The following is a 115,343-nucleotide window of genomic DNA, read 5'->3' as shown; positions in this document are numbered from 1 at the left end:
TTAGTCCATTTGAGTACCCACTTATGGCGATTCGTTGCCGATAATCAAATCTCAGAAGTATCCGTAAAAGGCAATATTCGGGCGAATGATCTCAGTACCTTATTAGGTGCGGCGCTGGCAGGGAAAGGGGTGATCCGTTTGCCATGTGATTTGGCCAATCCGCTTTTGCAACAGGGTAAGCTTGTCGCGCTATTGACCCCCTATACTTTGCCTTCATCTTCCTTGTGGGCTGTTTATCTTTCTCGCAGTTATCAAACCCCGGTGGTGCGTCAGTTTATTGATTTTATTGCGCAGCGATGGGATCAGAATGTGCAACTGTGGCAAAGGCCTGCGTAGTTGCAGGCCTTTGTGGTGCGATAAGCATGAGCGGTTATGGCTGCTGCTTGGTCGGTGCTAGAGCGATTTCACGAATACAGACGTTTTGAGGTTGTTGGTAGGCAAACAACACGGCTCTCGCGACATCGTCTGCTGCCAACACGCCACCCATATCCACTTTCCATGCATCGTAACCGTCTTTGATTTGTTGCGATGTGGTGTGTGAAAGCAATTCGGTTTCGACCGCACCCGGTGCAATGGTCGTGACACGCACGTTAGAGGCCGCCACTTCCTCACGCACATTTTCAGAAATGGCATGCACAGCGAATTTGGTGCCACAGTATGCCGCGTGATCTGGGAAGGTTTTCTTACCTGCGATCGAGCTGATGTTAATAATAGTGCCGCTGTTGCGTGCTTTCATTGGCGCTAGCACCGCTTGCATACCATTTAGCAAACCAAGGACATTAACATCAAACATACGTTGCCATTCATTCGCTTCTTGAGTGTCAATCTGGCCAAGTAACATCACACCCGCGTTGTTTACTAATACGTCCGCCGGGCCATAGATTTCTTCTGCACGAGTAATCGCAGCATCAAAGGTGTTTTTATCGGTCACGTCCACTTGAGCACAAAGTGTGTTTGGCAAATTAAGCGCTTCTAGGCGCTCGACGCGGCGTGCCAAGAGCAGCAGTGGATGACCTTCTTCACTGAAACGACGCGCGATGGCTTCACCAATACCAGAGCTTGCACCTGTAATAACGACTAACTTTTTCATTTTGTGATCCTCTTTAAAAGCCGTTTTGGCTTGTTGATGCGTAGTTTATGAAAAGAATTTTTGTTGATATATATCGACTTAGTTGAAACTCTGTTGTTATATGGCAACAATAAAACATCAAAAGAAAAGAGAAACCGATGATGCAAACACAGATCAACCTCGCGGATATCCGCTCCTTTGTGCTGATCGCACAACTTGGCAATTTCACCAAAGCCGCAGAAGCACTGGGAGTATCGCGCTCGCATGTGTCTCGCCAAATTAGCCAACTGGAGAAGCAAATGGGGGTGACGTTGTTGATCAGAACCACGCGCACGCTCAAATTAACGGATGCGGGAAAAGCACTGTTTGCTCAGTGTGAGATGGCGCTGCATAGCATTGATCAAGCGGTATTGGCCGCGGTCGATGATATTGAAGCCGTTCGGGGTGAAATCCGGATTAACTGTGTGGGCGGTTACTTAGGGGAAGAGGTGATTGCGGAGGTCGTGGGTCAGTTTATGCAGCAATATCCGCAAGTACGAGTGGATTTGGATTTTAGCAGCCATCGTGTTGACCTGATTGAGGATGAATTTGATATCGCGTTTCGCATGGGCAAACTGGAAGATTCTGGTTTTGTCGCCCGCAAGCTGATTGATGTGGAAATGGGCACTTATGCCAGCCCCAGCTACTTAGCGACGCACGGACGACCTGAACATCCGAAAGAACTGGATAAACACGCTTGTTTAACGGGCTCGGTGACGCGCTGGACCTTCCAACATCGGCAAACCAAGCAAACATCAGATTGCCAGGTCCGTGGGAAACTGCGCTGCAAAAATGGCCGAGTGATGCTGAAAGGGGCTTTGGCCGGAAACGGCATCATTCGTGTACCCACGCTTTACTGTATGCCAGAACTAGAACAAGGCTTACTGCAAGAAGTGTTTGAGGATTGGCATATTCCAAGTGTGGCGTTCTCTGCGCTGTATCATCGTGATCGTTATCAACCTAAGCGCATTCGAACGTTTATCGAGTTCACCAGCGATTATTTTCGTCAGTTACAAAAGAGTATTAAGTCAGCTTGATGCCAAAGTGTTTAACAATGAAAGCCACGCAGGCAAAGGAACTGATGGAAATCAGTGCGCAAAAAAATAAGGAAATCCAGAAGCTAAATCGTTCCATGAGATACGGAAAAATCAGGAACATGGGAAGCGTCGGGAGCACATACCAAAATGTGTAGTAGGCGTGATTCGTCAGCTTTTCATTACCTTGTCCTTCAAGGTACATCCAAATCAGCGCGAGAATGGTCACGGTGGGGAGAGCGGCGATAAGCGCGCCCGCTTTGTCACTGCGTTTGGCGACCTCAGAAATAAACACCACGATCGCGGCGGTGATTAAGTATTTGGTGACAATCCAGTACATCGCATTTCCTTTGTTGTTTATTCGGCTCTCCTTGCCGTGTTTTGCATAGTAGAGTGACTGAGCAAAAACTCAATGAAAAAAGGCGCATTTTGCGCCTTTCAACTCGATAGAGTGGCCATTGATTGGCCATTATTCGCTGGTCAAGACGAAACCATTGTCGCTACCAAAACTGTTGGCAACATAGCCATCAGCCTGCGGATCGTTACCCCATTGGTTTTGATTGAACAGATAGCGGAACTCCACTTTTTGTTCTTTCGGCAGGCGCGTCTTGAATTTAAATAAGCCACTTTTTTTCACCAAAGTCATAGGCTCTGGCTTCCAGTTGTTAAACTCCCCAACAACGTGCGCGCTTTCCCAGTTTTCTTGTTGAACCTCAAACGTCACTTCAACTTCGTCTTTGGTTTTGAAAAAGCGTTTTTTTAACATAACAATATCCTTATATTTCTCATAACAACGGCATAAGTATTACTCCTGTTTCATAGCGTTTGCAAGTTACCGAAGCTTGTTCGTAAAGATTGTGATAGGCATAGGGAACTGACAGGCAGAGAGAGAGTCTTACTGAGTTATTTGCTGATAAGCTTTTGTTGTCTGGATTTTTGTTGTTACTCTAATGCCAACGCTGGAACCCAAGGAGAGAGCACTTTTGTATTCGATTTTAAAAATGCCGTTTGTGGTTGTGTTGGCTTTGATGCTGACGCTATTGGCATCGACAGAAATCGTCAAAAATACGGTGTTGCTCTCTTCTGAAACGGTGGAACACGTACAGGAGTCCAACTGCCCAGACGTTCATCATGAGATTCAGTTGGAAAGTCAGCAACCCTCTCATGGTTGCCATTCGGTTTGCATTGGTAAAATGCCCGCATCAAAAGGCAGTCACGGGGCTTTTCAACAAGACTATTCCTTGGCATTGATGTCGAAAGATCAATCTGCCAAAGCAACTTCGATGCAAGAAGAGCGCTTTCGCCCTCCGATTTCTTCCCTTGTTTAATGTTTGGAAATTTATAACCACAATTCGATTATTCAAGGTATTAACATGATCAAAAAATTTGTTTTCATGCTCTCAGCGCTTTTGCTGAGTGTATCGGCTTACGCAGCGAAATTTGAGCAAGGCACGCATTACTCCGTATTACCTACCGCCAAATCGCAGAAACCTGTCGTGACGGAATATTTCTCTTTCTACTGCCCACACTGTTACCGCTTTGAGGGTGTGGTGGAAAGCATGAAGAAATCTCTGCCTGAAGAGGCAAGATTTGAGAAAGTGCATGTTTCCTTTATGGGGGGCGAAATGGGAGTCCCTGTCGCCAAAGCGTATGCCACCATGGTGTCGCTGGATGCAGAAAAGAGCATGGTACCCGTTATGTTTGCGCAAATTCATGACAAGAGAAATGCGCCAAAAACGGAAGCAGAACTTCGCCAACTCTTTATCGATAATGGTGTTGACGCAAAGAAATACGATGCGGCTTACAACAGCTTTGCTGTTAACTCGATGCAAAAGCGTTTTGATAAGCAGTTTAAGGAAAGTACCTTAACGGGTGTTCCCGGCGTGATCGTAAATAACAAGTACATCGTGAAAGCGGACAAAATCACGACAATTCAAGAATACAATGAATTGGTGAATTATCTGTTGAAGCTGTAAAGCAAGATAAAACAGAGTACAAGGCGACCACGGGTCGCCTTTTTTGTCGATGGCAATTTTAATGTAAGCAACTATGTTCATATTTGTTTTGGCTGGGTCTGAGGAAGACCATAACAATAAGATAGGTATGAATATGGAAAACAAACACAACGCTAAAATTGGCTACGGACCAGATAAACTCCCTTGTGACGAGGAGATCCCTTATGGACCGGATCAATTGCCTTGGGACAAGCAGGTCCCTGATTTTGCACAAGGGTTGATTTCACCCCCGGAAGCCGACCCGACAGAAGTTTACCGCAGAGCAAATCAATTCTTTAATTTTGAAGTGAATGAGATTCGCCAAGCAGACTTTGAGATCCCACCAAACGGCCAAACTGATGATCAACAAAAAAACGCCTTTGCCGAAGTGCATCACTATGTAAATCGACAAAAAGAACGATTCTTAGGCTATCAAACCGAAGAGAATATCGAGTATCAAAAGCGGATTGCCCCCTTTTTAGATATCAGTATGAACAACGTGGGTGACCCATTTGTGGATGGCAATTACACCATCAATACGAAGTTTGTCGAACGAATGGTACTCGATTATTTCGCTTCACTGTGGAATGCTAAATGGCCTTCTCAAGGCCCGTATTTAAAAGACGATGGCAGTTGGGAACGAGGTGATCCTGAAAGTTACTGGGGGTACGTGCTGACGATGGGCAGCACAGAGGGCAACTTGTATGCGATGCTCAATGCGCGTGACTATCTCTCTGGACAAACCCTGTTAGACGACCAAATTTGTGGCGAGGATCCCCAAGGCCGAACGGTAATTAGAACTCAACGCTATGCGCATTATCCAAAGGCAGCGCACGATAATCCAAATGCTTATACACCGGTGGCATTTTTCTCTGAGGACACGCATTACTCGATTGTCAAAGCGATGGCGGTTGAGAAAATCGATACTTTTGGATCATTGGGCAACCGACTGTATCCAAAAGACAATCCACTTGCCAAAGGCGAAGTTTGGCCTGCTGAAGTGCCCTCTGAAGAACCAGTAGAAGGTTTGCCAGTTGGCTCCGGCGCGATCGACGTCGATAAGTTAGTCAAACTGGTAGACTTTTTTGCTCGCAAAGGCCACCCGATCATTGTGGTGCTTAACTATGGCACCACTTTTAAAGGGGCTTACGACAATATCAATAAGGCAACTGCAGCTTTAGAGCCCGTGTTGAGAAAGCACAAGATGTTCGAACGTGAGGTGCCTATTGATCCTCGTGATCCGTCGAAAACGGAAACGCGTTCCGGCTATTGGATTCACGTGGACGGCGCGCTCGGTGCGAGCTATATGCCGTTTGTTAAAATGGCAGCGAACGTGGACGAGTATCAAGAATTTTTTAAAAAGAACCATTTTGACACCGGGCCAGACTTCGACTTCCGCAACCCAATGGTGCATTCGATTGTCACCAGTGGCCATAAGTGGCCAGGTGCACCTTGGCCGACAGGGGTTTACATGACCAAGCACAAGTTTATGGTTTCGCCACCGGATAACCCAACCTATATTGGTTCTCCCGATACTACTTTTGCGGGTTCCCGTAGCGGTATATCCCCTCTGATTCTTTGGGATTACTTTGCCAAACACAGCTATGAAAAGCAGATTGAACTGGCGATGCGCGGACAGAAGATGGCGCAATACGCTTATAAAAAGTTGAAAGAAGTGGCGAAGTATTGGAAAAAAGAAAAACCTGATAGTGGTGTTCCAAAAGGGTTGTGGCTTCAACGGACACCGCTCTCTTTGTCGCTTATTTTCTGCCAGCCAAAGGACGATATTATCTTTAAATACTCGTTAGCCAAGGAAGAGATCGACGAGCCAGATCCAGAAACAGGCCGTAAAACACGAAAATACGTCCATATGTTTACCATGTGGGACGTGACTGAGGAGCTGATTAATGATTTGTGTGAAGATCTCAAAGCAGAAGATGCTTTCAATGCCGAAGACTTTGAAGGGTTAAAGAACGTTCGTCATATTTGCCCGTTGCCTCACTCGAGTGCCCATCTGGTCAAGTTACCGCTGAAAGGACGTTCGTTTAGATAAAAAGAGAACAAGAGACCAATAAGGCCAGCAATGCTGGCCTTATTCATACAGTATCTTTGAAGGTATTTTACGCCAACTTGAGGTCGTACTGATTGCGGTACATCACCATGTCTTCAATGGTGAGCACTGGCATATTGTGTTGCTTGCCGAAGGCAATGATCTCGGGCGTTTTGGCCATGGTCCCATCAGGATTGGTCAACTCACACAATACACCCGCAGGTTGTAATCCGGCCATTTGCATCAGATCAACCGTGCCTTCGGTATGACCGCGACGAGCCAACACACCGCCTGGACGGGCACGCAACGGGAAGACATGACCCGGGCGCGCTAAGTCGTCTGCTTTTGCTAACGGGTTGGCAGCGGTTTTGATGGTGGTTACTCGGTCTTGTGCAGAAACACCAGTGGTGACACCTTGTTTTGCTTCAATGGAGACGGTAAACGCGGTTTGGTTGGCACTGTTGTTGTTAACGACCATGGGTGGCAGTTCCAACTTGTTGGCGTGCTCGTCGGTGAGGCACAAACACACAATGCCGCTGCATTCGCGAATCATCAACGCCATTTGTGCGTTAGTAAGGTGTTCAACGGAATAGATAATGTCGCCTTCGTTTTCACGATCTTCATCATCGAGCAGCAGTACGCCACGGCCCTCTTTGAGCGCAAGCAAAGCGTTTTCAACGCGAGTAATCGGATCGCCAAATTCGGCGAGTAGAGATGACTGATTCATGGTTAACTCCTAATAATCACCAGAATCAGGGCAGCATGAGGCTGGAAGTGTTTCTTCCAAAACGAAATGCACCAGAGCCAGAAGGCACTGGTGAAGTTTCATTCTCTCTCATCCGGACTATAACCGTCGGCTCTGGCCTCTCACCAGATCTGCTGACCTCGACGAATCGAGCGCTCGCGGGCTCACCTCATTCGGTATACCGCCGGTGGGGAATTTCGCCCCGCCCTGAGAATAAAAAATAATTTAGCCAAACGTCTGTCTCATACAGCACGTCAGCAGAAGTATGTTACTGCGGAAAAAGCATCAGGAAAAGTCACGCGTGTCTGTTTGTTTGATTTATGCACAGCTCTTATTGGCCTTTGGTCGTGATGTAGGCAACTGAAAAGCAAGCTATAGTGAAAGCAAACAGACGGGTTGGATGGATAGAGGTCAGCATGCTAGAGAAAGAAAAAACTGGGCTAATTGTAGTGGATGTGCAAGGGAAACTGGCGCAGATGGTGGATCAAAGTGAACAGATGATCACCAACATCACTAAGTTGATTGAAGGGGCAAAAATTTTGGGTCTGCCCATCATCTGGTTGGAACAAATCCCTGAAAACTTAGGTGCTACGGTTGCGCCTATCGCCAATGCGTTGCAGGGGCTTGAACCATTGCATAAATCGACTTTTTCTGGATGCGGTACAGCAGCTATCTGCAATGCCATCCAAGCGTGCAAAGTAGAGCAGTGGTTACTATGCGGCATTGAAGCGCACATTTGTGTCTATCAAACGGCAATGGACTTAAAGCAGCAAGGCTTTGAAGCCCATATTGTATGTGATGGGGTATCGTCTCGAGATCCGCAGAACAAAGCCTTAGCATTGAGAAAATTTGAAGCCAATGGCATCGCTTTGACGGGGGTGGAAATGTGCTTGTTCGAACTACTAAAAGATGGAAAAACGGCTGAATTTAAGCGCATGCTCCCTTTGTTTAGGTAGCGTCTATTCATTGAGTAAGACACTTTAGCAGTAAGCACGCTACCCTACGTGCTCTGTACATTTGAGCGAATTTCTGTTCACATGACAGCGTTTTTATCCATTTGAGCTTGAATGAAATGTCGTTACCAGAAATCAAATTTATTGCTGCCGATATGGACGGTACCTTGTTAGACGAATCGGGCCGGTTAGACCCGATGTTTTTTGAACTTTTCCAGGCGCTTGATGAGCGAGGAATACTTTTCTCGGCCGCTTCTGGACGCCAATACTATAGTTTGCTTGAGACCTTCAAACCCATCAAAGATCAAATGATGTTTATTGCTGAAAATGGCACTTTGGTGATGCATCAAGACAAAGAACTTTACAGTTGTGTGATTGATGATCATGACATCGCTGAGATTATTCAAGCTGCGCGTTCAGTCAAAGGCGCTCATATCGTTTTGTGTGGCAAAGATTCTGCTTACGTTGAAACAGACGATTCGCGTGCTTTGCAAGAGATCAGCAAATATTACCACCGTTGTCAGTCAGTGCCCGATTTGCTCGAGGTAAAAGGACCTTTTATCAAAGTCGCTATTTGTCATTTCGATGGCTCACAAGAAAAGATTTTTCCAACAATGAATGCTGCATTTGGTCAAACGCATCAGGTGGTGATCAGCGCGAAGATTTGGCTCGACGTTATGCATGCCGAGGCGTCGAAAGGGGCGGCGATTAAGTACTTGCAACAATCGTTGGGTTTCACCTACGAGCAGACGATGAGTTTTGGTGACTATCTCAACGACGTTGAAATGCTAAAACAGAGCTACCATTCCTATGCGATGGCGAATGCTCACGAAACGGTCAAGCAAATAGCACGATTTGAAGCGCCAAGTAATCGTGAGGCTGGGGTTATGCACATCATTAAACAGCAAGTTTTAGGCTGATTTTCTCCTTACGGTGAGTTGCTATATCGAATAGCGCATTAGTCGGTGCTTTCTTAACTTGGATCAACATAAGGGGTGATTTCTCTTTGGGTTGTGTTTTTCTCTTCTACACTGATGTTGGGTTGCTACAAAAATGTTTGGAGGGAATCATGATTACGGTACATAGGGAATATCGGGTCAGCACCAAGCCAGAGCAATATGCGCACGTTGAAATCAATCCTGTTGGTCAGCTTGATGTTGAGATGATGGGAGAACAGAAACACTACGTTGCTGATTTTGAGCATTTGTCTTTCTCCAGTCATAGCCATGGTGTGGTCATCGAGTGCCAAAAGCTAAGTTCGCCTTGGAAAATGATGCTTGAGAAGGCAGACGCGCAAGAATTACGACATCTTGTTGAAGACGCTCAAGAAGAGTTTGAAATATTGATGCGAGATCTTTGACTAAGCAGTGCTGACAACTCGACATCATTGAACATTTGATATCTTCATTCAATCCTTCACCTTTTTGTGAGGGATTTTTTATATGTACTGATAAAGTTAGTATTCATTAAACAAATGGGTTGATCCTGGATGATTAATATAGGATGTTATCTTCTATTTTTGGGGTGGCGAGGTGGTTATAAAATGATATTGTCTAGATTTATTGGTATCAATAATTGATGCATATCGATTGTTTCTTGTGCTTTTTGAGCCTTATTGATAATAATAATAACGGATGATATGTGAAAGGATTCCGCTAAAGTTGGACCACTTTTTGTTGTTAGGACCTTGAGCCAACGTCAGGGAAGCGATAGGATTTGCCTGCTTTTAGCAGGAGGGGATTATGCCAAGAGTTAGTCAAGCTACGGCCAAAAAAACACGTCAAGCCATCGTTGATGCCTCATTTAAAATACTCCTGTTGGAAGGGTATGAGCATCTCACCTACAGCAGAATTGCAGAAAAAACAGGGGTGAGTCGTTCCTGCGTTAATGGCCATTTTAAGCGTAAAGAAGAATTATTAGGTGAGCTGAAGCCGAAAGCTGTTGAACAGATTGTTCAAGCACTTGAGTTCTCATCACCTGACGAGTTTTACAGCTCTTGGGTGAAGGCAGTGAACGAAGACCGTATGTTTAGAAATCTGATCCAAAATGTTGGTGAAATGATTTGCAGTGCAGAAGGGCGACAGTCGTTAATGAGCCGAATTTCAGGAGATCAAGAAGAAGTAGAGAAGGCGCTCTATATGGCGATAGGTTACGCAATCGTCCATATTAGCTGCCCGATATGCTGAGCTTTAAAGGAAAGTGTTCTTTGCAATAAATAGCCTATTATTCCTTATGTCAATATCACAAAAAAAACAGTAAATAACGGATGATAGGTTTTATTTCTTTCTTTTCCAATTCGTGTCGCTATAATGACCCCGTCTCAGTGAGTTGGTCCTCACAGACAACACTTTCTATGCTTTGGTTGTAAAACTAACTTAGCTTAAATAGCTTTTGGTCGCTTGGTTGTCCTACTTTTACCAATCGACCTTCTTTTCTCTCCCATTTTGAACACTATTCAGTTTTTGTCATTTTACTGCTTCATTATTGATCCCCATTTCTACCGTTTGCCTAATCTTGTCTCTTTGAGTTTTCGTCGGAAGCGATGATGCCCTTATCCAACAAAGTTTTCTCAATGTACTCAGGCAGTGGTAGCGAGTGGGGTAGAAGCAAGACCACCAAGCAGATAAATGCCAATGAGCCATAGAGATCGGCTGGGTGGTGCATACCCAACCACAAGCGGCTGTATGCCACAGCTATTGCCCAAGTGAGCGTCAACGTCAAAGCCAAATAGCGTTTTTGGTTAAGAAAAATACCACCAAAGAAAGCAACACAAAGGCTTGCAAATAGAGTGTGACCTGAAGGGAAAGAATAGTCAGTTTCTCCTAACCAATGTTGAAGTCGCCATTGACTCACTTCACCATCAAGGCGTTTTATGACCTCGTTTTGTTGCAGTCGGCTTAACTGATAGAAAGCACCGGGCGAATCAATCAGTTGGTGTGTGCTGATGACTTCCGTATAGGGGCGAGGTACTTCGGTCCCGAGTTTGAGAGCAGATTTACCGACAAAACTGAGTAAGAGCAATAGAACCAAAATAGGCATTTGTTTTACTACCGCAGCCCTTGTTATTGTTTTCGATAAGGCCAGTAGGGAAAAGGCGATAAGCGTAATGATGAAGCCTTTGCTGCCTGCTGAGTCGGTGAGCAGTGAAAAGAGTAATCCGTTTGCATCGGAGACATGAGAGAACAGGTCGATATGTTGTCCCAAGATAATGATCGGTACAAGGCCCAAACTCAAAACAGTCAGGGCCAGTAATCGTTGGCGTTTGGCAATCAGTAGCGTTTTCATTAAATGGCTTATGTGATGAAAAACGCTGATTATAGGCGACGGGGTCGTTCCTCTATATCAAGTTGCTGTCAAATCATGTGGATAAAAGAAAGATGAGTTTTCATAATTCAACGAACATGCATGTGCCCAGCAAAAAAGTGGTTAACAGGCCCTCTTCCTTTGCCGACAGAAAGTTCGTCAGCATGTGAAATGGCTTGCGATATATACTGTTTCGCAAGAAACACCGCTTTGTGCAGGCGATGTCCTTGGGCCAGATACGATGCGATGGCCGATGAAAGTGTGCATCCGGTGCCGTGTGTGTTGCGAGTTGCGTGTCTTTTACTGCGAATAAACTCACACACGTCAGGGGTGATCAAGAGATCACTGCTGTTTTCCCCATATTCTAAATGCCCTCCTTTGAGCAACACATTGCGACAGCCCAAACGCTTTAACTCAGAGATCCCTTCGCTCATTTCGGTTTCACTATTGGGTAAAGGTTGGCCAGTCAGTTCCACATACTCAGGTAGGTTTGGCGTGATGATATCGGCCAACGGAATGAGTTCCTGCTTGAGTGCTGATACAGCTTTAGGTTCGAGTAAGGCGTGCCCGCTGGTGGATATCATCACAGGATCAAGCACGACATTTGAAGGGCGATAGTGACGAATTTTGTCTGCGACAAGTTGAATGATTTGGCTATCTGCCAGCATACCGATTTTTACGGCTTGGACATTTAAATCTGAAAACACCGCATCAAGTTGTGCAGCAATATGTTGTTCAGGAATAGGGAATACAGCGGTGACCCCTTGAGTATTTTGAGCGGTAATAGCGGTGATCACAGAGCACGCATAACCGCCAGTCGCGGAAATGGCCTTGATATCGGCTTGAATGCCAGCTCCTCCACTGCTATCTGAGCCTGCAATGGTTAAAACGGTGGGAATGGAAGGTCGATTGAGAGAAGTCAGTATCATCTTGCATCCTATGACAAGACGTACAGGAACTGTGTTTATCACGGTTTAGATGATAGAGCATGGACGAAAACGCCCCCGCTTCACAATAGTTCCCTACGTCAGTATTAACTGAATCAGGTTCTACGGGTCTCGCGCTGCGATCTCAGCCTAATGGCTCCCCGACTATATGGGCCGAATCATAGCAGCGAACAGAGAGGATGTAACTAGAGAATCTCAGGGAGAGAAAAATCTTTATCTGTGTCGTAAGGGAAGGCAGAAAGCAAGATCGCAAAGGAACTGAGCGATGATGGGGTGGATGGTTTTTAAATGAACGTTGGATAGAGAAGTAGAGATTTGGCTCATCCCATATAACGCATCAACTCATTCACAATGTTAACTATTTCTGGTCAGAAGGTGGAATAGGACGATAAAATTCAGTGGTGATTGCTAACCCAAATGGACGTGAAATGGTTTTAAATGCGCTTAAAGCAGCATTGCTTTGTCTCTGTTTTTTTCCCTCAATCGCAGTGGCGATTCCCAGTAGCTTATTACTTGGCATGACAGAAGAGCAAAATGTCAGTGCGACCACCGCCAGTGATGCGGAGCTCTCGTTGCCCTATCAGTATAAAGACAGCTTACAACGCGACACGCCTCGCGGCGCGTTGAATGGCTTTTTGGAATCTGCGTATGCGCAAAATTATGCCAAGGCGGCGAAATATCTTGATATGCGCTATTTGCCCTCTCATTTGAATCCAAATCAAGCCGAAGAGTACGCCCGTCAGCTGCACGCGATTATTGAGCGTAACGTTTGGATTAATTTGCAGGAGATCAATGACACGCCCGCTGGTGCACAAGAGGATTTTCTCCCTGAATATCGAGACTCGTTTGGTATCATCACCATCAAGGATGCCGATATTACCTTGTTGTTGCAGCAAGTACCGAGTAAAAGCCTAGGAAAAATTTGGAAAATCTCCAATGCCACGGTGTCGATGGTACCCAAACTTTATGAAGAACTGGGTTATGGACCACTCAGCGAGTGGTTTATTGAGAACGTGCCACGTGGATATGTTTTCAAACTTAATTTGTGGGAGATCGCGTTACTGCTTTCCTATCTTGTTGCGTCATTCTTAGTGATTACCCCATTCGCTCTTTTGGTTAGTTGGTTGGTCCGGCGCAGCAAAATGAAGATGAAAGAGGATTTAGCCAATCTTTTTTCTGGCCCACTGCTTTTTTTCTTGGCGTTGGGGCTGGATCACTCATTGCTCTCCAACACGACGCTTACCGTAACGGCACGAGACTTTATTGATAACGGTTACCTGTTTTTCATTTCCAGCTTGTGGTTAGGGTGGGCGCTCATCGGTTTATTGCAGTATGCGATGCGCGAGCGTTTGATTGGCAAAGGCAATAAGCAAAGTGCCGCGATGGTGAGGCCATTTCTTACTTTCTTTCGCATTATCGTACTCGTGTTTGCTGTGCTTTCTTGGATGGAGTATCACGGTTTTAACGCAACTGCATTGTTAGCGGGGATGGGGGTTGGTGGTGTTGCGTTGGCACTGGCATCGAAGCAGTCATTGGAGAACTTCATCGGTACCATGACGCTCTACTCTGCGGCTCCCGTTAAAGTAGGTAACTTCTGCAGTTTTGGCAGTATTCGTGGCACGGTTGAAGAGATTGGCCTGCGCTGTACGCGTGTGCGAACGATTGACCGCACCGTGATCCATGTGCCCAATGCCAAGTTGGCTGAGATGGAAATTGAGAACATTTCCGAACGAGAAAAAATCCGTTTTAAAACAGACATTCGTTTGGATTACAGCACCACCACGGCACAGTTAAAAAAGATCATCGAAGAGATCAAAGCGCTGCTGGAAAATCACGAAAAAGTAGATAAAAAACCGCTGCGCGTGACCTTTAGAGGATTCGGTGCCCATGGTTTAGAGATTAACGTGTTTGCCTACATTGGCAGCAAGAGCTTACCTGTCTATCAAGTGGCGGCGCAGGAGCTTCATTTAGGCATTATGGAAATTGTTGAAAACAATGGTTCTCGTATCGTGCCTGCCACGTTTGACGCACAAGCCTTGCCGTAGGGGTTTCGTGATACAACGCCGCGAATGACCACGATGCTCAAGCACACTGTTTGAGCTTTTCGTGACTTAACTCCCCAACTCGCACAATGAAAAAGCCCTATTCTTCGCAGGACAAGTCGTCTGCAAGAGAACAGGGCTTTGTTGTTGGGATAATGGCAACGCGCAGTGCTATTTTTTCTTGGTTCTGGTGTAAAGACGAGCGGTTGATTTGGCGCTTTGTGGCTGTTTTTGCCCTAACTTAAGCACCGCTTTTTGCAACATCAAGTTATTGGGGTAGGTGATCACATGGCCATTATCGTGCTTGATCAGCACATGGAACATGCTGATATCGAGAATTTCCCCGCTTATGTCTTCATCTTTGTCCACCACTTTGATTCGATCGCCCACTTTGTAAGGGAAGACGAAAAAGATCAAAAAACTTGCGGTGACATTGCTAAGAATTGACCACTGAGCAATGAAGGCGACCCCTAAGACCGCAAAGATAGAAGAGAGGAACAGCGACACATCACCGTATCCGATTCCTGCGATCACCGAAAAAATCGAGGCGAACAGAAAGAGTAACGCGGTGTTAAACGCCCGTTGAATAAAGCTTTGCCTTGCCTTATTCACACCCTTTGAGAGGGCCAAATTGGCCACCGCACGGTTGGTGATTTTTTTGACAACCTGATACGCGGCGAGCAGCACCAGCGCCATAAGGAGTTTAAAGAGGAAGGAGTCAGAAGGAATGTACTGACTCCACTGTTCAAAATTAGTCCACTGATTCATCAAGCTGTTACTCATTGGTTTGTTGAGCGTTTTTATAACCTATTTATGCTAAAGCACCAATAAAAAAGAGTGTTCATAATAAGTGTCAATGGCTTGGTTCGTATCTATTCTTTTTTAAGAGTAAATCCACCATAAAGATCCATTCGTCGATGACGTAAGTTGGTCACTGAGCCTTCCATGTTCAGTTGCTTGAGTTTATCCAAATCTACATCGGCAAAGATGATCATTTCCGTATTTGGGCTTGCTTCTGCAATGGTGGCGTCGTGTGGGAAGAACACGTCTGAAGGTGAGAACACTGCCGATTGAGCGTATTGGATATCGACGTTATCGACCCTAGGCAGGTTGCCAACACTACCACCAATGGCGACATAACATTCATTTTCAATCGCGCGCGCTTGGGAGCAAATTCTCACACGTTGATAACCATTTTTGGTATCCGTCCAGAACGGAACAAAAATGATCTGCACGCCTTGTTCAGCCAGCATACGTCCGAGCTCTGGAAACTCACTGTCGTAACAAATCAAAATCCCAATACGTCCCGCATCGGTGTCAAACACAGAAACTTTGTCGCCGCCATCGATAACCCAATCTCGTTGTTCATGCGGGGTAATGTGGATTTTATGCTGGGACTCGACCGTGCCATCACGACGAAGCAAGTAAGAAATGTTGTAAAGCTGGCCGTTTTCTAAAACAGGCATGCTGCCTGCGATGATATTAATGTTGTAGGTCACGGCAAGTTGAGACATGGTCAGTTTGACACGCTCAGAGAACGAGGCGAGGAAGCGAATCGCTTCAACAGAGTTTTGATCTTCTGCCAATCCCATTAAAGGCGCGTTAAAGAACTCCGGAAAGAGTGCGAAATCCGCTTTGTATTTTGACAGCGAATCAATAAAAAACTCCGCCTGATCCAACAAGTCTTCCAAATCGTTCACCATGCGCATTTGCCACTGCACAATGCCGATACGAACAATCGTTTTCTCGATGTCATGAACGGAATAGACGTCTTCTTCATAAAAGAAGTTGTCCCATTCCAGTAACGTTGCGTAACCGTGTGAGCTGTCATCTTCGGGAAGATAATGGCGCATGATGCGCTTCACATCGAAATCGTTTGAGAGCTGAAATGAGAGAATTGGGTCATGAAGCTCTTTGCGTGAGACTTTTTCTATGTACTCTGCCACAGGCAGTTTTCCACCGTATGGCTTGTATCCGGGAATTCGACCACCTGCCAAGATGGCTTTGAGGTTATTGCTTCGACACAGCTCTTTTCGCGCTTCATACAGTCTTCGACCTAAACGTAGCCCGCGATAATCCGGGTGAACAAATACGTCGAGGCCATACAAGGCATCGCCATTTGATTTGTGTTGTATTACGTTGTTTTCATTGATGATATCGGTATAGACATGGGGGAGAGAGAAGCGGTTATAATCCACTTTGATGGTGAGCGCTGCCGCAATGATTTTACCGGAATCCTCTATGCAGATTTGTCCATCAGGGAATTGATGAATGAGATCCATTATGGTCATTCTTGGCCAAGCGCCGCCGACGTCGTGAAAAACCAAATCCATTAAACTGGCCACTTGATCGTAATCACTTTTTTTCAATATGCGTAATGAAAGCTTTGGGGTGGGTGTCTTCATATATCCTTATCCTGAATAACCGTTTTTTATACTCTAACATTATCGCAACGGTTTTTTCAAAGCGGGGGCTTTGGCGAATTTTTCTACGCAGTCAACTCAGTGAGTGCGCTCATTGCCTCGTGAGCTTTTCCTTTTGGTACAAAAATATGATCGTGATAATAACCAGCAATCACGTTGGCGCTAATGCCATAACTGGCTAACTTGCTGGCAAAAGCGGCGGTTAGCCCGACGGCTTCTAAGCTTGAATGGACGGTGAGGGTAATCAAACAAAAACGGCTATCGGTAGTCAACCCTGCTTGTTCGGCTTGCTGAGCTTCGAGCACCAAAGTGAGCCCTTCTTGCTCACGAAATGTGGCGATGGGGTTAAGGTGTAGATAGTCCTTAAGTGGGCCGTCGACGGTGCAAAAAACATATTCGCCCTCAATCAATTTCGGGGACATTGATTGAAGTAAGCGCTGTAAATCGGTTATGCCGGCCATGATCTTTCCTTGTATTGCGTGACGGGATATGTGTTCACGCAGCATAGGAAGCAAGAGAGAATAAGTCCATTGAATCAAACTAATGGCGGATCAGTTTAGCTAATTTGAGTGAGCATTCAAAAAAAAGATCCGCCCTTTGAGCGGATCTTTCGGCAAAACAAGCATTAAAGAAGTGCAGGAATGCCCGGTAATTGACCCACCGCCGCTAATGCGCCAACACAAACCAATACGGTTGCGAGTGGAATGCCTAAACGGTCAGTACGGTTTAAGGTTTCGCTGCGTTCACGGTTGCCAATGAGGCCGGTATTATCAAGCAGCATGGTAATTGCCCAACCGAAAACGGGGTTAACCAGCGCACAAGCAAACATACAAATCCCCGCACTTTGCGAGTTACGAGCGTTACGTACCATCTGCATGCCCGCTTCCAGTAGCGGTAGGAATACGCCCACTAACAGCGCAACGCGCAGTACCGGTTCCCACATCGCCAGATCCATCGGATACCCCAACACAGCAGCAACGATACAGAGAATACCCGTAAGCAGAGCACCTCCTGGGATGGGGCGTTTGGCAATCGCCGCAGGGATCATGTACGTTCCCCAAGAAGAGGCGAGGTTACCGCCACCAAGGCCAGCACCGATGATCTGACGAATAGAACAAACCGTCATGGTGTCGTCCACATCCATCAGTGCATCTTTGGCGGTTTTTGGGTAGTTCAGTTCTTGGAATACGCGGTGGCCAAGAAAATCGGGTGACCACATGGCAACCGCCAAAATCGCGAAAGGAATCACCGCAATGTAGTGCTCAAACTCAGGCCAGCCCAATTGCCACCCTGTCTCTTCGCCCCACCAGTAGAATGGGCTCATGTTTGGTAAGCCAGGCTCTGTGGTGAACTCAAAAGGCACGCCCATTAAGTAGGAAACCACGCCAGCAATTAACGAACACAGCGGGATCGCCAACCAGCGTTTTTCAATTTTTGCCAAATAGGCGTAGATCACGATAGTCGTAGAGATCACCACAAACGAAACGGATTCCATACCCGAAGCGATAGACCAGTTTTCAAAGCTGCTCAGTTGGCTAATCAGCCCCACCGCGCCCAAGTAGATTAGCAATCCACCGCGAACCCCTTCACCGGTTAAGCGAACCAGTTTTGAGCCGCCTTTGGTGGCGCTGAGGATCAAACCAAACATGCCAACCATGATGCCTAGAGCGAGTGGGTGTCCACCCGCTGCGGCAACAAGTGGAATCAATGGAATCATGGGCCCGTGCGTGCCGGCTAAGTTGGCTCTAGGGTTTAAAATCGCGGAAAAAAAGATAACAAACAAAAGACCTGCGATGATCAACTCATAGCGTACGTTTTCAGCAACAAATTCAGGTGAAAGGCCAAACTGGGCGGCGAAAGCGGCCACCATTGCGGTGACCATCACCACTTTACCAATAGTCGCGGCAATGGCAGGTACCCAGTCTTCGATCTCAATACCGAAGTCACGGAAAGGTAAGTGTACACGCCATTTTTTGAAAGAAAGAATATTCAGCTCATGCTCTAAGTATTCCGATCGAGTTGAAAACTCGTTCGCCTTGCGACGACGAGACTGATAGCTAGATGATTCGTGTTGGCTCATGGTAACTCCATAATAAATCCTTTTTGATTGATTTATTATTAGAGGTGGAAGGTGATTTATTTTTGACGTGAATCATTATTTGTTTTTCATTGATTGAACGAAGTTAATTAAGTCGAGCCAGTGCACGTTTTTAGTAAAATAGAATATAAAACCAAATGTATGCATGTGTTTTACACTAAAAAAACATGATGTGTACATCATTTTTATTGGTGGTGTTTCATATGTGCCACAAGATTTTGTTTATTTAAGTTGTTGTTTTTAAGTGAAATTTAATTTTTTCTGGATGAGTTTGTAAACTTCTTATTGTTAGGGATTAATAAGAATATTCATCTGACTATCAATTTGTTGGAGATATTTAAATCGGTATGGCTATTATTAAATATATTCTTACACTTTTTAGGTTGAGTGACTATTTTAAACAAACGTGGATATGTGTTGGTTAATTGTTCTATTGGTTGCATATTTAATGAGGGATTAATAACAGCGATCAAATATTTAGGTACTATTATTTAATTAAGACTGTGGTTAACTGCCGTTGTTTATTCAGTTCGAGTTTTTTGCTTTGCACGATAAACAACTCCGCACAAGCCAAGGCATCACTGGCGGCCGAATGAGAATGGTAATCGGGTAAGTGATAACAACGTCGTAAATCATCAAGTTGAAAACTGCTGCGTTGGCCGCTTTTCCCTGCATAGCTAAAGCGCTTTTCTATTTGCAATGTATCCACGAAGTGGCAAGGCAATTTGGCAAGCTGAAAATGTTGTTGAGCAAAGGCTTGGAGAAAGCCTTGTTCAATGATTGCGCTGTGCGCGAGCAGAACTTTGCCTTGCGCACGTTCAAATAAACGCATCATCCCTTGCTCTAGCGAGCAACCTTGCTCCAGCGCCTGTGGCGTTAAGCCATTAATGCGCGCAGATTCGGCTTTAATGTACGCGCCATGGTTGAGCAGGATCTCTTCTGCGCTTGAGAGGTTAATGCCTTCGAGCGTCAAATCCACCATGCCGATGGACAGTATTTTATCGCGTTTTGCGTCAAGCCCAGTGGTTTCAAAATCCAAAGCAAGAAACGAGACTTGATGAAGCGGCGTCACTTCAGCAATGAGCGGCGTATTCAGGTAGTTTTGCAGTGCTTCGGGCCACGCCGACTCAACGACGATCTGTTGGCGTATCTGTTCTTGGCTGGGCATGGTGTCCCAGCGCTTGAACCATTTCTTTATCATCATCTAGCCTTTAACAAACTTCAGTTTGGCGACATCCTGCAACTCGCTGATGATCTTAAAGGCATCTTTGAGGTGTTTGCGCTCAAAGCTGCTGATTTTATCCGGAGAGATATGATTGTCGGGTGTTTTTCCTGCCAAAATGGCATTCAACTGGTGACGAAAACGTACCTGAGTAATGAAACGATAAGCGCCAATGATGTTGTCGCAACTGCCTTTTGATAGGGTGCCGTGTTCGACCGCAAAACGGAATCGCTCTTCGGTGCCGGTTAGGGAACCACCTGCGGCTAAGCTGAAAATACGCGCCAGATCGATGATGAGATTAAGTGCGTATTTTTTGATGTTTAACGTGTTGCTGTTTTGGCCGCCTTTTTCCAGCACCAAATGGTTAAAAATGCCCAATGGCGGTTGAGTGTCGATCGCATCGCGCACCAAAGCAGGAATAAAACTCGGACTTTGCTGAATGCAATGGTGCAGATGCTGTTGGATCTGCTCTACCAATTCACGGCTGCCGTGAATTGAGCGAACTTCTAAGAACACGCTGATGGAGAGCAGTTTGTTGTATTCCGGGCTCGCCACCCACTTTTGGTAATACTCTTTCCAACGTGAGACAGGCTGGCACCATTTGGGAGACGCCGCCATGTATTTGCCATCGCAGAGCGGATAGCCACACGCAGCAAGTCCATTACACACGCGCATGGCCAAATGGGTAAAGTAGAGCTTGTGTTCTTCGGTTGCGTCGTCGGAAAGGACGATAGCACTGTCTTGATCCGAGAGCATGTGCACTTCATTGCGCGCGTGCGACCCTGCCACCATCCAAGCGTAATCGCATGGAGGCGCGCCCAGCACTTCTTCATTGAGTTGGATAATGCGACGGGTAAAGGCATCCATGATCATCGACATCACTTTGCCTTGAATCTCCGCGCTGACGCCACTTTCGACCAATGCTTGGAAAATGGTTTGGCGCTCTTCTTTTAACGCCGCCAGCGCATTCAGCGAACTGGCGTATTTGATTTTCTCAATCAAAAACAGCGATTGGGTGCGGTGGTTGTGTACCAAATGTGTGGTTGTCAGCAAGCCGGCCACTTTGCCGTGGTTCACGACAGGTAAGCAGCGAATGTTGTATTGCAGCATAAGGGAGATCGCTTGGATCACTTTGGCATCGCTTTCGATCAATACTGGATTCAGCGTCATAACGCTTTCAATGCGCTCACTGACGTCTTTCTCTTTTGCTACCACGGAGGCCGTCATATCGCGGTCGGTCACCAAACCGACAATGTCATTGCCATCCATCACCACCGCGCAAGAGCTGCGCTGTTTGCCGCACATGGCAAGGGCGACATCCCGAATCGAATCTGTCACCTGCACGATGGCGATGTTTTCGCTGGCGATCTCACCGACCGTGCGGAAAAACAGCCCTTTTTCTTCTTTCTGGCAGACGAAGTTGACCGCCGAACTCAAGCGCAGGTTAGCTTGCGCCGCGAAATAGTCCGCAAACTCAGGGTGCGAGTCGCACACTTTCTTCAGTTGGTGATGCGGGATCAAATAGAGCAGCGCATCTTCAATGGCTTCGGCTTGATAGCCGTTTTCGGCATTATCGAGAGGGGCGAGGAAGGTAAAACCAAACTGGTCCTCGTGGCCGAGGCGAGCGCGAAGATCGCCCGTTGGCGTGCGCTGTTCAATCGCGCCCGTGCGAATGATGTAGAGATAACGCGTTTCGCAAAGTGAGCTAAAACTGATGGTTTCTCCCTTCACCAAATATTTGATCTGTACAGAATTGGCAAGGGATTCAACCAAAGCCTTTGGCAATTTATCAAACGGATCAATGCGGACTAGGAAATCAACAATGTTTGGAGTAACGGATGTGCCCATCGCTCACCTCTAAATTAAAACGGCGTTTCATCAATTGATGTTGCGCCAAAAAAAAGCAGCCCGAGGGCTGCTCGTCAATCATTAAGCAGGGTAGCTGTGGTAGCCAAGCTGCTCAGAAACGTTCTTACCCGCTTGATGAAGCAGACCCACATAGTAATCTTTGCGCTCTTCGTCAAAACGAATGGTTGGGAACGAAATGGACACTGCTGCCACGATGTGGCCAAAACGATCGTAAATCGGAGCCGCGATGCAACGTAAGCCAGGCTCTTGCTCTTCGTTATCTTCAGCGAAATGCTGTTCGCGCACTTTCGCCAGTTCTTCAAGCACTTGTTCCGTGTTTTCTAGCGTTTTTTCGGTGTGTTTGATGAACTCAACATCAGCAAGGGACTCGCGAACAAAGCTCTCTTCGCGCTCAGAAAGCAGTACTTTGCCAATGGCAGTACTGTAGAGAGGGTTGCGACGGCCGATGCGCGATTGCATGCGAAGGTTGTAACCGGAATCAATCTTATGGATGTAAATAATCGCACTGTCATCCAGCGCACCTAAGTGCAGTGCTTCATTGGTTAGCTGAGAGATATGGCGCATTTCTTTGTCCGCCAGTTCAATCAAATCAACATACTCTAGTGAACGCGCACCCAGCTCAAACACTTTTAATGTGAGTGAATACTTATCCGCTTCGCCTTCTTGAGAGACATACCCAAGTGACTTCATCGTTTGTAAAAAGCGGTAAGTGGTTGCCTTAGACATCATCAGACGTTGCGACAGCTCCGATACGCCAATTGCTTTCTGCTCGCCCAGTGCATGAAGGATGTGGAACACCTTCATTACTGACGAAACAGACTCTGGCTGTGTCGACTTTTCCATTGTTTTCCCTTCTATAGTTGTGTTTTTCTCTATTATATCGCTGATTTTGTATATCACTACTATTTTTAAAATACCTTTTCATAATTTTGAAACCGCTCACTTAGTTCGGTTTATTAAAATTCGACCGGCATCAATATTTTTGAAACGTCTTTTCAAAAATATTTGCGAAGGTTGCCGATTTGCTGTTATGTTTGCTCTACCACAGTGAACAACAACCATAACGTCGGTTCACTTCATTCAGTATTCTAGAGGAAGCATTACATGATTCTTGATTCATTTAGCTTGCAAGGCAAAGTAGCAGTCGTCACGGGGTGTGACACCGGTTTAGGTCAAGGCATGGCGCTGGGTTTAGCAAAGGCAGGTTGCGATATCGTTGGTGTGAACATCAGTGAACCAACAGAAACCATGGAGAAAATCCAAGCGACGGGACGTAAGTTCGTCGATATCCGCGCTAACCTAATGAAACTAGATGATATTCCTTCAATCGTTGATCGCGCAGTGACTGAGCTTGGCCGCATCGACATTTTGGTGAACAACGCAGGCATCATCCGCCGCAACGACGCGATCGAGTTCTCTGAGCAAGATTGGGATGACGTTATGAACATCAACATCAAATCCGTGTTCTTTATGTCTCAAGCGGTGGCGAAACAATTTATTGCGCAAGGCGAAGGCGGCAAGATCATCAACATCGCATCCATGCTTTCTTTCCAAGGCGGTATCCGCGTTCCTTCATACACTGCGTCTAAGAGTGGCGTAATGGGTGTAACTCGCCTTATGGCAAACGAGTGGGCAAAACACGGTATCAACGTGAATGCGATTGCACCGGGCTACATGGCAACCAACAACACAGCGGCACTGCGTGCTGATGAGCAACGTAACCAAGAAATCCTAGAGCGCATTCCTGCAAACCGTTGGGGCACGCCGGAAGATTTGGCTGGTCCTTGTGTGTTCCTTGCATCGAAAGCGTCTGACTACATTAACGGTTACACCGTTGCGGTAGATGGTGGCTGGCTATCACGCTAACCCAATTGTGAGAAGATGATGGTCGAGATTGATTTGGCACAAGCGTTAGGGTTTCTCAGTTTTGGTTTGGGAATCTCCACCTTTTACCAGAAAAATGACAGGCATTTGAAAATCCTGATGTTGGTGTTCAATCTCAATCATCTTCTCCATTTTTTGCTACTAGGATCGATGGTATCTGCACTCAGTGCGCTGCTTTCTGCATTGCGCACCACCACCTCGATCTTTACCTCCTCGAGATGGGTAGCCGCATTTTTTATTGTCATTGGTGTCAGTAGCGGCGTGTGGATGGCGCAACACTGGTGGGAATTATGGCCAATTCTAGGGACAGTGATTGGCACCTATTCATTATTCGTGTTGAACGGTATCCGCATGCGGATTGGTTTTCTGGTTGGAGCGACCTGCTGGTTAATCAATAACATTTTAGTGGGTTCCATTGGCGGCACCTTGTTAGAGATGACAGTGATCGCCACCAACCTCATCACGATTTATCGGTTACATCGGCAGCATTTGGTGCCGATTAACGAGTAAAACAGGCATATAGGTGAAGCATGTTTGTATTTAATCAAGACATTACGCTGGAAGATCTTGGTCAAGGCATTTCACGCAAAGTGCTGGCACACAGCGACAACATGATGTCGGTGGAAGTGCATTTTGAAACTGGCGCGATTGGTGCCATGCACTCACATCCCCATGAGCAATTGACTTATGTGTTATCGGGTGAGTTTGAATTCACCATTGGCGATGAGAAAAAAATCGTCAAAACAGGCGATACTATGTACAAAGAGCCAAACATCGAACATGGCTGTGTTTGTCTAGAAGCGGGTGTACTGATTGATACCTTCACCCCAATGCGTAAAGATTTCGTTTAAGATTTATTTTTGAATTGCGGTTTAACCGCGGGAGTAACAGATGAAAATTGCACTAATGATGGAAAACAGCCAAGCACCGAAAAACGCGATGGTTGCAGCAGAGCTTAACAGCGTAGCGGGCGGCCTAGGCCACGACGTATTCAACGTCGGCATGAAAGATGAAAATGACCATCACCTGACTTACATCCACCTAGGCATCATGGCAAGCATTCTACTGAACTCAAAAGCGGTAGACTTTGTGGTAACCGGTTGTGGTACTGGCCAAGGCGCAATGATGTCGAGCAACCTACACCCAGGCGTGGTATGTGGCTACTGCCTAGAGCCGTCAGATGCTTTTTTGTTCAACCAAATCAACAACGGCAATGCCATTTCTCTCGCGTTTGCAAAAGGCTTTGGCTGGGCAGGCGAGCTCAATGTTCGTTACATCTTCGAAAAAGCGTTCACTGGTAACCGTGGTGAAGGCTACCCAATCGAGCGTGCAGCACCACAGCAAGCGAATGCGGCGATCCTAAACAACGTAAAAGCAGCGGTTGCGAAAGATGTGGTTGAAGGCCTACGTGCAATTGACCAAGAGTTGGTGAAAACAGCGGTTGGCGGTGCACAATTCCAAGAGTGCTTCTTCGCAAACTGCCAAGTGCCGGAAATCGCAGAGTACGTACGCTCGCTGATCGACTAAGCACTCAGTCATCATTACTTTTTCGGGAACTAATACAAAGCCAGCAAATGCTGGCTTTTGTTTTATTTGGGAGGTGGGGGAACTTGGCTAACTTGCCATTACACCAAAATGCGTTGTGAACCAAAGTAAGTGCATAGATCGTCAATTAACTGTGACATATCAAAAGTTAATTACTATGAAAAATAAGACCTGCACTCTCTATTAATGCAAATGAAATTTGATGTCGAGTTTGAAAAACGTAAATTCATCGCTACGACGAGGGTTTATAACGTTCTAAAACTTTATGCATTTCCAACCGATTAGGGGTTGGCTGTTTTATGATCATGATATCAATAAAGTCATAAGCATCTAAATCAGTTAAGTGATCAACAACACTTGGATCGGCGTTCTTCTCGAGTAACCAATAAAATTCTTCCAGATCATCTTTAAGAATTGCACCGTGTATCGGCATGCCTTGATCTATTTTTTTATTAATATCGTTACCGTTGTCTAAATATAGCTGAGCAAAGTAATATTTACGTTCTGGGCTCAAGCTGAGAAGAGAAGCGACATCGAAGTTTTCACGAAGGTCTTGGTACACATTTTCTGAATATCCAAACACATCAAAATAAGCCATGCAGGTGTCACTACTAAAAAGCTTCATAGGACCGAACATGGCACATCTTAAAAGCGTTTCTTCCCTGGGTCTTATAATTATCAGCACACTCAAAATCAACAAGATGGCGAAGATAGTTTTCTTTGACATGCTATACCCAGACTCGTTTGCTAATGACTTGATCATAGTTAGGTAGAATAAGGGGTTTATTGTTTGCTATACCAGATAACATTAATATAAATACGCGTTGGAACTTTACAGTCAAAGCATCGACCACAAACTGATATATCTTCACTTTTCTGAGATCCTGCGTAGTCGCATGATGAAAAAAGTGAGGACCTAATGAAGTTATTAGCTTCTCTATTATTTTTTTTAACGGTGTTCTTGGATTAAGTGTAGATTCCCATAATCCCTGCACAATACCAATGGAAAATGAAGCATCAATTGCTTCTAAAAGAAGCGCTTGTGCAAAACCTCTCAACTCAACTGTGATGGATGCCGTCATGATTTCATTTCTATTCGCTGGAAAAAAACGAATGAGAATTTCTCTTGCTTCTTCTTCGTTGAATATGATCTCAGATTCCTGAAAAACCCTTAGTGTGCTCACTGACTTATCCTTATTCCCTCGTTATCATTCAGCTGACTTTAATTCATCGTATTTCAGGTTTAAATTTTCAAGCAAAATTTTGAGAGACATGAGGAAGTCTTATGAAATTGACAGGTTACATTTTTCTTTCTACTTCGAACGGCATTCGATTTTGCCGATGAAGATGGTTTTTCTTATAACAGAGGTCTAACTGCCTTCCATCCAAAAATATGACCATGGTAAGGCTCCTCTTGGACAGTTTAACCCTTACTCACCGCTTGGCGTCTTTTGCCCTTAAGCCAATGTTTCCAGCGGATGGGCATCATAGGCACAATGATCAGCAGAATGCCTAAAACGGTGTAACTGTCTGGTACTTCATCAAACCAAATCACCCCAAAGAAGGTGACAAACGCCAAGCCAGAATATTCGGCCAGAGCGATCTGGCTTGCCGGGGCTTGCTGAAATGCCTTCACCACCAAAGCGTGGTAGGCGAGTACAAACAGATTGATCGCCACAATCCATAAAATATGCTCGAAGCGAATCGCGCTCCATTGCCAGTAGGCGAGGGCAAACGCAAAGGGCAGCGTCATTAAGGTCGTCCAAAAAAGCGTGGAAATCAGTGACTGATCGGCGGGCACTTTTCGGATCAGAATATTGCCCACGCCCATGGATAATGCGCTGCCCAATGCCACAATCGCCGCCCAATGAAACTGTTCTGGGCGCAGCACAATCAGCACACCAACAAAGCCCAATAACGTTGCAACAATTTTCCCTGCGGCAGGGCGTTCCCCCAAAAAGACAAAGGCCAGAGGCAATACCAGCAGTGGGCCAACGTAGAACATGGCATTGGCGGTCGCCAGTGGCAAATGGGTGATCGCTATCATCGCACACGCGCTGCCGAGCAAGATCAGTTGCGCGCGCCAAAAGGTGATCCAGTCGCAGCCCTTTTTCCACTGCGATTTCTCCAGACGAAGCCAGAAAGGCAATAGCAGCACAAGGCTGATGGACTGGCGAATAAACACATATTGAAACGTCGGCACTTCGCCATTGAGTATTTTGAGTGACACATCCGAGAGGGAAGCAAGCAAATTGGCCGTCACCAGTAGAAAGATGGCGCGAGAAACGGTTGGGTTGTTCATGATATGAAGTGCTAAAGGCTCGTCTACTGCCAGCATTGTGGCGAGTGTGGTGAATAAGGTCAGTGGCGCGATGCTATCAGAGAGCGGCAGAACTCGAACCTGCCAAAACTGCAGAGTTGGATCTTGCTCACGAATAATTGAACCGTCGTTTTAAAAATATTGTCTCGAGGTTTTGTTGCTGTAATAATAGCAGCAATTACGTTAAGGAGACATCCTATGAATCACATCAATCGCGTTGCCATTATTGGTGAATGCATGGTTGAACTGAAAAAGGTCAACGGCGAGCTACAACAAGGTTTTGGTGGGGATACACTCAACACCGCAGTTTACCTTTCCCGTTTGACCCAGCAATCCGGTGTTTCAACCTCTTATGTTACGGGATTAGGACAGGATCCATTTAGCCGAGAAATGCTTGCCGCATGGCAAGACGAAGGTATCAACACGGACATGGTGTACCTTTCTAAAGACAAATTGCCGGGCATTTATGCCATCGAAACGGCAGACAATGGCGAGCGTAGCTTCTTCTACTGGCGCAACGATTCGGCGGCGAAATACTGGCTGCGTGACCGTGCCATCCTGACGCTGGCGAAAGAGCTGTGTCAGCATCAAATGATTTACCTTAGTGGTATCAGTTTGGCGATACTGTCGCAAGATTGCCGTGAAGCGCTGATCAAACTGCTCGCGCTTTGCCGCAGTGATGGGGTGAAAATCGCGTTTGATAACAACTTCCGCCCTGCGCTGTGGAGCAACGTGGCGGACGCACAAGCGTTCTACCAGCAAATTCTGCAAGTCACCGATATGGCATTTCTCACCTTTGATGATGAGATGCTGTTATGGGGCGATACCCATGAAGATCAAGCGATTGAGCGCACCAAAGGGTTTGGTGTAAGTGAAATCGTCATCAAACGTGGTGGGGATGAGTGTTTTGTCGTTACAGAAGAAGGTCGTCACGCGGTTGCTCCACTGAAAATTGATAATGTGGTTGACACTACCGCCGCAGGAGATTCATTCAGTGCTGGCTATCTTGCAAAGCGTATTTTGGGTGGTGATTGTCAGCAAGCTGCTTTTGCTGGTCACACTGTTGCAGGTCATGTTATTCAACATCGTGGCGCAATTATTCCTCGCGAAGCGATGCCAACTATTTAAGGATTCAAACAAATGAAAGATTTAAATCAACAGCTTGCTGAAATCAAAGTGGTTCCGGTTATCGCCATCAAAGATGCTAACAAAGCGGTAAAATTGGCGCAAGTGCTGATTGAAAATGGCCTGCCTTGTGCTGAAGTGACGTTCCGTACTGCAGATGCGGCTTTGGCAATCAAAAACATGCGCGAAGCGTACCCAGAAATGCTGATCGGTGCTGGTACGGTACTGACTTCTGCGCAAGTGGATGAAGCGATTGATGCCGGTGTGGATTTCATCGTCAGCCCAGGTTTCAACCCAACCACAGTAAAATATTGCCAACAGCGCAATGTGACCATTGTTCCGGGAGTGAACAACCCAAGTTTGGTTGAGCAAGCGATGGAAATGGGTCTACGTACCCTGAAATTCTTCCCTGCAGAACCTTCGGGTGGCGTAAACATGCTGAAAGCGCTAACGGCGGTTTACCCAGTGAAATTTATGCCTACGGGCGGCGTTAGCCCAAGTAACGTCAAAGATTATCTTGCTATCCCTGCTGTGTTGGCGTGTGGTGGCACTTGGATGGTTCCGGGTGATTTGATCGATAACGAGCAATGGGACGATCTAGCGAAGCTAGTACGCGAAGTTGCGGGCATTATCGCTTAATTCCCCCTGATTTGGCTCCCTTCACTGTCTTCAGAAATCGAAGATATTTGCTTTAGAAATCGAAGATATTTGGCTCTTCTTTGCCACGCCTGCACTGGTTGCAGGCGTTTTTTTATCTGCTCAAGAATGGATGTTACCTAAGTCACGTTTTTCTGCGACCGTCGCACCATCAAAAGTGCACTAAAGGCGATGACTAAACCACCAGTGGTGAAAAATGGCCATTGGGCATCGGCTTCTAAGAAAAATCCAATCACAATTAATCCTAAACCGGCAACGCCAGTTATTGAGCCCACATAAATGCCTTGAAGGTGATTAATTGGGGCCTGCTCTTTTTCGCGTATTGGTGTGGCGAGCTGCTCTGCAAGGGCAGCTCTTTGCTGCTGAATGCGTTGAGGCTCTTGGCTGAAAAAAACGCGAGTGAGGAGGAAAAATCCACCGGTGAACACAATGTGGGCGATGAGTGTGGCCACCACCGTGAGTTCTTTCACTTCGCGCTCGCTGAGCGGCAGTAAGGTAAACCAACGAAGATCAAATAAGAAAAACATCGTCAATGAAACTAAGCAGCCCACCAGTACCGTCGCCCATCCAGACCAGTTTGGTGTCTTGAGTGTCACGAGTGCCAACAGTGAAGGAATGTTGAGCGGCATTTGAATAAAGGCGGCAAACAAAATCATCATCTCGAACAAGCTATAAGATTCAACCGAGGCGAGCAGCAGAGCCGCCAACGTCGCGACGACGCCAGACATTAAGGTGGCGATTTTGCCCATAATCAGTTGCTCTCTGCCTGACGCATCGGGCTTGATCCAAACTTGATAAAGACTGCGTACAACGATCCCCGCATTGCGGTTGTGAGCCGAAGTGAGGGGCGAGATGGTGGCAGCAACCAAGGCCACCATCACCAAACCGAGTACCCCTTGTGGCATAACGTGTTGGATGAAGTACAAATATGCACCGTTGTTGGCGCTGTGACCGAGTGCTGGGTAGATCGCGTGTAGATCAACGCCCAGTGAAGCGACGAACCACGCTGGCGCAAACCAAAGCAGTGGAGCAAACAGGAATAGCCCGCCCGCGAGTAACGCGGCTTTTGTGGCATCGTTATCGTTCGCGGTGGTCAAAAATCGATAACTGCTGAGGGTGTGATTGTTGCTCATGGTTTGCTGAAGCAGCATGGCCAATGCCCAAGCAACAAAGATGGCAGTGTGGGGCACGCCTTCACCATAGATAGGTTGAAAGGCGTGCCACACAGCAGTGGGTTCAGGAAGGGCAAAAAACGCGGTTAGGCCAATCACAAAGGTAATCGCAATCAGTAGGATCAACTGCATCACGTTGGTGACCGATACCGTCCATGCCCCACCACTGATGGCAATCAGAGTCACAACGATCCCCATGGTTAAAATGGTCGTCGTGACGGGAATGGCAAACAGTGCAGAGAAAAAAGCCGCGAGACCATTCATCCAGATCGCACAAGCAATTAGGGTGATGGGGAAACTCAGCCAAGTGAACACTTGTTCTGAGACGCCGCCAAAGCGAATTCGAATCACCTCCATGGCGGTTTCCACGCGCAAACGGCGATATCGCTTAGCAAAAAAAGCAGCGGCGACAAGAAAACCGAGCGCGTTACCCCAGAAAATAAACATCACGCTGATGCCATCTTCAAAGGCTTTGGCTGCAGCGCCAGTAAAGGTCCAGGCCGAAAATTGCGTCATAAACGCGGTGGCGCCCGCCATCCACCACATCATGGTGCCGCCACCTTGAATGAAGTCGCTGGAGGAGTTTGAAAAGCGGCGAAATAGCCAAGCGGCGAAACCTATAAAGGCAAGGTAAAAGGTGATGATCAAATTATCTAGTGGGGCCATGCATCTTGCTCATGTTAAAATTAAAACGGCGTTTCAATGATCACAATTTCGCCACGAAACACTTCCCAAATTCTGTTCTGTATATATATTAAAACGAAATTTAATATAAAGCAAAACGGTGTTTCAAAATGAAAATTAGATACCTTACCTCTGCACTACTCCTGACGTTAACGTCAACCGCTGCCAGCGCTGCTTCTATCAATATTCGTCATGAATTCCAACCGGACCATGGTGATAAAGCGGGGGCAAAACACGCTGACCGTATCGCGGTGAGCCATCGTTTTAAGAACGGTGTGGGTTTTGAAGTGGAAGCCAAGTGGCGTTCAAACAACGAAACGGGTGAGCACAATCAAGACCCATTCAGCGAGTTTGCTGGCAACGGCCAACAAGCCAATATCAGCTATCTCTACCGCATCAACGAATCGTTTACGCTCACACCGCAATACAAGTGGGAATCTAACGATACCAAGATGGGTAACCAGTTCAATTTAACCTTGGGTTACAAAGTGAATGACGATTGGTCGACCTCATTCCGTCATCGTTACCACTATGAAACGCGTCCAAATGTTGACCAAAGTTCTCATTACAACCGCTGGACATTCGGTGCGAGCTACCGCGGCATCGAAAACTGGGGATTGGGCGCAACGGTGGATTACACCTGGAAGCAAGAAGGTGAGGTGGTTTACAAAGACGACAATGCGGGTGTGAGTGAAGTGAACTTCACGTTTGAATACCAAGGCTTTGACAGCGGTTGGCGTCCTTTTGGCGAGATCGGTGCAACCCCATCGAAGAAGGATACTGACGAAGTCGATAGCTATCGTCCACGTTTCCGCGTCGGCATGAAATACAACTTCTAAGCAGAGGAACATGGTATGAAAAAGCACACTTTAGCCCTTTGCTTGGCCGCCATTCTTGCACCCGCGAGCTACGCAACAGAGATCAATGTCGCCGATTTAACTTGGAAAGCGATCACTTTTGGTCAGTCGACCGATATGAATTTTGGTTCAACCATCCTGCCTGAGAAAGTCGGCGTTAACCAGGTGACGGTGAACGGTCAAGCTGTCGAGGCGGGTAAGCTGGCTTCTCAATTTACGATTGAAAGCCGCGGCGGAAAACTGGCCAACTCCCATGAAGGACTGACATTCTATTACACAGAGCTCCCTACCCATGTCAATTTCACTTTGAGCGCGGATGTGGTTTTAGAACAGTTAGGGCCAGAAACGGGCGCGACGCCAAACCGTCAAGAAGGCGCAGGCCTGATGGTGCGTGATATTTTGGGCGCTGAGCGTTTGGTCCCTCAGCCAGGAGGGCATGAGGAGTTTCCATCGGCATCGAATATGGTGATGAACTTGTTGCGTTCGCACAGCCGCACCAACGATGGCATGACCAATTTTAACGCGTCGTTCCGTGAAGGGGTTTATCAACCTTGGGGGACGGCGGGTAACCGACTAAGCCGTGTCGATTATGCAGAAGGGGTACCTTATGGTACGGCTGAAACTTTCCGCATGACTCTGACACGCACTAATGATGGCTTCAAAGTCAGCTATCGCCAAGGTGACAAAGAGCAGACGCAAGAGGTGAAAGGCGCGAATGCCAATATTGTTGAGATGCAAAATCCAGAAAGTCAGTACATCGGCTTCTTTGCCTCGCGTAACGCCAAGATGAGCGTCAGCAATGTCGACCTACAATTGTCGCCAGCGGACACCATTGATGCACCGAAATACCAAGCCAAACAAGAACCTTTGGTTTTCCAATTAGCCTCTTCGGAGCTTTCGGCAACTCCGCGTTACCCTGTTCAAGCCAGAGCCAACTACACAGGCAACATCGAGCTTAAGCACAATGGCAAGGTTGTCGCGAAGCAGCAGGTCAACGCGGGGGATCTCTTCTCTCATACCATCGAGTTGGCGAGCAACAGTAACCAACTTGAGTTGGCGTTTACCGCGCTGGAAGGCCCAACCTTAGATAAGCAACTTCATCGTTACGAGGTAAAACGGGTCAGCTTGCCAAATCCGTTGCAGTTGTATGTCTCGCCAAGCGGTACCGCCTCTGGCAATGGCAGCGCTGAGAAGCCATTCGATTTTCTCACCGCGGTTAACTTACTGCCCGCTGGCGGTACCATCATTCTTCAAGATGGTGATTATCAAGGCATCACTCTGCCCATCACGGCAAGTGGCACCGCCGAACTGCCAAAACAGTTGAAAGCAGCGGGTGACAAGGTGCGTTTTGTGTCGGAATACCAGCACAACGCTAACTACTGGCACTACGAAAACATTGAAGTCGCCGGTGCTCAGTTTTTTGTGCACGGCAGCCATAACCGTTTTGAAAAAATGGTCACACACAGTGCGCCAGACACCGGTTTTGTTATCACTTCGCCAGAGAACATTGGCCGTGCGTTGTGGGCAAGCTACAACACAGTGATTGATAGCGAAAGTTACAACAATATGGATGAATCGCAGATCAACGCCGATGGCTTTGCGGCCAAAATGCGTATCGGTGATGGTAATACCTTCATTCGTTGTCTCTCTCATCACAATATCGACGACGGTTGGGATCTGTTCAATAAAGTGGAAGATGGCGCGAACGGCGCGGTGACCATCATCGATTCTATTGCCTTTAACAATGGCCGCACGCTAGCCGTGGCGAACAAGGGCGGCACCATCGGTAACGGTTTCAAACTCGGTGGCGAAGGCATTCCAGTTTCGCACGTGGTGAAAAATAGCTTGTCGTTCAACAACAACATGGATGGTTTCACCGACAACTTCAACCCAGGCTCGCTGGTGCTGAGCAACAACGTGGCGATCGACAACAAACGGTTTAACTACTTGTTCCGCCAAAGCCCTTATGCGGGCGATATCGAGCAGGGCTCCTTCATTGAAAACCGTTCGTACCGTTTCCAAGTGAGCAGCCAGTATGACGATGTGATCCACAGCGCCCATGCGTCGGACAACCAGTTTATTGTCGATGGTCGTACGCTGGGCAGCGATGGCAAAGCGATTGATCTTAAGTCACTGCAACCGCTAAAGCAGGCATCGGTCATCGATGAACAGCAACCGGTACCGGGTCTCAAGGAAGCGTTAGCGCTCAAACAGCTGGTTCAACAGTAACGCTCTTGCAAGGCTCGAGAGAGCCTTGCCTTTTCTAATGACAACGGTCTCAGATTTACCTTTTCACACTTGCTGCTGACACTCTTTCGGTGTTTTTTCGCTCTACTCGGCGTGGTTCGATTTTTGGTCAATACTCAAAGTAATCGGCAATCGTTTTGTAAGTGATCGCAATCACAAACTAGTGAATAAATTTAAAAATGAACCGTTGTTTTGATTTTAATCGCAGTACGTTTTGTATTTTGATATTAGAATTTACTTAAATTAAAACATCGTTTCGAGGTCCTATTATGGAATACGATTACTTAGTAATTGCAGGCTACTTTGCTCTGATGGTAGCAATCAGTCTGCTGTTTAAAAAAATGGCAAGTAACAGTACCAGTGATTACTTCCGCGGGGGCGGTAAAATGTTGTGGTGGATGGTGGGTGCCACAGCGTTTATGACACAGTTTTCAGCTTGGACATTTACCGGCGCTGCGGGTAAAGCGTTCAACGACGGTTTCGCGGTATTGGCCGTGTTTATCGGTAACATGGTGGCGTACATCTTTGCTTACTTCTACTTCGCTCGCCGTTTCCGCCAAATGCGCGTGGATACACCAACAGAAGGGGTTAAACGCCGTTTTGGTAATACCAACGAGCAGTTTTTCACTTGGGTGATCATCCCACTGAGTGTGATCAACGCAGGTGTGTGGCTAAACGGTCTGGGCGTGTTTGCTTCTGCCGTATTTAATGCCGACATCGTGACCACCATTTGGGTGACGGGTATTGCGGTATTGGCTATCTCATTACTGAGTGGTGCATGGGGCGTTGTGGCGTCGGACTTCATTCAAACACTGGTTGTGGCGGTGATCTCTATCGCGTGTGCGGCGGTGGCACTGTATGTGGTCGGTGGTCCGGGTGAAATCGTGGAGAACTTCCCGGGTGGCTTCATCATGGGCCCTGATATGAACTACCCACTGCTTCTTGTGTGTACGTTTATCTTCTTCATCGTTAAGCAGCTACAAAGTATCAACAACATGCAGGAGTCTTACCGTTTCCTAAACGCAAAAGACTCTAAGAACGCAAGCAAAGCGGCAGTCATGGCGCTGGTTATGATGGTGTTCGGTGCCATTATTTGGTTCATCCCACCATGGGCGTCGGCGATTCTTTACCCAGATGCCGCCACGCAATACGCCTCTCTAGGCGCGAAAGCGAGCGACGCGGTTTACCTTGTGTTTGCACGCGAAACCATGCCTCTTGGTACCGTTGGCCTGCTGATGGCAGGTCTATTCGCTGCGACCATGTCTTCAATGGATTCTGCGCTCAACCGTAACTCAGGCATCTTTGTTCGCAGTTTCTACTCAAACATCGTACGTAAAGGCAAAGCCGACGATAAAGAATTGCTACGTGCTGGTCAGATTGCCTGTCTGGTTAACGGTATCTTAGTTATCTTGATGGCTCAGTTCTTCAACTCACTGAAGCACCTAAGCCTGTTTGACCTAATGATGCAAGTTGCGACACTGCTGCAATCGCCAATTCTAGTGCCTCTGTTCCTTGGTATCGTGATTCGCAGAACGCCAAAATGGGCACCTTGGGCAACGGTTGTTTTCGGCATGTTGGTCTCTTGGTCTGTGGTGAAAATCTTCACTCCAGAATACGTGATGAGCTGGTTTGGCGTGGAAGAAATCACCCGTCGTGAAGCGGGCGAGTTGCGCACCATGATCACCATTGCGGCTCACCTATTCTTCACCGCTGGCTTCTTCTGTCTGACCACCTTGTTCTACAACGAAGCGAAAGACACCAACAAAGCGGCAACGGAAGAGTTCTTCAAAGACGTTGATACAGAATGTGTGGCGGAAGAAGGTCAAGACATCGTAGACCGTATGCAACGTGCAAAATTGGGTACGCTCGTGACTTACATGGCTGGTGGTTTAACGCTGATGGTGTTGATTCCAAACCCACTTTGGGGCCGTCTACTCTTCTTAGCGTGTGCCGCTGCTATCTTTGCTGTGGGCTATGGCTTGAAGAAGAGCGCTAAAGTCGATGAGCGCTCAACCAAGCTAGCAACCAGCAGTTCACAATAATTATTCAATAAAAATTTGATTTACGCTGCCAGCCAACGCTGGCAGCGGTTTAGCGGAGATATGTTATGGCTAAAGGCAAAATTATCACTCTTAACTTCGAAACCTTCGTAGACAGTGATACGCAGGTGAAAGTAACCCGTTTAACACCAACGGATGTTATCTGTCACCGCAATTACTTTTACCAGAAGTGCTTTACTCAGGATGGACAAAAGCTTCTTTTTGCAGGTGATTTTGATGGAAATCGCAACTATTACCTGCTGGATCTCAATACTCAGCAAGCAGTCCAACTGACAGAAGGTAAAGGGGATAATACCTTTGGTGGTTTCATTTCTAGCGATGATAAATCGTTCTTCTACGTGAAAAATGAACTGAACCTAATGAAAGTGGATCTCGAAACCCTTGAAGAGAGTGTCATTTATACCGTAGACGAAGAGTGGAAAGGGTATGGCACTTGGGTGGCGAACTCAGAGTGCACCAAATTGGTGGGCATTGAAATTCTTAAACGTGATTGGCAACCACTTACGTCGTGGGAGAAATTCGCCGAGTTTTATCACACCAACCCAAGGTGCCGTTTGATCAAAGTGGATATAGAAAGCGGTGAATTGGAGGTGATCCACCAAGAGAACGCGTGGCTTGGTCACCCTATTTACCGTCCATTTGACGATAGCACTGTGGGTTTTTGTCACGAAGGTCCGCACGATTTAGTCGATGCGCGCATGTGGCTGGTGAACGAAGATGGCTCGAACCTTCGCAAGATCAAATCGCATGCGCCGGGCGAATCGTGCACGCATGAATTCTGGATCCCTGATGGCAGCGCAATGGCTTATGTGTCTTACTTCAAGGGGCAAACAGAGCGTGTGATCTACAAAGCCAACCCAGACACATTAGAGAATGAAGAAGTGATGGTGATGCCACCTTGCTCGCACCTGATGAGTAACTTCGATGGTTCTCTGATGGTCGGCGATGGCTGCGATGCACCAGTCGATGTCGCCGATGCTAGTGGCTACAGCATCGAGAACGACCCGTTCCTATATGTGCTCAACACCAACAAGAAAACCTACGCGAAGCTGGCAAAACACAGCTCGTCTTGGAAAGTGCTGGATGGTGACCGCCAAATTACCCATCCACACCCTTCATTCACACCTAACGATGAAGGGGTGCTTTTCACCAGTGACTTCGAAGGGGTTCCCGCGATTTACATTGCTGACGTCCCTGCTGAACTTAAGCACTAATCACACAACGTCAATGGCAATAAAAACAAAGCCGGATGAAGCGATTCATCCGGCTTTTTCTACGCCCCTAGCGGCGAATTTGTGACCTCGGCAAAGTTTTAGGGCGTAGGGGGTGAGAAGGATGTGTTTGTTATTCCGTCGTTTTATTCTGAGCGTGATAAAAACGATCAAACGTCTACCCTTTTAAGCATCTATTGTTTTAAGCATCTGTTGCGATTTGAGAGGGGAAGGCGTGAACAACGGACTGAACGATGAAACTGAACGCCATAACCCTAACTCTGCTTCTCAGCTCGACAGCGGCGATTGCCGAGCCGAATCTAACCATTTCAACCACCACCAACAGCCGAGATTTTCCGCTCAGTGCCGAGCAGCCATTAGTGGTGCCGCTGGTCAAAGAGAGCTATCAACTGAAAATCACCGGGCTGGAAGGCGATTGCCAAGCGCCGGATGCGCAGGTGATTAAGTTCAATCAACCCATTGCGTTGAATTGTGGCAAAGTGACCGAACTTCCGCTAAAAATCCGCTTTACGGGTGACTACAGCTTTGAACTGGACCCGAACGCCAACACGCTGACATTCAAACGTGAGCCGAAAAAGGTCGCTAAAACCGAATTCAAACGCCCATTGCCGCAGGTGACTTGTGAAGTTTACCAAGGCGGTGAAGTGACGATTGAACTGGGCGACAGCTTCAAAGACGGCACCTCACTGCGTGACGCCTACAGTGGCCAAGTGGTGAGCGTGAAAAAAGGCAAAGTGAGCTTAACGCCATCAGCGCAATCTGGCGGTTTGGTGCTGCTGGAACCGGTTAAACAAAACAAAAAAGCGCGCCCTTTCGATTACCGCAACGCCAATATTTACTTCGTGATGGTGGATCGCTTTAACAATGGCGACACCAGCAATGACCAAAGCTATGGTCGCCAGAAGGACGGTAAAGAGGAAATCGGCACCTTCCACGGGGGCGATCTTAAAGGGGTGATTGAAAAACTCGACTACATTCAACGTCTCGGCACCGATGCGATTTGGTTGTCGCCTATCGTGGAACAAGTGCACGGTTTTGTTGGTGGTGGCGACAGCGGTTCTTTCCCATTTTATGCCTATCACGGCTATTGGACGCGTGATTTTACCAAGATCGATGAGAACTTTGGCCGCGATGAAGATTTGAAAACGCTGGTGGAAGAGGCGCATAAACGCGGCATCAAAGTTTTGCTCGATGCAGTGATCAACCATTCCGGGTATTCAACACTGGCGGATCTGCAATTTGATGGCATGCAAGTGACGACAAAAGAAGCGAACTTGCCAGAAAAATGGGCCAACTGGCAGCCAACATCGGGTGAAAACTGGCATAGCTATCACTCTGCGATCGACTATCAAAGCCAAAACTGGTCACAGTGGTGGGGGGCAGATTGGGTGCGCACTGGGCTTCCGGGTTACCAAAAACCGGGCAGCAGCGACATGACTTTGTCTCTCGCTGGGTTGCCTGATTTTCGCACCGAGTCGACCCAAGCGGTGACGCCACCACAGTGGTTGTTAGATAACCCTGGCACGCGCGTGGTGGCACGCGATAACTACACCGTCAGCGACTATTTGATTGAGTGGCAAACCGATTGGGTGAAACGCTTTGGTATTGATGGCTATCGGGTAGATACGGTCAAACACGTTGAAGGCGAAGTGTGGAAGCGCCTGAAACAAGAAGCGACGAAAAGCCTCGATGCGTGGCGCAAAGCCAATGGCCAATCGGGTGCGCCATTTTGGATGATGGGGGAAGTGTGGGGCCATTCTGCCTACCGCAGCCCTTATTTTGACGACGGTTTTGATGCGCTGATCAACTTTGATATGCAAAAGAAACTCGATAAAGGCGCAGCCTGTTTTAGCCAAATGGCCGATACCTATCGCGATTACGCCAACACCATCGCGCAGCAGAGTGATTTTAACCCAGTGAGCTACATGTCTTCGCACGATACTGAGCTGTTCTTTAGCCGATTTAAAGACTATGCCGTGCAGCGCAACGCCGCAAACGCATTACTGCTCAGCCCTGGTGCGGTGCAGATTTACTATGGCGATGAAGTAGGGCGCAATATTGGCCCATACGCGGATGATTTCCATCAAGGCACTCGCTCGGACATGGTATGGCAATTGAGCGCAGAGCAGCAAACATTGCTCAGTCATTGGCAGAAACTGGGCCAGTTCCGCCGAGCGCATCCCGCGGTTGGCGCTGGTGTGCATCAGGAGATTGAACAAACTGGCGCGTACGTTTTCTCCCGAACTTTAGGGGATGACAAAGTGGTTGTGGCGTTTGTCGGTCACGCCGCTCAATAGCGACGAAAAGCACCTTGTCCTCAATGTTCGCCACCCAGAGTGGTGGCGAACATAACGCTAGGCATGCTGGTTGAGCAATACAGAGTTAGAGGCGTGAGTGTCGCATCACTGTTTTAGCCCATCGCAAACGCGCATCAGTTTCTCTTTCACTTGCCCTGCTAGCCCTTCGATACCGGGCTGATCCACCATGCTGAGCACCGCAGACGGATCCATAAACGCCACCGTCACGCTGTCATCTTCTTCCACCCGCACCACCACATTGCACGGCAGCAATAAGCCAATGTCTGGCTCGGCGGTGATCGCTTGATTGGCCAAGTGAGGGTTGCAAGCGCCGAGAATCACATAAGGTTTTCTATCCACATCGATCTTTTTCTTTAAGGTCGCTTTGACGTCAATTTCGGTCAAAATACCAAAGCCTTCTTTGGCGAGTTCTTGCGTTACTTTTTCGATCGCTTGTTCATAGCTGCCAGCAAACTGAGTGCTAAATCCGTACATGTTTATCTCCTTGATGGATAAATTCCGTTTGAGTATAGGAGAGAAAGACGGCGTTTGAGCAATGGCAAAAGGGTCGTTCAAACGGTGAAAGTTCGATGATCGCCGCAAATCTCTTTTATCTCGCGAAAGAAAAGCGACGTTTGCCGCAAAAGAGCCATAAAAATTGCTAGCACACTGTTATGAAATGTGAGGGATTTGGTTTCTAATTTGCTTGGTCGTGAATGGATTAAAAAACCTAATTTGTGTTATTAATTAATATAATATGTTAATTGTGATGGTTATCAAAAAATAATATTTCAATAGTGGCTTATTTAATCGTTTGGCGCGGGGGTTGACCCTGATCAGTATGTAACCCATCTTCTACGTTCAAGATCCTATGCGTTCAGTTCCACAACCATAGGTGAATTTATGACAACTCCTGTTCAAACAGAACGCAAGGTAACGATTGGGAGCTACATTGCTCTCGCGTTTGCCGTTGTGTTCTTCTCGGGCCTACTGCAATCGAATCAGTGGTATGGCGTTTTTGACTTTACGACGCTAAACGGTGCGTTCGGTAAAGTGGCGTACGGCGTGAACGAAACGGCCGATGGCGTACAAGCCATGACCACCTCTTTCCGTGGTACGGGCGGTAGCGGTGCGCGTGATGGCTTCATCTTCGCATTGACCTTAATTCCAACGGTGATGTTCGCTTTGGGTATGATCAACGTGCTTGAGCACTACGGCGCATTGGATGCAGCACGCAAATTGCTAACGCCACTACTACGCCCACTGATGAACATCCCAGGTAACACGGGTCTTGCATTGATCGCCTCGCTGCAAAGTACCGATGCGGGTGCGGCGATGACGCGTCAGTTGAAAGACGAAGGCCACCTGACCAAGCGCGAAACGGACGTGTTCACTATGTTCCAGTTCACTGCCGGTGCCACCATCGTTAACTTCTTCTCTTCTGGCGCAGTGCTTTTCACCCTCACGATGGCGGACGGTTCACCAGCGGTAACGTCATCTATCGGCCTCGCGGTTGCTGTGATGTTCGTCTTCAAAATCGTCGGCGCGAACTTGTTCCGCATCTACCTAAACCTAACGGAAGGTAAAGAAGACAAACAAGACAACGCGGATCAAGACAAACCACAAACGCTAAAAGAAGAGGCAGCAAAATGAGTGAAGTAAAAGCAAAGAAGCCGATTGTGACCGACATTTTTGTTGAAGGCGCGAAAAAAGGCTGGGTTATTGCCACCACCTCGACCGTTCCTAACGTTCTGATGGCGTTTGTGATCATCAAAGCGCTGCAAATCACAGGCACACTTGATTTGATGGGCAGCGTATTTTCACCCGTGATGGCGGTGTTTGGTTTGCCGGGTGAAGCAGCAGCGGTATTGATCGGTGCGTGGATGTCGATGGGTGGTGCAGTGGGTGTGGTGATCAGCTTGTTTGACCAAGGCATCCTTAACGGCACTCACATCGCGATTTTGGCGCCAGCGATCTACCTAATGGGCTCACAAGTTCAGTACGTTGGCCGTATCTTGGGTCCTATCGGCACCGAAGGCCGCTACATTCCAGTGATGATCGCAATTTCAGTATTGAACGCCTTTGGCGCCATGCTGGTGATGAACCTGTTTGTCTAGGAGTAAGATATGCAATTTTCTCTCGAGCATTATCTGGAAGAACTAAAGCCGCTGATCAACGTTGATTGCGGTACCTACACGCTAGAAGGCATCGAATATATTGCCAGCCAGTTTGAGCAAAAGTTTCAAGCGATGAACGGCTGGCAGATCAAGCGTGTCGATTGCGGTAAAGCGGGTGTCGGTCTTGAAATTCGCAATCAACCGGATGCTGCGCACATCGATGTGATGATGATTGGTCACATGGATACCGTGTTCCCGGTCGGTACGGCAGCGGCACGCCCGATGTCGCTAGACGCTGAGAAAGCGTACGGCCCAGGCGTGTCGGACATGAAATCTGGCTTGCTCAACATCGTATACGCGATGCGCAATTTGGACCAAGCAGTGCTGGACAAGCTTTCTATTTGCATCTGCATGAATCCAGACGAAGAAACAGGCTCTGGCGATTCGGTTGAATGGATTCAATCGGTCGCCAAACTGGCCAAAAACGTGCTGGTGGCCGAAGCCGCTCGCGCCGATGGTGGCTTAGTGAAAGCGCGTAAAGGCATGGCGGGTTACAAGATCAACTTCAAAGGCATTGCGGCGCACGCGGGTAACGATCCAGAAAAAGGTCGCAGCGCGATCACTGAAATGGCACAGTGGATCATGGCAATCAATGCGATGACCAACTTTGAATCAGGTACCACCTTAAACGTGGGTGTGGTGTCTGGTGGTGCGGGTGCCAACATTGTGCCGGAACACGCGCAAGCGGTGGTGGACGTGCGTTTCTGGAACAACGCAGAATACGATGACGTAGACACCAAGCTCAATGCCATGGCACAAACGCCATTTGTGGACGGCGTAAGCGTGACCATCGAGCGTGAGGCGTACAAACCGTCTATGGTGCCAAGCGAGCAGACCGAAGGCCTGATGCAATTAGTGGAAAGCGCAGCGCAAGAGCTGTCGATTGATCTGAACTGGCACGCGGTGGGCGGTGGCTCTGATGCGAACAACACGGCGATTTTGGGTGTGCCTACTCTTGATGGTTTGGGCCCAATCGGCGCGGGTTTCCACAGTGATCAAGAGTACCTTGTGCTGGCCTCGATTGAACCGCGCATTCGCATGCTGATGCGTGTGCTTGAAAAGCTTGCAGCCTAAATCTTTGACCGCTTAGTAAGGCGTTAAATCCAAACCCCGTGGTATCCCATGACCACGGGGTTTTTATTTGGCTGTGATTTTGTGCCACAGATTTCAACATTGATACTGTTTATTTCCCATCGCCTCTCCTACGCTTTTCTCATCGTGTCGACAAAGGAAGTACTCACTATGAAAGCATTATTGATTTCTCTGGTTATTGGGCTGGCAACTTCACCACTGGCGTTGGCTGAAAAACCGAACTGGGCGGGGGAAGGCAAACCCAGCAAAGAAGCGGTGGAGCAACATGCCGAAGAAATGATGCAAAAACACTGTGACAAGAAAGACAAAGAGTGTTTGAAAAAACTGGAAAAAGAACAGAAAAAAGCCGCCAAAGAAAAAGGCAAAAAAGAAGAACAAAAAGCGATGAAGGAGATGAATAAGCAGGAGAAAGAAGCGCGTAAACAAGCGCTCAAAGAGAAAAAGCAAGCGTTAAAAGATCAGCGCGAAAAGCTTGAAATGGAAGAAGAGAATATCGAAAAAGAGCTAAAAGAGTTGGAGAAAAGCGAAGAGTAAACGTGAGTTGTTCTGCTCCAACGACGCATTCTGTGAAAACCACCTGCTTGAACTATGGGTCACGACTGGTGGTTTTTTGAATCATTGAGAAAGGTTGTGTGCATTGGCCTGGCCTTTTGCGCACTACCATACCTCTGCTTACTCTTTCCTTATGACAGGCTAAGACTTGACATATGTTTTTTCATATATATGATTTTCCGCATATTTTCGATTGAGTGTTTGCTATGTCTAATCCCCTTTTTCTCTATAAAGCACTTTCGGAAGAAACTCGTCTTAAATCTCTGCTTTTAATGCAAAAGCTTGGGGAGTTGTGTGTTTGTGATTTGATGGAAGCCCTGAATTTAAGTCAGCCGAAAGTCTCTCGCCATCTGGCTGAGCTACGTAAGCAGGAGCTGGTGTTGGATGAACGCCGCGGTAAATGGGTCTACTACCAAATCCATCCTCAGCTTGCTCCTTGGATGAAGCAAGTGCTGCAAACCACGTTGGAAAACAATCTTGCGTTTATTGAATCAGAGCTAGAAAGCATCCTTGGCAAGTCTTGCCGCAGCGATGTGAGTCATTGCGCCCAATAAGCGCATCCAGAACAAATTTGAAAGAGGTTGATATGAACCAGACCGTCAGTTGTGAAGAGAGCAGTGCTTATCACAAGATGAGCTTTCTTGATCGATACCTAACGTTATGGATTTTTCTCGCCATGGCGGTTGGGGTCGGCATTGGTGTGCTGTTCCCTCAAGTCGCGCAGTGGAATGAAGCGCTTTCGGTGGGCTCGACCAATATTCCGTTGGCTATTGGGTTGATTTTAATGATGTATCCGCCACTGGCTAAGGTCAACTATAGCCTACTGGGTGAAGTGACTCGCGATAAACGCGCCATCACCTTGTCGCTGGTGATGAACTGGATCGTCGGGCCAATTTTGATGTTCGCTTTGGCGATCATTTTCCTGCGTGATCAACCGGGGTATATGGTCGGGCTTATTTTAATTGGCTTGGCGCGCTGCATTGCAATGGTGCTGGTTTGGAATGACATCAGCGGCGGCAATAAAGAGTACGGTGCCACGTTGGTGGCGTTGAACAGCGCTTTTCAAATTTTTACCTACAGCTTTATGGCGTGGTTGTTTATCACGGTGCTTCCGCCCTATTTTGGCTTGGAAAGCGTGGTGGTCGATGTGACGATTCTCGACATCGCACAAAGCGTTTTGATCTACCTTGGTATTCCATTCTTAGCGGGCTTTTTAAGCCGAAAATGGCTGGTCGCTGCCAAAGGTGAGCAGTGGTACAACGAGGTGTTTATCTCACGTGTTTCGCCCATCACATTAGTTGCGCTGCTCGCCACCATCGTGCTGATGTTCAGCCTCAAAGGTGACATGATCATCGAGTTGCCGATGGATGTGTTTCAAATCGCTGTCCCGCTGGTGATTTACTTTATGGTGATGTTTTTTGCCAGCTTTTACATCGGCAAGCGCTTAGGGCTGCCTTACGATCAAAATGCCTCTATCGCTTTTACTTCATCAGGCAATAATTTCGAGCTTGCGATCGCCGTTTCCATTGCGGTGTTTGGACTCAATTCAGACCAAGCGTTTGCTGGCGTGATCGGGCCTTTGGTCGAGGTGCCTGTGTTGATTGCGTTGGTCAATGTCGCGCTAAGAATGAAACGCAAATATCGCGTTTAGCTAAAGTCGGTATTGGTCTTTACCTCACTTGAGTTGCTCAGCTATTGCAATGAAAAGCGATGGCAATAGAAAGCGTCTTTATCGGGATAATCACCAATACCTCGTTGTTGCAGTTCACCAAGTCAAATGACACCAAGGATCGAGTGGGATAATCCTTGGTCAGCGTTTGGTGCTTGCTCGTGTTTACGCTTCGCCAGAGAATTTATTGCTCAATTCCTCAAGCTGTTTCCAGCGCTGTGGGTATTTGTTGTTGAGAACTAGGAAGAAGTCAGCAAGGTCCAAGCTCTCACTCACAGCCACTTCAACGATTCGGTTCAAGTAGATTTCTTCAGTTTCAAAAGAACGCATCGGATTGCGTTCCAAAAAAAGCATTACGTCGTTTTTCATATCTAAACTCCATATTGATGAAAAGCGTCAAGCGCCAGATTTTCAATATTGATAACTATATAACCTCGCTATTCCATTGCAACTGACTTTCACTTGAAGTGTGTTTCAGCACATTACAGCTGTCTAGTTTGTAAGCAGTGTGGTTGGCGATGATCCCCGCTCTACTTGACGCCGAAGTCGTGTCGCTAAGTACCTCCACAGAACGCCAGTTTAGCAAACCACATCGTTTATCGATGGATGATTGGGTTTCTTAAGCCAATCTTAAGTTTCGCTCGATATGATTCGCCTTGTTGAAGCAGTTCCTCACTTTTAAAGGAAAACTGCACCAATTTTCATTTTTCAATTGGTTATGTTATGCAGCGAATTTTAAAAAATACCCATTTCTCGTATGTTGGCATCACATTGATGTTGGCGAGCTACTTTGCGTTTTTGGTTAACATCCCGATCTACGCCACGTTGCATTCGATCTTAAGTAGCTTAGATACCGTTAAGATTGGCTTTGTCATTTCGATCCCGCTGTTCTTTCTCGCGGCGTTTAATTTGCTGTTTAATCTGTTTAGCTGGCCTTGGTTCACTAAGCCCTTTTTTGCTGTGTTGCTGCTGGTTTCTGCCGCAGCGAGCTATGCGGGTTTTAACTACGGCACCTTGTTTGACTCCGATATGATCGCCAACATTCTCGAGACGGACTCTGCCGAGGCGAGCGCGTACCTCAGTGGCTATTCTGTGCTGTGGATTGGTTTAATGGGGGTGTTACCCGCTGTGCTACTGGCGGTGACGCCGATTCGCTCAAGCGGCTCATGGCTGCGATTTATTGGCCGCAAGCTTGTCTCGATGGTGATTTCTCTGGCGGTGATTGTCGCAATTGCAGGGCTTTACTACCAAGATTACGCGTCCGTTGGGCGTAACAACCCTTATCTTCGTCAAGAGATCATTCCCACTCAATTGGTGTACAGCATCGGTAAGTATGTTCACCGCACGTACTTTTATCAGCCCATGGCATACCAAGTCTTGGGCGAGGATGCGCAGCAGTCGTCACAAGCGTTACAACAAGCGAAAACAAAGCCGACGCTGATGGTGTTCATTCTTGGCGAAACTGCGCGCTCAAACAACTTTGAGTTGAACGGTTACCCCAGAGCAACCAACGCTTACACCAAAGATCTTGATGTGATCTCATTTAGCCAAGTCTCGTCGTGTGGAACCGCAACGGCGGTATCGGTGCCTTGCATGTTTTCTGTAATGAAACACGGGAACTATTCGAAGAGCGTGGCGGATAATCAAGATAACGTTATCGACATTCTTAAACGCGCCAACGTTGACCAATTGTGGCTTGAAAATGACGGAGGTGACAAAGGCGTAGCGCACAACATCCAAAAAACGGTGGTGGATCGCAACGCAAAAAATGCCTTCTGCGATGGCAATACCTGTTACGACATGGCGATGTTGGAAGACTTCTCACAACGAGTTGACGGCATGCAAGGAAACCGAGTGGTGTTTTTGCATGGCATGGGCAGCCATGGGCCGACCTATTTCCGACGTTACCCGGAGCAACAGGCCGCGTTTCAGCCAGATTGCCCGCGTGCTGACATCGAAAACTGCAGCGTCGAGCAGATCGTTAACAGTTACGACAACACCATCTTGTATACCGACTACGTGATTGCGCAGACCATTGAACAGTTAAAAGCGCTGCAAAATCAGTTTAACACCGCGCTGATTTATGTCTCTGACCACGGTGAATCCTTGGGCGAAGATGGGCTCTTTCTGCATGGTATGCCGTATGCGCTCGCGCCAGAAAACCAAACCAAAGTGCCGATGCTTTTTTGGGCATCCAACGGTTTTGCCAAAGAAAAAGGGTTAGACAGAAAATGCTTAGCCAATGAAGCAACACACGGCGCGTTTTCTCACGATAACCTGTTCCACTCTATGCTTGGCATCATGGATGTGAAAACTCAGGTTTATCAAAGTGATCTGGATATTTTTGCCCAGTGCCGCAGTTAACCAGTACTCAGTTAATGTCGTTACTGAGTAAAGTAGCGACTGAGTCGTTCACGAAGCCATTGGTTGGCAGGGCTGTTGATCTCTCGGTTATGGATGAGAAGCCGATAGGTGATGGGAATGGCAGTCATTGGAGAGTGGAGAACTTGCAGACCCAGTGTCTCGGCAAATTGCTCCGCCAATGAGCGGGTGACCATGGCAATGCAATCGCTGGTGGCAACGAGTGACATCTGCGCCACCATCGAATCGCATTCGGCCGCAACCCGTCTAACGTTGAGAAACTCTTCGGTAAAGTAATCGGCGAGGTAGACATTTTCTCGACGCATTTTTAAGGTGATGTGCTTCTCTTGGTAATACTCATCGCGGCTAATCGCCCCTTGAATACGCGGGTGCCCACGCCGTGCAATCAAGCAAATTTCGTCATTCATCAGCTTTTCTGAATAGAAAGAAGGGGCTGAATGGTGCACAAAATCAATCGCGAGATCCGCTTGCTGTTGGTTCAAACGCGTAAACTGTTCGTCTACATCGTAAGGCATGTGTTGGAGCTCGATGTCGATTTTGCCCAGTGTCGAATCGCCTTCAATCTTAGGCAGCAGTGTTAGCATCAAAGGCTCTGGCGCATAAATGACAAACTTGCGGTAGGTGTCGGTGCGAAAGGCTTCTAGGCTTTCCAAAGCATTGTGAATTTGGCTGAGCGCCGGTTCAACTTGCCTAGCCAACTCATGTGCATGGTGTGTGGGGGCAATTCCACGGCCATCACGAGTAAACAGGGTGACGCCAAGTTGCTCTTGTAGACGTTTTAAAATGCCACTGACGCCGGGCTGGGTTAACCCCATGGCGTCAGCCGCCAAGGTGATCGAACGGTGGCGATACACGGTGACAAATACTTTCAATAAGTTGAAGTCGATCGGGTTATCCATAGCCTTAATACATCGCAGTTTGTTATGTTTTGAGCTAAGTTTTATAGAACTTTAGCGATGAGTCAATCAAGGTTTTGGTTCAACCGTGAGAGGAGGTGGAAAATGATCTCTGCTCGTTTCACGGCAATCATTCAAAAATTCAACAACGATGATCACAATAATGGGGAGTTCACATGGATGAGGTGATTCAATCCGCAATCCAATTGAGAAAAGCTGGGCAATACGATCAAAGCCGAGCGCAATTAACCACCTTACTTCAAGACGCGCACTACAAAGCGCTAGCGCATCTCCATATTGCTTGGAGCTATGATAATCAAGGTTTGGAATCACAAGCGGTACCTCACTATTTGGCGGCAATACAAGGTAACTTGACGGGGGATGACCGCTTTGAAGCCCTGTTTGGTTTGGCCAGTACATTGAGAAGCTTAGGGGACTATCAAGATGCACTGAACTGGTTTGAGAAAACGCTGCAAGAGTTTCCTGAGCGAAGAGAAGTGATGCCGTTCTACGCAATGTGCCTTTATAACTTGGGCAAACATCATCAATCGACCGCGTTGCTACTCAATCTACTGGTGGAGACGACCCAATCTCAAGCCATTCTGGGTTATCAAAGAGCCATAGCTTTGTATGCGGAAGATTTGGATCGCGTCTGGCCCAAGGGCTAACGTGCATTATGCTGTTATACCCTTCCTACTTGAAGCTGCAGCGGTGTTGACTGCATTCGTTCACTGGCACGCCAGCCCGGCCCAATCACATAGCGTATCTATGCTCATGGGGATTCACTCATTTGCCGCCTACCTGCAACTTCAAGTTGTTTGGGTATAAGAGGGATTCTTTGATAAGGTGAAGTGTTGAAGTATCGCGAATCGTGATGTTTTAAATAAACATTTATGCATGTATCTCTATGTGTTGTTTTTCTAAAGTATGCCCATAACAACGCACTAAGAGAGATAACGTTATGAATATCCGCTTTGTACCCTCAACCCTTACCCTTGCTTTGATGGTTTCTTTTGGCGCATCGGCGGACTACGCCAGCTTAGAAAACTATCAAGGTAAGCCAGCAACGGCGCACACAAAACAAGCCAATGCTGAACTGGCAAAACAGTTGCCTTGGCATGATACCTCGGCGTTTGAGCGCACTCAGCGTGGGCTTATTGCCGAATTCGGTAGCCATCAAGCTGGTGAACTCAAGCAGCGTTTTCACTATATGGCAGAAATGAACGTAGAGCAGTTGCCAGAGACGGTGAATCCGTCGATTTGGCGTCAAGGCATGCTCAACTACGTTGCCGGCGGCTTGTATGAAGTGACGGATGGAGTTTATCAAATCCGCGGTGCTGACCTCTCGAATATGACTATTTACCGCACCAACAATGGCTACGTGATTCACGATCCACTATTGTCACGCGAAGCGGCGGCAGCAGCGTGGGAATTTGCCAAACAGCATCTCCCTAAAGTGAAGGGTGGCCACAAAATCACCGGCATGATCTACTCTCATATGCACGCAGATCATTTCGGTGGTTCAAGAAGCATTATTGATTCTGGCGATTTTGTTAAAGGTGCGCCGATCTACGCACCGAAAGATTTCATTAAAGAGCTGGCGGATGAAAACATCATCGCGGGTACGGCCATGAGTCGTCGTGCCAACTATCAATACGGCACCACCCTTGACAACAATCCGAAAGGCATTGTGGATAATGCGCTTGGTTTAGGTACGTCTCGTGGTGAAGTCACGCTGGTGGCACCTACGCAAGAAATCCAACCTCGTGAAAAAGAGCTGACCATTGATGGGCTCAAGTTCCACGCGATCAACATGCCGGGCGCAGAAGCCCCAGCAGAAATCGTGCTTTATGTTCCTAAGTATCGCTCTCTCAATACCGCAGAGCTGACTTTCGATGGCATGCATAACATCTACACTTTCCGTGGTGCGAAAGTACGCGATTCCTTGGCGTGGACCAAATACCTCACCGAGCTGAAACTGCGTTTTGTCGACAGCGGTTTGGTGGACAACATTCACGCCGCGCACTCAGCGCCAGTGTGGAATGATCCGAACACTGAGGTGAATGAGATTTCACAATACATGACCCTACAGCGCGACAACTATGGCTTTATTCATAACCAGTCGATGCGCTTAGCAAATCATGGCGTGACCATTCACGATGTGGGTCGTGAGATTGAGAAAATTGTGCCTCAAACGCAAAAAGAAACCTGGCACACCAATGGTTACCATGGCTCCTACAGCCATAACGCTCGAGCTGTGGTGAACTTGTATCTTGGCTATCACGATATGAACCCGGTGAACACAAACCCACTGGCGACTCAGGATAAATCGTGCGTTTACGTGGAAGCCGCTGGGGCACAAACGCTATACAAAGCGGGGCAAACACACTTCGCCAAAGGGGAATATCAGCAAGCATCGCAGCTATTTAACGACTTGGTTCAGTGTGACCCGAACAATATTCAATACCGTTTTGCGTTAGCAGACAGCTTTGAACAGCAAGGCTACCAGTCGGAAACCATGGCGTGGCGCAACTCGTATCTGCAAGGCGCGGTTGAGTTGAGAACCGGAGAAATTCGCCCATCCATGAAAGCAGCGTCGGCCGATGTGATTGCCAACACTCCAACGGGGATGTTCCTTGATTTCTTAGCGGTGAAGTTAAACGCGACGAAAGCAGAGCAAGCGGGGCTGGATTTCCGCTTTGGTGTATCACACCCAGAGCTGAAAGAGCATTACTACGGTGAAGTGTCCAACGCGAACATGGCCAACATTCAAGTGGATAAGTTACCGAATACCGATGTGACTCTATCCATCAGTAAGAGCGACTTAACGCAAATTGTACTAGGCAAAACAACGTTAGATAAGCTAGTGAAAGAAGGAAAGGCAACCCTGAAAGGGGATGCCCAACTGATAAAAGCATTGTCGGAATGTTTAGATGAGTTTGATGGCTTGTTTGAGATTCTTCCAATGCCGAATAAAAAAGCATAGAAAGTGCTAACCCCTAATCCCTCAACTTCGGTTGAGGGATTTTTTTTGCTTCTAATTCAGTTGGATACACCCATTAAGTAGGGTAGCATCGTCACGGTTTTAAAAATTCAGTCCGAGCTTATCAACAATGGAAGTGTCCAGTGGCCGCTTCGTGGTGACCAAATGGTTATGACTCTTTGGGTGAAATGTGGTGCTTTCGTTGTTTTGATTTTAAAAAACATAGGTTTAAATAGAGGTTCTTTCTTGTTTGATACTGCTGCATAAATTAAATTAGTATCAGTAAGCGCAGTGGCATAGGGAAATGACAATGAAACCGGTACTTTATATCGAAATTGATGGCGTAGTTTGGAAAATTATGCCGGACGGTCAGTGGGTTGCCGTACAAGCCGACGAGGTGGTTGACCCAACGGTGAAGTACGTTAAAGAAACACCGCTACCCATCAATGATAGTGATGCCGTTAACATTGACGATCCTATTGACGCAGAGCCAGTGTACCAACGCCCTACAACGCCAAACGATGCGCCATCTTCGGATCAGGACCTTTCTTCTGAAAGCGCGAGCTTATTCGGTTTCATTCGCCCTGAACTGCGTGAGGTGTTGGCTCAATCCGGTTATGACACGCTGCCGACAGATTATGAAAACACGCCCGAGCGTGAAAGCCCAGATGCGCAATTTTATCTCTTGGATGACGACGCCACGATCACGGTGATGATTGCCGATGGTGGCGATGGTTACGAAAATGCGCTGGAAGTGCCGAGCATTGCGATTTTCGGTACCACGACAGACGTTGAGGATGGCCGCATCGTTCAGTTGGTTTTGTCCGATGCTTCCGGTCAACAGCAAGTATTTAGCGCCACGGTTTTTCAAGGTGAGTACCGCGTTGAAGGCATTGATGCCAGTGGGTTTGATGAAGGCACCTTGACCGTCACCGCAACCATTACCGATGAACTCGACAACTTTATTCAAGCCTCTGACACCACAATCAAAGATACTTTAGCGGAGATCACCACCGAGTTTGATGGCCGAGGCGATGAGTTCTTTAACCGTTTTGAAATCTCTGCCTCGGGCCTGACAGGCACTGTTAGCCATGTTGAAGATGGGCAGCGCATTGATATCGAAGTGATCGATAGCTTGGGCCAAACCTTACGTTTTACCACTACGGTCAATGGTGGAACCTGGTCGATCAATGAAGATTTAAGCAGCCTTGCGGAAGGCCCACTGACCATTCATGCTCAAACCATCGACATGGCAGGCAATCCTGCCAGTGCAAGCGATACCATTGTCAAAGATACGCAAGCTTCTATTACGGTAGCCATTGACTCTGGCGATGATGATTTGGTGAGCGATGCTGAGAGTGGCAACGTCCGTGTCTACGGCGAGGTGGCCAATGTTGAGGATGGACAAGCGATTCGAGTTGTCCTAGTAGACTCGGCAGGCCATGCCCAGTGGTTTACTACCTCTGTGTCGGGCAATCAATGGTCGATCGATAATATCGATGTTTCTCAGTTTGCCGATGGTGATTTTCGCGTGCTGGCGGTGACGAAAGATGTTGCGGGTAACCCCGCTGTCGCGACCGATAGCGCAGGGCTAGATACCATTTTTCCTACCATCGATATTGATACCTTAACCGGTCTGCGGATCATCGATTTTAAATCTGGGGCGGACACGGCCTTGCAAGGCACCACCACGGGCGCAGAAGCTGGACAGCCAGTTTTGGTCACCATCACCGATGGGGTGAATACGGTTGAAGCGCTCACCCACGTTGATGCGGCTGGCAATTGGTCGTTCGACAGTATTGACCTTTCGGTGTTAGATGCCAATTTGGAATGGCAATTGAACGCAACGGTGACGGATCTCGCTGGCAACCGCGCAAGCGACGATATGCCTAGCCTGATTGTGCCTGATGTGGTCAACGTCAATGAAGATATTGCCGTTGTTCTTGGCAGCAGTGACGCGCTTTCGCCAATCAATATCGATAATGCCGATTTCACTTTCATCGACGAGCAAAGCAGCTTGTCTTCGCTGACCTCGCTTGGTCAATCCATTTCTGTGGTCATCTCTGCCGATGGTCTTTCTCTTTCGGCGGTGCGAGCCGATGGTCAAGTGGTGTTGTCGGCCAGCATTGTCAATAATCAAGAAGTCAAAATTCAACTCTTTTTGCCAGTCGATCACGGAGACACCCAACGCTTACTGACGGAGCTGATGATTCAAGGTACGCAAACCGACAGTGATGGTACAACCGAAACGGTGGTTGTGCCGGTGGCGGTGGTGATTGGCGATGCGATCGTTTTTCCTCCACTGGTTGACAGCGCGGCGATCACCGTCACCATCGATGACGGTGGCGATGGCTACGAGAACGCGCAAGAAGTCCCCGCCGTCGTCATTCATGGCACCACAACCGATGTGGAAAATCTCCGATTAGTAACGATCACTGTGACCGATGTGGATGGCAATACGCTGACATTCACCACTCGAGTAGAAAACAACCGTTACCAAATCTCACCAGTTGACTTGACGGGCTTAGCCGAAGGGCCGTTGAGCGTCGAGGCTCATATCGACGATGTCTATGGCAAGACCATTCAAGCCACCGATAGCACCATCAAGGATACCTTGGCAGACATCACCGCGGAGTTTGAAGGCAATGGCGATGAGTTTCTCAATCAGTTTGAAGTGAGCAAAACTGTACTGACAGGCCGAGTCACCGAGGTAGAAGACGGTCAGCGCATTGATATCGAGGTGATCGATGCTCTAGGGAACACCTTAAGGTTCTCGACTCTTGTGGCGGGCAATACGTGGACAATCGAAGCCGATCTTTCATCGCTGGTGGATGGCGAATTGACGCTCAATACGCAGACCATCGACGTTGCCGGTAATGTGACCACCGCGAGTGACACCATTGTTAAAGATACGCAAGCGGCGATTACCATCGTCATCGACAGTGGCGAGGATGAGGCACTGAATCCGACCGAACTGAGTGCTGTGACGCTTTCTGGCGTCGTCAGCCATGTTGAAGATGGTCAAGCGGTGCAAGTGGTGGTGACGGATGCCTCTGGTGCGAAGTTAGTGTTCACTACTGTTGTCGTCTCGGGTGCGTGGTCACTCAAAGATCTCGACCTTTCCTCTCTTACTGATGGCGAAATTCGTGCCACCGCCAGTACCATCGATGTGGCGGGTAACCCTGCCACAGCAGAAGATACGGCGATTGTGGATACCACCGCGCCCACGATCGACATTGATACCTTAACTGGCCTTGAGATTGTGCAATTTAAGCAAGGAACAGAAACTGCACTGCAAGGCAGTACCACTGGGGCTGAGCCCGGACAGCCAGTCGTGGTGACCATCAGCGACGGCACTCAGACCATTTCGGTGACAACAACCGTGGATGCGGCTGGCGTGTGGTCGTTTTCCTCCATCGATGTCAGTGCGCTGGATGCTGCGAAAAGTTGGAGCTTAACCGCCACGGTGACCGATGCCGCAGGCAATAGCGCCACCGATGAGACGCCAACGCTGGATATTCCAGACACCGTCGCGTTGTGGGAAGACTTAGCCGTGATTCTCGACAGCAGCGAGGCGCTGTCGGAGATCAATATTGAAAACGCCCAGTTTACTTTCCATGACACGCAGTCGGATCTCGCCGCACTTACCTCCCTTGGTCAATCCGTGTCAGTGGTGATTTCAACCGATGGCCTATCCTTAAGCCTTGTGCGTGGCGATGGGGCAACGGTATTGACCGCTGCGATTGAAACCAATAGCCAAGTTAAGTTGTCCCTCTTTTTGCCGGTTGATCATGGCGAAGCACAACGCTTGCTGACGCAAATTTTGTTGGAAGGTACCCAAACGGATGCCGATGGCACCACGGAAACGGTGATTGCGCCGTTACCGATTGTGATTGAGGACGCGATAGTCTTCCCGCCGTTGGTGGACAGCGCGTCGTTGACGGTCACCATCGACGATGGTGGCGATGGTTACGAAAATGCTCTCGAAGTACCAGGCACACGGATTCACGGCAACACAGTGGATGTTCAGGATCTGCGTTTAGTCACCATTACCGTGACCGATTCGTTGGGTGCGACACTCACTCTCACCACCCGAGTGGAGAACAACCAATATCAGTTTTTCCCCGTCGATTTGAGCTCGCTTGCCGAAGGGCCGCTGACGGTCGAGGCAGAAATTCATGACGCCTATGGCAAAGTCATCACCGCCAACGACACCACCATCAAAGACACATTAGCTGAAATTGATGTCGCCTTTGATGGCCAAGGGGATGCATTTTTAAATCAGTTTGAAGTGGCCACCACCACGCTCAATGGCCACGTGGCCAACGTGGAAGATGGGCAAACCATCAATATTGAAATCATAGATGGACAAGGCGGACGACTGACTTTTACCACGGTGGTATCGGGCGACCAATGGTCTCTGGATGTTGATTTAAGCACGTTAAGTGATGGTGAGCTGGCGGTGCATGCTCAAACCATTGATATCGCGGGCAACCCTACCACCTCACACAACACCATAGTGAAAGATACTCAAGCGTCCATTACGGTTGAGATTGACAGTGGTGATGACGACTTATTGAATCCAGCAGAGTTGACTTCGGTCAAAGTCAGCGGTTTGGTTAGTCATATCGAAGATGGCCAAAGCGTGAATGTGGTGCTGTCGGACTCGGCAGGCAACACCATGACAGTGCAAACCACGATTGTGGGTGGGGCATGGGCAATCGATAATCTCGATCTTTCAGGCTTTGTGGATGGCGAGATATCTGCCACCGTCTCGACCGTCGATGTGGCAGGCAACCCCGCAACGGCAACGGATAGTGCGACGGTAGATACCACGGCTCCAACCATTGATATTGATACGCTCGATGGTCTCAACATTCTGCAGTTTAAATTAGGGACCAACACCGCGTTGCAAGGAACCACTACGGGGGCAGAAGCTGGCCAACCGGTGGTGGTCACCATCAGCGATGGCACTCAAAGTATTCGTGTTACCACGAGCGTGGACGCCGCGGGGAACTGGCAATTTGCAACCATTGATGTCAGCGCCTTGAACAACCGCGCGACATGGACACTCACCGCCATGGTGACCGATGCCGCTGGAAACAGTGCAGTGGATGACATGCCGACGCTCACTTTCCCTGATGTGGTGACCGTGTATGAAGATTTGACGGTGGCGATTGGCAGCAGCGGCGCAACATCCGATATCAATGTGGAACAAGCGCAATTCCGATTCCATGAGGTTCAAACGGATCTAGAAAGTCTGACTTCGTTTGGTCAAAGCATTACGACCACGCTTTCAGCCGATGGGCTGACCTTAACCGCCACCCGTGCCGATGGTGAAATTTTACTGACGGCGCATATTGCCTCCAATGCGCAAGTTCAGTTGCAACTCTTCCTGCCGGTGGACCACGGCGATGCACAGCGCCTACTCACGGACCTGATGATTGCGGGAACGCAAACCGATGCCGATGGCACCACTGAAACGGTGCTAACGCCACTGCCCATCGTGATTGAAGACGCGATTGTCTTTCCTCCGCTGGTTGATAGTGCAGAGATCACCGTGGTGATTGACGATGGTGGCGATGGCTACGAAAACCAGTTTGAAGTCCCCGCAGTGCGTATTCACGGTAACACAGTGGATGTTGAGGATTTACGCCTCGTTACCATTACCGTCACGGATGTGGATGGAAAGGTGCAGACCTTTACCACCCGCGTTTCCGATAACGCCTATCAAGTGAGTCCGGTTGATCTCAGCTCATTGGCGGAAGGGCCACTGACGGTGGAAGCGGAAATTCACGATGTCTATGGCCATTCTGTGTCGGCCAGTGATTCCACCATCAAAGACACCTTGGCGGAGATCAACACCGATTTCCAAGGCAATGGCGATGAGTTCTTCAATAAAGCCGAAATCACCACCAGTGGTATCGCTGGGACAGTGAGCAATGTGGAAGATGGCCAGCGCATAGACATTGAAGTGGTGGATCATCTCGGTAATCGCTTAACCTTCACAACGACCGTGAGTGGCAACAATTGGTCAATTAACGAAGATCTCTCTGCTCTTGCTGAAGGTGAGCTCACCGTGCATACGCAGACAATTGACGTCGCAGGCAATCCCACCACGGACACCGATACCATTGTCAAAGACACGCGCGCACTGATCAGCGTGAATGTCGCCTCAGGCAGTGATGCGCTGCTCAATGCGACTGAAGTGACCGCCACCGATCTGTTTGGTCGCGTCTTTTTTGTCGAAGAGGGACAAACGGTTTCCGTCACGGTGACGGATCAAGCGGGCAAAGTGCTGACGTTTAGCACCACGGTGGTAAACGGACGCTGGGACGTTGCCGATGCGGATCTCTCTAGCCTTGCTGACGGGCCGATTGTGGTGACAGCGTCGGTCAGTGATGTGGCGGGCAACGTGGCGACGGCCAGTGATTCGGTGCATGTGATTGATACTTTGCCACCACAAATTGACATCGATACACTCGATGGCTTGAGCGTGGTAGATTTTCGCTCTGGCAGCTTAACAACCCTTCAGGGCACGACCACTGCGGAAGAAAATCAAACCGTCACGGTGACGATCAGCGATGGGGTGAACACGCTGACTTACACCACCTTAGTCAGCGCCAGCGGCTCATGGCAGGTTGAAGGCGTGGATATTGCGACTTTAGATCAAAACCGTGAGTGGCAAATTCAAGCTGACGTAACAGATTTGGCTGGTAACCCAGCTAACGACGGCATGCCAACGGTGATCTACCCAGACGGCGCCGTGTTTGTTGAGGCGCTCGTCGGCATTCTAGGTGAGCAAAATGCGACGGTTGATCTCAATATTCAGTTTGGTGATTTTACGTTCCACAGCGATCAAAGTGCGTTTGCTTCTTTGACTTCGCAAGGCTTGGCATTAACCGTGGTCATTTCGCCCGATGGTCAAACATTGACGGCCACTCGCACGGATGGCCAGCAGGTGTTGACGGCCGAGATAGTGGGTGAGCAAGTGAAGATCAGCCTGAAAAAGCCGATCGATGAAATTCGCGACTTGGATGCAACGCACACCTCGTTGTTGATTCAAGCAACACAAACGGATGCCGATGGCACCAGTGAAACCGTCGTTGCCCCCGTTTCCATCGTCGTGCTCGACTCTCAACCGATTTCGTTTGATGACCATTACCTAGCAACGGAAGGGCACAATGAGTTTGGTAACCTGCTTGCCAACGATTTTGACCTTGATGCGCCACTGCTGGTGAAAAGCATTTTGATTAACGGTGAAACGCATGTGGTTTCGCAAAGCGCACCACTGAGCTTAACGCTGCCAGAGGGCATCCTTACTATCTATTCTGATGGTCGTTGGACCATGGCGGTCAGCCGAGATCTCGACCATAACCAAAGCCAGCAAGTGACGTTTTCCTACATCGCAGGGGATAAAAGCTACGATTACGACTCCGCCAATGTGGTGATCGATATTCGTGATGGGGAAGCTGGACGCATTGAATCGAGCAATCAAACGGTGACTGAGCCTCTAATCATGGCGGATGCGCAGGTGGTGAACAGCACCATTCATGTGAAGGGCGGTTCGGATAATCCTGATCCGGACTCGTTGCGTTTTGATGAATCTGCGCTGCTGGATTTTGATGCATTGAACCTGACCAGTGGGGAAAGTTTGCTCGAGTTGAGCTACCAACTGAGCAGCGATGGGAAAACCATTACCGCCAGTTCGACGGGCGGTGAGGTGATTTTTACCCTTGCCATCAGCGGTGCGGTGCTCAGCGGCAGCGACGTACAAGCCACCCTAACACTGACGTTGAATCGTCCGATCAATCAAGCAAATGGTGACGATGTGACTCGTTTACCAGTCACCATCACAGGCACCGACAGTGATGGTACCGCGTTGATTTCCGGTGATTTTGTATGGCATATCAACGATGGCGCTAACCCTACGCTCGCCAATAGTGATGGGGTGTTCCTTAATGAAGAAGGGCTGTTAACCCAATCCAGTCTTGTCGACAACGGTACGGTGAACGTCACCGTGGGCAGTGATCCGATCGCTGAGCTGTATTTCGATTTGGCTGGTCAGCCAACCTTAACCAGTGGCGGTGAGGAGATTTCGTATGTGGTTTCTCCAGATGGTAACACGCTTCAAGCTTATATTGGGGATCTGAACCATTTGGTATTTGAAGTGCATATTCAAGAGCCAAATGCAGAAAACAACTCACTGATTAACTACGATTTCATTCTTTATCGAGCCTTAGATCAGCATGATGAAGATGAGATTGACGCGATTCCTCTCGTGATCACCATCCGCGATACAGATGGCGACATACAGCGTTTGCCTTTAGACATCGAAATCCAAGACGGTCATCAAGGTGAGCTGACGTCGGCGACTTTAGTGGTGACTGAGCTGCCGAAAGATAATCTGATTCCCGCGGGCATCACCAGCGAAGCCAGTGTGAATCTGGTGGTATCGGCAGACACCGACCCTATCGTTGCGGTGACGTTGTCAGTGAGCAATGGTCAAGCAGTGGTGGATCGCAACAATAATGCGCTTACCCATAACGGTGAGGCGTTGGTTTGGCGTGTGAACGGTGATGGCAGTTATGATGCCATTCTCAGTGATGGCACGGCGGTATTCTCTGTGCAGTTGCCGGATGGCGTAAACTTTGCGCCAGATAGCACCAATCAGGTCACACTGTCGGTGCATCTCAATTTGCCCGTTGATCACAGCAAACTGACCAACGATAAACAATTGAGTGTTGCATTACCCGTCACCGCGACGGATACCGACGGCACCTCAGTGACCAGCAATAGCACCTTGATCATCTTTGATGGCGAAACGCCAGTGCTGACGGTGGCAGGCAAGGTTACTGTCGATGAACATGGCATTGTCGATGATGGCTCCGAATCGGGTGTAGAAAGCGTTAAGCATGTTTTGAGCATCGATGGCGGCAGCGATGACGTCGCCGACATTCAAATTGATGTCGCGGCGTTTAATGCACACGGGTTCACCAGCGGTGGCTTAGCCATCACACTGCACGCGCAAAACAGCAACGGCTGGTTTATTGCCAAAAACAGTGCAGGGGAAGTGGTGTTTAAAATCCGTCCCAATAACAATGGTAAGGTCGATTTTTCATTACAAGGGGCGCTTGATCACCCTGATGGCAACGGCACCAACTTACTCGATTTGCCTTTTGAAATATGGGTCATCGATGCTGATGGCGACATCTCCTCCACCGAAACTTTAACCGTGACGGTGAGCGATGATGTGCCTATTGCACAAAACACCAGTGTCGAGCTGGTGGAAGGAGACAGTTACACCACCAACTTGCTGCCTGAATCAGTGATGGGTGCCGATGGCGCTGAAATCAGCAGCGTTACGTATCGCGGTACAACCTATCCGCTCTCGGCGGATGGCACGCCAGTGACCATTCAGCTCGTTAACCCGAATGTACCAAGCGAGGTGTACGGCACATTAGTCGTGCATCAAGATGGCACATTTGAACTAACCACCAACCCAAATGTGACCACGGTTCCTGCGATTTCGGACACGGTAAGCTATGTCGTTATAGATGGCGACGGTGACCAAGTGACCAGCACCGCAACGTTGGTCTTGGATGATACGGCGGGAATCTTGCGCGTTGAAGATCTCGAGATGCGTGAAGATGAACAAGGGACACTTTCCATCGTCGTTGCGCTGGGCGATCGCGATCAAGGAGAAGTGGTGGACTCAATAGAGATTGATGCCAACTCTCTGCAAGGAGGCACCTTATATCTCGATGGCCTCGCGCTCAATGCGGTGGGTGGCAAAGTCATTCTCTCGGGTAGTCAGTTGGTACTGAGTGGCAACCAAGTGACGGTGTCGGGTGCGTTGACTTATCAACCTGCAACCCACTTAGCCAGTAACACCGCTACCATCACGCTTGCTGTGACAGCTATTATTACGAGTGCGTCTGGGAACCAAACCTTGGCGGATACCATTAATGTCAATGTGTTCCCCGTTGCGGATGTACCGACATGGCAAGCCGATTCACAGTATGACTACACCCTTGTTGAAGACAGTTCAGAGCCATTAACGTTGACGTTGAACGCCGATCTTGTCGACAGCGACAGTTCCGAGAGCCTCAGTTATCTGATCTCCGGCATTCCTGCGGGAATTACCGTTTGGCTCGATGGCAGCCAAGTCAACGAAACCACCGCCTATAGCGAAGAAGAGTTGAATCGCATGACGATTCGATCTGACACCAATATTTCTGGACAATTCACCTTTACGGTCACCGCCATAGCAACGGAAGCGGGTAGTAGCTTTGCCAGTCCAAGCGATCAAACCGCAGTTGCTTCTCAGCAAGTGACCATAAATGTCCGACCGGATGCCGATACGCCGTCGCTATCTGTGAAAAACATTGCGGGCTTAGAAGATCAGCCGTTGAACCTCCACGATGCCATTAAAGGACATCTTAACGATACGGATGGTTCTGAAACGCTCTACTACAAGCTTGAAGTGGCAGAGGGTTGGAGCGTCGAAGGGGGCACTTCCTTAAGGCTCGAAGATGGGACGTATTGGTTCTCGGATGCTGAGCTGGTGGCTGGTCACATCTATCTGGTGCCGAAAGAAGATATCAGTTCAGTGACCGAAACGTTGAGCGTCAAAGTCACCGCAGTTGCGGTGGAGTCCAATGTTGATGGATTAGTGCCTGTAAACCCAAGCGCCAACAGTGTGACAGAGACCATCACCATTCGTCTCACTGGCGTGGTTGATGAACCGTTGGCGGTCGATGGTGGAGAGGGCCACTGGCGTTATGACGCAGAAACAAAAGTGATCAGTAATCAGGTCGATTTCATCGAAGATCAATTGATCCCGCTTGATTTTGTCTTGGTGACTTCAGATGACGATGGCTCCGAAGTGATCAACATTTTGATCACGGGCATTCCTGATGGCGTGATGCTCGTGGATGCTGCTGGGCAGCCGGTGAGTTTGCCGATCTCGGGTGAAGACCCAATCACAGGGATCATTTATCAAGTGACTAATAGCGATTTGGCCAACTTGTATCTCAAAGTACCAGAGGATTACAGTGGTCAATTGCAACTCTCGCTTAAAGTGATCTCCACTGAGCCAGATGGTGATTCGGGCGAGTTTCCTATGACGGTAGATATTGAAATCAAGCCGCAAGTGGATGAGAACTCTGGCTCAACGCTCAGCTCCTTGGGTGTGGAAGACAACGCCGTTCCTCTTACTTTATGGCCTTCGCTGGGAGCCGATAACGATGGCAGCGAAGAGGTGATTGGCTACGTGATTCAGGCGCCAGAGCAGGGCATTACGCTCTATTTTGACGGTAACTATCTTGAAATACCGGCAGGTGGTTGTGACGTCTCGAGTTTGCTGGACTCTCTTTCCCCCGATCTGGAATCGTTGTTAACCAGTGGCCGTTTAACCGCCAAAGGACCGATGGATTTCAGTGGTACGCTCGATATTCCAGTGACTTATTTGGTGCAGGATACCTCTGGTACAGGCGCCATTGACCAGAAATATGTTGATGCGACCATCGCAGTGAATTTTGATGCTCGCGTTGAACTCGACACACGCTTAGAAGGCAATCCAAGAGTATTGGCTAACACCGAAGGTGGACCCGTCGATCTCACTTACGCGGTGCGTTTTGTTGATATGGATGTGGATGGCTCAGAGTATCTTGATTATATCGTTATCAAAGTCCCGGCAGGCTTAACCTTGATTGTCGAGCACCCGAATGGGGCCACTCAAGACGGCGCAGGAAACTGGGTGATCCCAGCGCATGGCCTAACCAGTGATAGCGTGCGAGAGATGGCGGCGCTGATCCTCAAGGATGCGACGATTTCGTCGACACAAAATACTGAGATTATTAATCTGGTGATTTCAGCACGTGTGATTGATGGGGAGGATGCCCGCTTTATCGACGCGCCGATCCGAGTGCAATTTACCGGCCATGATGATGGTGGCGGCAGCTGTGATCCGGTGGGGCCTCCTGGCGATCTGACTCCGGGTGATGACGCGCTGCAGTTTAACGAAGGAGAAGACCTCGATTTGTCTGGTCTGCTCGATGGCAATATTGGCAGTGATCCAAATAACGAACTCTCATTCTTTATTAGCGCCGATAAACTGCCAGACGGCGTGATGATTGAAGGAGAAGGGGTCACCATTGAGTATGACAGCGCCGGTAACATCGTCGGCTTTGTTATTCCGCCTGAAGCAATGGCGAGTTTAAAAATCACCGGTTTGGATGAAGACTTTGCGGGTTGCCTTTCTCTCGAAGTGGAAATCAAAGAAACCTCTGGCTGCAATGGTGACAGTGTCACTACGACGCAAGCCATTGATATCGAAATTCTGCCAGTGGTTGACGACTTAGTGGTCTCCTCGATCACGTCGATGGATGAAGATGTGGTCACTCAGTTAGACCTCAGTGTTGTACTGGGAGACAGCGTTGAGGCGGGACAAACCATCAGTGGTGAGGGTAACAGTGCAACGGGTAAAGAGACCATCAATAGCCTGATGATCAAAGTACCAAGTGGCGTCACGTTAGTGGAAACTCCAGCGGACACTGGCTTGCTCACCGACAACGGTGATGGAACGTACACCATTAACGACGCGACGCGACTGACCGATATCAGCCTTGTCCCTCCGGCGCATTACAGTGGTGATATTACCTTGGAAGTGCACGCGAACATTACCGATGCTGCGGATTGCGTCACGCAAACCGACACGCAAGACAAGGTATCGATCGTCACCATTCACATTGAACCGATAACGGATGCAGCCAACATCGTGACCAACAATGTTCAAGGTGATGAAGATAGCTATATCGCCCTGTCTGGATTGGATGTCAGTTTGATAGACCAAGATGGTTCAGAGACCTTATCGGCGATGATCAAGGGCGTGCCTGATGGTGCTGTGCTGGTTTACAAAGTGGGCGAGAGCTATGAACTGCTGCCAAATAATGGCCACGATGGCGGCACGTTTGCCGGCAAGCCAACCAGTGAATGGCAGCTAGATCCAAGCCGACTGGGTGAACTCTATCTTCTGCCTCCGCTGGATTTCAGTGGCGATATTTTGCTGACTATTGATGCCATTACGCAAGAAATCGGCACCACCGATATTGTCCACACTTCTGGCACGATGACAGTGGGCGTCTTGCCGGTGGGTGATGATGTGCAGTTCTTTGGATTGGATAGTCAATACACAGGCACGGAAGGAGAAGCGCTCTCTATCCCTGTGACCATCAGCAGCAATGAAACCAACAGCGATGAGTTTATTGTGCTGACCTTGCATGCTGAATTGACCTCCGATCCTTCCGCGTTGAAGGGGCTGGATAAGATCATCGCCGATGGTCATGAAGCGTCATTCACTCAGCTCGGTGACGGCAGTTGGATCGCAAGAGTGATTGTACGAGCCAGTGAGGTCGGCAGTATCGAACTCTACTCAGGCAATGCCTTTGGCACACTCAACTTAACCATGACCGCGCAAACTTTCGACAAGAACATTGTGTTGGGTTCTCTGGCGACAGATTTGGGTGAGGCGCAAACACAAACTATTGTTGTTGAATTAGCTCCGGTACCCGATGAGCCCATTTTGACGCTGGATTACGTCACCATCGTGGCGGAAGCGAGTGGTGCCATTCCACTCAATCTTGATATGAGCATGGTTAACCCAGCCGATGGAGAAGAAGGGTATCTGACCATTTCGGGATTACCCGATGGTTTGGTCCTGTCGGCTGGCAGCAAAGAGTCGGGCGAATGGCTCGTTCCGGTTAACGATGTGGCCAACCTCAGTATTGTCTCCGGTTACACCGGCGCCGAGAGTTTCACCCTCACACTGACGCCAAGTGCGCAGTTGGGTGGTCAGACGGCGACAGGACTTAGCCAAGAGTTGGATGTGCAGTTACTGGCAACCGGGGACAGCAGCTTAACTGCCACCAGTGGCGATGATCTGTTTGTTTTCAACTCAGACAGTTTAGGGGCGGTGGGGGATGCGACGATCGATACCATCGCAGGGTTCGATATGTCTGCCAACAGCGACACCATTGATCTCAGTGCGATTTTGTCTGGTCTGGGTGTGAGTGACGGCGCGAGCGCCGATCAGTTTGTCGACTTGGTGCAAACCGGTGCGGATCTGCATATCAACATCAAGACTGATGGCGTGAATGCGGTGCAAACCATCGTGCTGAGTGACCTCAATCTTGAGGATTACTACGGCGCAGGGTTGACCGAAGCACAGGTGCTTCAGCAAATGATCGATGATCAAAATCTGATTGTTCAGTAGTTGGGAGTGGTATGAACACTATCGTGGAAGAGAGACAAGATCACTGGTTAACGGCCATTCTTTGGGCATGCCAACATTTTGGTATTCGTTGTCACGCCCTGAAGGTGGTCAATGGTTTGCCTCTTGAAAATGGCCAATTGAGTGAAGCCTTGTTTCAACGAGCGGCAGAGCAAGCACAGCTAGAAGTCGGCCTCACCAGCTTGTCGCTGCTGGAACAGGCCACTTTGCCTTGCTTAGCCGTGGAAAAACAAGGCAACCCACTGCTGATTTTAGGGCGAGAAGGCGAGCACTACCGCTGTGTATCGCCACATCTGGCCAATAGTGACGTAACCTTGAGCTTGGATGAGCTGAAAACGCGAGTGAAAGAGGGGGTATGGCAGCTTTCGACACAGGTTACCGCTGATGGCCGTGTGGAAAGTTTGATTGAAGAAAAGCCCGTTCATTGGTTTCGCCAAGTGCTGATGGAAGTGCGGCCTTGGTATCGTGATCTCTTACTGGCTTCGTTTGTTATTAACCTGCTGGCGATGGTGGTGCCACTGTTTACTATGAACGTCTACGACCGCGTGGTGCCGAATCAAGCCTTCCATACCCTTTGGGTGCTTTCTGTCGGTGTCATCATCGTGGTGGTGTTTGATTGGGTATTACGAGAAGCGCGCAGCTCAGTGACCGATATGGCGGGGCGCTATGTCGAAAACAAACTGTCAGCGCAATTGTTCCAAAAAGTGTTGGGGATGCGCCTTGAGCAGCGACCTCAGTCGGTGGGGGCATTTGCCCGCCAGTTGCAAGATTTCGATAGCGTCAAAGATTTCCTCACCTCAGTGTCACTGGTTACTTTAGTGGATCTGCCGTTTACGCTGTTCTTCCTCCTGCTGATTGGCTGGTTAGGCGGCGCGATGATGTTGATCCCGCTGGCGGTTATGGCGGCGTTATTGTTGCTCAGTTTTGTGATGAAAGGTCGCCTTGCACAAACCTTTACCGAATCGGCGCGCCTTTCTACGCAACGCCAAGCCCATGTCTACGATAGCCTGTCAGCGTTAACGGATATCAAGCAAAACAATGCTGAAGGGATGACACAAAAACGCTGGGAACAGACGGTTTCTGCGTTGTCGGAATGGCAAACCCGTTCGCGTTTTTATTCCAACATCGTTTCTCACTCCATTATGTCGAGCCAGCAAGTGGTGACGATCGCCTTGATCATTTTCGGCGTGTATCAGATTGCCGAAGGGCTATTGAGCATGGGAGGCTTGATTGCCATTGTGATGCTCAGCGGGCGTGCAGCGTCTTCGATTAACCAGCTTTCTATGCTGATGCTGCGTTACCAGCAGACGCAAACCGCAATGGAAGGGCTCAACCAGATCATGGCCACGCCTCAAGAATCTACGTCACATCAAGTGATGGACAGAGGCGAGTTCCACGGGAATGTCGCTTTGCGAAACGTCAGCTTCGCCTACCCAGAGATGCAGATCCACGCGTTGGAAGCGATTTCATTGGATATCAAGGCGGGTGAGAAAATCGGTGTTATCGGCAATGCTGGCTCAGGAAAGTCTACCTTAATGGCGTTGCTTGCTCGTCAGTTGCTGCCAACCGCTGGGCAAATGTATTACGAAACCATTGATGCGCAGTTATGGCCGCCCAGTGTTATTCGTGCGGGGATTGGCTGGGTTGGTCAAAACCCTGGGCTGATTTATGGCACCATCTACGAAAACATCACCTTTGGCGACCAAAGCATTGATGAGCAAAGACTACTCAATGCGGTGATGCTCTCTGGTCTCAATGATTACATGCCTCGCTTGGCGAATGGCTTAGAAACTCAGGTGGGTGAGCAGGGGCGTTTTCTCTCTGGGGGGCAGCGTCAGGCAGTGGCGATCGCTCGCGCGATCTATCGCGATCCTGCGATGTTGCTTTTGGACGAACCCACCAGTGCATTAGACAAAGCGGCAGAAGAGCGTTTTTTCCACGCTTTACAGCGTTTGCCAGCGGACAAAACCTTGGTCATCAGTTCACATAAGCAGAGTTTTCTTACCCTTTGCGATCGCATTTTGGTGCTCGATAAAGGTAAATTGGTGGCACAAGGCACCCCGCATGAGATCTTCACGCAACAAGGTTCAGCAAGAGTGCGCAGCCGAGTGAAATCAGTGAGTGTGGTCAAAGGAGGGCAATCATGAGCAGTCAGATCATGTGGTCGAATAACCGCATTGCTTACCGTTCTCGTCGTCTCATTTGGCTTTGCGCTGCGTTGGTGTTGGCGATAGGGGTTTGGGCCTCATGGGCGACCCTAGATGAGGTAGTGGTAGGCGATGGCAAAGTGGTGCCAAGCTTGTCGATTCAAACCATACAAAGTTTGGAAGGCGGCATCATTAAGCAAGTGTTGGTGTCGCAAGGGGAACAAGTGGTGAAAGGGCAGCCGTTGATGGTTCTCGATGACACTCGCTTTCGCGCTTCTTACCAAGAGTCGGATCAGCAATTGCAGACCTTGCTCGCGCAGAAAAAGCGTTTGGATCTCGAGCTGCAAAGCATTGTGGTTGACGGGCGAGCCACGGATTGGCAGCAACAAGTGCGCATTGCCAAGCAACCTTACCCAAGTGGGCAAGATGAAGTCACTCGCGCCGAGTTTAATGCGCGAGAAAACTACCATCAACGTTTGGAACAGTTGGACTCGGAGCTGGAAGAATCCGCCCTGCGTATTGAGCAGCAGTCTCAAGCCTATCAAGATACGTTAAACAGCATTCGCACCTTGGAAAACAGCATGGCGATTGTGCAGAAAGAGCTCAACATGCTGGAAGATGTTGTGAAAACGGGGGCGGTGGCCGAAGTGGAGCTGCTTAAACTCAAGCGCGACTACGTCAAACTGCAAGGTGATATTTCTAGCGCGAAAGTGCTGGCTCAGAAACAAAAAGCGGCCTATTCCGAGTCGATTGCGGATTATCGCGGTATTGCGCTTGATTTTCGTACCAAAGCGCGGGGTCAGTTGAATGAAGTGCTGGCTGAGCTCGCGCGCTTGCAGGAGAGCCAATCGGCGATAGCCGACCAATTGCGCCGCACGGAAATTTTGTCACCGGTGGATGGCACGGTAAAAGATGTCTTGATCCGCTCGATTGGTGGTGTGGTACGCCCAGGTGAACCGATTATGGAGTTGGTGCCGCTCGATAGCCGCTTAATTGTGGAAGCGAGAATTGCACCACAAGATATTGCGTACGTCAAAGTTGGTTTAGAAGCCACGGTCAAGTTTACCGCTTATGACTTCGTTATCTACGGTGGGCAGAAAGGCAAAGTGGTGTATGTGAGTGCTGACTCACTCAAAACCGAAGAAGGCGACCCGTATTATCGTGCTCACATTGAATTGATGACCGATGACGCATCACAACAGAATTTTAGAATTATCCCCGGTATGCAGGCGATGGTCGACATATTGTCGGGAGAGAAAACCGTATTGAGCTATTGGCTTAAGCCGCTTCTCAGAGCCAAAGAGACGGCGTTAAGAGAGCCTTAAACAGAAAAGGAAAGGGAATGCGTTCAAAATTACTCATGGTGTCATGGGCACTGGCGCTGCCACATGCGCATGCAATCTCACTGGAGGAGTCGGTGGCATCGGCCATTGATTACAGCCCAGAAGTGCTTGCCCAGTACTCGCGCTATCAATCGGTCATCCGAGACATGGACGGTGCCGAGGGCTTTTATCTGCCACAAGTGAAGCTCTACGGCGCGATCGGCTACGAGGAAACCTACTACAACAGTGGTCGAAAAATCGATGACGAAGATCGTGGTCTCACGCGCAGTGAGCTTGGGGTGAAAGTGTCGCAGCTGTTGTTTGATGGAATGAAAACCACCGCCAATGTCGACCGTCTCAGCTTTGAAGCGGAATCTGAACGTTTGGCATTACTCTCTGATGCAGAAAACGTTGCCTTGGACGTGGTGAAGGTCTATTTAGAATACCTCAAAGCGCAAACCATGCTGGATCTGGCCGAGCGTAATGTCACCGAACATGAAGAGATCTATCAAGATATTCTGGAAAGAACGGGCAAAGGCTTGAGTAGCCATTCTGATTTGGCGCAGATTTCAGCGCGAGTGGCGACCAGTAAATCATCAATGATTGCTGCGCAGAACAACCTTTATGATTTAGAAACTCAGTTTATTCGTCTGGTCGGCAAACCCGCTCGTGAGTTGGTGGATCCGGTATTTGATCTTGCGCTACTGCCGCCCAGTCGTGAGGTTGCGGTGCAACAAGCGGTAGACAACCATCCGGAAATTCGTGCCGCCATTCAAGATATTGAAGCGGCGCGTAAAGAGATCAAGCGCGAGAAAAGTGGCTATTACCCAGAGATCAAACTGGAGCTGCAAGCCAACAAAAACGAGAACATCGGTGGGGCGGAAGGGCGTGATGAAGATGCGCGCATCATGTTGACCCTCGATTACGATCTGTTTAATGGCGGTTCAACCAATGCGCGGGTGGAGTCTTCGGCATGGCGAGCAGAGCAAGCTCGTGCAATTCGCATTCGCACAGAACGTCAAGTGAGAGAAGGAACGGAATTGGCTTGGCACGCCTACGACATGCTGGCCAAGCAAAAGCAACTGCTGCAACAAAACGTGGATTCCGCCAAAGTGGCTGAGCAGGGCTACATCCAACAATTTTCAGTCGGAAGACGCAGTCTATTGGATGTGCTGGATGCGAAAGTGGAAGTGTTCTTGGCCCGCAGAAACTACGTGGCTGCGCAGTATGACCATACCTTGTCTGCGTATCGATTACTCAATGCGATGGGGCTGCTTACCTATGCGTTACGCGTAGAACATCCACAAGAATGGCAGGCAAAGGAGAAATAATATGAGACGGAATTTATTAGCCTGCGCAGTGTTGCCTATGTTGCTTACGGCTTGTGCGCAAATGCCAGACACCACCATGACTCGTCATCAAATCGATGATCTGCGCGACAGCGATAAAGATGGCGTGATTAACCAGCGTGACATTTGTGCAGACACACCATTGGGCACTGAAGTTGACAGCAAAGGCTGTACTCGCTGGACGATTTATCAAAAAGTGGATATCAAAACCGTTTACTTCAATTTTGACGATGCCCATATTCGTCTCGATCAATCGAGCGAGTTTGATGAGTTGCTGGCAATTTTAAATCAAGGCACAGAAGCAAAAGTCATTCTAGTCGGCGACACCAGCCCTGAAGGCAGCGACGAGTACAACCAAGTATTGGCGAGAAAGCGCACCTCGGTGTTAAAAGAGGCGTTAATCGAAAACGGTATCGCACCAGAGCGTATTTCTGAACAGGAATTCACCCAAGTAACCGCGTTGACGGAGAAACTCAAAGACCGCAAACGCCGTACCATCGCGGTGATCACCCAGCCAGATATGAAAACCGAAGCGAAATGGACGATTTATACCTCAGAGCAAGAATCGTCCAATCTCAAACGAACTGTTCGTCAATAACGGGTGGCAATCATGAAGGGAGCAAAAATGAAATTAATCAATGGTTGTATCGCCACATTGGCTGGGTTGTCGTTGAGTGCGGGAGTTTGGGCTGAGGAAAGTTCACGTATTTTGGTTGAGCAAGAATTGATGGCGGTTGCTAACGATTTAATCCAATCGGCAGAACTCGATATCACTGCGCGAAAAAGTGCGGATGTGCAAGGCGCCATGATCGACAACCAAGCGCGTCTGGGTATCAGCTCACGTAAATGGCTCGACAGTGAAATCGCCTTGTTTGAACACAAGTATGGTTATCGCCCGACTGAACTGTTTTTCACTTCAGACGTCATTACCATCTTGGTAAATGAGGAGAATCCGATTGGTGGGGTAACCATCGACGAGTTGGAGCTGATCTTCGGTTGCCATGATCAACCAGAGCTAATGCAGTGGAATAAGGTTCTTGGTGAAGAGTATCAAACCATCAAACCTGTGGCGGTGGAAAACGAACTGGCTAAGCATCTGAACTTTGCGAAGCTGGTGGAGTGTGAATCGCCTCAAAGCTCGCTTACCCAGTATTATCCTGAGCGTGAGCAACTTATCGAGGCCATCGCCGATGACAAGAACCTGATGGGATATACCGTTTATGCAGAGCTTGAGAGTGGTGTACGCCGCCTTGATATCATCAACCGTAATGGCGAACGTTTTGACCTCAACAAAGAAACGATTTTGTCTGGTCGCTATCCATTGTCTAACGTCTATTATCTTTACCTTAATTTGCCACCCAATCGCAATTACCTCACCGATGCGGAGAAGTATTTTGTCGGCTTAACATTAGGGGAAGAGGGGCAGGAAACCATTGCAGAACACGGTTTTATTAGTTTGCCTGAAGAAGCGATACACAGAAATAAGGTACGTTTAGCACTCGAGGCCCCATTGGTCTACGGAGGCTACAAATAGCACAGAGTAACAAGCCGAGCATGACCTCGGCTTGTTAGTTTTTTTACTGAACACCTTGCATGGTTTGATTCCCCTTGTTGGGTTCAGTCAATCCTGCCTGCACTGGATCAAACTTCAATGTTTGAGTCGGGAAGGCAATATCTGCACCGTTTTTCTGAATAATTTCCATCACTTTGAGTAGCACATCTTGCTTCACCCCATGGTATTCCACCCAGTTCACCGTTTTGGTGAAGGTGTAGACGAAGAAGTTAAGTGACGAAGAACCAAAGCTATTAAAGTTCACGATCAAGGTCTGATTTGCATCGATATCGGGGTGATGTTTCAGCATCTCACGAACTTGCTCAATGATTTGAGGTAGCTTATTGCAATCGTCATAACGCACACCAATGGTTTCGTAAATACGACGATTGAGCATGCGCGAAGGGTTTTCCACCACAATATTGCTAAACACCGAATTGGGTACATACAGAGGGCGTTTATCAAAAGTGCGAATAATGGTCATTCGCCAACCGATGCGCTCAACGGTGCCCTCAATTTGGCGATCCGGAGAGCGTACCCAATCCCCCACTTTAAACGGGCGGTCAAAGTAGATCATCAAACCACCAAAGAAGTTTGAAAGAAGGTCTTTGGCCGCTAAACCGACGATCAAACCACCCACACCACCAAAGGTTAACAAACCAGACAAGCTCAGGCCAAACACCTGCATCATGGTCAGCGTGCCGATGGTGAGAATAAATAATCTCGCCACCTTCGCAGCGGCTTGCACTGTGGTTTCATCGTAGCTTTGTGTTGCTAAGAGATACTCTTCTGCGTGATTAACAAAGCGCATGACGATCCAAACCAGCAGCGAAATCACCATGATGAGTTTCGCGGTGCCAAGCCAAGCTAAGCTTTGTCCGGTTTGGCTTTGGACGATAATGCCAAGAGAGATGGTTCCTGGCCAAAGCCAGATAAAAGTGCTGATAGGGGTTCTAAAAGCTTCCAGCAAAAGATCATCCCAGTGGAGATGCGTTTTTTCCGCGAGCACATGTAAGCGTGATACCACCACGCGCCAAACGATCCATGCGATGGCGCTGCATCCGGTAATAAACAGCACACTGCCAAACCAATCCTTGTGATTACTAAAGAGTGCTTGTTGCAGCTCAATTAACCAATCATTCATATCTCAGAACTTATCGTTTGAATTAAAAAGAGAAAGGTAACAGATAATTGGTCAACACCGCAAAAATTGAGCCGATAAAATTCCAATGCGACTCATTGATATGAGCTCCTTACGACACAATAGGATGTGAATGGGATCGAGTTTTGTGCAATATGTACCGTTTCTACCGCATAATTTCACCGGTTCTTTGACTTGTAACTAACACTTTCGTTATTAAGTCATGAGAGTTTTATACTCAGATCGGATTATTGGGGAAAGGTGATGGAATTTACTGAGCAGGATCGTATCGCGCTGTACGATATTTGGATGTCGCAAAAAGCCAAAATGCATATTACGCAGATGGAAATGACGCGCCGTCTCGGGCTTAACCATCACGAGTTTTCTTCCTATCTGCGAGGCGATACCCCACTTACTCTTGGTTTCATCAATCAACTGTGTGAACAGCTCCACGTCCAGCCATTCAAAGTAATCCCTTCCTTATCACGACGTGATCTTTCGACTTCTCAAACGATATTCCTGCAAAATAAAGTTACTGTCGATGGCGTGATTCGCAATGTTTACGTTGAGGGCAATCAAGTGATCATCGAGTACGAACATCCGATTAACTAACCCTGTTTGTTGCAAGACATATTCTTCTATATTTTTTCACATTTAATTATATGGTCGACTTTTTGACTAAGGTCGACTTTATGTCGCTAACATTATGAAATTATTAGCATCTTTTATAGACAAAAATGTGAGCACGCTCTAGAATTTGCCCTTTCTGAAATGGTTGGCTTTGGCGTAAAGCGAACCTTCTTGATTGAGGCATTACATGCAATTTTCGTTAAAAAACTTGTCTGTTAGAACCCAGGTTTTAGTCCCTGTTATTTTGACCGCGTTGGCTTTGCTCGTGGCGCTTTGGGTCACCAAAGACAAACTCGAAGCTGAACAAGATGTTATTACTCATAACACCAACTCACTGGTTTTCTATAAAGATACTTTGGCGAAAATTGATGATTCGGTTTACCCACTGCGAATTAGCGCAGTGTACGCGATTTACGATGCTAATCGTCGTGACAACTTCTTATCGCAGCTTAAGCAAAGTGCCAGAGAAATTAATCAAGATTTGGATGAGATCATTGAACGCGGCGAATTTCGCGCGGAAGCGACAGAAGTGCGCAAATCAATCAATAGCTACATTGATCACTCAATGAATGCGGTGGAGTTTTTTGGTCGTAATGATCAAGGCACGGTCTCAGCGGCAGAATACAACCGTTTTATCGCGGACTACCGTAAAGTGGGCGATGAGATGGTGGCGGCAATAAACACCATGTCACAAATGGTGAATCGAAAAGCCGCTGAAAGTATGGAACAGAGCAATCTTGATAATATTCATGTGAAAAATGTCGCGACAGCGACGGTTCTTGGTGTCCTAGCATTATCTTTGCTGGTGGCTTGGTTCCTCTCAGGCATGATTGTCACACCCGTGATCAAGTTGCAAGCGGTGATGCGTGAACTGTCACAAGGCAATCTTTCTGTTCGCGCAGACGTCGATGGCGACAATGAAATTGCGCACCTCAGCAAAGACGTGAATACCACGGCGAGCCAGCTACACAGTATCGTTGAACACTTGATCCGTATCTCCGAAGAAGTGGCGTCGGCATCAACAGAACTTGCCGCTGTTATGACCCAATCCGAAGCGAATGCGCAGCAAGAGTTGGCGGAAATTGAACAAGTTGCTTCAGCAGTGAACGAGCTTGCAAGTACCGCGAATAACGTTAGCGATAACGCGACCTCGGCGGATGCCACCGCTCGCGAGACAGACGGTTTAGCCAAATCGGGTTTGGCGATCTTTAAAGAGAGTGCCGAAGCAAGCCAACAGATGTCATCGGCACTGAACGATGCCGCGCGCGTGGTATTGAGCTTGAAAGAGCAATCGGTGCAGATCAACGATGTGATTGAAGTGATTCGTGGCGTTTCTGAGCAAACCAACTTGCTGGCGCTCAATGCGGCAATTGAAGCTGCCCGTGCTGGTGAATCTGGCCGTGGTTTTGCGGTAGTGGCAGACGAAGTTCGTATGTTGGCCGCTCGTACGCAAGATTCAACTAAAGAAATTCAAGTGATCATTGAGCAGCTTCAACTGCAATCTGGCCTAGCCAATGACAGCATGCAAGAGAGTTTGAATATGCTAGAGCGCAACAATGAACTGACTAAACGAGCGAACGATGCCTTGGTGGGTATTACTGAAGCGGTTGCGAACATCAACGATTCAAACGCACAAGTGGCAACGGCAGCAGAAGAACAATCGCAAGTGACGCAAGACATCAACCGCAACGTTGTCAACATGTCTGAACTGGTCAACCAAAACGTAGCGGGTATCAGCCAAAGCGCCAGCGCGAGTAGCGAGTTGTCGCAGTTGGCGGAAAAACAAAAGGCTCAATTGAGTTTCTTCCGCTTGTAAAATGTAAAACACCTCTCGAACACTACCTTCAATTTGCCTTCGTCTTTAATGGAAGTCGAAGGCAAATTTCTCATCCCACACCTTCTCTTCTTCCTTCAAACTTGGTGTTGTAGCAGCGGATACTGTAAGCCAGTTAAAGTAAGTGTTGCCACTGCGGATGGCGATCCAAGTAGTGTTTCACATAGCTACAAACGGGAATCACTTTGTAACCGCTTGCCGCGATCTCGGGTAATAGCGCTTCCATCATCACTTTGCCATAGCCAGCGCCTCTTAACGCTTCTGGAATGTGTGTTGAGGTGATCGCCATGCTGTTCTCTTCCAATTGATAATGGACGGTAGCGTAGTGTTCGCCGTGTAAATGAACGCGATAGAGGTTATTTTCTGCATCATGGGTGATAGGGTTCACAATTCTTCTCCTCAATTTATAGGTTTATCATTGAATCAAAAACAGTCTCTAAATAAAATCGGGCAACAGAGTACATAGGCTATGTTTATGTAATAGGCTCGAATGAGTTTAGATAGCTATTCAATAGAATGAAAACAGCGGCCGCACCAGTGAGGCTGACTAGGATAGGTACGATGAATACACCGATGGCTAGAATCCAAAAGCGCCCACTAAGTTCGCCTGATAATGCTTCACAGCGTTGCACAACGTCGTTGAATAGCACCGATGCACTGGCGATGATTGAGCATGGTAGCGAAATCACACTCAATGTCGCAACGCCAGTGGGAACCAAGTTTTTGACGACCAGTCTATTCGTTGGCACTCACTCTGGTCACTCAATACTGGTTGAAATTCCCCAAATATCGGATGACGATCTCAAGTTCTATTTTCAAGAGGGCTTCTGGGTTAACGTCAAGGCACTCTCGCACCGTGGCGAAGGGGCCATCATACAGTTTCGCTGTCAGTTAACGCATCGTTTGAGTGATCCATTTCCGCTGCTGGTGTTAAGTGTGCCAAGCACTATGCTGGTATCGCAGTTGCGCAAAGAAACTCGATATGAAGTGAACTTACCCGCCAAAGCTTATGTGAATGAAGCCAAAGTGGAATGTGAAATTCGAGATTTATCACGAGGCGGGTGCCGTTTCGTAACCGCCCCAATGAGCCGTATTTTTATGGTGGGAGAAGAAGTGTCGCTCGAAATTTTTCTCAACAAAGTCGGTGGCCCAACACTCGCACCACTGAAAGGGAAGGTATGTAACTTACAACGTTCGACACACTACGCTCGATACGGTGTTGAGTTTGATGATCTTGGCAAGCACAACGCCAAGAATCTGCTTGGTCATTTGAAGTTTGACGGAACAAAGCTAAAACTACGCAGCTCTTAGCTTGCTTGAAATGAGCCGTGAGTGTTCGCCATGGCTCTATTGTCCCAACTGCCCATTCTCCTTATCTATTTTGCCTGCTGTTCAGAATACAGAGCTCGCTTGGCCTTTCTGGTCATTGAGTTTAGTGTCGAGATTAATTTGAGTAATTACTTAAATTGATAGCCATTCTCATTTGTATTTGTGATCATTATCACTAATTTGTGGTAAATGATAATTGATGTTATTTGCATTTGAGGGCAAACTAGCGTCCTTTCATTTACTTTATAAATGTAACTTCCAAAACTATGAAATTTATTCATCTTTTTTTGATGCTGGCATGGCTCCCGGCAGGGTTGAGTTTTGCTCAAAATTCCTCTGTGACGGATAAGGATGCTAAAGACAAGTATGAATGGCTGCGAGATGACTCACGCAGTTCACCGAGAGTGCGTGCTTACTTAGAAGAGCAGAATCAGCTTGCAGCACAAAGACTGCTTGAAAGTGAGAGTTTGGCACACATGCTGGAGAAGCAGTGGCAAGCGATGCAGCCTGAGAAAGGTGAAGAACCATGGGCTTATCGTGAAGGAGAGGAATGGAAGCTAACCAACCAAGGCGGCAGTTTGCAATTGATGCACCGCGACCCACTTACTCAACAAGCAGAGGTGGTGTTCTCGTTTGTCGAGCGACAAAATAACACCGCTTACTATCAAGTGGGTGAGTGGGCCATATCGGCAAAACGCACACACTTGTTGTTTACCGAAGATCGTCAAGGTAGCGAGCGATATCAAGCGGTGTTGGTCGATTTAAAGCAAGGCCATATCGTTGAAATTGCACAAGACTTGGACACGCCAGTGCTGCTCTCTCGCGATGGTTTGACCGCTTATGTGATTGAGAAAGATCAGGCTCAGCGTCCATCGAACATCGTGGCGATTGAGCTAGAAACGGGTCGTCAGCACAGCTTATGGCAGGAAACGCGAGCAGATTGGTTGATGTCGTTTTATGCCGCCAGCGATACAAATTACGCGCTATTGCAAAGCAACAATGAAAACAGCAGCGAACAAAAAATCCTCAACTTGCGCACTGGAGAAGTTTCCGCTGTTCTGCGTAAAGCTGAGCAAGGGATGGAATATTATGCGGATATCAGCCAGCAAACGCTTTTTGTTCAGAGCAATCATGCTGGTGATTTTCAGCTTTATCAGGCTCCGTTGCAGACACCGACCGATTGGCAACGCTTTAGCGATCACGTCACAACGCTGAATCAGTTTTATCTGTTTTCGGCAGGTGTTGTGGTGAGCGCGAGTCAGGGTTCAGATTCATTACTTTCGGTATTAAGCTACCGCGGTGAACTACGCAAGCAAATCCCTCTGAATCATGCTGGTGAAGCGGCTTGGATTTCGAGAAATGGCGATTTTTCTAGCAACAAAGTGCGCATTCGTAGCATGTCGATGACCACGCCACCGACATGGCGAGAGCTCGACGTGAGCTCGCTGAGCATCAAAGAGATTGCCCAAGATCGCTACGCCAATTACCAAGCCAATTTGTACCATACTGAGCAGATTTTGGTTCAATCTTCTGGTGTTGAGGTTCCGGTCACGCTGGCGTACCGTCGTGACAAGCTCACGGCAACTTCCCCAGTGATTCTTTATGGTTACGGTGCTTACGGCTTTACCATGAAACCTTATTTTATGCCGCAGACCATCAGCTTACTTGATCAAGGCGCCATATACGCAGTGGCGCATGTTCGAGGGGGCGGCTACTTTGGCGCGTCATGGCACGATGCAGGGAAAGGGATCCACAAAAGTAACGCCATCGCTGATTTTGTCGCCGCCGCGCAAACACTTCGCCATGTTAGCTTAAATGGGGAGGGATCTGAGCCGGTGCAGCGCGACATTTACCTAATGGGATCCAGTGCTGGCGGCACATTAGTGGCGGCAGCGATCAACCAAAAGCCGGAACTGTTTTCAGGGGCCGTGCTCAAAGTGCCGTTTGTTGATGTGCTCAACAGCATGTCAGACAGCCGATTACCGCTGACTGAGCAGCAATATGGAGAATGGGGTAATCCCGAGCAGCCTACTCAACGAAAAGCGATGCAAGAGTATGACCCCTACCTCAACCTTCAACCGGTCACTTATCCGCCCATGCTGGTGCAAATTGGTTGGCACGATCAGCGTGTGCCTTATTGGGAAGGGGCGAAGTACCTGACAAAACTGGCGGCGCTTAGCACGGGAACCGGGCCTTATTTGTTGCAAACGGATTTTGATTCAGGCCACGCCATGGACAGGCGTAAAGGATTGGCACAACAAGCCAAAGAGTATGCTTTTTTACTTTCACTGATCGAAACATCGAATAAATCGGAGCAATAAATGAAACTAACGCCTGTCTCAGCGGCGGTACTGTCGGTACTCGCTGCTAACTTCGTGCACGCCGAAAATGGCCACGCCGTGATGGAAGAGATCGTCGTGACGGCTAATCAAATCGAGCAACCGCTCTCAGAAGTGGCGGGCTCTGTGTCGGTGATCAGTGGTAAAGAACTAGAGAAAAAAGGCCAAACAGAGCTGTACGATGCCCTGCGTAATGAGCCCGGCGTCAGTGTCACGGGAGGCGCGGGTCGGCCACAAAACATCGCCATTCGTGGTATGACGGGCAACCGAATTATGATCGTTCGCGATGGCGTGCAAAGCGCCGATGGTTTTGGTGCCAATGACATCAATGACAAAGTGGGGCGTAATTCCTTTGACTTGGTCAACGTCAAAAGCATTGAAGTAGTGAAAGGAGCCAGTTCATCCATTCACGGCTCAGGCGCGCTGGGTGGCACCGTCGTGATTGAATCGATGCAGCCGGGTGACTACTTAAAAAACGACGATTTCTATGCTGATGTGGCCACCACGTACTCTGGCATCAGTGATAAAACCCAACTGATGAGCAATTTGGCCTTTCGCTCAGGCAACACCGACTCGTTGCTGACGGTCGCGTATTGGCAAGGAAAGGAAACGCGCAACTTCAATCAAGATAACTACCAACGTGAGTTAGAAGGGGCGAGCGCCAGCTACCAGCTCAACCATTTTGTTGGTGATGCGCTGATGTTAAGTGTTGCCGCAGATGCTTATCGTGAAGGGCAAATTCGTCGCGAAGGGAGCCCAGGTATACATGCGGATGGCAAATGGGATCAAAACCAGTATTACGAAGACTCGCACGTCACGGATCTCGGTGTTTCGGCTGGGCTGGAATATCAGCCTATGGACGCATTTTGGTTCGATGAAGCCAAAGCCAAGTTGTATTGGCGAGACATGGCGGATGTTGAAGACATCAACCGTCTCTACGGCAGGCTGGATCAAAATGGCATTACGGAGCAAAAGCGCAGTTTAGAAAACAACGAATTTCTCGACCAGCTTGTGGGCTTTCGTGCTGACATGACCAAAGCGTTTGCCACCGACCAAACCGAGTACCAGCTTGCTTATGGCTTGAAAGTAAACAGCAACCGCTATTCGAGAACGTCTGAGCGTCAATCCTTGGTTTCGGGCGGTTCAAGTGCGTTCAGCAAACAACCGTTCACACCAGCCAAAGCGCTCAGTGTGGGCATCTATGGCTTGGAAATGTTGCAGTATGGCCGCTGGACAACCACGTTAGGATTGCGTTTTGATGCTCATCGCCTTGCTCCCGATGGTGATGGACACAGTAACGGCTTTGCGAAGAAGAATATTGACAGTCAAGAGTGGTCACCGAGCTTCTCTATCGCAAGAAAAGTGGCTGACGCTCATCAGCTCTATTTTTCGTACAACCATGGTTACCGAGCGCCAACGTACGACAAAGCATACGGCTATGTGTCTCATGAAGACATTCCATTCACTCCGTTTATCATCATTCCTAAGATGGATCTCAAAGCCGAAACCAGCGATTCGTTCGAGGTAGGGCATAAGTTTGATAACGGTACCTCACGCCTTTATGTGGCACTGTTTTACCAACAATTTGATGATTTCATTGATGTCAAAGAAGTGGGTATGGTTGGCCCTGTGACGCTGAAGCAATACCAAAACCTCAACGGTGTTGAAACCTATGGTGCAGAGTTATCGGCTGCCCATCAGATCAACGAGCAATGGTTACTGGCGACGAAAGCGGGTTATGTCGACGGCAAAAATGACCAAGGCGAATACATTCGAACCCTTACGCCTGTGGAAGGTAACGTTGAGCTGAGTTACGCCAAGCAAAACTGGTCTGCATCATTGTTGTGGAACTGGGCAGCAAGTATGGACCGTGTACCTGTGTGCGTGAATGACTTCAATCAAGAAGTGCCGTGCGCCAAAACGGACTCGTGGCACAGCTTCGACCTGTTTGCTTCTTATCAATGGAATAAGGATCTGACGTTGAGTGCCTCCATCGTCAACCTATTCGACAATGAATACATTCGCTATCAAGACGTGGCGGGCATTTCACAAGCCCACACCACTTATTCCACTGAGCCGGGGCGCTACTTCACGGCCAACGTGAAATACCAGTTCTAAGCGCATGGAGTCGAAAATGAAGAGCAAACTCACCTTACTTGCCCTGCTACTGGCGATGAATCCGCTGGCTAACGCAGCGCAGTGGGATTACCCCGAAGAGCGAGTGACCTTGAATAGTGCCGAGCAAGTGCAGCAGTTTGTTCAGCAGCATTATGCTGATCAGGGCGAATTTAAACTTAGGTATCAAACCACCTCACTATTGGGCCATCACTATAATTTTGATGTTTGGCAACATGGGCAGTACCAACAGCAAAAGAGCCTTGTGGTGACAACGGATCAGCAGCACCGAGTGGCGCGCGTGTTTCGTAGTTTAGAAAACACGGTGTTGCTCAATGGCGAACCAACCACGGCGGTGGAGTTGGAACACCCTCGAAGATTAGAGGCGGATTTTCCCCCCGCCCTGGAACAAGGTGAACTCGAAACGGTTGAAATACAGGTATTTGACCCAGATCTTCGCACGCAACAACAACTTCCGGCCCCAAGCAGTGGCTGGAATAGCATGGATGACTACCCTGGCGTGATGGAATATCAACGCCGAAACGTCAGCTTGCTAAAAACCGATCAGGGTTATTTTTTACGCAACCGAAATGTGGTCGAAGTGGATGCGAAAGCGCTGATTTCAGTGGAGGCACAAGATGGTGTGCCAGTCAGAGACGAAAGCGGTTTTGCGGAGACGTCGGGGATTAGCCATTTTGCAGCATTGGCGGATCTGCAAACGCTGCAGAGCAATGATCCGCGTTTTTTGGCAGTGATGGCGTTTTACCATCTTGATCATTCGCTCGAATACACCAAAACATTGGGCTATGCGCTGTTTAATGAACCATTAAAGTTTGATGGGCGTGGACTGTCCGCCAACAACTCCACCTATTATAAAGGCCCTCAGGCGGCGATGTTTGGCTTGGGCGGCGTTTCACCAGATGCGATGGATGCCGATGTTATCTTGCATGAGTTTGGCCACGGTATTCACTATCAAATTGTGCCCGATTGGGCATATGGCCATAGCGGCGCGATCGGCGAAGGGTTCGGTGATTATTGGGCTGGCAGTCACAGTTATCGTCAGCAATATCTCGATGCCGCAAGGCGTGGCCAAGAGTTTGAACTGGATACAGTATTCAATTGGGATGGCGTGTTTGGCAATCGTCTCTCAACTCGAAGCTTGTGGAACCAACGTGCGCGCTATTTTGAACATGGCCACTATCGAGCGCACGAAAGTGTTGGGGGTGAGTTGGGTGATGAATTGTGGTCAACGCCGCTGTTCCAAGCCCTGAAGGAGTCGGTCACCTTGCTCGGTGAAGGGGATGAGCGTGTGTTTCGCGAGTTCGATACGATCGTTTTGCAAGGTATGTATGGCGTCGGGCGCGGTGTAAAGATGCACGATTTGGCGGAAAGCACCGTGCTGGCCGCTGCCACTCTTTATCCTGAAAAACCGTATGCTGAGATTTTGCAGCGCCATTTTAAACGACATGGCTTGTTAAAAGCGCCGTTTATCAGCCGTCTTGAAAGTAAATACATCACGGATGCGAAACCGCTCTCCATTGAGCTGGTGGCCAATGGTCGAGCTGCAGACGTTGAAGCAAGACTTTCTCTTCAGCAACAGATCTTGGTGGAAAAGCAGAGCCTGCTAACTCATTCATTTACCCTAAGCGCGGAGTTACCAGAAGGATTGGTATGTGGCCAGCCGTTTATCGCGCAAGTGGAGGCCGATTATCGTCATCAGCCTTGGCTGGCAAAGCAGCAGTGGCAAGAGTTGATCACCTTGGTGCGAGGTGTTCCTCAGTTACTCAACCGTGCGCAGCAGATGGACGTACGACTGAATGATGCCAGCACTGACGCGCAGGGCCGTTTTAACGTCGGGCAACAGATCTTCTCGCAGACATTTCTTGATCGCGACGTCACTATTGGCGAACAGTTCGCCATTTATCTCGATATTGACCACGCATCAATGGCGGATCTGTCCATCACTTTGACGTCACCAAAAGGTGACAAGCTGGTGCTTTGGAATCACCAAATCAGTCAGGGCAACGGCTTCAAAGGTTATTTCACGGTGGCTCACGACGCGCAATTAGTGCCCTTACTCGGTCAGCAAGCCTGGGGACGCTGGCGTCTAGAGATCATGGATTCCATCGAAGGCAATCAAGGTCGGTTAAACGCGTGGGGCATCAGCCAGTTTGAGCAATACCAATGCGTTGTAAAGCCCGAACAGAATACTAACTCAGTGACAGCCTCAAAAAGAGAGGGTGGTCTTCTTTCCCCTTTCACTATCTGGTTCCTATTCACCCTTTTTATGGCGCGAGTGCACTGCTCTCGTCAAAATTTAAGCTAAGCAGAAGAAAACAACATGAAACGACACTATTCCCTTATTGCCTCCGCGCTGCTCTTGGCAGGTTGTGGTGGTTCATCATCTGGTGGCGGTGCCAGCACCACGGCGCCCACTTATTCATTATCCGGTCAAGTTGCGCTGGCGGAAGCGAACAGCACGAACACCAAAGTATGTGTGGACTACAACCAGAACTCGCGCTGCGATCAAACGGAAAGCGCCATCGTGTTGGATGGCAATGGTCAGTTTCGTTTTCAGTCGACCAGCAAAACCTTCTATAGTCGTCCGGTATTAGCTGAAGTCGCGTTGGCGGGCAATCAAACCCTCTTTCTTTCTACGCCGGGTCAGAGCAAAGAAAAAGGCCTGGTGATCAATGAAGTCACGTCATTGATTTCTGCCATGGTCAATGAAGGCGCTACCGTGACGGTTGCCAAAGAGAAATTACAACAACAGTTAGCGGATGCGGGCGTTGCGGTGGGAGACGATCTTCTGACGACAAGCCAACCGAATGGCCTTGAGGTGTTGAACGAGAACGTGCGCCGAGTGCTGGGTAAAGTAAACAGCCATGAGCAATCGCGTATTTTGGCGCAAATTGCCCACCAGTTGCAGTTTACTGGACAACATTTCGCGACGGATGCGTTAAGCGAGCAAACCATTGAGCAGTGGCTCGAAGCGATCAGAAACCAGCCAATACAACGCCAAGTGATCAACGATACCGGGGTTGTTAAGCACTTCTCTGGCAACAGTGTGAGCTTAGAAAACGCGCCAAGTGAGCATTATCCTGGCCAAGATGCTTCATTTGGTTTTGATCGACTCGATAGGCAGGAAAGCACACAAAATGGTTTCAAACTGGTCAAGCTCGATGGCAATGGTAACCCATTAGCAGATGACGCTGAGCAGTGGTCTTGTGTTCAAGATCTGCGTACAGGCTTGATCTGGGAAAACAAGAGTGCCGATGAGCAGTCGCTTCAATATCGCGATCGTATTTTTACCCTCAAGTTACCTCGTTTTGAACCGTACGCGGAAGATCTTGCAGCGTCTGGCTGCCACGATGCGGGCGACAACATTTGTACCACGCAAGATTACGCGGCGCAACTGAGTCAGCAAACCTTGTGTGGGCAAACCAACTGGCGTTTACCGACGGTGCAAGAATTCTACAATCTCATCGATTTCGGCGAGCAGTCCCAAACGGAAACCGGCCAACAAAAAGGATTGAATCAGCGTTACTTCCCGCAGCAATCATTGGGGCATACCGATCTGGATCCGTATGGCTACGTATGGACATCAACGGTGAAATTTACGCAATACAACGCGTTTGCGACCGAAGGCAGCATCCAATCGGCGGCGGTGCGACTGTTGGGTGAAGACCGAGGCCAAATCGAATACTTTGAAATTTATTCCGACACGGTGGCAGCCGATTCCGGCAGCTCTTTCCAACTACCTGTCCGCATGGTTGCAGCAAAAGGGAACTAAGATGAAAAAAACACTCACAACATTGGCGCTGGTTCTTGCTTCAAGTTCGGTATGGGCAGAGCAGCAATGCTTAGACAGCTTGACCCCAACGGCATCGAATGCCCGTTTTAGTTACTCTGAGCTCGGTACCGTGACCGACAAGCAGACGGGTTTAACCTGGATGCGTTGTGCCGTTGGCCAGCAGTGGAATCAGACTCAAGAGCGCTGTGAAGGCGAGGCCCAGTTAGAGAACTGGCAAAGTGCGTTGCAAACGGCGCAAGCGGTCGATGATGAAAACGCCAACCACGCCTTGTTCAATTTTGCTGGTAAGCGTGGCTGGCGAATGGCCAACATTAAAGAGTTAGTCTCTTTAACGGAGGCTGCGTGCCATTCCCCATCTTTGAATGCTCGCGCTTGGGGTTCAGCGTACGCAGTAGAGCTGGGTAACTTGACGGCGTATATCTGGAGCAACACACCTTCCACACAAGGTGCGTCAGCACTGAGCTTTGATAGTGCCAATGGCGAAGTGTATCACCACGCACAGATTCAAGGCCTAAGTGTCTTACTGGTGACTGAGCAATAACTAACGGCTATCAAAAAAGTATACTTGCAATAACAAAAGCGCATCGAGATTCGATGCGCTTTTGTTTATACAAAAAAACGCCCTACCAAAAGGCAGGGCGTGTGATCAGTGTGTTGACGTTAGACTTTAAAGTATCCTAACTGTTCTTTTTGATTCTCCGCGAGAGAGGAGAGCTCTTGACTCGCTGCCGCCGCTTGAGTAATGCCCGTGACATTTTGGCTCACCAGCTCGTAAATGTTACTCAAGTTTTGGTTAATGTCTTTGGTCACTTGATTTTGCTCTTCAGACGCAGTCGCCACTTGGGCGCTGATCAAGGTGAGCTCTTCAATCGAGTGGCTAATCTCACTTAGGCTCTGGCTCACTTCGCCCGCCAGTGTTTGATTGCTCGCCAGTGTTTCAAGGCTGGAGTTCATGCTCTCATTCGCGCGTCCAGATTGCGTTTGCAGCTCTTCAATAATGGCTTGGATCTCTTTGGTGGAATCCTGCGTTCTTGCGGCGAGCATACGAACTTCGTCGGCAACCACTGCAAAGCCTCGACCACTTTCTCCCGCGCGAGCCGCCTCAATGGCCGCGTTCAGTGCCAGTAGGTTGGTCTGCTCTGAGATGCTTTGAATCACCTCGATCACTTTACCAATCTGCTCTGACTGAACTTTCAGCGAAGTCACTACACCTGCCGCCTGATTGAGCTGCTCAGCCATCTTATCGTTGGCGCGATTATTTTGTTCAAACATGCTGAGAGTGTGTTTTGCCAATTGGTTGGCTTGGCTAGACGCCGTATCCGCTTTTACAGCATTGGCGGTGACATCTGCAGCTGTCGATTCTAATTGGCTAACGGCAGAGGCGACTTGCTCCACTTCATTTTTCTCTTGATCAGAATTGACGCTCGATTGTGTCATCACAGCGGCAAGCTCTGTTGAGGCTGACGCCACATCCACGCTAATACGAACCAATGCGTCTACGGTATTACGCAGTTGATGAATGGTGGTATTCACGTCTTGAGCCAGCTGTGCGACTTCATTTTGGCCTTCGGCTTGCGCTTCGACTAGTAGATTACCTTTCGCCACGGCTTGCATGGTTTGCTGCAAAGAACGGATAGGCTTAACAATCATGTGTGCGAGCACCATGCTGATAGAAGCAGCAACGGCGAGAATACCCAACATAGCGAAAACAGAGAGAGTGAGTGTTGAACTGTGCTGACTGCCGTTCTTTTTAACATCGTCAATCGCCACCTGATTGAGTTTTTGCGACAGTGTGTCAATCGCTTTGACCATCTCTTCTCCGGCTTTGCGGTAAGCGGTCATCGCAACATCGTACTGTTGTTGAAAATCGGATGAGAGGTAGCTCTCACCATGTTTCACCTTAAGTAAAGGAAGCATGACATCGCGAGAGTAGTCGACGTAGTGATTTAACGCGCGACGCATTTCCTCAACTTCGTTTTTCAATCCCGGTACCGCTTCAACCTTATTGAGCAAGGCGCGGATATCATTTTGTTTTTCGGACAAAACTTGAATAAACGTGGTGAGGTCATCAGGTCGAAATAGACTATAGATCGCTTTAATGCGCATCCCGTACATGTTATCGACAATTTCACCGAGCTCACCTTTGTGGACGATGAGTTGCTCGGTGGAAACCGTCACACGCTCAAAAGCGTTTTTTAAGTTGCTTGCTCCAAGAGTGACTCCTCCTAGAAGCAATACGATAGTAAAAGCAACGGGCACTAACACCTGCGCTTTTATCGAAAGTGAATTAAGAAAACGACGCATTAAAAACGACCCTCTGTGAACAAATAATTAATGAGAATGAATATTATTGTTTTATTTTTATTAGTGGCTGATTGTAACCATTCGTCAACTGTATTCAATGACTTATTTCGTTACAAATGTCATTAGTGGTTGGTGGTCACTCTCATATTGACGGGTAAATAGCAATTCTCCGAGAGGGCTCACAATGCGCGTAAAGCATGATTTCTTATAGAGTAAAAAAACTAGATTAAAGAATGAGCTCTTCAATAAAACCGTTTTCATAACGAATCTATTGCCAAAAAGTGAGGGGATGGCTTCATACGATTTGTTACACATTGATACTGATCGATGGCTAGGTTTATTAGCACAACTGTCAGCAATGTGTCACAGAGGGTTCAATGAAGTGAAACACAACTGTCATATTCACATTCTAAAGTGGGCATCGTTCAAGTGACACACAACGGCAATTCGGCCAATAAAGGATATTGTGATGAAAAAGACAGTAATCGGTGCGATCGCTCTTATGAGCGCTCTGACAGTGACAAGTGCTTCAGCAAAAGAAACGATCTCTGCAGTGGGTTCTAGTAGCGTAACGCCACTGATGGAAGTTTTCTCTGAAACATACATGAAGAAAAACCCTGAAGTTTTTATTGAAGTTCAAGGCCCTGGTTCATCGGCGGGTGTCAAAGCGGCGAAAAACGGTTCAGCAGATCTCGGTATGTCTTCACGTGACCTAAAATCGTCTGAGAAAGAAGCCACTTTGGTAGAAGAAGTCGTCGCTCGTGATGGCATTGCAGTGGTGGTAAACCCAAAAAACAAATTGAAAGGTCTGACTGCTGAGCAAGTTTCTGCCATCTACAAAGGCGAAGTGACGAACTGGAAACAGGTCGGTGGTGAAGACAAACCTATCGTGGCGATTACTCGTGATACAGCATCAGGTACACGTGGCGCATTTGAAGACATTCTTAAACTGAAGAAGAAAATCTCGGGTAAAGAAGTGTCTGCAATCTCTCAACGTGCTCAAGTCGCGAATGGAAACGGCGCACTAAAAACCATGGTGGCTTCAAACCCTTACGCTATTGGTTATATCTCGCTAGGTACTGTTGATGAGTCGGTTCACCCGCTAGCTATCGATGGCACGGATGCGTCTATTCCCAACGTGAAAAATGGCTCTTACAAAGTCGCTCGTCCATTCCTTGTTCTTTACAAGCAGGGCAAACCATCTGCTGAAACGCAAAAGTTCCTTGATTGGATGCTGACGCCTGAAGCGCAAGCCATCGTCGAAAAGAAAGGCTACATCTCAGTTAACTAATCAAAGCTCGTTTAATTTGCTCAGCCCTAACTTTGGGCTGAGCGTTTTCCATCCAATTCGATTTATTCGAACTGTGAGATTAGATTCATGACCATCGCAACTAATAGTGAACAGCTTATGAATAGAGAAGCTAAAGCTATCGGCAAACCTCGTTTACGTACGCAAAAGCGCATCGATTGGCGCGAGCGTATTTTCCATGGTTTGTTTCTCACCAGTGCCGTTATCGGCATCGTTTCCTTAGCGGTTATTGCTTATTTTATCATTCGAGAGAGTATCCCTGCGTTTCAAGAAGCGGGTGTTTCTGGCATCGTTTTAGGTCAAGATTGGCTACCGCCGGCGCTTTATGGCGTGGCAACCATGATTGTGGCTTCGATGATTTCAACTTTTGGCGCCGTTTTGGTTGGCGTGCCTGTGGGCGTGCTCACCGCGATATTTATTGCAGAAATTGCGCCTAAAGCGGTTGCCGATATTATTCGACCAGCAGTCGAGTTGTTGGCGGGGATTCCGTCGGTTGTTTATGGCTTCTTTGGCTTAGTCATCATCGTGCCTTTGGTTCAGGAGCTGTTTGATGTTCCTGCGGGCAACACGATTCTGGCAGGTATCATCGTGTTGGCGGTGATGATCTTACCGACCGTCATCACGGTTTCAGAAACCTCGATTCGCGCGGTACCACGTGCCTATAAAGAAGGCTCACTGGCACTGGGCGCATCCAAAATATTTACGATCTTTAAGTTGTTGGTTCCTGCAGCACGCAGCGGCATTATGACTGGCGTTATCCTCGGCATCGGCCGTGCGCTGGGTGAAACCATGGCGATCATCATGGTAATGGGCAATGCCCCAGCCATGCCAGAAGGTCTGCTGGACTCCGCACGCACCTTAACCGCCAATATCGCCATTGAAATGTCCTATGCGAGTGGCGTGCACGCCAATGCGCTGTATGCGACAGGTGTTGTATTGCTGGTGTTCATTATGGCGCTTAACGCGGTACTGCTTTATCTCAACCGCGAAAAAGCCAAGTAATTGCAGCTTAAGGATTGAATTATGGAACGCGCAAAACTAAAACAATCACGACAGTTTAAAGATGGTGTGTTAAGCGCCATGGTATGGGCTGCGGCTGCACTGACCGTTGGCTTCCTGTTTTGGATCATTTGGTACATTCTTTCTAACGGTTTACAGCACGTGAACTGGAGTTTTGTTACCGACAACTACACTCGCACTGGTGATGAGCACGGCATCTTCCCGATGATCGTCTCAACCCTATACATGGTCATCGCTTCGATCGCCGTTGCTGCGCCACTTGGCATCATGACGGCGATATACCTAACCGAATACGCCAAAGTGGGCAGCCGATTGGTGAAGGTAATTCGTTTTTGCACCGAATCGCTGGCGGGTATTCCTTCGATCATCTTTGGCCTATTTGGTATGACGTTCTTCGTCGCTATTCTAGGCTTAGGGTTCTCGATTCTTTCTGGTGCACTGACCTTAAGCATCCTGATTCTGCCCGTGATTATCCGCACCACAGAAGAAGCGTTAATGTCAGTGCCACAGACTTACCGTGAAGGTTCGTATGGCTTAGGGGCATCAAAGATCTACACCATCTGGCGATTGATTCTGCCAAGCGCAATGCCAGGCATCATTACGTCTGTCATTTTGAGTATTGGCCGAGTGATTGGTGAATCGGCGCCGGTTTTCTTAACCGCAGGCATGGTGGCACGTATTCCCGAGTCGTTAATGGATTCTGGACGCACCCTCACCGTACATTTATATAAACTGACCACTGAGCTGTTTACTATCGAAGAGTGGAATCAAGCGTATGGCACAGCCACGGTACTGATTGTGGTGGTGCTGTTGATCAACATGGTAACCAAGTTAATTGCAAAACGTTTTAACACAGCGACTTACTAACGTAAAAACAACCTAAAAGTTGCTTAAAACGCAGATAAAAAAGAATTGAGAGATGAAGACTATGAACAAATTTGATATCGAAAACCTAGACTTGTATTACGGTGAAAACCGAGCGCTGAAATCGATCCATCTACCCATTCCGGTTCGTCAAGTCACCGCATTGATTGGGCCATCTGGTTGCGGGAAGTCAACCTTACTACGTTGTCTGAATCGAATGAATGACCTGATTGAAGGGGTGAAGATCACCGGTAAGTTGGCAATGGATGGCGAAGATATCTACGGCAATATTGATGTCGCGGATCTGCGCATTAAGGTGGGCATGGTGTTCCAAAAGCCAAACCCATTCCCGATGAGCATCTATGAAAACGTCGCGTATGGCTTGCGTGCGCAAGGCATCAAAGACAAGAAACAGATTGATGAAGTGGTCGAGCGTTCACTACGTGGCGCGGCGTTATGGGACGAAGTGAAAGATCGTCTAAAATCGCATGCTTTTGGCCTTTCTGGTGGTCAACAGCAGCGTTTATGTATCGCGCGCACCATTGCGATGGAGCCGGATGTGATCCTGATGGATGAACCAACCTCTGCGCTTGATCCCATTGCGACACATAAAATTGAAGAACTGATGGAAGAGCTGAAGAAGAACTACACCATCGTGATTGTGACGCACTCGATGCAACAGGCACGACGCATTTCGGATCGCACCGCCTTTTTCTTAATGGGTGAATTGGTCGAGCATAATGATACCCAAGTGATCTTCAGTGAACCGCGAGACGATCGCACACGTGGTTACGTGAATGGTGACTTTGGTTAAAAACACAGCGCCTAAACAGCGCAATAGTGAGACGAAATTATAACTATAAGCGATGGTATTTTGCCCCTCTATTCAGAGGGGCTTTTTTGTCTATTCGTTTTGCGGTTGCTTGCTGCGATTCTGTTATTCAGCAAATTTATAAATTGATGCAAGCGTTATCATCACCAAGAGAAAAAATGCCAACACTCTCTCGCTTAAGACATAATCCGATAGGAAAATGCGAACGACTTAACAGCTGATTTTGAATGCATTTGATTGCACAGTGTTGGCGCGATACCTTATTGGGGAATCTGTAATAGAAAAACGGTGTTAGCACAGTGGATTTCCGAAGCTTTATGCGCAAAGTGTCCTCAACCAGAGATCATCGATTGCTGGCTGAGACGATGTTTGATTACCTCTCCAAATTGCTGCAAGTTGAAGCGATGGTCATTTTTGATGACCCTAGCGTCAATCAATCTCTTTCAGTGCGCTTTTCGAGCGGTGAGCCGGCGTCGCTTATCGATTTTCCTTCGGCATTTTGGCAATGGGCAAGGCAGTTCGATACCTCCGAAAGCTTAATTCCACTCGCCATCAACACCTGCAGCTGGGATTACACAACGTTACTGGGCAGCAACAGCTACATCATGATGTTAGATAATTTCCCGATGCTACGAACCTATATTTTGATCCAAGGTGTGAAAGTCGGTTCGACAGACGATGTGTATGAAAAAACGCATGATGTTATGCAATTGGTGGCCGCAAGGTGGCAATGCATCAGAGCGGAAAAGCAGGCTGCTTTAGAAATCAAAAATCGTGACATTCGAGAAGCGCAATACATTGACGAAATCAATCAGCGCGAACAGTTCATCGACAACATGAAGTTGGTTCAAGAGGTAGCGTTGGAAATCTCCAATCCAAGCTCGCTCAACGATCTCTATCGTATGGCGGTCGAAGCGCTGCGCGATCGACTCGGGTTTGACCGTTCGACCTTCATGCTGCTTGACATGAAAAAACGGTGTTTCAACGGTACCTATGGTACGGATGAACACGGCAATACCGTTAGCGAGTTCCATACCCAGTATGACTTACACCAACTTGGTGAAGATTACGTCACCGCGCTTTCTTCTCGCGATACCAACCTAGTTGTGTTGAATGAGACTCCGTTGTATACCGCAGGCCAAGTGGTTGGGCAGGGATGGAATGTGATGTTGATTCTACGTGATGGCCATGAACCGTTCGGCTGGTTGGCGCTGGATAATTTCATTCACCGTAAGCCGATTACCAGTTATCAAAAGCAGATGCTGCAATCTTTTGGTTCGCTGCTATCGCAAATTTATATTCGCAAGCGCCAAGAGCAGAATGTCAGGATGCTGCACTCGAGTATGGTTGAGCTCTCACGCTGTGTCACCGTGAGTGATGTTTGCAAATCTGCAGTTTCCTTTGCCATCAAACACCTTGGTGTGGATCGGATGGCGGTATTTTTAACCGATGAACACTGCACGTATATGCAAGGCACTTGGGGAACGGATATCCAAGGCAATGTGGTTGATGAATCGTACTTTTTTGGTGAAACACAGGATTATGCTTTGATCAATTTGGCTCGTTCTATGCCTAATGAAGTGGCGTTTGAAGAGTCGGTCCCGATTTATCATGATTGCAATATTGTTGGTTTCGGTTGGGGGGCAATGACGCTGTTAACCAGCAACACAAAAGTCCCGATTGCTTTTATTGCAGTGGATAATTTATTGACTCGTTCTCCGCTGACCTCACAACTGCGTGAAGTGTTAAGGATGTTTGCATCGAGCTTGGCGGAAGTTCTCCAAAGAACCCAGGCTCAAGAAGCGATCAGTGAACTCAATGAAAACTTAGAAAAGGAAGTGCGTAAGCGTACGCAGGAACTTGAAGAAGCCAACCGTCAACTGGATATCCTTTCTAAGCTAGATCCCCTTACCCGATTGGGTAATAGGCGGATGCTAGAGCATGTCATGGAATCGATCTGCTTACGTGAAGATGACAAAGCTCTTTCCCTTGGCTTGATACTCATCGACATTGACCACTTTGGGCTGTTCAATAATCACTATGGTCATTTGGAGGGCGATATCGCGTTAATGCGTATTGGCCACATTCTCGATCATCACAGCACAGGAAAAGAAGAGGTCTTTTGTCGTATTGGTGGTGAAGAATTCGTTTTGCTTATGATAGGCAGCGACGAAAAGTCAGTTTATCAACGTGCGGAGTGCATCCGAGACTGTATCGAAAAGGAAAAAATCCGCCATAAAGTGAACCCAAGTGGAGAGGTATTAACTGTCTCAATCGGTGTTTCAGTCGATACGGTAAAAGGGAGAGACCTTCATTTTGATAAATTGTATCAACAAGCCGACGTGGCACTCTACCAAGCAAAAGAGCGAGGTAGAAACTGTGTCTGTTTGTTCTCTGCCAACGAGGAAAATGTGGCAGAGACATGCGCGTTAAGTAAGTAGTTGTTCTCGTTGCGATGACTCGTCACGTCCTTGATGTCAGCGTTCATTCCCTTATGTGCAGATCTGGTGCACATAAGGGATTTTTGTTTGCACTAAGCAGTGATGAGTTACAGTTTTGGCAGCGAAAAATCATCGTTAAAGTTAGGTGATTTTCCATGCGTTTTTAACAGAGTTGATAATTTGTCAGATGGCCATTTACCGCTGTCATGGGCGTACGTTGCTTGATGCAGTAGATGCAACTCTTGTTCAATTTGACTGAGCAGTTCTGCATTGGGAGCATGTTGTTTGATCCATGCGCGTACGCGCGCTTCAATTTGAATGGCATCACCACTGGTTAAACACTGCTCAAGCGACGGTGAAACGTGTGATATCTCTTCGCCTTTGCCTTCTAGGCGTGGAACCGTTTTAGCGCGTTTGTACCAATAACCCGCTAAGATTGAGCTTAGCAGCCAGAAGGCGGCAAATACCCAAGTCAGATAAAACCAAATATTGGTGTGATTGGGGGCAGAATGTATCTCTGAATGCTGAGCGTCAGTAGAAGCTTCAGGTTCGTCACTGCCCACTGGCAACGTGTAAACTTGCGCCGTACTTGGCGTGATGTTCAACTGCCGTCCTTCGAGAAAGGCTTTGTCTGCTTGATCGGTTTGTGTGTTCCACCAGTCCAACTGCAAAGAGGGGAGTGTGAGCTCGCCTGTGGTTGTCGGAATCAGCACTTGTTTTACTTTCATTTCAACCACGCCATCGGCTTGTTGTATCACCACCGGCTTTTCACTGTACACCCTGACAGAATCAGGATAGTTAATGGTCAAAGAAGGCAGCAAGTTTTGGTCAATGCCTTTTGCGGTCAACGTAATTTCACGAGTCACGCTGCTGCCTTGTTCCACTTGGTCAGTGGATGGGCTATTACCCAGCCAAGCTTGTTTTAGTGTTAACTCAGCAGCAGGTAACCAAGGTTTGACCGCGTGGGTAGGGATTGGCTTAACGGTCAGTACTTGGCTTGATGCTGGGGCGTCCAGTGTGAGAATTTTGGTCGATCCTGTTAGGCTATCGCCGTAAATGTATGAACCTGTCAGGCGTGGACCGAACAACTCAAATCGCCCTTCAGTTTCCGCAGTCAGACGGTAATTTTGTTCAATAACGGTAATTTGCAGACCATTTTCAACACGTTGATACTGACGGCTTTGCCCCAGAGGTTCCAACTGCATCCCAGAGATTGCTGGTGGAGCAATTCGCGGATTTTCAAGACGACGCGGATCCGCCAAAATGCGGATTTCTACTTTGAGTTGTGTCGATTGTTGTGGATAGAGTGTGTCTTGAGCCAGTTGTAATGCGTATTGAACGATCTCTTGTTGCTTTGGCTCATGTTGATCCACAGACACTTCCAGCACGATAGGATCACTGCTTACTCCTTCTGCACTGAAAGATGGAATCGTGAGATACCCAGCTCGATTGGGTGCAATCGAAAGTGTCCACTCACTTAACTTGGAAGACTTGCCGTTGGTGTAGTTACTTGATGAGAGAAACCTTGGGCCAGAGGTAAAAAAGTCTTGGTTGAGTGATGAAAAGTCAATGTCATCGGCATCAAGCGAAAAATCTGCTCGCACGGTGAGTTGCACAACTTCATTTTTCGACACTTTGGTTTTGTTAACGCTAGCGATAATGCTTTTAGCGCATGCAAACTGTGGGAAAAGCAGCGCCATGGACAAGATGAAAAAGGTTACGATTCGGTTCATTGCTTACTGATTACCACTTTTTTTCATAGTTTTCTGGAACAGGTTTTTGCTGGGCTTGCAATACCATCTGTGCTTTGAGCAGGTAGGCAGGATCTCGAGCGTTTTCCACTGATTCCAGCTTTCTTAAGTCGGGATTCTGATCTTGATCTTGCTCTCTCTCTCGTTGTTGCGTATCCGACTCATCGGCGGAAGGCTTCGGTTTTTCAGTTAGGCTGTTAGCCAAATCTGCGTTGTTTTTGGTTTTGTCTTTTTGGTTGCTTTCGATTTTATCTGACTGTTTTTCTTTGTTATTTTCTTTTGTTATTTCCTGATTCTTCTCTTGACTCGATGGTTGAGTTGTTGAAGATTGCTGTTGCTGTTGCTGTTGCTGTTGCTGTTGCTGTTGCTGTTGCTGTTGCTGTTGCTGTTGCTGTTGCTGTTGCTGTTTTGCTTTTTCTACAACTTGGCGATTGGCTTGTGCCTGTTTGAGGTTCGGGTTTTTCTCAAGCGCTTTTTGGTAAGCCTCCAGCGCATCATCATATTGGCCGTTTTGCGCCAGTGCATTGCCCAAATTGTAGAGCGATTCCGCGCTCTGCGATTGCGCAAACTGCTGTGCAGCAAGATCATACTCACCAGCTTGATACGCTGCTGCGCCTCTCCAGTTTGTATCCTCAAAGGTTTTTGCTGCGGCTGCGTAATCTTGTTGGTCAAACAGCGCTTTGCCCTGTTGATCTGAATTAAGAAAAGGTGATGCTTCGACTTGAGGCGTTGTTAGGATGGGGATGAGTACCAGTGCCATCATCCAGATATCGCCACGACGAAACAAGGGCAAAGCCAAGAGTAACAGGATTGGGACTAACCAATAGCCGCCGTTTTCACGCACGTCACTGCGTTGGTCAGCCTGCTCTTTGTGATCCATCATCGTGTTTGATGTCTGAGTCAGTGCTGCGATTTGAGCGACATCTTGATTACCAAACTGGATTGGAGCGAAAGAACCACTGGTTTTTTGTGCTAAGTTCGCCATGTTGAGCAAGTTTGACCTCGCCACAACGATTTGACCGGCGGTGTCACTCAATAAACGACCATCAGGCAGAGGGATCGGCGCGCCATCCGGTGTTGCTACTGCAAGTACAGACACGCGGACTTGTTTGCCTTTCAATAGTTGTAACGATTCACTTAACTCTTGATCATCCACATCGTCACTGATGACAACAATGTCACCTTCGACAGTGTCTCCTTTTGCCAGTTGCGCCAATGCAAGTCGGATAGCGTTTGGCAAATATGCCCCTTGATATGGCATTAGCTCGGGCGAAAGATTTGCCACCAGATTGCTTAACGTTTTGCTGTCGCTGGTGAGAGGGCTCAGAATGTACGCATCCCCCGCGTAGGCAATCAGGCTGGTGCTGCCTTCCTTCCACATGGGAAGTAGATCCATGGCTTTATATTTTGCTTGCTGCAGTCGACTAGGCGAGATGTCCTTTGCATATAAGGATTGAGACATATCCATGATCAACACGCGATTGTGCTGTGTACTAAAAATGGGACGAGAGCTGGTTTGCCAACTTGGTGAAGCTAGCGCGATCAAACCTAGGCTCCAAGCGACAATCCAAACAGTGATAGTGAGGGATCCCGTTGGCTTGGTGGCTATTTGACTTAAATGAGCGGCGATCGGGCCTTGCGCTCTTTTGCGTTGAAAGCGCCCTATAAGCCAAAGAAAGGGTAAGGCGACAAAGCCCACCAGCCACCATGGTGAAAGAAAAACCAGATCAGGCATGATTTCTCCGAGATAAGAACAGCAGTAGTGAAAGAGTGAGGGCCAGCATCAACGGATAAGCAAACCATTCTTGTTGAGGTCGCCATATTTGCGCTTCAGATGAGACGGGTTCCAGTTGATTGATAGCGTGATAGATCGTCTGCAACTCATCGTTATTACGTGCGCGAAAATATTGACCTCCCGTCAAAGTGGCAATTTGGCTTAATGTTTTTTCATCCAAATCCGCCGCTGTGTCAACTTTACGAGTCATGAAAAACTGTTTGACTTCCATCTCACCGGCACCAATACCGATGGTGTAGATTTTTACGCCGAATTTTTGTGCAATTTCTGCCGCTTCAAGGGGGGATAACGTCCCCGCAGTGTTGCTGCCATCACTGAGCAAAATCAAAGTTCGGTGAGGCGCATCGCTATCGAGTAAGGTTTTTGTGGCTAAACCAATGCCATCACCAATGGCGGTTTTTTGCCCTATCAGGCCTATCACAGTTCGCTTTAACTGTTCGGCGACAGTGGCTCTGTCTGCGGTAATTGGCGTTTGTAAGTAAGCATGGTCTGCAAACAACACTAACCCGAGTCGATCACCTTGTCTCTGCTCGATAAACTGAGACACAACATTTTTTACCGCGCTCAAACGGTCGATATAGTCGCCATCTTTCAGCATATCTTCTTGTTGCATCGAGCCAGACAGATCGACCACCAGCATGAGATCACTATATTGCGGAAAGTGTTCAATCGGTTCGCCGAACCAAACCGGACGAGCCGCCGCGCTTATCAAAGCAAGCCAAATCCCGAATGTTGTGAGTTTGGCCAATTTTTGCTTCACGCCAGCAGAGTCTTGCTCTTTAGGCAGATACGCCAAATGAATGGCGAGCGTCGGCTTCGTCTCTGGAAGCAAGCGAAACGCCAAATACGGTAACGGCAAGAGGACAAACATTCCCCACCAAAGGAACTGAAATCCCTCAGCCACGCAATCCTCGCTTAGGTGGTAGCGCTTTTTCCACCCACAATTGGCAGTCTTGAACTAAGTCGAGGTCATGTTCACTTCGTACATTTTGGTAGAGCGCTGCTTGCCACAATGACATTTTGCTACTAAAGCGATTGTCTCCGAGTTGTGTATCGAGAAACTGATACCACTTTTCTCCGTGCAAAGAGGCGATAGACTCTCTGGAGTGGTAGCACAGCGCCGCTTGACGCAGTAACTCTATGGCCGTGGAAGGTGTGTGCGGAGTGGTGGGTTTGAGAAACAAATGTAACGCCGCTCGTTTGGCTTTTAAGCGTTTCCTACGCCAAAGGAAAAACAGGCAAATGGACAAGAGAAAAACGAGTGTGGCGGCAATTGTGGCCCACCATCCCCACGCCAAGGGAAACCATGAGGGGGCGTCCGGTAGAATCAAAGGTTGCAGCGCTAAAGGTTGAGTGTTTGTTGTCATTATTATTACGCAGTTAATTGATTGATTAAGGGTTTCGCACACGAAAGGGTGCTAAACGGTATTCCATTACGATAACTTAACCTTTGCAAGCGTTGTTGATGCTGTTCGAAATTCGCTTTTAAGGCCATTTTTTGCTTTTTTGAACCAAAGTCAAACCAGCGAGAGTGCTTGCCATTGCTGGCCATCACTTGACCTCGATAATCGGTTTGACCAGATTCAAGTGGATCATAAAGTTGTATCAAATGAACGCTGTTATGCTGTTTCAAATGACCAATTTGGCCAAGTTCCTGTTCTGAAAATTGAACAAAGTCACTAAGAAAAATAATCTGACAACCTTTCGGTGACATGCGCTTCAATCGTTCAAAGACTTCGCCGTTTGAGCGAGGCGCTTCAGAATGTGCAGTTTGGCGACGGTTGTGCTGCTCCGCGAGTTGGTGCAAAAACGACAAACCATTGCGCGTTAACGCTGAAGGCTTGTGTTCAAAGAGGGTATGGCCATCATCGATCAGTGCACCTAATCGATCTTTTTTCGCTAATGTCGTCCACAACAACACGCTGGCAAGGTGTGCGGCCTGTACCGATTTGAACAGGTACTGTGACCCCAAAAACATACTGCTGCTGAGGTCTATATAAAGAATGACGGCTTGCTCTTTGTCTTCACTAAAGAGCTTGGTGTGTGCTTTACCAGTACGAGCGGTGACACGCCAATCAATGGTGCGGATGTCATCACCTTGCTGGTATTGGCGTACTTCCTCAAAATCCATCCCTCGGCCACGTTGACGGCTGGCATGAGCGCCACTCAACACCGACAGCACGCTGCGTGCAGGCGGCAACCAACGTACTGATTGGCTCTGATAGTAAATGAGCTCATCAAGCGAGAGCGTGACGCCATTCGCAAAGGGTGGCAATGCAGCAACACTCATCAATTAAGCACTTCCCACCAAGCTGATCAGCTTATCAATCACTTGGTTTGTGCTTATCCCTTCGGCTTGTGCACGGTAAGAGAGCATAATGCGATGTCTTAGCACCGGGTACGCCATGGTTTGGATATCTGCAGGGGTGACATAATCTCGTCCACTGAGCCAGGCTAGGGCGCGGGCGCAGCGATCTAAGGCGATAGTAGCACGTGGACTCACTCCCAATCCGACCCATTCTGCGAGTTGTGAGTCGTATAGCTCAGGCTGACGTGTCGCCATGACTAACCGCACCACATAGCGCTCAAGAGCCTCTGCCATCTGAACATTCAGCACCGCTTGGCGCGCTGAGAAAACATCTTGTTGTGTCACGAGCGGTTTTTCGGCTTGTGCTTCACCTTTGGCTTCGCCTCGGTTGATGCGCAAAATAGCAAGCTCGTTTTCTGCGTCAGGGTAATCCACATCCAAATGGAGTAAAAAGCGGTCTAACTGCGCTTCAGGCAGTGGGTAAGTACCTTCTTGCTCGATCGGGTTTTGCGTTGCCATGACTAAGAACAGCTTTGGCAGCGGGTAGGTTTGTCGGCCTGCTGTTACTTGGCCTTCTGCCATCGCCTCCAACATCGCAGCCTGTACTTTAGCGGGTGCGCGGTTGATTTCGTCCGCCAAAATCAAATGGTTGAAGATCGGACCCGCTTGAAAGATAAAGTCCCCTTTTTCAGGGCGAAAAATGTCGGTGCCCGTTAAATCGGCAGGCAACAAGTCCGGCGTGAACTGAATTCGATGAAAATCGCCTTCAATACAATCTGCCAGCGCTTTGACCGCGCGTGTTTTGGCCAGGCCGGGAGGGCCTTCTACCAAAATGTGCCCGTTGGCTAACAGTGCAATGAGTAACTGCTTGACCAGTTCTGGCTGGCCAACAATTTGAGATTGTAGATAGGTGTTTAAGGCATCAAAACTGCGTTGTGGCATAGCGTTACTACATAAATGAATTTGTTTATTGGTTTACAAAACTCGAACAAAGTTCCGTGCTTAGCATCAAAATATCAAGTTGGGATGCTCGGCAATGATCTCAAGGGAACAATAATAATTTTTCAGGTTCATTAGGGCTGGTTTCGAAAGCATGGGTTGGGTGGTGAGCGTAATATGTGACCTGTGAACTATAAATCATTTCAGTTTCGGTCTGACTCGCCGATATAGGCTATACCCATAAGAATGTAACAAAAGATGTGCTATATTACGGCGTTTTGTCGTTGTCTTATCGCATACTATCCACAATAAGTGATTCTTGTTAAAGGTCCAAATATGATAAATATTAACTCATTGAGTATTAAGCAGAAAGTTGTCTTGGGGATAACTTTTGCTGTGCTTGCTTCTACGATCCTTCTTGGTTTTATGGCTCAGAAGCAGTCACGAGAGGTGATCAGTCATCGTCTCGTGGATATTGAGCTGCCGCTGATCCTGAGCCAGATCAACTTGGAGATTGATAAAGATGTCTCTCAGCTCCTATCTGCCGCTGAGCAGTTGGCTAAAAATGAATTTGTACGCGATAGTCTGCAAGAAACCAATGATCCTGAAGGACAAACTAAGCTTGTTCAGCAGCTGAACAATGTCAAGAATCAGTACAAGTTGAACGATGCTTCTGTTGCCAACCGAAAAACAGCCTACTACTGGAATCAGAACGGCTTTTTGCGTCAGTTGACGCAAGCACAAGATGGCTGGTTCTTTGGTTTTATTAATTCAGGCCAATCGACCATGGTCAGCATCTTCACTGAAGCGAATGGTGAGGTGAAGATGTTTGCAAACTATCAACACCTTTCTGGCTTTACGATGTCAGGTGTCTCGAAGTCTATGGACGAGATGGTGAGCAAACTGAATGGTTTTAAGATAGAAAAAACGGGTTACGTTTTTCTCGTCGACAGCCAAGGTAAAATTCAAATCCACAAAAACAGACAGGCGGTCGGCAAACCGCTTTCCGCTTATGTGACGGAAAACCCATCATCATTACTGAACAAACAGCAAGATGTGGTGTTTGAAACCGAAGTCGATGGTCAACGTGTGTTTGTTGCTAGTGCTTATGTTCCATCGATGAACTGGTATGTTGTGGGTGTTGTACCTGTAAATGAAGTGTTTGCAGACCTTGATGCGGCCGCGAGTCAAATGTTGATCACAACGTTTGTGGTGGCGGCGGTGTTTATCTTGATGGGTATCATCCTTGCGAACAGCATTACCAAGCCGATCCAACAAATCGCGGCTCGATTTACTGATTTGGGTCGCGGTGATGGCGACTTAGCACAGCGGATCGAAATCAAAGGAAAAGATGAGATTGCGCAACTCTCCTCTGGCTTTAACGGATTTATTGAGAAAATCCATGCAACAATGAAAGAAGTTGCAGCGACCAGCACCTCCTTAAATACAGCGGCAGAAACGGTGTCGGCGAAGGCCTCTACGACCCACGACAACAGCCAAGAGCAACGAGATCAGACCATCCAAGTTGTGACTGCGATTAATCAGATGGGCGCAACCATCAGCGAAATCGCTTCGAATGCAGCAACGGCAGCGGACACCGCAAATCAAGCATCGAGTAACACAAAGCTCGGGCGTGATGTGGTGACCAAAGCGAAGAACGTGATTTCTCGCTTGGCAGATGACGTTGAAACCACCAGCCAAGTGGTTTCTCAGTTAGCGTCTACTACCCAAGAAATCGGCTCAATTCTCGATGTGATTCGCGGCATTTCAGAACAAACCAACTTGCTTGCGCTAAACGCCGCGATTGAAGCCGCTCGCGCAGGTGAGCAAGGGCGTGGCTTTGCCGTGGTAGCCGATGAGGTGCGAAACCTCGCCAGCCGCACCGCCACATCGACCGAAGAAATTCAGAAGATGATCAACAAGCTACAAAACGATGCTAAAGACGCAGTCACGGCGATGAATGCAGGCAAAGCGGTCACTTTTGAAGGGGTAGAAGCGACCGATGAAGCGGTGCACGTACTGATGGGAATATCTGAGCGTATTGCTGACATTTCAGATCGCAACACGCAAGTGGCAACGGCAACAGAAGAGCAATCCACCGTAGTGCATACCATTAACCAGAACATTGAGGAAATTAACGCCATTAATGAAGTGACGACAAGCACGGCAGAAGAACTGGCGGATGCAAGCCAAGCACTGAGAGCGTTGTCGCGCCGTCTTGATGCTATGGTGGGTAGCTTCAAACTGTAAATTTAGGTAGAATCCGAGACAGTTTTGACCATTTTAGGTAAGTGAAAATGAGTGATTTTGAACAAGAACTTCAGATGATTTCAGAAGAGGCGAGTCAAGAGCCAGAGGTGAAGTTACCGTCTCTTGATGAGCAAAAGCAGATTGCTGCTGAGCTGAAACGACTCGAAGCCGAAGGCAAATTAACCCCAGAAGTACTAGAGCATTACTTTGGCAAGTATGCGCAAAAGGGTGATGCGCCCATTCACTAAGCCAATCAATACCTAGGGAAGCAGATGCTTCCCTTTTTTCTTTTTCCTTTCACTTCTGCGATATCTGCAGCCAGTCTCCCTCAAAACATCAGCAGGAAAATCGGTGTCTCGAGGGGGGCGCAAATAGCTCCCGTACTACCCCAGCAAAATAAGCTGCTTCGGCAGAGGGATGAGTTTCTCAAAATAGTGACAAAGTTGCATTTGCAAATAGGTTAATATGCCAAGCATTAATAAGGAAAGCTTTGATATCTACTCAAAGAATAATTGGCTAGGGACAAAATGGAATTGTCAGCTCTCATTGTTTGTAGAGGCAACATTTGCCGATCTCCGCTCGCAGAGGCGGTATTGCGCGAGAAGGCAAAAGCAAGTGGGATTGCACTCCACGTTGAGAGCGCAGGTTTAATCGCGGAAACCAGTGGTAAACAACCTGACGAAAAAGCCATTCACGTTGGCCAGCAACGTGGCTACTCCCTTCAAGGCTTACACTCCCGTACATTAACCTTCAACGATATAGCTCGTTTTCATCGCATTTACGCTGTCGATAAAGCTGTAATGGCAGACATACTCGATATTTGCCCCAAACTCTCTCGTAACAAAGTGGCGCTCTATTTGGCCCACACTCAATTAGACAATAAAGAGATAGCAGACCCTTACCAAGGACCTCTCAAAGAGTTTGAACGCACCCTCGATCTCATCGAATTGGGTGCCGATGGCATTTTAACTTACCTAACACAAAAAGAAGCATTGATGGTGGCATTGGTTTAGTTACACGCTTGACCCCTTATCGCCTAGACAACAACGTTTGTTAGTAAATGCAAACGTTGGCGCTGACCAGCTGTAATGAACAATTGGTATATCGAGCATTTAGAGCCTTTTGAACGCACTCTGATAGCGACAATCAGTGGCGGTAGCGTGTCTGGGTATCAAGTAAACCACTTCTCACTAGAACTGCTTTTATCAGCAAAAATAAGTTCGATTTTTAACGTTAGTTGGTTTTGTTAAAGAGAAATAATTCAATGAAAAAAGTCCTCATTACTTTTGGCACACGCCCAGAAGCGATAAAAATGGCACCATTAGTACACCAACTAAAAGGTGATGTTCGATTTGATGCGAAAGTGTGTGTAACCGGACAGCACCGTGAAATGCTTGATCAGGTCCTTGAGTTGTTTGGGGTTGTTCCAGATTACGATTTGAACATCATGCAACCAGGGCAAAGCCTTACTCAGGTAACCAATAAAATTCTGATTGGTATGGAGAACGTGTTGCAAACGTTTCGTCCAGATATTGTGATTGTTCATGGTGATACAGCGACCACTTTAGCCGCCTCTCTTGCTGCCTATTATCAGCAAATATCCGTTGCCCATGTTGAAGCGGGCCTGCGAACGGGCAATATCTACTCACCATGGCCGGAAGAAGCAAATCGTAAACTGACTGGAGCACTGGTGCAGTACCATTTGGCCCCAACGGAAACTGCCAAGCAAAACTTGTTAAAAGAAAACTACCCAGATGATGGAGTCTTTGTTACAGGTAACACGGTGATCGATGCTTTGTTTCACGTGCGAGACAAAATACAGCAAGACAATGATTTAAAACAAACGTTAGAAGCGCTGTTTCCGATGTTGTCTCCGGAACGCAAACTTGTTCTTGTTACTGGACATCGAAGAGAGAGTTTTGGCGGTGGTTTTGAGCGAATATGCCAGGCACTGTTACAAACAGCAAAAACACACCCAGATTGCGATATCCTTTATCCAGTGCATTTAAATCCAATGGTACAAGAACCAGTCAATCGCCTACTTAAAGGGGTGAGTAACATTCACCTTATCGAACCACAAACATATCTACCTTTTGTTTATCTGATGGACAGAGCGCATCTTATTCTCACCGATTCTGGTGGCATTCAAGAGGAAGCCCCTTCATTAGGCAAACCCGTTTTAGTGATGAGAGAAACCACTGAGCGCCCTGAAGCAGTGAGCGCGGGAACGGTTCAGCTGGTTGGTACAGACGATAATGTGATTTGCCAAGCACTCAATGTATTACTCAGTGATGAGATTGCCTACCAACAAATGAGCCAAGCCCACAATCCATATGGGGATGGAAAGGCATGTGAACGAATTGCTGACATTCTTGCAACGAATTAAATCTTGATAAGGTGACTAAAATGGAATTTCAAAAAGTATCGGTAATCGGGCTTGGCTACATTGGCTTGCCCACGGCGGCTGTCATTGCCTCTCGAGGCGTCCAAGTCATTGGTGTGGATGTTAACAAAAATGCGGTTGATACCATCAATGAAGGCAGAATTCATATCGTTGAACCCGACCTAGACATTGTTGTGAAAGGGGTAGTTGCAACGGGCAACTTAAAAGCGACCTTGGAACCTGAAAAAGCGGATGCGTTTATGGTTGCTGTGCCGACGCCATTTATTCACAGTGTAGGTGGCGAGCACAAGCCTGATCTTTCTTACATTGAAGCCGCCGCAAAAGCGATCGCCCCGGTGCTTGAGAAAGGCAACTTAGTGGTGCTTGAATCTACGTCACCTGTAGGTGCAACAGAAAAATTGGCTGAATGGCTTGCACAAGCAAGGCCTGACCTTACTTTCCCTCAACAGGTAGGTGAAAGTGCAGACATCAATGTGGCGCACTGCCCAGAACGAGTGTTACCTGGCTATGTACTCCATGAGCTGGTTTCAAATGACCGTGTGATTGGTGGCTTGTCTGAGGCGTGTAGCGCAAAAGCAAAGGCACTGTATGAGATCTTTGTTCGCGGTGAATGCATTATCACCAATGCTCGCACGGCTGAAATGGCGAAATTAACCGAAAACTCCTTCCGCGATGTGAACATCGCGTTTGCCAATGAACTCAGCATCATCTGTGAAAAACTAAAAATCAACGTTTGGGAACTGATCAAACTGGCTAACCGTCACCCTCGAGTGAATATTTTGAACCCAGGCCCAGGTGTAGGTGGACACTGTATTGCAGTCGACCCTTGGTTTATTGTCGATAGCTGCCCAGATGAAGCCAAAATCATCCGTCAGGCGCGTCTGACTAATGATGCCAAACCTTACTATGTGATTGAGCAAGTAGAAAAAGCGGCAGATGAGTTTAAGAAACCGGTGATCGCATGTTTAGGGCTTGCCTTTAAAGCGGACATTGACGACCTGCGCGAAAGCCCAGCTGTACAAATTGTGGAACATTTGGCTGGCTTAGGTATCGCGGAGCTGTTGGCTGTTGAACCCAATATTAAAGAACTACCAAACCGCCTTGCTAACAGCGATATACAGTTGGTCAGCCTACAACAAGCAATGGAAAGAGCCAATATAGTTGTTGTGCTAGTCGACCATAAGCAATTTAAAACAGCAGACAAGACGCAGTTTGCCAAGAAAATTGTGATTGATACGCGTGGAATAGTTTAACCTAAAATAATCGTAATTCGATGCTAAGAAAACTACCTAAAATTGAGAACATGCGCTCATTCATCGCAACTGGTATCGGAGTTGCTATGGCTCAGGCAATATCGCTATTATCGATCCCACTGATAGCTAAAATGAGTGGTCCCCAAACATTTGGGGACTTTTCATATCTTTATTCTTGGCTGATAGTTGCACTTGTTTTTTCGACGTTAAAGTTAGAATTTGCAGTGTATGTTTTATCTAGGGATAACATTGCGCGATTAAGAAATATATTCAAGCTGATTTTGCCGGTAATGGCATTTTTTATTTCCATTGCGTTAACATTATTGGCGCTGCAATATGTTCCTGCCATGGTGGCTAATGCTATATTGTTGTTTTCAAGCTTTTTTATCTTCTTATTCTTTGCCGGGTATTTTGAGTTTGTTATACAAGACAACGTTAAGCAAGGTAAGTTTAAGTTAAATGCGGAATTGCGAATAATAAGAGCATTTTCAGTGCCGTCCGTATTTTATCTTATATCCTGTTTTTTTGACTTGTCCGCTGAATCAATAATTATTACATTTTCTATTTCGAACGCGATTCCTGTTTTATATGATAAAAAAGAAAATGGAAGCTCCTTATTTTATAATTCGAGTGTAACTGATGGATTTTCTGTATTCAAAAAGTGTAAAGACACAGTCAATTATTTAGTTCCAGCCCATTTCATTGCAAGATACTCTTCAACCTCATTAATTCTATTAACAGGGACGTTGGGAGTTTCTTCGGAACAAATAGCGAAATACGTTCTGGTCGAGAAGCTGCTGATTGCTCCTGTTAGTATTGTAACCGCTGCAGTATCCGATGTGGTTAAACGTGAAATATCGAAAGATCCATTATCAGGGTTAAAAAACTATTATCGACTTTGTTTCTATACGGCAATTGTAAGTGCGGTTGCGGTAGTAGTAATCCTAACGGTTTTTGACGAGGTTGTTCTTTTCGCTATGGGAGATGGGTGGGGCGGTATAAATGATTACGCTATATATCTCCTACCATACATGATATCTCTTTTGGTGCTGTCTCCAATAACACACGTATATACAGTTTTAAGGCGGCAGAAATATGACTTGGCTTGGCAGGTATTTCATGCAGTAATTACGACTGCCGCAATCTATATTGGGCTGCAAAGTGGATTCAGTACAGCTGTACTCTACTTCTCTTTGTCTGCCTCTGTTTCCTTATTGATATCCGCATTGATTTGTCGTCATTTTGTATTGACGCATAAGCCAGAGTGATCATCTGTGAAAGATAATTTACTTTCAAATTTTGGATATATAAATTCTTTTGTTTATATATTTAACTTAATTGTTATTGGTGTTTTTGCCAGCTTGTTTAATATACCTCAGTTATATTGGTTGGGGGTGATGACACCATTTTTATTACTTTTTTCTAGAGAGAATAATATTCAGCTGGCTTTCAAGCGGGATACGGTTTGGCTCTTCGTTTGGTTCGTTTACTTGTTTGTGTTTTGCTTTTTGTTTAACACGCCAATCTCTCTAAAAATGGTTGCGGTAAAGGATTACATTCTCCCAACCTTAAGTTTATTGGTTTTGGTGAACATTGGTTTTGGACGAAATCAGTTGGAGTACTTTTATAGACTGATTCGCTTGATTTTGTTCATCCAATTACCTTTTTTATGTTACCAATTCCTTTTTTTAGCGAGAAATGTAGGGGATCGCGCATTTGATTGGGATTTAATGACTGGAACCTTTGGATTTAATTCAGAAGGTGGTGGGGGAAATAGCGCAGGTTTATTGTTGTTCTTGTGTTACTTTGTCGTGTTGTGCGTTTCAAGAATAAGAGGTTCTCAGCATCAATCTCTTGATTTTCTCGCGTTAATATGTGCTTCGTTCTGCCTGTTTTTAATTGAAACCAAAATTATTTTCTTGTTGGTTTTTTTAATTCTACTTCATGTTGTACAAAAAAATGATTGGATTCGTCCGGCAAAATTAATATTGGCGGCAATTATAACTATAGCCTTGTTATATTCATTGTTAACTATTTATAGCAAGGTTTACGTCGGAGAGAACAGTTCCGTTTCGAGCGTATCTGATTATATTGAACAGTTAAGTGGTGAGTATGTTGATACCGAGGTTATAGATTACGAGACTGGTGAGGTCAGTCGACAAGCCGCAATGGATATTTGGATTGGTGAAAAATATGAATATGGCATTGATTTTGAGACTCTAGTTGGCGTAGGGTTAACCTCCTCCAAAGCGGGAAACTATCATATTATGGAAGCGGCTTCATACGGTAGCTTAATCAATTTTGCGAGCACTCAGATTACTACCTACCTTTGGGATGTCGGTGTTATCGGTGTGGTAATTCTTTGCGTACTTTACATTGCCACATACATTAAATTGTTACGGTATATCTCTAGAGTTAGCCCAATGGAAGAATCATTTATCCGTGCATCTTTGTTCGTTATTACAGCTATTTTTATATATCCATTTTACTCGTTGTCGCTACACCTTAATTCTATTAATTTGTTGGTGGTCGGCATGCCATTCCTAATCTTAAGTTCTATTGGTTTTAATGTGGTTTTCCATGACAAGAAAAAAAATAACGATAGTTTGCAGTAATCAATTTGGTTATTTAACCGATACATTCAACTACTGCTTGTATTTAAGAGAACAATATAACATACATTATATATGTATAGACTTTGGAAAGCCAAAGATAGAAATGGAAGGCGTCCAAGTCAGTTACATGCCGTTACAGCGCTTAGGTTTTGGGAAATGGTTTGATTTCTATCAATATTGTAAAGGCAACTTAGCAGATAGCGATGTATACTTTGTTAAGCATTTCTTCTTGTGTTCGTTGTTGTTATTAAATATCGATAGGAAGACCTCTGTTTGCGATACTCGAACAGGTTCGGTTAGAAATAATAAATTTGTCCGTTCTGTAGAAAACGCGCTAATGTCTTTGGAAATGAATCTTTTTAAACACAAAACTGCAATCTCTCATTCGTTAGCCAAGAAATTGTATCTTTTCAATTATCAACTTCTGCCATTGGGAACTACGTTGTTTAAACGACGTGACCATCTGGAAGCCAATGCATTAAATTTAATTTATGTTGGTACACTCACCGGTCGAAAATTGCAGGATACCCTGTTTGGTTTTAGGCGATTTGTTGAGCAATCAAAATTGCCTAGGGATAAAATTTCATATCAAATCATAGGTGATGGAGAGGGCAACGAGTTAAATTATTTAAAGCAGATTTCTGGCGAACTGGAACTTGATGACATCGTAACTTTTCATGGACGATTACCAAATACAGTTATAGAACCTTTTCTGCAAAACTCTAACGTTGGCATCTCTTATGTACCCATAACGCCATATTATGATGTGCAGCCAGTAACTAAAACTCTAGAATATTTATCATCAGGTATGCCTGTAGTTGGTACTGCAACTAAAGAGCAGAAAATAATATTGAGTTCTACGGTGTTGGGTGAGTTGTGTAATGACAATGCGGAGTCATTTTGCACTGCACTTGATAGCATTTATCAGAGGATTGATCAGTTTGAACCAGCCAAGTTGGCAGATACGGTTGCAGAGTTTAATTGGCGAGACATAGCGAAGTCTCTGGATAATTATCTTCAATTGATCATGTGTTCAAAAGCTTAACAGCCATAGGTGTATTAATGTTTACTAGTAAACTATACGTGAAATCGCCAGTTTGGTTTCAAACGTTGGCGTTAAGTATGCGTGCTTTAGCTAGAAAGAAATTGAGAAACAACAAAGAAACTCAGGAAGTTATTGCCGAGTTGTTAAGCCATGACTATTCGATAGATAAGTTAGATTCATATAGAATTAAAAAGAAAAATGAAGTGTTATTGAATGCAATCGACAATTCGTCTTTCTATAGCCAAGTTTCTTCAAATTCGTTGGATGTCGATAAATTTCCATTTATGGATAAAAATCTCTGCAGAGAAAATGCTTCAGAGATTCGTTCAAAGATAAAACCAAACGTTGTTGTTCATGGAACCACAGGTGGTACCACTGGAATGCCGTTGGAAATTCCGCAGTCGATGCATTCTGTAATTTATGAACAAGCTTTTATTTCCCGTCATCTTCAATGGGCTGGTTTTAAGGAAGGTGATAAACGTGCTTGGCTTAGAGGTGACATGATTGTCCCGTTACACCAGACGAAGCCCCCGTTTTGGCGTAACTCCTATTTTGAAGATATGTTATACCTTTCTTCATATCATCTTACCGCCCAAAACATACCTAGTTATATTGAAGCAATGGTTGATTATGGAGTGGATATTATTCAGGCATATCCATCTGCTATTTCAATTATTGCTAATTATTTAGAACAGAATGGTCTTGTATATCCAGCTAAGCTGAAGGCCATCATTACCTCTTCTGAAAAGCTAAGTCTTCATGAGCGTAGTGTTATTTCAAAAGTGTTCGGCTGTAATGTGTTTGATTGGTATGGCATGTTTGAACGAGTAGCTGCTATCGCAAACTGCGAGCATGGGCGTTATCATTTGCTGACGGATTATTCGCATGTTGAATTTGGACCATTGATTGATGGTGCGAATGAAATAATTGGAACTAATTTTAATAACTTATATTTTCCACTTATTAGGTATAAAACTGGTGATCGAGTTCTTCTTTCTAAAGAAGAGTCTTGCCCCTGTGGTCGAGTATATCCATTGATTGATGAAGTTGTAGGCCGCTCTACAGATTATTTACTTGCCATAGGTGGGAATAAGATTGGCTCCGCAATATTAAGTTTTGTTCCTAAAGGCGTTGAAGGGTTACTTGAAACCCAATTTGTACAAAAAACGTTTGGAAAGGTTTCTGTTTATGCTGTTGTTGAATGTGGGAAGTTTAATTCCATTCAAGAAGAAAAGTTAATTAATAATCTTAAACATTGTGTAGGTGTTGAAATAAAAGTTGAAGTGCATGTTGTAGATAAGTTAACTAGGACTTCATCAGGAAAACTTAAGCATGTTATTTGTGAAGTCTAAAGGATATAAATGAAAAAAATTAACTTAATGGTTTCTACCGATATTGATGGTAAAGGCGGTGTGGCAACTGTTGTACAAGGTTATCGTGACTGTGGATTTTTCGCTACTAACAATGTTGCGCTGATTTCGTCCCATCGAGATGGAAAGAAATTTTCGAAAATTTATGCCATGTTATACTTTTTTTCTGCTTTAGCTAAAGTTTTTTATTTTCACGTTTTTTATAAAGTTGGTTTTGTTCATATTCATATGTCATCGCGTGGTAGCTATTTCAGGAAGTCTATGATAATCCGCATTGTGAAAATGATGCGTGGCAAAGTTATTCTGCATCTTCACGGTGGCGAGTTTCATATTTTTTATAATTCTGAATGTTCTCACAGAAAAAAAGAACATATTAGGAAAACGTTTGCGCTATGTGATGAGATAATTGTGTTGTCAAGTCAGTGGGTAGATTGGTTCCAAAAGACATTCTCGAGATATAATAATATTGAAGTTATTTACAATGTAGTTTCTGATGTTAACTTGAAATCGGAGAAGAAAGCTATTGGAAACATATTGTTCTTAGGGCGTATGTGTAATGCTAAAGGTGTTATGGACCTAATCCAATCTTTTTCTAAGGTTGTAGAGACTTTCCCTAATGCCCGTTTGAAACTGGGCGGTGATGGTGATGTGTCTGAATATCAAGCTGAGGCAGAACGCTTAGGTATTCTTAACTCTGTTCAATTTTTGGGATGGGTAGCCGGAGCTCGAAAAGCACAGCTAATGGCAGAGGCTGATATTTATTGTTTACCGAGTTATAACGAAGGGTTTCCTATGGGTGTATTAGAAGCTATGGCAAATAGCGTTGCCGTTGTTTCTACTCGGGTCGGTGGTATTCCCGATGCAATCACCAGCGGCATTGATGGCACACTGATCGATGCCGGTGATGTTAATGCACTGGCCAATGCTCTAATTGAACTAATTACTAATCGGGAACTGAATGATGCTTATGTTACAGCGGCAAAGAATAAGTTTGAACAACGGTTTAGTGTAGATGCTGTTATGCCACAACTTAACGAACTGTACAAAAAAGTGTTAGCTAAGAGTACTGACTAATGAATGTGATGCAAGTACGTAACGTTATTCTCGCAAAGTCTAAATCTGATGATTTTGCCGGTTATGATCCCTTTGATGGTTTGAATAGTAAGTTATTTGATATATTCCCATCTTTTAAAAATAACGTTATCGGTTTGGCATGGATCCAGTTTTTTAAACGTTCTTCTGTTAACTTTCGGCCTGTATGCAGTGTTCCTAAAAAACGTAATCCTAAAGGTATTGGTTTATTTATTTTGGGAATGTTGGAGCAGCACCAACAAAGTAATGAAGCTGAGTTACTAAACCTGTGCATTGAACTGGCTGATTGGTTGATCGAGCAACAGTGTGATAAACAACAATGGCAGCATAGTTGTTGGGGTTATCATTTTGATTGGAAAGCTCGTGCCTTTTTTGTGCCCAAAGGCAAACCCAATGTAATTACTACCATTTATGTCGCGCAAGCATTATGGAAGCTTGCTGACGTGTTAGAGCAACAAGATAAACATAAATCCGAACAATATCGAAACCTAGCTCTGGACGCTGGCAGTTTTATTGTGGAAACGCTTTATACTGAAGCTGATAATCGTTGCTTTTTTGCTTATATTCCCGGTGAAACAGCCTTTGTCCATAATGCCAGTCTTTGGGCTGCAGCTTGGGTGAGCGTGGTCGCATCTTATACCAATAATCAAAGCTATCGTGAGCTTGCGTTAAAGGTGGCGCGGCAATCTGTTGCTGAGCAGGCCGCTGACGGTTCTTGGGTGTATGGTGCTCGCCATCATCATCAGTTTATTGATGGTTTTCATACGGGTTACAATTTAGAAGCCTTGCATTTGATTCGTAGCTCATTGCAGATCGATGAGTTTGATGATGCGATTAAACGTGGATTTTCTTACTATAAAGAAAACTTATTTGAAGCAGATGGCACTGCTAAATATTATCATAACGATCGTTACCCACTTGATCCTCATTCGGTTTCACAGGCAATTATTACGTTGGTTAAGCTCGCTCAGCATGAGTCTGACATCCGGTTAGCCGAAAAGGTAATTTTTTGTGCGATTGATACCCTTTATCTGCCTGAAAAAAAACAGTTTATTTATCAGAAGTCGAAAAGATCTGTAAATAAGATTAACTATATGCGCTGGACACAGGCATGGATGTTTTATTCGTTGTCGTTTTATTTAAATGTGAAAGGAAGTGTTAATGAAGCGCATTGAGATGTTAGGTGTGCCGATGGATTCGGCCAATATGACTGAAACCGTGAGTACTATCCAGCAACGCATTGTAGCACAGCAGTTTACTCAACACGTTGTAGTTAACGTGGCAAAAGTAGTTAATATGGGTAAAGACGCTGAGCTTGCCAAATCAGTTACCGAGTGCGACATCATCAATATTGACGGTATGGGGGTTGTTTGGGGGGCTCGATTACTCGGCCATGATGTACCAGAACGTGTTGCCGGTGTTGATTTGTTCTACCAGCTTAATGCGATGGCTGAGCGCGAAGGTTATTCAGTATTTTATTTAGGTGCAAAACAAGACGTTGTTGAAAAAACGGCAGCAACAATGCGAGAAAATCACCCTACTTTACGTATCGCGGGTTATCACCATGGATATTTTTGGGATGACGAGCAGGCGTTAGTTGATAAAGTTAGAACTTCTGGCGCACAACTATTGTTTGTCGCCATTACCTCACCCAAAAAAGAAAACTTTATTAACAAATGGCGCGAGCAACTTGGTGTGACTTTTGTGATGGGAGTGGGGGGGACCTTTGACGTTGTCGCTGGCAAGGTTAACCGCGCACCAGAATGGATGCAGAACTCGGGTTTGGAATGGCTTTATCGTGTTATTCAAGAACCTCGCCGCATGTGGAAAAGATACCTAGTAACCAACAGCCAGTTCGCTTGGCTATTAATAAAAGCTAGATGTTTAAGACCGAGAATGTAGACCGAAATTTATTAAGTATAACGGAGGGGTGAAATGGCATTGCAAAAAATAGTCTGGGATAGTGAAGCGACTGATCTTGTACTAGATAATCCGGATTCTGGAGATACCTTTAGAAATACAATTTTGGAGATGTTAGCTGTTTCTCCCTCAGATGTTATATATCAATACGAAAATAGTAGTTTGATTTTTATCGCACCGTCAGGTTACAAGCTGACGGTTAAAGATGTCCCCTTTAAAGGTAACCCATTTCATGTGCAGTATTTTGAACAAACCGGTGAATGGTTTGGCAATAACGACGCGCAAGTATTTACTGGTGTAGCAGGGTCAAGTGATTACTTTGCTGGGAATGGTGGTGATGATGTCTA

91 protein-coding genes and 2 riboswitches (1 of these 93 running past the window's edge) are annotated in these 115,343 nt (G+C 47.3%); of the genes, 62 read left to right on the top strand and 29 right to left on the bottom strand.

The genetic code is table 11. The annotated features are described in order from the left end of the window. A protein-coding gene (locus LZU85_RS15120; protein ID WP_237287524.1) for a LysR family transcriptional regulator crosses the window boundary here: on the top strand, positions 1-336 show its 3' portion. 567 nt of this gene lie to the left of the window's left edge; only the last 336 of its 903 coding nucleotides appear in the window; the start codon falls outside the window, past its left edge; the stop codon is at positions 334-336. Between the two features lie 34 nt (positions 337-370). On the opposite strand, the gene LZU85_RS15115 is transcribed toward LZU85_RS15120, so the two are convergent. Continuing rightward, entirely contained in the window at positions 371-1,090 is a 720-nt protein-coding gene (locus tag LZU85_RS15115; RefSeq protein ID WP_011151671.1) for an SDR family oxidoreductase, read from the bottom strand. A gap of 140 nt (positions 1,091-1,230) precedes the next feature. On the opposite strand from LZU85_RS15115, the gene LZU85_RS15110 reads away from it, so the two are divergent. Further along, positions 1,231-2,145, top strand: coding sequence for a LysR family transcriptional regulator (locus tag LZU85_RS15110; protein WP_047111756.1), 915 nt, complete (start codon positions 1,231-1,233; stop codon positions 2,143-2,145). Here the strand turns inward: LZU85_RS15110 and LZU85_RS15105 are convergent. Then, entirely contained in the window at positions 2,132-2,482 is a 351-nt protein-coding gene (locus LZU85_RS15105) for a DUF3147 family protein (RefSeq protein WP_011082296.1), read from the bottom strand. The genes LZU85_RS15110 and LZU85_RS15105 overlap by 14 nt on opposite strands. A gap of 129 nt (positions 2,483-2,611) precedes the next feature. Continuing rightward, positions 2,612-2,908, bottom strand: a complete 297-nt coding sequence (locus LZU85_RS15100; RefSeq protein WP_176299609.1) for an isoamylase early set domain-containing protein — start codon at positions 2,906-2,908, stop codon at positions 2,612-2,614. Positions 2,909-3,125: 217 nt separating this feature from the next. On the opposite strand from LZU85_RS15100, the gene LZU85_RS15095 reads away from it, so the two are divergent. From LZU85_RS15095 to LZU85_RS15085, 3 genes are all read left to right on the top strand, one after another. Beyond that, complete coding sequence (locus LZU85_RS15095; protein WP_237287523.1) at positions 3,126-3,470, top strand: hypothetical protein; 345 nt, start codon at positions 3,126-3,128, stop codon at positions 3,468-3,470. A 45-nt stretch (positions 3,471-3,515) separates the two neighbouring features. Beyond that, positions 3,516-4,118, top strand: coding sequence for a thiol:disulfide interchange protein DsbA/DsbL (locus tag LZU85_RS15090; RefSeq protein WP_237287521.1), 603 nt, complete (start codon positions 3,516-3,518; stop codon positions 4,116-4,118). A gap of 133 nt (positions 4,119-4,251) precedes the next feature. Further along, on the top strand, positions 4,252-6,189 hold the full coding sequence (locus LZU85_RS15085; protein ID WP_237287520.1) for a PLP-dependent aminotransferase family protein: 1,938 nt from the start codon (positions 4,252-4,254) through the stop codon (positions 6,187-6,189). A gap of 67 nt (positions 6,190-6,256) precedes the next feature. On the opposite strand, the gene ribB is transcribed toward LZU85_RS15085, so the two are convergent. Further along, a complete protein-coding gene (gene ribB / locus LZU85_RS15080; protein WP_017791512.1) occupies positions 6,257-6,913 on the bottom strand; it encodes a 3,4-dihydroxy-2-butanone-4-phosphate synthase in 657 nt (218 codons plus the stop codon). A gap of 96 nt (positions 6,914-7,009) precedes the next feature. After that, a riboswitch (FMN riboswitch) is annotated at positions 7,010-7,150 on the bottom strand. A gap of 197 nt (positions 7,151-7,347) precedes the next feature. On the opposite strand from ribB, the gene LZU85_RS15075 reads away from it, so the two are divergent. The 4 genes from LZU85_RS15075 to LZU85_RS15060 all read left to right on the top strand — a co-directional run bounded on the left by LZU85_RS15075 (position 7,348) and on the right by LZU85_RS15060 (position 10,070). Continuing rightward, entirely contained in the window at positions 7,348-7,887 is a 540-nt protein-coding gene (locus LZU85_RS15075) for a hydrolase (RefSeq protein WP_176299608.1), read from the top strand. A 116-nt stretch (positions 7,888-8,003) separates the two neighbouring features. Continuing rightward, positions 8,004-8,804 carry a Cof-type HAD-IIB family hydrolase gene (locus LZU85_RS15070; protein WP_237287519.1) on the top strand — a complete coding sequence of 267 codons (801 nt, stop codon included), beginning with the start codon at positions 8,004-8,006 and terminating at the stop codon, positions 8,802-8,804. Between the two features lie 149 nt (positions 8,805-8,953). After that, positions 8,954-9,244, top strand: a complete 291-nt coding sequence (locus LZU85_RS15065) for a hypothetical protein (RefSeq protein WP_176299606.1) — start codon at positions 8,954-8,956, stop codon at positions 9,242-9,244. Between the two features lie 382 nt (positions 9,245-9,626). Further along, positions 9,627-10,070, top strand: a complete 444-nt coding sequence (locus LZU85_RS15060; protein ID WP_176299605.1) for a TetR/AcrR family transcriptional regulator — start codon at positions 9,627-9,629, stop codon at positions 10,068-10,070. A gap of 322 nt (positions 10,071-10,392) precedes the next feature. Here the strand turns inward: LZU85_RS15060 and LZU85_RS15055 are convergent, their stop codons facing one another. Next, the gene (locus LZU85_RS15055) at positions 10,393-11,169 is read right to left on the bottom strand and encodes a phosphatase PAP2 family protein (RefSeq protein ID WP_237287518.1); all 777 of its coding nucleotides are present in this window, start codon (positions 11,167-11,169) and stop codon (positions 10,393-10,395) included. A gap of 107 nt (positions 11,170-11,276) precedes the next feature. Further along, entirely contained in the window at positions 11,277-12,116 is an 840-nt protein-coding gene (gene thiD, locus LZU85_RS15050) for a bifunctional hydroxymethylpyrimidine kinase/phosphomethylpyrimidine kinase (RefSeq protein ID WP_237287517.1), read from the bottom strand. A 73-nt stretch (positions 12,117-12,189) separates the two neighbouring features. Then, positions 12,190-12,287, bottom strand: a riboswitch (TPP riboswitch). 275 nt (positions 12,288-12,562) lie between these two features. On the opposite strand from thiD, the gene LZU85_RS15045 reads away from it, so the two are divergent. Beyond that, on the top strand, positions 12,563-14,179 hold the full coding sequence (locus LZU85_RS15045) for a mechanosensitive ion channel family protein (RefSeq protein WP_237287516.1): 1,617 nt from the start codon (positions 12,563-12,565) through the stop codon (positions 14,177-14,179). Positions 14,180-14,347: 168 nt separating this feature from the next. Here LZU85_RS15045 and LZU85_RS15040 read toward each other — a convergent pair whose 3' ends face one another. From LZU85_RS15040 to kdgR, 7 genes are all read right to left on the bottom strand, one after another. Continuing rightward, positions 14,348-14,944 carry a mechanosensitive ion channel family protein gene (locus LZU85_RS15040; protein WP_176299601.1) on the bottom strand — a complete coding sequence of 199 codons (597 nt, stop codon included), beginning with the start codon at positions 14,942-14,944 and terminating at the stop codon, positions 14,348-14,350. A 104-nt stretch (positions 14,945-15,048) separates the two neighbouring features. After that, a complete protein-coding gene (locus LZU85_RS15035; protein WP_176299600.1) occupies positions 15,049-16,581 on the bottom strand; it encodes a bifunctional GNAT family N-acetyltransferase/carbon-nitrogen hydrolase family protein in 1,533 nt (510 codons plus the stop codon). An 83-nt stretch (positions 16,582-16,664) separates the two neighbouring features. Then, positions 16,665-17,060, bottom strand: coding sequence for an ACT domain-containing protein (locus LZU85_RS15030; protein ID WP_176299599.1), 396 nt, complete (start codon positions 17,058-17,060; stop codon positions 16,665-16,667). A 164-nt stretch (positions 17,061-17,224) separates the two neighbouring features. Beyond that, entirely contained in the window at positions 17,225-18,679 is a 1,455-nt protein-coding gene (locus tag LZU85_RS15025; RefSeq protein ID WP_237287515.1) for a DUF3360 family protein, read from the bottom strand. A gap of 505 nt (positions 18,680-19,184) precedes the next feature. Further along, a complete protein-coding gene (locus LZU85_RS15020) occupies positions 19,185-19,898 on the bottom strand; it encodes an exonuclease domain-containing protein (protein ID WP_237287514.1) in 714 nt (237 codons plus the stop codon). Positions 19,899-19,901: 3 nt separating this feature from the next. Further along, the gene (locus tag LZU85_RS15015; RefSeq protein WP_237287513.1) at positions 19,902-21,767 is read right to left on the bottom strand and encodes a DUF294 nucleotidyltransferase-like domain-containing protein; all 1,866 of its coding nucleotides are present in this window, start codon (positions 21,765-21,767) and stop codon (positions 19,902-19,904) included. An 81-nt stretch (positions 21,768-21,848) separates the two neighbouring features. Then, positions 21,849-22,631 (bottom strand): DNA-binding transcriptional regulator KdgR, encoded by a 783-nt coding sequence (gene kdgR, locus LZU85_RS15010; RefSeq protein ID WP_237287512.1) that lies wholly within the window; start codon positions 22,629-22,631, stop codon positions 21,849-21,851. A gap of 261 nt (positions 22,632-22,892) precedes the next feature. Between kdgR and kduD the strand changes: the two genes are divergently transcribed. From kduD to LZU85_RS14990, 4 genes are read left to right on the top strand one after another with little or no spacing between them, the layout of a single operon-like run. After that, positions 22,893-23,654, top strand: coding sequence for a 2-dehydro-3-deoxy-D-gluconate 5-dehydrogenase KduD (kduD, locus tag LZU85_RS15005; RefSeq protein ID WP_011081824.1), 762 nt, complete (start codon positions 22,893-22,895; stop codon positions 23,652-23,654). A 15-nt stretch (positions 23,655-23,669) separates the two neighbouring features. Continuing rightward, complete coding sequence (locus LZU85_RS15000) at positions 23,670-24,182, top strand: YgjV family protein (protein WP_103193266.1); 513 nt, start codon at positions 23,670-23,672, stop codon at positions 24,180-24,182. 20 nt (positions 24,183-24,202) lie between these two features. Further along, positions 24,203-24,523 carry a cupin domain-containing protein gene (locus LZU85_RS14995; protein WP_011152624.1) on the top strand — a complete coding sequence of 107 codons (321 nt, stop codon included), beginning with the start codon at positions 24,203-24,205 and terminating at the stop codon, positions 24,521-24,523. A gap of 40 nt (positions 24,524-24,563) precedes the next feature. Continuing rightward, entirely contained in the window at positions 24,564-25,199 is a 636-nt protein-coding gene (locus LZU85_RS14990; RefSeq protein WP_011081821.1) for an RpiB/LacA/LacB family sugar-phosphate isomerase, read from the top strand. 250 nt (positions 25,200-25,449) lie between these two features. On the opposite strand, the gene LZU85_RS14985 is transcribed toward LZU85_RS14990, so the two are convergent. From LZU85_RS14985 to LZU85_RS14975, 3 genes are all read right to left on the bottom strand, one after another. After that, positions 25,450-25,944 (bottom strand): hypothetical protein, encoded by a 495-nt coding sequence (locus LZU85_RS14985; RefSeq protein WP_237287510.1) that lies wholly within the window; start codon positions 25,942-25,944, stop codon positions 25,450-25,452. A 1-nt stretch (position 25,945) separates the two neighbouring features. After that, on the bottom strand, positions 25,946-26,401 hold the full coding sequence (locus LZU85_RS14980; RefSeq protein ID WP_237287509.1) for a hypothetical protein: 456 nt from the start codon (positions 26,399-26,401) through the stop codon (positions 25,946-25,948). Positions 26,402-26,640: 239 nt separating this feature from the next. Then, positions 26,641-27,519: a DMT family transporter gene (locus LZU85_RS14975; RefSeq protein WP_419795976.1), complete on the bottom strand. Its 879-nt coding sequence runs from the start codon at positions 27,517-27,519 to the stop codon at positions 26,641-26,643. 216 nt (positions 27,520-27,735) lie between these two features. On the opposite strand from LZU85_RS14975, the gene kdgK reads away from it, so the two are divergent. Together kdgK and LZU85_RS14965 are read left to right on the top strand one after the other, a co-directional pair. Beyond that, entirely contained in the window at positions 27,736-28,665 is a 930-nt protein-coding gene (gene kdgK / locus LZU85_RS14970; RefSeq protein WP_237287505.1) for a 2-dehydro-3-deoxygluconokinase, read from the top strand. 12 nt (positions 28,666-28,677) lie between these two features. Beyond that, complete coding sequence (locus LZU85_RS14965; RefSeq protein WP_015728297.1) at positions 28,678-29,301, top strand: bifunctional 4-hydroxy-2-oxoglutarate aldolase/2-dehydro-3-deoxy-phosphogluconate aldolase; 624 nt, start codon at positions 28,678-28,680, stop codon at positions 29,299-29,301. A gap of 137 nt (positions 29,302-29,438) precedes the next feature. On the opposite strand, the gene LZU85_RS14960 is transcribed toward LZU85_RS14965, so the two are convergent. Beyond that, positions 29,439-31,157: a sodium:solute symporter family transporter gene (locus LZU85_RS14960; protein WP_237287503.1), complete on the bottom strand. Its 1,719-nt coding sequence runs from the start codon at positions 31,155-31,157 to the stop codon at positions 29,439-29,441. 128 nt (positions 31,158-31,285) lie between these two features. Here LZU85_RS14960 and LZU85_RS14955 point away from each other — a divergent pair, with 128 nt between their 5' ends. The 5 genes from LZU85_RS14955 (at position 31,286) to LZU85_RS14935 (ending at position 39,868) form a co-directional block, all read left to right on the top strand. Then, positions 31,286-32,014: an oligogalacturonate-specific porin KdgM family protein gene (locus LZU85_RS14955; protein ID WP_040111048.1), complete on the top strand. Its 729-nt coding sequence runs from the start codon at positions 31,286-31,288 to the stop codon at positions 32,012-32,014. Between the two features lie 15 nt (positions 32,015-32,029). After that, positions 32,030-34,261, top strand: a complete 2,232-nt coding sequence (locus tag LZU85_RS14950) for a right-handed parallel beta-helix repeat-containing protein (protein ID WP_237287501.1) — start codon at positions 32,030-32,032, stop codon at positions 34,259-34,261. Positions 34,262-34,548: 287 nt separating this feature from the next. Then, positions 34,549-36,321 carry a sodium:solute symporter family protein gene (locus LZU85_RS14945; protein WP_206625416.1) on the top strand — a complete coding sequence of 591 codons (1,773 nt, stop codon included), beginning with the start codon at positions 34,549-34,551 and terminating at the stop codon, positions 36,319-36,321. Between the two features lie 65 nt (positions 36,322-36,386). Then, positions 36,387-37,553: an oligogalacturonate lyase family protein gene (locus LZU85_RS14940; protein WP_237287499.1), complete on the top strand. Its 1,167-nt coding sequence runs from the start codon at positions 36,387-36,389 to the stop codon at positions 37,551-37,553. 251 nt (positions 37,554-37,804) lie between these two features. Beyond that, a complete protein-coding gene (locus LZU85_RS14935; protein WP_237287497.1) occupies positions 37,805-39,868 on the top strand; it encodes an alpha-amylase in 2,064 nt (687 codons plus the stop codon). A 105-nt stretch (positions 39,869-39,973) separates the two neighbouring features. On the opposite strand, the gene LZU85_RS14930 is transcribed toward LZU85_RS14935, so the two are convergent. Next, positions 39,974-40,363, bottom strand: a complete 390-nt coding sequence (locus LZU85_RS14930) for a DUF302 domain-containing protein (RefSeq protein WP_011081812.1) — start codon at positions 40,361-40,363, stop codon at positions 39,974-39,976. Between the two features lie 408 nt (positions 40,364-40,771). Here LZU85_RS14930 and LZU85_RS14925 point away from each other — a divergent pair, with 408 nt between their 5' ends. From LZU85_RS14925 to arsB, 6 genes are all read left to right on the top strand, one after another. Continuing rightward, positions 40,772-41,521, top strand: coding sequence for a nucleoside recognition domain-containing protein (locus tag LZU85_RS14925; RefSeq protein WP_011081811.1), 750 nt, complete (start codon positions 40,772-40,774; stop codon positions 41,519-41,521). Continuing rightward, entirely contained in the window at positions 41,518-41,985 is a 468-nt protein-coding gene (locus tag LZU85_RS14920) for a YjiG family protein (protein WP_011081810.1), read from the top strand. The genes LZU85_RS14925 and LZU85_RS14920 overlap by 4 nt, the downstream gene beginning before the upstream one ends. A gap of 9 nt (positions 41,986-41,994) precedes the next feature. Further along, positions 41,995-43,119 carry a M20 family metallopeptidase gene (locus LZU85_RS14915; protein WP_103193278.1) on the top strand — a complete coding sequence of 375 codons (1,125 nt, stop codon included), beginning with the start codon at positions 41,995-41,997 and terminating at the stop codon, positions 43,117-43,119. A 168-nt stretch (positions 43,120-43,287) separates the two neighbouring features. Next, the gene (locus tag LZU85_RS14910) at positions 43,288-43,671 is read left to right on the top strand and encodes a hypothetical protein (RefSeq protein ID WP_176299465.1); all 384 of its coding nucleotides are present in this window, start codon (positions 43,288-43,290) and stop codon (positions 43,669-43,671) included. A gap of 224 nt (positions 43,672-43,895) precedes the next feature. Further along, positions 43,896-44,243, top strand: a complete 348-nt coding sequence (locus LZU85_RS14905; RefSeq protein WP_103193285.1) for a metalloregulator ArsR/SmtB family transcription factor — start codon at positions 43,896-43,898, stop codon at positions 44,241-44,243. Between the two features lie 32 nt (positions 44,244-44,275). Further along, a complete protein-coding gene (gene arsB / locus LZU85_RS14900) occupies positions 44,276-45,340 on the top strand; it encodes an ACR3 family arsenite efflux transporter (protein WP_237287495.1) in 1,065 nt (354 codons plus the stop codon). Positions 45,341-45,523: 183 nt separating this feature from the next. Here the strand turns inward: arsB and LZU85_RS14895 are convergent, their stop codons facing one another. Next, entirely contained in the window at positions 45,524-45,727 is a 204-nt protein-coding gene (locus tag LZU85_RS14895) for a hypothetical protein (protein WP_047111009.1), read from the bottom strand. 354 nt (positions 45,728-46,081) lie between these two features. Here LZU85_RS14895 and LZU85_RS14890 point away from each other — a divergent pair, with 354 nt between their 5' ends. Continuing rightward, positions 46,082-47,722: a phosphoethanolamine transferase gene (locus tag LZU85_RS14890; protein WP_237287493.1), complete on the top strand. Its 1,641-nt coding sequence runs from the start codon at positions 46,082-46,084 to the stop codon at positions 47,720-47,722. A gap of 20 nt (positions 47,723-47,742) precedes the next feature. Here the strand turns inward: LZU85_RS14890 and LZU85_RS14885 are convergent, their stop codons facing one another. Beyond that, entirely contained in the window at positions 47,743-48,639 is an 897-nt protein-coding gene (locus tag LZU85_RS14885; protein WP_011081800.1) for a LysR family transcriptional regulator, read from the bottom strand. 173 nt (positions 48,640-48,812) lie between these two features. Here LZU85_RS14885 and LZU85_RS14880 point away from each other — a divergent pair, with 173 nt between their 5' ends. The 8 genes from LZU85_RS14880 (at position 48,813) to LZU85_RS14845 (ending at position 72,264) form a co-directional block, all read left to right on the top strand. Further along, positions 48,813-49,304 (top strand): tetratricopeptide repeat protein, encoded by a 492-nt coding sequence (locus LZU85_RS14880; protein ID WP_011081799.1) that lies wholly within the window; start codon positions 48,813-48,815, stop codon positions 49,302-49,304. Between the two features lie 293 nt (positions 49,305-49,597). Continuing rightward, on the top strand, positions 49,598-51,622 hold the full coding sequence (locus LZU85_RS14875) for an alkyl/aryl-sulfatase (RefSeq protein ID WP_237287491.1): 2,025 nt from the start codon (positions 49,598-49,600) through the stop codon (positions 51,620-51,622). 307 nt (positions 51,623-51,929) lie between these two features. After that, on the top strand, positions 51,930-65,894 hold the full coding sequence (locus tag LZU85_RS14870) for a T1SS-143 repeat domain-containing protein (RefSeq protein ID WP_237287489.1): 13,965 nt from the start codon (positions 51,930-51,932) through the stop codon (positions 65,892-65,894). Between the two features lie 11 nt (positions 65,895-65,905). Beyond that, positions 65,906-68,059 (top strand): type I secretion system permease/ATPase, encoded by a 2,154-nt coding sequence (locus LZU85_RS14865; protein WP_237287487.1) that lies wholly within the window; start codon positions 65,906-65,908, stop codon positions 68,057-68,059. After that, positions 68,056-69,384, top strand: coding sequence for an HlyD family type I secretion periplasmic adaptor subunit (locus tag LZU85_RS14860; RefSeq protein WP_237287485.1), 1,329 nt, complete (start codon positions 68,056-68,058; stop codon positions 69,382-69,384). The genes LZU85_RS14865 and LZU85_RS14860 overlap by 4 nt, the downstream gene beginning before the upstream one ends. 17 nt (positions 69,385-69,401) lie before the next feature. Further along, entirely contained in the window at positions 69,402-70,712 is a 1,311-nt protein-coding gene (locus LZU85_RS14855) for a TolC family outer membrane protein (RefSeq protein WP_011151735.1), read from the top strand. A gap of 1 nt (position 70,713) precedes the next feature. After that, positions 70,714-71,328, top strand: coding sequence for an OmpA family protein (locus LZU85_RS14850; protein ID WP_237287476.1), 615 nt, complete (start codon positions 70,714-70,716; stop codon positions 71,326-71,328). Positions 71,329-71,355: 27 nt separating this feature from the next. Then, positions 71,356-72,264: a PstS family phosphate ABC transporter substrate-binding protein gene (locus LZU85_RS14845; RefSeq protein ID WP_237287474.1), complete on the top strand. Its 909-nt coding sequence runs from the start codon at positions 71,356-71,358 to the stop codon at positions 72,262-72,264. Positions 72,265-72,307: 43 nt separating this feature from the next. On the opposite strand, the gene LZU85_RS14840 is transcribed toward LZU85_RS14845, so the two are convergent. Then, complete coding sequence (locus LZU85_RS14840; protein ID WP_237287472.1) at positions 72,308-73,426, bottom strand: mechanosensitive ion channel family protein; 1,119 nt, start codon at positions 73,424-73,426, stop codon at positions 72,308-72,310. A gap of 261 nt (positions 73,427-73,687) precedes the next feature. Here LZU85_RS14840 and LZU85_RS14835 point away from each other — a divergent pair, with 261 nt between their 5' ends. After that, the gene (locus LZU85_RS14835; RefSeq protein WP_176299456.1) at positions 73,688-74,035 is read left to right on the top strand and encodes an XRE family transcriptional regulator; all 348 of its coding nucleotides are present in this window, start codon (positions 73,688-73,690) and stop codon (positions 74,033-74,035) included. Between the two features lie 205 nt (positions 74,036-74,240). Next, complete coding sequence (locus tag LZU85_RS14830) at positions 74,241-75,869, top strand: methyl-accepting chemotaxis protein (RefSeq protein WP_237287470.1); 1,629 nt, start codon at positions 74,241-74,243, stop codon at positions 75,867-75,869. A gap of 133 nt (positions 75,870-76,002) precedes the next feature. On the opposite strand, the gene LZU85_RS14825 is transcribed toward LZU85_RS14830, so the two are convergent. Next, positions 76,003-76,278, bottom strand: a complete 276-nt coding sequence (locus tag LZU85_RS14825) for an N-acetyltransferase (protein WP_176299475.1) — start codon at positions 76,276-76,278, stop codon at positions 76,003-76,005. A 170-nt stretch (positions 76,279-76,448) separates the two neighbouring features. Here LZU85_RS14825 and LZU85_RS14820 point away from each other — a divergent pair, with 170 nt between their 5' ends. From LZU85_RS14820 to LZU85_RS14795, 6 genes are all read left to right on the top strand, one after another. Then, positions 76,449-77,198, top strand: coding sequence for a flagellar brake protein (locus LZU85_RS14820; RefSeq protein ID WP_176299454.1), 750 nt, complete (start codon positions 76,449-76,451; stop codon positions 77,196-77,198). A 284-nt stretch (positions 77,199-77,482) separates the two neighbouring features. Beyond that, positions 77,483-79,537 carry a prolyl oligopeptidase family serine peptidase gene (locus LZU85_RS14815; RefSeq protein ID WP_237287469.1) on the top strand — a complete coding sequence of 685 codons (2,055 nt, stop codon included), beginning with the start codon at positions 77,483-77,485 and terminating at the stop codon, positions 79,535-79,537. Beyond that, the gene (locus LZU85_RS14810) at positions 79,538-81,673 is read left to right on the top strand and encodes a TonB-dependent hemoglobin/transferrin/lactoferrin family receptor (protein WP_237287468.1); all 2,136 of its coding nucleotides are present in this window, start codon (positions 79,538-79,540) and stop codon (positions 81,671-81,673) included. A gap of 16 nt (positions 81,674-81,689) precedes the next feature. Beyond that, positions 81,690-83,996, top strand: coding sequence for a proprotein convertase P-domain-containing protein (locus LZU85_RS14805; RefSeq protein ID WP_237287467.1), 2,307 nt, complete (start codon positions 81,690-81,692; stop codon positions 83,994-83,996). Positions 83,997-84,011: 15 nt separating this feature from the next. After that, positions 84,012-85,463, top strand: a complete 1,452-nt coding sequence (locus LZU85_RS14800; protein ID WP_237287466.1) for an Lcl C-terminal domain-containing protein — start codon at positions 84,012-84,014, stop codon at positions 85,461-85,463. A gap of 1 nt (position 85,464) precedes the next feature. Next, positions 85,465-86,025 (top strand): Lcl C-terminal domain-containing protein, encoded by a 561-nt coding sequence (locus tag LZU85_RS14795; protein ID WP_237287465.1) that lies wholly within the window; start codon positions 85,465-85,467, stop codon positions 86,023-86,025. A 119-nt stretch (positions 86,026-86,144) separates the two neighbouring features. Here the strand turns inward: LZU85_RS14795 and LZU85_RS14790 are convergent, their stop codons facing one another. Beyond that, a complete protein-coding gene (locus LZU85_RS14790; protein ID WP_176299449.1) occupies positions 86,145-87,788 on the bottom strand; it encodes a methyl-accepting chemotaxis protein in 1,644 nt (547 codons plus the stop codon). A 469-nt stretch (positions 87,789-88,257) separates the two neighbouring features. On the opposite strand from LZU85_RS14790, the gene LZU85_RS14785 reads away from it, so the two are divergent. From LZU85_RS14785 to LZU85_RS14765, 5 genes are all read left to right on the top strand, one after another. Further along, complete coding sequence (locus tag LZU85_RS14785; RefSeq protein WP_176299448.1) at positions 88,258-89,079, top strand: phosphate ABC transporter substrate-binding protein; 822 nt, start codon at positions 88,258-88,260, stop codon at positions 89,077-89,079. An 87-nt stretch (positions 89,080-89,166) separates the two neighbouring features. Further along, positions 89,167-90,099 carry a phosphate ABC transporter permease subunit PstC gene (gene pstC, locus LZU85_RS14780; RefSeq protein WP_176299447.1) on the top strand — a complete coding sequence of 311 codons (933 nt, stop codon included), beginning with the start codon at positions 89,167-89,169 and terminating at the stop codon, positions 90,097-90,099. Between the two features lie 21 nt (positions 90,100-90,120). After that, a complete protein-coding gene (pstA, locus tag LZU85_RS14775) occupies positions 90,121-90,984 on the top strand; it encodes a phosphate ABC transporter permease PstA (RefSeq protein WP_176299446.1) in 864 nt (287 codons plus the stop codon). Positions 90,985-91,045: 61 nt separating this feature from the next. Further along, on the top strand, positions 91,046-91,795 hold the full coding sequence (pstB, locus tag LZU85_RS14770) for a phosphate ABC transporter ATP-binding protein PstB (RefSeq protein WP_176299445.1): 750 nt from the start codon (positions 91,046-91,048) through the stop codon (positions 91,793-91,795). A gap of 317 nt (positions 91,796-92,112) precedes the next feature. Beyond that, the gene (locus tag LZU85_RS14765) at positions 92,113-94,254 is read left to right on the top strand and encodes a diguanylate cyclase (RefSeq protein WP_176299444.1); all 2,142 of its coding nucleotides are present in this window, start codon (positions 92,113-92,115) and stop codon (positions 94,252-94,254) included. A gap of 107 nt (positions 94,255-94,361) precedes the next feature. Here the strand turns inward: LZU85_RS14765 and LZU85_RS14760 are convergent, their stop codons facing one another. Genes LZU85_RS14760 through LZU85_RS14735 form a run of 6 tightly spaced genes read right to left on the bottom strand, consistent with a single transcriptional unit; the run spans position 94,362 to position 101,050 of the window. Beyond that, entirely contained in the window at positions 94,362-95,987 is a 1,626-nt protein-coding gene (locus LZU85_RS14760; protein ID WP_237287464.1) for a BatD family protein, read from the bottom strand. A 10-nt stretch (positions 95,988-95,997) separates the two neighbouring features. Further along, positions 95,998-97,740: a VWA domain-containing protein gene (locus tag LZU85_RS14755; protein ID WP_237287462.1), complete on the bottom strand. Its 1,743-nt coding sequence runs from the start codon at positions 97,738-97,740 to the stop codon at positions 95,998-96,000. Then, complete coding sequence (locus tag LZU85_RS14750) at positions 97,733-98,671, bottom strand: vWA domain-containing protein (protein WP_237287548.1); 939 nt, start codon at positions 98,669-98,671, stop codon at positions 97,733-97,735. Before LZU85_RS14750 ends, LZU85_RS14755 begins: the two co-directional genes overlap by 8 nt. Positions 98,672-98,696: 25 nt before the next feature. Further along, a complete protein-coding gene (locus LZU85_RS14745) occupies positions 98,697-99,167 on the bottom strand; it encodes a DUF4381 domain-containing protein (protein WP_176299441.1) in 471 nt (156 codons plus the stop codon). Between the two features lie 5 nt (positions 99,168-99,172). Then, a complete protein-coding gene (locus LZU85_RS14740) occupies positions 99,173-100,090 on the bottom strand; it encodes a DUF58 domain-containing protein (RefSeq protein WP_237287461.1) in 918 nt (305 codons plus the stop codon). A 3-nt stretch (positions 100,091-100,093) separates the two neighbouring features. Then, positions 100,094-101,050 carry an AAA family ATPase gene (locus tag LZU85_RS14735; protein WP_237287459.1) on the bottom strand — a complete coding sequence of 319 codons (957 nt, stop codon included), beginning with the start codon at positions 101,048-101,050 and terminating at the stop codon, positions 100,094-100,096. A 333-nt stretch (positions 101,051-101,383) separates the two neighbouring features. Here LZU85_RS14735 and LZU85_RS14730 point away from each other — a divergent pair, with 333 nt between their 5' ends. From LZU85_RS14730 to LZU85_RS14670, 13 genes are all read left to right on the top strand, one after another. Then, on the top strand, positions 101,384-103,297 hold the full coding sequence (locus LZU85_RS14730; RefSeq protein WP_237287458.1) for a methyl-accepting chemotaxis protein: 1,914 nt from the start codon (positions 101,384-101,386) through the stop codon (positions 103,295-103,297). 47 nt (positions 103,298-103,344) lie between these two features. Then, positions 103,345-103,545 carry a restriction endonuclease subunit S gene (locus LZU85_RS14725; RefSeq protein ID WP_176299437.1) on the top strand — a complete coding sequence of 67 codons (201 nt, stop codon included), beginning with the start codon at positions 103,345-103,347 and terminating at the stop codon, positions 103,543-103,545. A gap of 279 nt (positions 103,546-103,824) precedes the next feature. After that, positions 103,825-104,310, top strand: a complete 486-nt coding sequence (locus LZU85_RS14720; RefSeq protein WP_237287456.1) for a low molecular weight protein-tyrosine-phosphatase — start codon at positions 103,825-103,827, stop codon at positions 104,308-104,310. A gap of 251 nt (positions 104,311-104,561) precedes the next feature. After that, the gene (gene wecB / locus LZU85_RS14715) at positions 104,562-105,683 is read left to right on the top strand and encodes a non-hydrolyzing UDP-N-acetylglucosamine 2-epimerase (RefSeq protein ID WP_237287454.1); all 1,122 of its coding nucleotides are present in this window, start codon (positions 104,562-104,564) and stop codon (positions 105,681-105,683) included. A 20-nt stretch (positions 105,684-105,703) separates the two neighbouring features. After that, positions 105,704-106,954: a UDP-N-acetyl-D-mannosamine dehydrogenase gene (wecC, locus tag LZU85_RS14710; protein WP_237287452.1), complete on the top strand. Its 1,251-nt coding sequence runs from the start codon at positions 105,704-105,706 to the stop codon at positions 106,952-106,954. A gap of 20 nt (positions 106,955-106,974) precedes the next feature. Continuing rightward, a complete protein-coding gene (locus tag LZU85_RS14705; protein ID WP_237287450.1) occupies positions 106,975-108,222 on the top strand; it encodes a lipopolysaccharide biosynthesis protein in 1,248 nt (415 codons plus the stop codon). A gap of 6 nt (positions 108,223-108,228) precedes the next feature. Then, entirely contained in the window at positions 108,229-109,569 is a 1,341-nt protein-coding gene (locus LZU85_RS14700) for a hypothetical protein (RefSeq protein ID WP_237287448.1), read from the top strand. After that, on the top strand, positions 109,535-110,614 hold the full coding sequence (locus tag LZU85_RS14695; protein ID WP_237287446.1) for a glycosyltransferase: 1,080 nt from the start codon (positions 109,535-109,537) through the stop codon (positions 110,612-110,614). The genes LZU85_RS14700 and LZU85_RS14695 overlap by 35 nt, the downstream gene beginning before the upstream one ends. 17 nt (positions 110,615-110,631) lie before the next feature. Then, complete coding sequence (locus LZU85_RS14690; RefSeq protein ID WP_237287444.1) at positions 110,632-111,966, top strand: phenylacetate--CoA ligase family protein; 1,335 nt, start codon at positions 110,632-110,634, stop codon at positions 111,964-111,966. Between the two features lie 9 nt (positions 111,967-111,975). Continuing rightward, a complete protein-coding gene (locus LZU85_RS14685) occupies positions 111,976-113,058 on the top strand; it encodes a glycosyltransferase family 4 protein (RefSeq protein ID WP_237287441.1) in 1,083 nt (360 codons plus the stop codon). Then, the gene (locus LZU85_RS14680) at positions 113,058-114,251 is read left to right on the top strand and encodes an aspartate-semialdehyde dehydrogenase (protein WP_237287439.1); all 1,194 of its coding nucleotides are present in this window, start codon (positions 113,058-113,060) and stop codon (positions 114,249-114,251) included. The genes LZU85_RS14685 and LZU85_RS14680 overlap by 1 nt, the downstream gene beginning before the upstream one ends. Further along, complete coding sequence (locus LZU85_RS14675; protein WP_237287438.1) at positions 114,238-114,978, top strand: WecB/TagA/CpsF family glycosyltransferase; 741 nt, start codon at positions 114,238-114,240, stop codon at positions 114,976-114,978. The genes LZU85_RS14680 and LZU85_RS14675 overlap by 14 nt, the downstream gene beginning before the upstream one ends. A gap of 33 nt (positions 114,979-115,011) precedes the next feature. After that, positions 115,012-115,343: hypothetical protein (locus LZU85_RS14670; protein WP_237287436.1), on the top strand; the 332-nt coding region annotated here is incomplete at its 3' end.

The organism is Vibrio floridensis (genome assembly GCF_021852965.1).
GTDB classification, from domain to species: Bacteria; Pseudomonadota; Gammaproteobacteria; order Enterobacterales; family Vibrionaceae; genus Vibrio; species Vibrio floridensis.
Note: the sequence above shows the minus strand (reverse complement) of the source record. Positions and strands in the feature narration are given on the sequence as shown.

Excerpts from the sequence above, each read along its gene's own strand:
- LZU85_RS14875 (WP_237287491.1), top strand. The coding sequence starts at position 49,598 with ATGAATATCCGCTTTGTACCCTCAACCCTTACCCTTGCTTTGATGGTT.
- LZU85_RS14805 (WP_237287467.1), top strand. The coding sequence starts at position 81,690 with ATGAAGAGCAAACTCACCTTACTTGCCCTGCTACTGGCGATGAATCCG.
- LZU85_RS14960 (WP_237287503.1), bottom strand. The coding sequence starts at position 31,157 with ATGGCCCCACTAGATAATTTGATCATCACCTTTTACCTTGCCTTTATA.
- LZU85_RS14810 (WP_237287468.1), top strand. The coding sequence starts at position 79,538 with ATGAAACTAACGCCTGTCTCAGCGGCGGTACTGTCGGTACTCGCTGCT.
- kdgK (WP_237287505.1), top strand. The coding sequence starts at position 27,736 with ATGAATCACATCAATCGCGTTGCCATTATTGGTGAATGCATGGTTGAA.
- LZU85_RS14860 (WP_237287485.1), top strand. The coding sequence starts at position 68,056 with ATGAGCAGTCAGATCATGTGGTCGAATAACCGCATTGCTTACCGTTCT.
- wecB (WP_237287454.1), top strand. The coding sequence starts at position 104,562 with ATGAAAAAAGTCCTCATTACTTTTGGCACACGCCCAGAAGCGATAAAA.
- LZU85_RS15020 (WP_237287514.1), bottom strand. The coding sequence starts at position 19,898 with ATGATAAAGAAATGGTTCAAGCGCTGGGACACCATGCCCAGCCAAGAA.
- LZU85_RS14795 (WP_237287465.1), top strand. The coding sequence starts at position 85,465 with ATGAAAAAAACACTCACAACATTGGCGCTGGTTCTTGCTTCAAGTTCG.
- LZU85_RS14910 (WP_176299465.1), top strand. The coding sequence starts at position 43,288 with ATGAAAGCATTATTGATTTCTCTGGTTATTGGGCTGGCAACTTCACCA.
- pstA (WP_176299446.1), top strand. The coding sequence starts at position 90,121 with ATGGAACGCGCAAAACTAAAACAATCACGACAGTTTAAAGATGGTGTG.
- LZU85_RS15025 (WP_237287515.1), bottom strand. The coding sequence starts at position 18,679 with ATGAGCCAACACGAATCATCTAGCTATCAGTCTCGTCGTCGCAAGGCG.
- LZU85_RS14850 (WP_237287476.1), top strand. The coding sequence starts at position 70,714 with ATGAGACGGAATTTATTAGCCTGCGCAGTGTTGCCTATGTTGCTTACG.
- LZU85_RS14720 (WP_237287456.1), top strand. The coding sequence starts at position 103,825 with ATGGAATTGTCAGCTCTCATTGTTTGTAGAGGCAACATTTGCCGATCT.
- LZU85_RS15040 (WP_176299601.1), bottom strand. The coding sequence starts at position 14,944 with ATGAATCAGTGGACTAATTTTGAACAGTGGAGTCAGTACATTCCTTCT.
- LZU85_RS15065 (WP_176299606.1), top strand. The coding sequence starts at position 8,954 with ATGATTACGGTACATAGGGAATATCGGGTCAGCACCAAGCCAGAGCAA.
- LZU85_RS14680 (WP_237287439.1), top strand. The coding sequence starts at position 113,058 with ATGAATGTGATGCAAGTACGTAACGTTATTCTCGCAAAGTCTAAATCT.
- LZU85_RS14920 (WP_011081810.1), top strand. The coding sequence starts at position 41,518 with ATGAGTGAAGTAAAAGCAAAGAAGCCGATTGTGACCGACATTTTTGTT.
- LZU85_RS14790 (WP_176299449.1), bottom strand. The coding sequence starts at position 87,788 with ATGCGTCGTTTTCTTAATTCACTTTCGATAAAAGCGCAGGTGTTAGTG.
- LZU85_RS14885 (WP_011081800.1), bottom strand. The coding sequence starts at position 48,639 with ATGGATAACCCGATCGACTTCAACTTATTGAAAGTATTTGTCACCGTG.
- LZU85_RS14925 (WP_011081811.1), top strand. The coding sequence starts at position 40,772 with ATGACAACTCCTGTTCAAACAGAACGCAAGGTAACGATTGGGAGCTAC.
- LZU85_RS15045 (WP_237287516.1), top strand. The coding sequence starts at position 12,563 with ATGGTTTTAAATGCGCTTAAAGCAGCATTGCTTTGTCTCTGTTTTTTT.
- LZU85_RS14725 (WP_176299437.1), top strand. The coding sequence starts at position 103,345 with ATGAGTGATTTTGAACAAGAACTTCAGATGATTTCAGAAGAGGCGAGT.
- pstB (WP_176299445.1), top strand. The coding sequence starts at position 91,046 with ATGAACAAATTTGATATCGAAAACCTAGACTTGTATTACGGTGAAAAC.
- LZU85_RS14730 (WP_237287458.1), top strand. The coding sequence starts at position 101,384 with ATGATAAATATTAACTCATTGAGTATTAAGCAGAAAGTTGTCTTGGGG.
- LZU85_RS15085 (WP_237287520.1), top strand. The coding sequence starts at position 4,252 with ATGGAAAACAAACACAACGCTAAAATTGGCTACGGACCAGATAAACTC.
- LZU85_RS14835 (WP_176299456.1), top strand. The coding sequence starts at position 73,688 with ATGGAATTTACTGAGCAGGATCGTATCGCGCTGTACGATATTTGGATG.
- LZU85_RS15015 (WP_237287513.1), bottom strand. The coding sequence starts at position 21,767 with ATGGGCACATCCGTTACTCCAAACATTGTTGATTTCCTAGTCCGCATT.
- LZU85_RS14940 (WP_237287499.1), top strand. The coding sequence starts at position 36,387 with ATGGCTAAAGGCAAAATTATCACTCTTAACTTCGAAACCTTCGTAGAC.
- arsB (WP_237287495.1), top strand. The coding sequence starts at position 44,276 with ATGAACCAGACCGTCAGTTGTGAAGAGAGCAGTGCTTATCACAAGATG.
- LZU85_RS14905 (WP_103193285.1), top strand. The coding sequence starts at position 43,896 with ATGTCTAATCCCCTTTTTCTCTATAAAGCACTTTCGGAAGAAACTCGT.
- LZU85_RS14760 (WP_237287464.1), bottom strand. The coding sequence starts at position 95,987 with ATGAACCGAATCGTAACCTTTTTCATCTTGTCCATGGCGCTGCTTTTC.
- LZU85_RS14740 (WP_237287461.1), bottom strand. The coding sequence starts at position 100,090 with ATGAGTGTTGCTGCATTGCCACCCTTTGCGAATGGCGTCACGCTCTCG.
- LZU85_RS14820 (WP_176299454.1), top strand. The coding sequence starts at position 76,449 with ATGAATACACCGATGGCTAGAATCCAAAAGCGCCCACTAAGTTCGCCT.
- LZU85_RS15030 (WP_176299599.1), bottom strand. The coding sequence starts at position 17,060 with ATGGCCGGCATAACCGATTTACAGCGCTTACTTCAATCAATGTCCCCG.
- LZU85_RS15105 (WP_011082296.1), bottom strand. The coding sequence starts at position 2,482 with ATGTACTGGATTGTCACCAAATACTTAATCACCGCCGCGATCGTGGTG.
- LZU85_RS14695 (WP_237287446.1), top strand. The coding sequence starts at position 109,535 with ATGACAAGAAAAAAAATAACGATAGTTTGCAGTAATCAATTTGGTTAT.
- LZU85_RS14975 (WP_419795976.1), bottom strand. The coding sequence starts at position 27,519 with ATGAACAACCCAACCGTTTCTCGCGCCATCTTTCTACTGGTGACGGCC.
- LZU85_RS14915 (WP_103193278.1), top strand. The coding sequence starts at position 41,995 with ATGCAATTTTCTCTCGAGCATTATCTGGAAGAACTAAAGCCGCTGATC.
- thiD (WP_237287517.1), bottom strand. The coding sequence starts at position 12,116 with ATGATACTGACTTCTCTCAATCGACCTTCCATTCCCACCGTTTTAACC.
- LZU85_RS14945 (WP_206625416.1), top strand. The coding sequence starts at position 34,549 with ATGGAATACGATTACTTAGTAATTGCAGGCTACTTTGCTCTGATGGTA.
- LZU85_RS14800 (WP_237287466.1), top strand. The coding sequence starts at position 84,012 with ATGAAACGACACTATTCCCTTATTGCCTCCGCGCTGCTCTTGGCAGGT.
- kdgR (WP_237287512.1), bottom strand. The coding sequence starts at position 22,631 with ATGGAAAAGTCGACACAGCCAGAGTCTGTTTCGTCAGTAATGAAGGTG.
- LZU85_RS15090 (WP_237287521.1), top strand. The coding sequence starts at position 3,516 with ATGATCAAAAAATTTGTTTTCATGCTCTCAGCGCTTTTGCTGAGTGTA.
- LZU85_RS14690 (WP_237287444.1), top strand. The coding sequence starts at position 110,632 with ATGTTTACTAGTAAACTATACGTGAAATCGCCAGTTTGGTTTCAAACG.
- kduD (WP_011081824.1), top strand. The coding sequence starts at position 22,893 with ATGATTCTTGATTCATTTAGCTTGCAAGGCAAAGTAGCAGTCGTCACG.
- LZU85_RS14745 (WP_176299441.1), bottom strand. The coding sequence starts at position 99,167 with ATGACAACAAACACTCAACCTTTAGCGCTGCAACCTTTGATTCTACCG.
- LZU85_RS15060 (WP_176299605.1), top strand. The coding sequence starts at position 9,627 with ATGCCAAGAGTTAGTCAAGCTACGGCCAAAAAAACACGTCAAGCCATC.
- LZU85_RS14840 (WP_237287472.1), bottom strand. The coding sequence starts at position 73,426 with ATGAATGATTGGTTAATTGAGCTGCAACAAGCACTCTTTAGTAATCAC.
- LZU85_RS14865 (WP_237287487.1), top strand. The coding sequence starts at position 65,906 with ATGAACACTATCGTGGAAGAGAGACAAGATCACTGGTTAACGGCCATT.
- LZU85_RS14855 (WP_011151735.1), top strand. The coding sequence starts at position 69,402 with ATGCGTTCAAAATTACTCATGGTGTCATGGGCACTGGCGCTGCCACAT.
- LZU85_RS15110 (WP_047111756.1), top strand. The coding sequence starts at position 1,231 with ATGCAAACACAGATCAACCTCGCGGATATCCGCTCCTTTGTGCTGATC.
- LZU85_RS14675 (WP_237287438.1), top strand. The coding sequence starts at position 114,238 with ATGAAGCGCATTGAGATGTTAGGTGTGCCGATGGATTCGGCCAATATG.
- LZU85_RS14705 (WP_237287450.1), top strand. The coding sequence starts at position 106,975 with ATGCTAAGAAAACTACCTAAAATTGAGAACATGCGCTCATTCATCGCA.
- wecC (WP_237287452.1), top strand. The coding sequence starts at position 105,704 with ATGGAATTTCAAAAAGTATCGGTAATCGGGCTTGGCTACATTGGCTTG.
- LZU85_RS15075 (WP_176299608.1), top strand. The coding sequence starts at position 7,348 with ATGCTAGAGAAAGAAAAAACTGGGCTAATTGTAGTGGATGTGCAAGGG.
- LZU85_RS14935 (WP_237287497.1), top strand. The coding sequence starts at position 37,805 with ATGAAACTGAACGCCATAACCCTAACTCTGCTTCTCAGCTCGACAGCG.
- LZU85_RS14815 (WP_237287469.1), top strand. The coding sequence starts at position 77,483 with ATGAAATTTATTCATCTTTTTTTGATGCTGGCATGGCTCCCGGCAGGG.
- LZU85_RS14755 (WP_237287462.1), bottom strand. The coding sequence starts at position 97,740 with ATGCCTGATCTGGTTTTTCTTTCACCATGGTGGCTGGTGGGCTTTGTC.
- LZU85_RS14990 (WP_011081821.1), top strand. The coding sequence starts at position 24,564 with ATGAAAATTGCACTAATGATGGAAAACAGCCAAGCACCGAAAAACGCG.
- LZU85_RS14870 (WP_237287489.1), top strand. The coding sequence starts at position 51,930 with ATGAAACCGGTACTTTATATCGAAATTGATGGCGTAGTTTGGAAAATT.
- LZU85_RS14995 (WP_011152624.1), top strand. The coding sequence starts at position 24,203 with ATGTTTGTATTTAATCAAGACATTACGCTGGAAGATCTTGGTCAAGGC.
- LZU85_RS15000 (WP_103193266.1), top strand. The coding sequence starts at position 23,670 with ATGATGGTCGAGATTGATTTGGCACAAGCGTTAGGGTTTCTCAGTTTT.
- LZU85_RS15070 (WP_237287519.1), top strand. The coding sequence starts at position 8,004 with ATGTCGTTACCAGAAATCAAATTTATTGCTGCCGATATGGACGGTACC.
- LZU85_RS14685 (WP_237287441.1), top strand. The coding sequence starts at position 111,976 with ATGAAAAAAATTAACTTAATGGTTTCTACCGATATTGATGGTAAAGGC.
- LZU85_RS14880 (WP_011081799.1), top strand. The coding sequence starts at position 48,813 with ATGGATGAGGTGATTCAATCCGCAATCCAATTGAGAAAAGCTGGGCAA.
- LZU85_RS14830 (WP_237287470.1), top strand. The coding sequence starts at position 74,241 with ATGCAATTTTCGTTAAAAAACTTGTCTGTTAGAACCCAGGTTTTAGTC.
- LZU85_RS14750 (WP_237287548.1), bottom strand. The coding sequence starts at position 98,671 with ATGTTTGTCCTCTTGCCGTTACCGTATTTGGCGTTTCGCTTGCTTCCA.
- LZU85_RS15100 (WP_176299609.1), bottom strand. The coding sequence starts at position 2,908 with ATGTTAAAAAAACGCTTTTTCAAAACCAAAGACGAAGTTGAAGTGACG.
- LZU85_RS14965 (WP_015728297.1), top strand. The coding sequence starts at position 28,678 with ATGAAAGATTTAAATCAACAGCTTGCTGAAATCAAAGTGGTTCCGGTT.
- ribB (WP_017791512.1), bottom strand. The coding sequence starts at position 6,913 with ATGAATCAGTCATCTCTACTCGCCGAATTTGGCGATCCGATTACTCGC.
- LZU85_RS14930 (WP_011081812.1), bottom strand. The coding sequence starts at position 40,363 with ATGTACGGATTTAGCACTCAGTTTGCTGGCAGCTATGAACAAGCGATC.
- LZU85_RS15055 (WP_237287518.1), bottom strand. The coding sequence starts at position 11,169 with ATGAAAACGCTACTGATTGCCAAACGCCAACGATTACTGGCCCTGACT.
- LZU85_RS14955 (WP_040111048.1), top strand. The coding sequence starts at position 31,286 with ATGAAAATTAGATACCTTACCTCTGCACTACTCCTGACGTTAACGTCA.
- LZU85_RS14950 (WP_237287501.1), top strand. The coding sequence starts at position 32,030 with ATGAAAAAGCACACTTTAGCCCTTTGCTTGGCCGCCATTCTTGCACCC.
- LZU85_RS14895 (WP_047111009.1), bottom strand. The coding sequence starts at position 45,727 with ATGAAAAACGACGTAATGCTTTTTTTGGAACGCAATCCGATGCGTTCT.
- LZU85_RS14985 (WP_237287510.1), bottom strand. The coding sequence starts at position 25,944 with ATGTCAAAGAAAACTATCTTCGCCATCTTGTTGATTTTGAGTGTGCTG.
- LZU85_RS15115 (WP_011151671.1), bottom strand. The coding sequence starts at position 1,090 with ATGAAAAAGTTAGTCGTTATTACAGGTGCAAGCTCTGGTATTGGTGAA.
- LZU85_RS15035 (WP_176299600.1), bottom strand. The coding sequence starts at position 16,581 with ATGAAGACACCCACCCCAAAGCTTTCATTACGCATATTGAAAAAAAGT.
- LZU85_RS14785 (WP_176299448.1), top strand. The coding sequence starts at position 88,258 with ATGAAAAAGACAGTAATCGGTGCGATCGCTCTTATGAGCGCTCTGACA.
- LZU85_RS14845 (WP_237287474.1), top strand. The coding sequence starts at position 71,356 with ATGAAATTAATCAATGGTTGTATCGCCACATTGGCTGGGTTGTCGTTG.
- LZU85_RS14735 (WP_237287459.1), bottom strand. The coding sequence starts at position 101,050 with ATGCCACAACGCAGTTTTGATGCCTTAAACACCTATCTACAATCTCAA.
- pstC (WP_176299447.1), top strand. The coding sequence starts at position 89,167 with ATGACCATCGCAACTAATAGTGAACAGCTTATGAATAGAGAAGCTAAA.
- LZU85_RS14890 (WP_237287493.1), top strand. The coding sequence starts at position 46,082 with ATGCAGCGAATTTTAAAAAATACCCATTTCTCGTATGTTGGCATCACA.